This is a genomic window from Achromobacter sp. 77, assembly GCF_020541125.1.
Taxonomy (GTDB): domain Bacteria; phylum Pseudomonadota; class Gammaproteobacteria; order Burkholderiales; family Burkholderiaceae_B; genus Achromobacter; species Achromobacter mucicolens.
The window spans coordinates 2,379,764-2,490,366 of record NZ_CP059848.1; the positions used below are offsets into that span (position 1 = coordinate 2,379,764).

The window sequence follows — 110,603 nt, forward strand, 5'->3', positions numbered from 1 at the left end:
AGAACAGCACCTTGTACTTCGGTTCGCTGCTCCACATGACCACGGCGACGATCACCGCGACAAGGGCCGCGGCGGCGCCGAGCAGGACGGGCTTGGGAAGCGCGCGGACCCGTTCCAGCACAGGGAACTTGGCCAGAAGCGACGAGCTCAGGGTAGCCTGCTGATTCATTGACGGCTCCCGCTGGCTTCGCGGAGCAGGGAAAATGACTTCATGTCTGGGTAGGGCCGATTACACATGCAACGTGCTTCTGGTCTGGGGAGAGCGTGGATTATTGCCCCTGAGACACCAATCCCAATCGATGAAAACAGCCGTTTTTTGGCGTTACTTAAGCCCTATGTCGATGACGAGGCGCAAACCGGGGCCGCATCCCCGGCGGGGGACGTTCGCATTCGTTGAAATGTCGGGTTTTTTGGCGGTTCTTGTCGGCTATGGACCGCCCCGATCGGCGTTACGCTGCGTCTTCAATTTGGCGTAATCCCCCACCAGCAAGGAATAGGTAATGGCTGTATCAGGCTTGTCCGGCATCGAAGGCATGCTCCAGCAGATGCGCGCGGTCGTGAACAAGGCGGAGACGGGTAATCTGTCCGCCGGCGAGGGCGTCGCGCAACCCGACGGTTTTGCCGCGGAACTGCAGCGCTCCATCCGTCGCGTGACCTCCGCCCAGAACGCCGCCAGCAACCAGGCCAAGGCCTTCGAGCTGGGCGCGCCCGATATCTCGCTCAACGACGTCATGATCGACCTGCAGAAGGCCAGCCTGGGCTTTCAGACGGCGGTCCAGGTGCGCAACAAGCTGGTTGCGGCCTACAAGGAAATCTCGTCGATGGCCGTGTAAGGCCGGCAAGCAGTTCAAAGGCCTTCCCCGCGGGGAAGGCCTTTTGCGTTGCGGCGGCGCCATGAGGGGCGCGCCATCAGGGGCACGCCATGTGCTCGCAAGACGCCGTTTCAGTTGCGCTGCGCGCCTTTCTCCAGGCGCCACACCACCTGCTGCAGCCAGTTTTCCTGGCGGGCGTTCAGGTTCATGAAGAGGGCGCCCACATGGCTGACCGGGGGTTCGCCCGTCAGTGACACGTGCTTGGGCGCTTCACCGTCGCTGCCGTCGGCGGCGGCCATCGGCTGGCCCGACACCGGATAGATGTTGCGCACCTCCAGGTCGGCGCTCAGCTTGCCCAGTTCGCCAAAATCCAGCTCCACGTCTTGCATCACCGTGCCGCGCTCGGGCAGCTCGCCCACGGCCAGTCCCACGCGCAGGCCCACGCCGTCCACTGAAATGTCGCGCACGGTGAAACCTACCGGCTTGTCCGCCGGCGCCGCTTGCCATGTGGCGAAGCACCGGTTGGCGCTGGTGATCATCGAGGCGCGGAACATTTTGCGCCGCTGGATGCGGGCCAGGCGATCGGGGAAGGGCGACATCAGCGCCGCGCTGCCGTCATCGAAGTGGATGACGTCAGGACGCTGGACGCGAAAGCGGATCTGCACGCCGCCATAGGCGGTGGCGTGGAAGTGGAAGTTCGTACCGCTCAAGAGGCCCATGCTGTCCGACTGCTCGAAGTCCGCGCCATCGTAGTCGCGCGGGCGCCAGAAGAACTGGCGCGTCTGCTTGTCGGCTCCCAGGATCAGCACGGCAATCTCGCGGTCCGCGGCATCGCGCACCAGGATGTGGCTGTCGGGGTGCGTCAGCTCGAAAAGGGCTGAGCGCATGTCTTCCGGCCGGGTCAGCAGGAATTCCGGATCGGCGGCATCCAACACGGTGATCGTCCTTAGGTAGAGATTTCGGGCCGCGCGGCCTGGGGTATGTCGCGCGATTCCAGGCGGTAGAGCCAGGCGAGCAATTCTGCCACCGCGACATAGAGTTGGGGGGGAATATGCGCGTCCAGGTCGACCTGCATGAGCAAGCCCACCAGTTCGCGCGATTCGTGCACGTACAGTCCGTTTTCCTCGGCCGCGCGGACAATCGTGTCCGCCAGCTGGCCGTAGCCCTTGGCCACCACGCGGGGCGCGCCGTCGCTTTCGTCGTACGAGATGGCGACCGCCGCGTTGCGGTTGGCGTTCGGGCCGGCGTCCGCGGGGGAGGAAGGGGTGTTCATCAGAAATCGGTCGGGATGACGGGGCGGGGTTCAACCACGCTTACCGTCAGATTGCTCAGGGTCAGGCCGGCAGCCAGAAGGCGCGAGCGTAGCATGTCCGAGGAGTCGTTGATCTCGGAGGCGCTGTGCGGCGCAATGAGCTGCAGCACGATCTGGTCGCCCGCAAGGTTCAGGCGCGCGTCCACCAAACCCAGGCGCGGCAGATCCAGCTTCACGCGCGTGGCCCAGGTGGGAACCGCCGATTCGCGGTCCGCACCGTAGGGGTCACGTTCGACTTCCCACTCCATCTGCGTGCCGGGCCAGGCTTCGCCTTGCCAGTTCACCGTCTGATTGGCCAGCACGTCCAGCTGCTGGCGCACCAGCACCGTCAGATCCTGATGGATGCCGCTGATCGGCGCGCCGGGCGTGGACGATGCCGCCGAGCCGCCCGAGGACGCCGGCGCCTCGGCGCCGCCGCCGGACCGGCTGGCGTTGCCCGCTTCGGTGCGGCCGCGGGCCTGGACGTTGGCGTGCGAGGCCGTGTCGCGAGACAGCCGGGCTTGCGGCTCGTTCTCCAGCGTGGACGGATTCTTGCGGCCAAAGACCATGTCGGTCAGGTGCGATTCGTAGAACAGGCCGCTGGTCTGCAACGCATTGCGCAAGGCCTGGCCGAGGGCGCGGGCAGACGGGCCGCCGGCGGCAAGCGAGGCGTGCGAGACGGCGTCGGCGCCTTTCGCGCCACCAGTTTGTCCTGCCGGATACGTGGCCGGCTTGGCGCTGGCGGCGTCTGCGGCCGCAGAAGGGGCAGCGCCCGGGGTAGCGCCCGGGGTAGCGGCAGACGTGGCTGCAGACGTGGCGGCAGCGGGCAGCGGGGTTGCCGGTGCAGCGGCGGGCTGGCCGGGCTGGCCTGCCTGCGCGGGTTGGCCGGGTTGGGCCGGGCCGGCCTGGCTGCCCGGGGCGGCGCCGCCGGGTTGCTGTCCGCCCTGCGCATCGGCGCTCCACAAGGGCGCGCGGCCTTGCACGGCCGGCGCGGCTTCGGGGTATTGGGCAAGCAGGGCCAGGATGGTGCGGGCCGTCGTGCCCAGCGTGGTCGGGGCCGACGCGGTCGTGTCGCTGCTGGTGACCAGGCCGCGCGCGGCCAGTGCCAGCGCGGCGGCGGTTTTGGGGTCGACAACAGTATTCTGGCGGTCGCCTCGGGCGCCGCCAGTTTGTATGCCTTGCCGGGTATCGCGCGCCGAGCCGTCCGAAGGCCCGGCTTTCTCCGGGCTGCCGGGCTGGCTGACCGCGTCGGGCCGCGCGCCCGAAATCTGGTTGGCGTTCGCGGCGGACATCGTCGTGCCAAGCACGGCGTCCAACCGCTGCACCAGGACGTTGCCGAGCGCGGCGGGACCGATGCTCATTCGTCAGGCGCCTGGTTGCCGTAGGCGGACAGCAGGGTCTGCTGGCGCTTCATGCGTCCCAGCAGTTCGCCCAGCCGCGCCAACTGGGGCAGCGCCAGGTCGCGCGTCATGGCATCGTTTTCAAGAATGCGCACAAGTAAGTCGTACTTCATGCTGCGCCCGGCTTCGTCCAGCGGATTGACGGGTTCGGCATGGCGCAGGCGCTCGACCTGCTCGCAATAGAGCTGGCCGTGCAGGAGTGCGGTGTCCCAGTCGCCGGCCTGGGCGGCCGTCAACATCTCGCTCGTTGAGAGCGCGATCTCCTGGTACTGTTCCAGGATGGTGGAAGACTGGGTGAGCGACGTCATAGAAATCTCGGGCGATCGATGGCTGGCAATAGCGGTTATGGGGGCCATCAAGGCGTTGCGCCCGGGGCAGGCCGATCGATGGAAGTCTGCCAGGCGTCGGCCAGGTCCGCCAGCAGGCGGTCCGCAATGTCCAACTGCTCGACGTCGGCTTTCAGGTTTGCCATGAGCAGGGTGCGGACGATGTAGTCGTAAAGCCGGCTCAGGTTGGCGGCGATGTCGCCGCCGGCTTCCATGTTCAGGCCCATCTTCAGGCCTTCGTCGACGATCTTGATGGCCTTGGTGATAGCAGCGCCGCGCTCGGCAACCCGCCCTTCCTGCAGATGCAGGCGAGCCTGTCCGATTGCCGCGCGCGCACCCTGGTAAAGCAGGGTGATCAGCCTTTCCGGTGTGGCGCTCATCACTTGGGTCTCCAGGCCGATATCGGCGTAGGAGCGGACAGAGTATGAGCCTGTGGGGCGGCGCGCGGCGTACGTCATTTAATGCATCTTCTCGGTTATCACTTCGTCGACTTGTTCATGGCCGCGAACTGCTGCGTCAGGTAGTTGGCCGTGACCGACTGCTGCGCAACGAATTTGTCCAACTGGACGAACTGCGCGCGCATCAGCTCCAGCGAAGCTTCGCCAGCGGCCTTGGCGCGCGTGTACTGATCCTTCACGTTGGCGATCGACTTGGCCAGACCGTCGGTCTTGGTCTTGATCGAGCCGGTGTCGCTCAGGATGTCCTTGGTCGCCTTTGCAAAATTGGCGGCCAGGCCGTTTTCGCCCGTCAGCATGCGCGAGACGTCCGCGCCGTTCGTGGACAGCGCCTTGTCCAGCTTGGTTTGGTCCAGCGTCAGCTGGCGCGTCTGCGGGTTGGTCGTGATGCCCAGGTCGGCCAGCGAACGCAGCGTGCCTTCGCCCGTCACGAACTGCAGGGCGCTGGCGAGCGACGACTGGATGGCGCGCGTCGTGCCGTCGCCGGTCAGCGGCTGGTTGGTGGCGGCGGCGGCGTCGAAAGCCGTCAGGTTCTTGATCGTTGTCTGCAGCGTGTTGTAGGCGGTCACGAAGCTCTGGATCGCCTTGCTGGCCACCGAGGGATCGCTTTCCAGCTTCAGCGTGATGGGCTTGCCGGCTTCGGTCTTGGACGACAGGTTGAGCGTGACGCCGTCGATGGCGGTCGAGATATTGTTCGTGCCGCTCTTGACGGTGATGCCGTTGATGTCGATTTCAGCGTCGACAGCGGCGGTGGCCGTCATCTTCGCGCTGGTGTCGGCAGCGTTGGTGTTGTAGTTCAGGACGTCCTTGAGCGACTGGTCGCCCGTCACCGTGATGGACTTGACCGACGCCTGCACGCCCGTGTCCTTGGCGGTCATCATCAGGTAGCTCTTGCCGTCGCCGTCGGTGATGACGGTGGCGCGCACGCCCAGCGAGTCGTCGGCGTTGACCGCCTTGACGATGCCGTTCAAGGACGTGTCGCCCTTCAGGTCGACGGTCTTCTTGGTGCCGTCGGCCAGTTCGATTTCAAAGGAACCGGTGGCGCCATTGGACGCCTTGCGGTCGGCGACCGCGCCCGATTGCAGGGTCTGGGAGGTGGCAACGTTCTTCACGTTGATCGTGTACTGGCCGGCCACGGCGCCTTCGGCGGCCACGGTCGCGGTCAGGGCGTCGCCGCCGGTCACGCTGCCTTTCACGGCGCCCAGCGTCTCGGGCTTGCCCAGCGCGGCGGCAGCCTTCTGCACGGCTTCCACGGCGCTCTTGAGCTGGCCGTATGCCGTAACGCGGGTTTCGAAGCTGGTCTGCCGTACGGTGTACTGCTGCAGCTTCTTTTCCTCGGCAGCTTCCAGCTTCGAGAGGATGTCCTCCAGGGGCAAGCCTGAATTCGAACCGAGGTTGGTGATGGTGGCCATGTGAAGTTCCTTCCTAGCGATGCAATTCTGACAAAAATGTGGTCCCGGCTATCGGCCGGGTAAAGGCATAAGGCGGGCCTATTTCGACGGTTCTATTGCCGGGCCCCGCTTCAATCTTTGGCGAACGGCGTTTTAAGTGCCGGATCAGGCCGAGGTCTTGATACCGTTTCCCTGCATGTTCACGATCATTTTGGCGATCTTGAGCACCGCTTCGCTGGGGATGGTGCGCAGGACGTCACCCGACTCGGCGTCGATCACGGACACAACCACCTGGTGCACATTCGGGTCGATCTCGAACTGAAGCTGGGTCGACCAGGCCTTCATCTGTTCGTTGATCTCGTCCAGCGCCTTATCGAGCGGCATCTTCTGCGCATTGGCCTGATCCGACGTGGCGTTGCCGGAGCCGCTGCTGTTGCTGCTGGCGGGTGCAGGCGTGGCGGTGGCGGAAGGGTCGGGCGTGGCGATAACGGTCGAAACCGGTAACGACGCGAACGCTGCGGGGGCTAACGGGGTTACGGCCATGATCACTCCAACGGCGAGGGGGGCGTCTCGGAGAACGCGCTGTTTTCAGGAAATTCTCAGTTACCATAACGGCACCCTCGGGGCGAACTTTAGCCCCGCGCAACTGGATGGTTCACGTGCTAAGAGTCTGGATCGGGCAATGAGTGTCAAGACGGCGTTGCGAGTTATCGAAATCATCGAAACCTACGCCCGCGAGAAACGCGCGCTGCCCCTGTCGGAATTGGCCCGCCTGCTGGATGTGCCGGTGTCCAGCTGCCTGGCGCTGATCCGCACGCTCACCAGCCTGGGTTACCTGTATGAAACCGGACGGCGCCAGGGCTACTACCCGACCGGCCGGTTGCTCGCCATGGCCCAGCGCATCGCGCGGGCCGATCCCGTCCTGGACCGGGTGTATCCCAGCCTGGTCGAACTGCGCGATGCGACGCGCGAAACGGTGGTCTTCGCCAAGCTGTCGGCCGACGGCCGTGTCGTGTACCTGGATGTGCTCGACTCCCCGCATACGATCCGATACGCGCCGGTTGCCGGCGAGTTCAAGGACGTTCACGCCAATTCGCTGGGTAAGGCGTTGCTTTCGCTGCTGGATGACACGGCGCGCGATGCGCTGTTGGCGGGCATCCCCATGACGCGCTACAACGAGCGCACCCTGGTGACCCGCGAGGCGTTGCTCGCGGATCTGGACGCCTCGCGGCAGCGGGGATGGTTCATGAATAGCGGCGAGTCGATCGCCGACGTGGGCGCGATCGCGTGGCCGGTCACGCTGTCCGGCGAACACTACGCCATTTCGGTGGGCGGCCCGATCTACCGGATCGAGCCGGAGCAGGAATCGTATGCCCGGATCCTGCGGGCGGCCTGCACGGGGCTGGAGCAGCAGGCCTGAACCGCGCCCGCCTGCGGGCGGGGCGCTCGCCTAGTACGACTTGGGCAGGCCCAGCACCTTTTCCGCAATGAAACACATGATGAGCTGCGGGCTGACCGGCGCGATGCGGGGGATGAAGCTTTCGCGCAGCAGCCGCTCCACGTGGTACTCCTTCGCGTAGCCCATGCCACCCAGCGTCATCACCGCCGTCTGGCAGGCGTTGTAGCCCGCTTCGGCCGCCAGGTACTTGGCCGAGTTGGCGGCCGGGCCGCAGGGCTTGCCCGCGTCGTACAGGCTGGCCGCCTTGAACACCATCAGGTCCGCGGCCTCCAACTGCATCCACGCCTGGGCAAGCGGGTGCTGGATGCCCTGGTTCTTGCCGATGGGGCGGCCGAACACGGTGCGTTCGCCGGCGTACTTGACCGCCCGGTCCAGCGCCGCGCGGCCAATTCCCACCGCTTCGGCGGCGATCAGGATGCGCTCGGGATTCAAGCCATGCAGGATGTATTCAAAGCCGCGGCCTTCCTCGCCGATACGATCGGCCACCGGAATCCGCAGGCCATCGATGAACAGCATGTTCGAATCGACCGCCTTGCGGCCCATTTTTTCAATCTCCCGCACCTCGATCTTTTCGCGGTCCAGGTCGGTGTAGAAGAGCGACAGGCCCTGCGTGGGCTTGTCCACCTCGGACAGCGGCGTGGTGCGGGCCAACAGCAGCATCTTGCTGGCCACCTGGGCCGTCGAAATCCAGATCTTGCGGCCATGGACGATGTATTCGTCGCCCTGGCGCACGGCGCGGGTGCTCAGTTTGGTCGTGTCCAGCCCCGCGTCGGGCTCGGTGACCGCAAAGCAGGCCTTTTCCCGGCCGGCGATCAGCGGTTCGAGCCACCGCCCGCGCTGTTCATCGCTGCCGAACACCACGACCGGATTCAGCCCGAAGATGTTCATGTGGACGGCCGAGGCGCCGGTAAAGCCCGCACCCGACGCGGCGATGGTCTGCATCATCAGCGCCGCTTCGGTCATGCCCAGGCCCGCGCCGCCGTACTCCTGCGGCATCGCGATGCCCAGCCAGCCGTCGCGCGCCAGGTCCGCGTGCAGGGGTTCGGGAAACCCGCCCTCGCGGTCTCGTTCCAGCCAGTATTCGTCGGGGTAGCGGTCGCAGATGCGGGAAACCGCGTCGCGCAGGGCGAGCTGGTCGGGGGTGAATTCAAAGTCCATCGTTGTTTCCGTCCTGGGTAATGCCACGGGCAAGCATGGCGTCGATCTGTTCCTGGCCGTAGCCCGCCTCGGCCAGCACCTCGCGGCTGTGCTGCCCGAGGCGCGGGGCAGGGCGCCGTATCGAAGTCGGCGTGCCTTCGTAGCGGCCCAGCGTTCCCGTGGTGCGAATGCGGCCTTCCGACGGGTGGTCCATTTCCTGGATGAAGCCGGTGGCGGTCAGGTGCTCGTCCTGCAGCAGGCCGTCGATGGTGTAGAGCTGCGAGGCGGGAATGTCGGCGCGCGCCAGTTCCGTCAGCCAGTCCTGGCTCGGGCGGGTGGCGATCACCTCGGCCACGAAGGCGTAGACCTCGCTGATGTGCGCCGCGCGGGCGCCGTGCGTGCAAAAGCGCGGATCCTGCGACAGCTCGGGACGCCCGATCAATGCGAAGAAGTTGCGCCAGTGCTTGTCGTTGTAGATCAGCAGGCAGATGTATCCGTCCGCGGTGGCGTACGGCCGGCGATGCGGCGCCAAGAGGCGCGCGTAGCCCGTGGGACCCATCGGCGGCTCAAAGGTCGCGCCGCCCAGGTGGTCGCCCAGCACCAGGTGCGCCATGCCCTCGAACATCGGGATCTCCACCTGCTGGCCGCGGCCGAGCGTGCGGGCGCCCAGCACCGCGGATACCAGCGCGATGCCGACGTGCAGGCCGACCGCCCGGTCAGCCAGCGTCAGCGGCGCATAGCGCGGCACATCGCCGCTCTGCTGCGCGGACAGCGCGGCAATGCCGGTCTGTCCCTGGATCAGGTCGTCGTAGGCGGGGCGGCCGGCATAGGGGCCGGCCTCGCCGAATCCATAAGCGCCGACATAGACAATTCGCGGGTTGCGCGCGGCCACCGCTTCGTACGACAGCCCCAGCCGCGCCATCGCCTGCGGGCGGATGTTGTAGAGCAGGGCGTCGCAGCCTTCCGCCAGTTTCAGGCAGGCCTCCCGGCCCTCGGGGGTCTTCAGGTCCAGGACGATCGACCGCTTGTTGCGGTTCAGGTGCAGGTACAGATGCCCCATGCCCGGGTTGCGCATGGGGCCGACGGCCCGCATGTTGTCCCCCGCCGGCGACTCCACCTTGATGACGTCCGCGCCCAGGTCCGCCAGGACCTGGGTCGCATACGGCCCCATCACCACCGAGCTCAGGTCCAGAATGCGCACGCCGGCGAGCGGCCCGGCGGCCGGCGTGTCGGGCAGGGGCTGGTCGATCATTGCTGCTCGATCCCCGCGTCGCGGATCAGCTTGCCCCACAGGTCGCGCTGTTCGCCGACGAACTGGGCGAAGGCCTCGGGGGTGCTGGAGAACGCATCAAATCCCAGTCCCGCCAGGCGCTTTTTCGTGTCGGGATTCGCGGCGATCTTGTTGATGGCCGCATTCAGCTTGGCCACGATCTCGGGCGGCATGCCGGCCGGGCCGAAGTAACCATTCCAGGAATTCAGGTCGAAGTCGGGCACGCCCGCCTCGGCCATCGATGGCAGGTCGGGCACGATGGCGCTGCGCTCGGCCGTGGACACGGCCAGGGCGCGCAATTGCCCCGACTGCACGAACGGCAGGCCCGAGGCCAGATCGGTAAACATGAAGTCCACCTGGCCGCCCACCACGTCCGTCAGGCTCTGCGGCGTGCCTTTGTAGGGCACGTGCAGGATATCGATCTTGGCGCGGTTGGCCAGTGTTGCGCCGGCGACGATGCCCGTGCTGTTGCCGCTGGCATAGGTGATGCGGCCGGGATTCTTCTTGGCGTCGGCCACCAGGTCAGCCACCGTCTTCCAGGAGCGCTTCGGGTTCACGACCAGGATGAAGGGCAGGTTGCCGCCCCGCGCGATGGGGGTGAAATCCTTCACCGGGTCGTATGGCACGTTCTTCATCAGCCACGGCGCGGCCGAATGGGACGTGTTGGTGGTGACGAAGAGCGTGTAGCCGTCCGGCTTGGCGCGCGCCACGTAGTTGGCCGCGATCGTCGCGTTGGCGCCGGGCTTGTTCTCGACCACGACCTGCTGGCCAAGGAGGGTCGACAGTTCGGCCCCGAAGATGCGTCCCACGGCGTCCGTGCCGGATCCGGCGGGAAAGGGCACCACGAGGGTGATGGGCTTGGTGGGGTAATCGGCGGCGTGCGCGGGGCCAGCGGCCATCAAGGCGGCGCCGCTCACTAGCGCGGCGCCCAGCAGGCGTAGGGATTGCATGGGTGTGTCTCCTGTTTTTATGGAATGCGGCGCGGCTCTGCGGCCGCTGCCTGGGTCAAGCCGCGTCAAGCGGCCGAGGGTGACGCCGGAAAATCGCGTATTACGCGGTCGGGGGATTCTTCGTACGGGGGCGTGTAGATGACCAGCAGCCGGGCCGGCTCGTCGCTCGTCACCGTGAAGACGTGGGGGATGTCGGGCGGGAAGTAACAACAGTCGCCCGGGCCCATGTCGGCCCATTCGTCCTGCACCTGGGCGCGGGCGGTGCCCGATATCAGGTAGCAGACCTGTTCAATGCCGGGATGCGCATGCGGCAGCGCGCCCTTGCCCTTGTCGATCACGCCCAGCAGGACTTCCACCCCGCGGGCACCCACGGTGTCCGGGCTGATCAGCCGGCGGTTGAGGGTGCCGGTGTGGTTGGCCGGGTGGTAACCGGGGACGTCGGCTTCACGCACCAGCCAGCTCGGAGTATCACGCTGCGTCATGTCTCTTCCTTATATTTTTCATACATGAATTTATTTTTACGTATGAGAAAAACATGGGCAAGCACTTTTTGTTCCGGGATACCGGGCCGCGCCCTAGGGGATTAGGGAAAACACCGGGCGCGGACTGCTAAAATCGCAGGCTGATTTCCTTTCGCGAACCCGCCTCATGTCTTCTGTCCGCACGCCTGACGCCGCCGCCAACCTGTCTGATTGGCTGCAGTACCTGGAGTCCATCCACGCCACGGCGATCGACATGGGTCTGGACCGGGTGCGCCAGGTCGCGGACTGCATGGCGCTGTCGCTGCCCGGCGTGAAGTTCGTCGTCGGCGGCACCAACGGCAAGGGTTCCACCTGTGCCATGCTCGAGGCCATCCTGCTTGCGGCGGGCTACAAGGTGGGCCTGTACACCTCGCCGCACCTCATCGACTTCAACGAGCGCGCCCGCGTCAACGGGCAGATCGCGTCCGACCAGGACCTGATCGCCCAGTTCCAGGCCGTCGAAGCCGCGCGCGGCGACGTCTCGCTGACTTACTTTGAATTCACCACGCTGGCCATTCTGCGCCTGTTCTCACAGTCGCGGCTCGACGCCGTCGTCCTCGAAGTCGGCCTGGGCGGACGCCTGGATGCCGTGAACATCGTCGACGCCGACTGCGCCATCGTCACCAGCGTCGACCTCGATCACACCGACTGGCTGGGCGACACGCGCGAAAAGATCGGTTTCGAAAAAGCCCATATCTACCGCAGCGGCCGGCCCGCCATCTGCAGCGACCCGGTGCCCCCGCAGTCGCTGCTGGATCACGTCCAGGAGATCGGCGCGGACCTGTGGCTTTTCGGACGCGACTACAACTATTCGGGCGACCGCCAGCAGTGGGCCTACGGCGGGCGCGAGCAGCGCCGCAGCGCGATGGCTTATCCGGCCCTGCGCGGCGCCAACCAATTGCTCAACGCCTCGGCGGCGCTGGCCGCGCTGGAATCCGTGCGCGACCGGCTGCCCGTGCAGCAGCAGGCCGTGCGCCTGGGGCTGCTGCAAGCTTCGCTGCCGGGCCGCTTCCAGATCCTGCCGGGCCAGCCCACCGTTATTCTGGACGTCGCGCACAACCCGCACGCCGCCGCCGTGCTGGCGCAGAACCTGGACAACATGGGCTTTCATCCGTACACCCACGCGGTGTTCGGCATGCTGAACGACAAGGACCTCGCCGGCGTGGTGGCCAAGCTCGGTTCCCGCATCGACTACTGGTATTGCGCGGGCCTGCCCGGACCGCGCGGCACCCCGGGCCAGGCGCTCGCGGACCAGGTCGGCGCGGCGCTCCCGCCGCTGCCCGCCGGCAGCGAAAGCCCCGGCATCCAGGCCTACGCCGATCCTGCCCAAGCCTTTGCGGCAGCGCGCGAACGGGCAGGGGAGAATGATAGAATCGTGGTATTCGGATCGTTTCTCACCGTAGCCTCCGTTTTGCAGGCTCTGGGTCGCAAGGCATAGGCAAATCGGGCCATTCGCGTCATGGCGGCCGTGCCGCCGCAATGCCGCAAGGCGCCGCAAGGAATTCTCTTCCATGGGTTTTTTCAAACGCAAAGATCCTGCCGAGCAGGCGCAGGCCTCCAAACGGGCTGCCGTGCCCAGCGAGGTCCAGGCGGCCGAGTTGCGCGGCCGTGCGCGGCGCAGGCTTGCGGGCGCAGTGGCGCTGGTGCTGGCCGCAGTCATCATCCTGCCCATGGTGCTGGACTCTCAGCCCGCCCCGGTCGACGACAACATCCCCATCAAGGTGCCGGAACGCACGACGCCGTTCCAGCCTCAGGTCTCCGAACCCCAGGTTGCCGCGCCCGCCGACCCCTCGGCGTCCGGGGCCACCGACCCGGCCGCGGTGCCTACGCCTCCCGCCGTGAATTCCGTGCCGCCCGTGGCCGCCGCGTCCGGCACGCCCACGACGCCCCACACCACGCAGCCGGCCACCCCGCCCGCGACGCCTGCCGTCCCGCCGGCCACGCCGCCCAAGCCCGAAACCAAGCCCAAACCCGAGCCCGCCAAGCCGACCACGCCGGCCAAGCCTGAAACGCGTTCCGATGACGGCGCGCGCGCCCTGGCGCTGCTCGAGGGCCGCAGTGCGCCGGCATCGGCGCCCAAGCCGGAAGCGTCCAAACCCGCCGCCGCGAAGGGCAATTTCGTGCTGCAGATCGCTGCCTACACGACTTCCGAAGACGCCCAGTCGCGCCGCGGCAAATTGCATCAGGCCGGCGTCACCAACGCCTTCGTCGAGCAGGCCACGATCAATGGCAAGCAGCAGTACCGTCTGCGCGTGGGGCCGTTCCCGTCGCGCGAGGCGGCCCAGGCGGCCCAGGCGCGGTTGCGCACGCTGGGCTATGACAATGGTTTCATTGCCGCCCAATAGTGACCGGCTTCGACTTCGTCGTGCTGGCCATCCTGGTGGTATCGGGTGTGCTGGGCCTGGTGCGCGGCCTGCTCAAAGAGGTGCTGTCGCTGGTCGCCTATCTGCTGGCCTTCGTGGCCGCGATATGGTGGGGGCCCACGGTGTACACCTGGCTGGAGCCCTATATTGAAACGACGCTGCTGCGCATGGGAGTCTCCTACGCGGCGGTGTTCATCATCGTGTTGCTCGGCGTGGGGTTGGTCAATATGACGCTTGCCGCCCTGATCCGCAGCACCGGACTCAGCCCCGCCGATCACGGCCTGGGCGGAATGTTCGGGCTGGCCCGTGGTCTATTGATCGTGCTGGCGCTGGTCGCCGCCGCAGGGTATACGCCGCTGCCGCAAGAGCCGTGGTGGCAGGACGCCATGTTTTCGCATTCGGCCATCGAGGCCATCAAACATATCAAGACGTGGCTGCCGCCAACCCTGGCGACGTGGCTGCCGTACTGATTAGCTTCAAATCAACCAGGAAATCTCACCATGTGTGGAATCGTAGGGGTCATCGGGCGCGGGCCGGTCAACCAGCTGCTCTATGACAGCTTGCTGCTGTTGCAGCATCGCGGGCAGGACGCCGCGGGCATTGCGACGTCGCAAGGCAACCAGTTCAATATGTACAAGGCGCACGGCCTGGTGCGCGACGTCTTCCGCACGCGCAACATGCGCGCGCTGCCCGGCACGTCGGGCGTCGGCCAGGTCCGCTATCCCACCGCCGGCTCCAGCGCCAGCGAGGAAGAGGCCCAGCCGTTCTACGTCAATGCCCCGTTCGGCATCATGTTGTCCCACAACGGCAACCTGACCAACTGGCGTGAGCTGCGCGAGTCGCTCTATCGCGTCGACCGCCGCCACATCAACACGAACTCCGATTCCGAAGTCCTGCTGAACGTGCTGGCGCACGAGCTGCAATCGGCCGCCAACGGCGTGTCGCTCGACGAGGACGCCATGTTCCGCGCCGTGTCCGCCCTGCACAAGCGCGTGCGCGGCGCCTATGCCGTCGTGGCCCAGATTTCCGGCTACGGCCTGCTGGCCTTCCGTGATCCCAACGGCATCCGCCCGCTGTGTATCGGCCGCCAGGAAACCGAAGAGGGTGTGGAATGGATGGTTGCCTCGGAATCCGTGGCGCTTGAAGGTAGCGGATTCACGTTCGTGCGCGACGTGGAGCCCGGTGAAGCCGTCTTCATCGACCTGGACGGCCGCATGGTGGCCCGCCAGTGCGCCGACAACCCGCAGCTGGTCCCCTGCATTTTCGAATACGTCTACTTCGCCCGCCCCGATTCGATGATCGACGGCGTGTCGGTGTACGACGCGCGCCTGCGCATGGGTGAGTACCTGGCCGACAAGGTCGCGCGCAACATGCGCCTGGGCGACATCGACGTCGTCATGCCGATTCCCGATTCCTCGCGCCCGGCCGCCATGCAGCTTGCCGCACGCCTGAACCTGGACTATCGCGAAGGGCTCATCAAGAACCGCTACGTGGGCCGTACGTTCATCATGCCGGGCCAGGCCGTGCGCCGGAAGTCGGTGCGCCAGAAGCTCAATGCCATCGGCATGGAATTCAAGGGCAAGAACGTGCTGCTGGTCGACGACTCCATCGTGCGCGGCACGACCAGCCGCGAGATCGTCGACATGGCCCGTGCCGCCGGCGCCAACAAGGTGTACTTCGCCTCGGCCGCGCCTCCGGTGCGCTTCCCCAACGTGTACGGCATCGACATGCCCACGCAGAGCGAGCTCATCGCCACCGGCCGCACGGACGAGGAAATCGCCCGCGCCATTGGCGCGGACAGCCTGGTCTACCAGGACCTGCACGACATGCAGCAGGCCGTGCGCGACATCAATCCCAAGTTGACGCGCTTCGAGGCCTCGTGCTTCGATGGCCAGTACATCACCGGCGACATCACGCCCGAGTACCTGGCCCGCCTGGGGCAATCGCGCTCCGAGCCCGGCAAGGACGAAGACGCGGGCGGTCTGCGCTTCAACATGGGGCACACCTCCGACGACGCCTGATCGCCGCCGGCGTTTCGCGCAGAACAAAATGCCGTCCCTCGGGACGGCATTTTTTTTACCCGTGCAGGTGCGATCTAGCCTTTCGCTTCCCACAGCGGCGTGCGCGTGGCCTCCAGGTGCGTCAGGTACAGGCGCAGGTCGAATTCGTACTGGTGGTAGTGCGGCTCCATGCGCAGGCACATGTTGTAGAAGGCCTTGTTATGGTCCTTCTCCTTCAAGTGCGCCAGCTCGTGCACGGTGATCATCTTCAGGAATGGGGTGGGCACGTTCTTGAACAACGTCGCCACGCGGATCTCGTGCTTGGCCTTCAGCTTGCCGCCTTGCACCCGCGAAATGTAGGTGTGCTGGCCCAGCGCGTGCTGAATCACATGGATCTTGCTGTCGAACGCAACCTTGTTGATCTGGTCGCCATTGCGCATGTGGGCGTTCTTCAGCTCGGTCACGTACTGGTAGAGCGCCTTGTCGGTGCGCACGTCGTGCGCGCCTTCCGGATAGCGCGCCAGGAGGGCCGCGCCCAGCTTGTCCTGGTCGAGCAGTTTCTGGGCCTGCGCCAGCAGCGGTTCCGGATAACCGGCCAGGTATTTCAGTGTCTGCATGTGCGCGCCGGGTTCAGGCACGGCCGCGCCTGAACGCCACCGGCAGCGCCATGAAGAACAGGATGACAAAGAGCGCCAGGCTCCACAGGGCGTATTCAACGCCCAGCACCGGCACCTTGGCGTCCATGCAGGTCGCGTAGATGCCGAACAGCGAGGGGATGGCGCTTTCCAGGCCGATGCCGGTCATGAAACGATCGGCAAAGGTCTGGTCGCACGAGAGCATGTTGGCGGCCACGCTGTACTGGTACCAGGCGGCCACGATGCCCGACAGCGACAGCAGGGCGGCCAGAAAGCCGCAGATCCGCGTCAGGGCGCGTCCGCCGCCAAAGCCGCCCACCAGGGCGACGACGCCGATCACCAGGTAGATCAGGCGCTGCAACACGCACCAGGCGCAGGGCGGCATGTCGAAGACGTGCTGGGAAACGAGGGCGATGCCCACGGCGCCGAAGGAGAAGAGGGCGATCAGGCGGAGCAGGCGTTCTGAGCGAGAGGTCATTGTTGCGTTGGAATGGGTTAAACGAGGCCGGCGCGACGGCCGGCCATGCTTAGGCCTTCGGGACGGGAATTGGTTGCATCACCTGGGTCAGCACGCCCAACAGGAGTTCCCGGGCGCCCTCCCAGAAGATCTGCACCCCCAGGCACAGCATGATGAAGGCCGACAGCCGCATGAAGACAGCGGTGCCATTGTCGCCCAGGCGGTGCAGCATCTGGGCCGCAAAGCGCAGGCAGACATACAGCGTGAGCGAAACGACGATGATGCCAGGAATGGAGCCGGCCAGGCGTACCAGGCTCAATGCGTGATTCTGGTCTCGTAGCGAGACCCCGACCGTGATGGCGGCCGCGATGGAGCCGGGACCGCAGCTGATGGGAAACGTCAGCGGATAGAACGCGCGGGCCTTGGCCATTTCGGGCGTGAACGATTCGGCCATGCGGGCGACGCGTTCGGTGTCGGCATCTGGCGAGTTCACCAGCCGCCAGGCGCTGGCGATCACCAGCATGCCCCCGCCCACGCGCACGATCGACAGCGAGATGCCAAAGAAGCTGAGAAGCACGTTGCCCGCGACCATGGCCACGATCAGCATCAGGCACACGTTGGTGGCGACCCGCTTGGCCAGCACCACCCGCGTGGCGGACGAAGCGCCCTCGGTCAGCGAGAGGAAGATGGGGGCGATCGCGGGTGGGTTCAGAAACGGCAGCAGCGTGGCCAGCGCGAAGAAAAAGCTGCCACCGAAAACGCGCAGATAGTCATTGAGCTGCATGGGAGCAAGCATCGCCTGGCCGAAAACCCGGATTGTATGCGGTCCGGGCGGGGTCTGGCGATGCGGGCTCAGGCGGCGCGCTGCTGGGCCTCGTCGCCGGAAAGCGCGTCCAGGATGTCGCGTTCGAACTGCATCTGGCTGCGGGGGCGCGCCAGGGCGGATCCGTCCACGATGAACACGTCCTCGACGCGGTCGCCCAGCGTCATGATCTTGGCCATGAGCAGGTTGACCTCGTGGCGGGCAAAGACGCGCGCCAGGGCATGCAGCAGCCCCGGCCGGTCGGTCGCCGTGACGGACAGGCGCCACGATGTGCTGCGCTCGTCCGGCTGCAGTTCGGCCTGCGGCATGACCGGAAACACGCGAGACACGCGCGACTGCCGGCCGCGTCCGTACCATCCGCCGCGCCCGGGCTGGGCCTGCGCGGCTGCTTGCGGGTCCTTCAGCCGCTCGGCCAGTTCGTGCTCGACCAGCGTGGCCTGCGCCCGCAGGTCGCTGGCGCCTTCCGGCAGCAGCACGATAAAGCTGTCCAGCGCCCAGCCATGGCGGGTCGTGTGGATGCGGGCGTCCTGAATGGACAGGGACTTGGCGTCGAAATAGCCGCAGATCGCCACGAACAGGTCGGGGGCATCGCGCGTGTAGACCATGATCTGCAGGCCTTCGCCCTGCTCGGTGGGGCGCGCCTTGACCACGGCCCGCGCGGGCTCGACCTGGTGGTACAGATGGCGCGTGTGCCAGGCGATGTCCGAGGCGTCGTGCCGCAGGAAGTACGCCACGTCCAGCTGATTCCAGAAGGCTTCGCGCGCGTCGTCGCGCAGACCGGCCAGGCGCGTCAGCCGCGCCGCTTCTTCCTTGCGTTCGGCCAGCACCGTATGGGCGTCGGCGTGGGCGCCGCCCAGCGCGGCCAGCGTCAGCTTGTACAGGTCTTCCAGCAGCTTGCCCTTCCAGGCGTTCCAGACCTTGGGGCTGGTTCCGCGGATGTCGGCCACCGTCAGCAGATACAGCGCGGTCAGATGGCGTTCGTCCTTGACCGTCGCGGCAAACTCCTTCACCACGTCGGGGTCGGACAGATCACGCTTTTGCGCCACCGCCGACATCAGCAGATGCTGGCGCACCAGGAACTCCACCAGCTTGGCGTCTTCGGGGTCCATGCCGTGGTCGGCCGCAAACTTGCGCACCTCGCGCGCGCCCAATTCAGAATGGTCGCCGCCGCGGCCCTTGGCGATGTCGTGAAACAGCGCGGCCACGTACAGCAGCCAGTGACGGTCCAGGCCCGCGATCAGCTGGCTGGCCAGCGGATATTCCTGCGCGTGCTCGGGCATGGTGAAACGGCGCAGGTTGCGCACCACCGCGAGCGTGTGCTGGTCCACCGTATAGGCGTGGAAAAGATCGTGCTGCATCTGGCCCACGATGCGGCGGAACACCGGCAGGTAGCGCGGCAGGATGTTCAGCATGGTCATGCGCCGCAATTCGTGGACGATGCCGCGCGGCTGCTGCAGGATCTGCAGGAACAGCTTGCGGTTGACCGGATTGCGGCGGAACTGCGCGTCGATGCGGTGTCGCGAATGCCAGATGGCGCGCAGCGTGCGGGCAGACATGCCCGTCAGCTCGGGGTGCTGCTGCATCACCAAAAAGGCGCGCAGGAGCAGGGTGGGATTTCGCTCGAAGCCGTCGTCCCGAATGATGTCCAGGCGGTCGCGCAGGTTGCGGAAATCGTCGTCGATGTCGCGCGCGTCGCTGTCGGGGCGGGGAAACAGCCGCTCCTCGATGTTCTGCACCAGGATGCCGTTCAGCTGCGTCACCAGCCGTGCCGCCCAGTAGTAGCGCTGCATCAGCAGTTCGCTGCCGCGCCGCGTGGCGGTGGCATGGATGCCGTAGACCTCGGCCAGCGCGGGCTGCAGGTCGAACAGCACCCGGTCTTCGCGTCGGTTGGCCAGCAGGTGCAGTTCGATGCGCAGGCGCTTGAAGGCTTGCTCGGCCTTGCGCAGGTCGCGCGCCTCGGACGAGGTCAGCAGCCCGGCCTGCGCCACCGAGCGCCAGTTGTTGCCAAACCCGGCGGCCCGGGCCATCCACAGGATGACCTGCAGATCGCGCAGCCCGCCCGGCGATTCCTTGCAATTGGGTTCCAGCGCGTAGGGCGTGTCGTGGTAGCGCCCGTGGCGCTGCTGCATTTCGACGCGCTTGGCCAGAAAGAAAGCTTGCGGATCGAGCCGCGACTTGGTGGCCGCGTCGAACTTGCGCATCAGCACGCGGCTGCCGGCCAGCCAGCGGGATTCCAGCAGGGCGGTTTCCACCGTGATGTCGGCATCCGCTTCGCGTTCGCAGTCCTCGATGGTGCGCACGCTGTGGCCCGGCTCCAGTCCCAGATCCCACAGCGACGCCACCAGCTTCTCGATCGCGCTTTCCTCGTCGGGCGTCGGCGCGTGCGGCAGCAGGATCAGCAGATCGACATCGGAGTGGGGATAGAGCTCGCCGCGGCCATAGCCGCCCACGGCCGCCAGCGTGGCGCCGACCGGCAGCGGGCAATGCTTGACCAGATCCCGCAGGGCGGCATCCACGATGCGCCGCAGTTCGGTCAGCAGGATGTCGGGGCGTTCGTGTTCCCGGAACTGGGCCACCGCGGCCCGCCGGGATTCCTGAATGCGTTCGCGCAGCTGGGTAAGGATTTCGGCGGTCATGGGTGGCTGCGGTGCTTCAGACGGCGGGGATGACGATGGGTTCGGTAATGAACGCGGGCGGCTGGGGCATGCCGGGCGACAGGGTCAGGACCTCGTAGCCGGTCTCCGTCACGCAGACGGCGTGTTCCCATTGCGCGGACAGGCTGTGGTCGCGCGTGACGACGGTCCAGCCGTCGGCCAATTGGCGGATCTCGCGGCGTCCGGCGTTGATCATCGGCTCGATCGTGAACAGCATGCCGGTCACCAGCTTGACGCCCGTGCCGGGCTTGCCGTAGTGCAGCACCTGGGGATCTTCGTGAAAGCGCTGTCCGATGCCGTGGCCGCAGAATTCGCGCACCACCGAAAAGCCGTTGGACTCGGCGTGCTTGTGGATCGCGTTGCCGATGTCGCCCAGGGTGGCGCCGTTCTTGACCTGCTGGATGCCCTTCCACATGCACTCGAACGTGATGTCGGACAGGCGCCGGGACAAAATGGACTGTTCGCCCACCGCGTACATCCGGCTCGTGTCGCCGAACCAGCCATCCTTGATGATGGTGACGTCGATGTTCAATGAGTCCCCATTTTTCAGCACCTTGTCGCCTGGAATGCCGTGGCACACCTGGTGATTCACGGAGGTACAGATGGCGCCGGGGAAGGGCGGGTAGCCGGGGGGTGCGTAGCCGACCGTGGCGGACTTTACCTTCAGTTCGTCGGTCAGGTACTCCAGGCAGAGGCGGTCGAGTTCGCCGGTGGTAACGCCCGGTTTGACGTGCGGCGTGATGAAATCGAGAACTTTGGCGGCGTCCTGGCAGGCGGCGCGCATCTTGGCCAGGTCGGCCGGATCAGTGATTGTGCCCATGGAAAGCTTGCGATGTGTCGCTTGAATGTCTGCTTGAAAGAATAGTAGAATTATAGGCTTCCCTAAAAATTTGGGGAGCAATCGGGTTACCGGCAAGAAGGGTCTGCACCGCCAGCGCTATGGCAAGAGCTTCGGCAAAAGCCAACGCTCAGGCAGTCTGACCCCCAGCCAAACCCGGCGGGTGCTGGCCTTTGGGTTCAGGGCACACCCGGCAGGATTGTTCGGTCATGCGCGGTTCTTCATAAGATCACGCGGCAGGCCCTGAAGTTTCACCGCAAGCGAAGGTTGTGGAGCGAATTCGGGCAAGCCGCAGGGTGTTGGGAAGCAGTCGGGCGTCGATCGGGATCCAGCCGGATGCGTTCGGGACATGAATGCCGCCGCCAGCTGGGCGCGGTGTGCTTGCAAGCCCGGAAGTGTTTTCGAGCGGCGATGCAGGTTCGGTATGGGCGCTGGATTAAGTTCTTGGAATTGCGCTGAAAAGCGCACCCTGAAAAGGGCATTCCTGAAGAGGATCCTTAAGAACTGCCACAGCGGCCTGATGCGCGGGCTGGCCTAGCGGCCAGGTTTGCGAAGAACTGGATTTCGCCGCCAACAAAACAATTCCGGGTGCGTCTCGAAGAAACTTCCAGGAGTCTCCTGGAGTGTCGGAAAGACGCAATGCAAGAATCTTGTGGTGGCGGCCGTCTGGGTTTATCGCGGCAGCGTAGTAGAAGTCGTTAAAGGCGAGCCGCTACAGGCAACGCGCCTGGAGCGTCGTAGTTATTGCGGCAGTGATCGGCCGGCCCGGTTAAAATCTTTGTCATCCCGCGTTTTGCGGGAAATCGCGCGCAACACCACCCAGGGTGTCAGCAAGATGCTGATGCAGGTGCGGCGCAAGAAACCAACCCTTGGAGAATTAAATGTCTTTGATGCGCGAAATGCTGGAAGCGGGTGTCCACTTTGGTCACCAGACCCGTTACTGGAACCCCAAGATGGCTCAGTACATCTTCGGTCACCGCAACAAGATTCACATCATCAACCTCGAAAAGACGGTTGATAAGTACCAGGAAGCCACCAAGTTCGTGAAGCAGCTGGCTGCTCGCGGCGGCAACATCCTGTTCGTCGGCACGAAGCGCGCCGCTCGCGAGCTGGTCGCTGCTGAAGCCGCCCGTTGCGGCATGCCCTACGTCGACGCCCGCTGGCTCGGCGGCATGCTGACCAACTTCAAGACGGTCAAGACCTCGGTCAAGCGCCTGAAGGACATGGAAGTCGTGGTCGCCGAAGGCGGCGCCGAGCGCATGATCAAGAAGGAAGGCCTGCTGTTCCAACGCGAACTGGACAAGCTGAACAAGTCGATCGGCGGCATCAAGGACATGAACGGTCTGCCCGATGCCATGTTCGTGATCGACGTCGGCTACCACAAGATCGCCATCGCCGAAGCCAAGACCCTGGGCATCCCCGTGGTCGCCGTGGTTGACACCAACCACTCGCCCGAAGGCATCGACTACGTGATCCCCGGCAACGACGACTCGGCCAAGGCCATCGCGCTGTACGCCAAGGGCATCGCCGACGCCGTCCTGGAAGGCCGCGAGCAAAACCTGAACGGTCTGGTCGAAGAGCTGGGCGAAGGTCAGGAAGAGTTCGTCGAAGTGCAAGACAACCAGGCCTAAGCCTGTTGTCATGTCCGGCGGGTAAGGTCTGGAAGCGGCGCCGCATCTGGTCCGCTTTCGCCCCGCCGGCGCTGCGAAGCTGAGCTCCCATCTTCCAGGCCCGCCACGTGCGGGCGTCTCATCGAATCAAATCACAGCCCCGGCCCGCCGGGGCGTGTCTTAGCAAAATTTGGAGCAAACATGGCTGAAATTACCGCTGCCCTGGTCAAGGAACTGCGCGAAAAGACTGACGCGCCCATGATGGAATGCAAGAAGGCCCTGACGGAAGCCGAAGGCGACCTGGCCCGCGCCGAGGAAATTCTGCGCGTCAAGCTGGGCAACAAGGCCAGCAAGGCCGCCGCCCGCGTCACCGCCGAAGGCCTGATCGGTCTGTTCATCTCCGCCGACGCCAAGAAGGGCGCCGTCATCGAAATCAACTGCGAAACCGACTTCGTCGCCAAGAACGACGACTTCGTCGGCTTCGTGAACAAGCTGGCTGAGCTGGTCGCCACGCAGAACCCGGCCGACGTCGCCGCGCTGTCGGCGCTGCCCTTCGGTGAAGGCACCGTCGAAACCACCCGTACCGCCCTGATCGGCAAGATCGGCGAAAACATCTCGATCCGCCGCTTCGAGCGCATCGAGACCGCCAACTCGCTGGCCAGCTACGTGCACGGCGGCAAGATCGGCGTGCTGGTGGAATACACCGGCGCCGAGGAAGTGGGCAAGGACCTGGCGATGCACATCGCGGCCACCAAGCCCAAGGCCCTGAACGCCGACGGCGTGAACCCCGCCGACATCGCCGCCGAGCGCTCGGTTGCCGAGCAGAAGGCCGCCGAATCCGGCAAGCCGGCCGACATCGTCGCCAAGATGGTCGAAGGCTCGGTCGTGAAGTTCCTGAAGGAAGTGACGCTGCTGTCGCAGCCGTTCGTCAAGAGCGACAAGCACACGGTCGAACAGCACCTGAAGGAAAAGGGCGCATCGATCAGCAAGTTCGTGCTGTTCGTCGTCGGCGAAGGTATCGAGAAGAAGACCAGCGACTTTGCCGCTGAGGTTGCCGCCGCCGCCGCTGGCGCCGCCTGACCTCTAGGTAGTGCTTAAAGGCCGGCGCTAGATTAAATTCTAGTCCGGCCTTTTTCGCCGCATGGGCCCCCAAAGGCAGACGCCGATGGGGCAGCCAACCCGCCAGGCGGGCGCGGTGCTGGGGGTCAACCCCATTCTTGTCTTACACTTTCGTCGGATTGTTCTTCGGGATATCACCTATGAGCAGCAGGGCATACAAACGGGTTCTTCTCAAACTTTCCGGCGAGGCGCTGATGGGCGACGATGCATTTGGCATCAATCGCTCCACCATCGTCCGTATGACCGATGAGATCGCTGAAGTCGCCGCCGCAGGCGTCGAATTGGCCATCGTCATCGGCGGAGGCAACATCTTCCGTGGCGTCGCCCCGGGTGCGCAGGGCATGGACCGCGCCACCGCCGACTACATGGGCATGATGGCCACCATCATGAACGCGCTTGCGCTGCAAGACGCGCTCAAGCACAAGGGTATCGACACCCGGGTACAATCCGCGCTGAATATCGATCAGGTCGTCGAGCCCTACATCCGGCCGAAGGCCTTGCGTTACCTCGAAGAGGGCAAGGTCGTGATCTTCGCCGCGGGTACCGGCAATCCCTTCTTCACCACCGACACGGCTGCGGCACTGCGCGGCGCCGAGATCGGCGCGGAGATCGTGCTGAAGGCCACCAAGGTGGACGGCATCTACAGTGCGGATCCCAACAAGGATCCCACCGCGACGCGTTACGCGCGCATCAGCTTCGACGAGGCGATCGTTCGCCGCCTTGAAGTCATGGACGCCACCGCTTTCGCGTTGTGCCGCGACCAGAAATTGCCGATCAAGGTGTTTTCGATCAATAAGTCCGGCGCGCTCAAGCGAGTCGTGAGCGGCGAGGACGAAGGCACGTTGGTACACGTTTAAAGAAAAGGAAATTCCATGAGCGCAGCAGAAATCCGCAAATCCGCCGAAGCCAGGATGGCCAAGTCGCTTGATACGCTCAAGACCAATCTGGCCAAGATCCGCACGGGCCGCGCCCACACCGGCATCCTGGACCACGTGCAGGTCGAATACTACGGCTCGCCCGTGCCGGTCGGCCAGGTCGCCAACGTGAACCTGGTCGATGCCCGCACCATCAGCCTGCAGCCGTACGAAAAGCACATGGCCGGCCCGATCGAAAAGGCCATCCGTGAGTCGGACCTGGGCCTGAACCCCATCTCGATGGGCGACACGATCCGCGTTCCGATGCCCGCGCTGACCGAAGAACGCCGCCGCGACCTGACCAAGGTCGTGCGCAGCGAAGGCGAAGACGCCAAGATCGCGGTGCGTAACCTGCGCCGTGAGGCCAACGAAGCGCTCAAGAAGCTGGTCAAGGACAAGGAAATCTCCGAGGACGACGAACGCCGTTCGCAGGACGACGTCCAGAAGCTGACGGATCGCGCCGTCGCCGACATCGACAAGATGGTCGTCCAGAAAGAAGCCGAAATCATGACCGTATAATCCCAACACGCCACGCGGCGCCGCTTTGTCGGCCCGCGTGGCGTCAGGATTTCGTTGCACATGCGCCGTCCTGTCCATTGCCTCGCGGTACTTCCTCGTAGCGATGGAAACGACGGCGCAGGTTTTTTCCCGTATTCGTGTCTTTCGCCGGTCCGCCGCGCGCAGCCCCCAAACTAATGGCAACAAGTTCGACTCAGGCGGTTCCCGATATCCGCGACATCCCCGAGCACGTCGCTATCATCATGGATGGCAACGGCCGCTGGGCGACGCGGCGTCTGCTGCCTCGCACGGCCGGGCATGCCAAAGGCGTGCAGGCTGTCCGCCGCGTGGTCGAGGCCTGCGGTCGCGCGGGTGTGCGCTACCTGACGCTGTTTGCGTTCAGTTCCGAGAACTGGCGCCGTCCGGCCGAAGAAGTCTCGCTCCTGATGCGCCTGTTCGTGCAGGCGCTCGAGCGCGAGGTCGGCAAGCTGCAAGAGCAGGGCGTGCGCCTGCACGTCATCGGCGACCTGAGCGCCTTCGAGCCGCGCCTGCGCGAGCTGATCGCCGCGGCCCAAGAGCGCACCGCCCACAACGACCGGCTGCACCTGACCGTCGCCGCCAACTATGGCGGCCGTTGGGACATCCTGCAAGCCACCCGCGCCATGCTGGCGGCCGAGCCCGACCTGGCCGCGCACCCAGAACGGGTGGACGAGGAGCGTCTTTCCAGGCACCTTTCCATGGCATGGGCCCCCGAGCCCGACCTGTTCATCCGCACCGGCGGTGAGCAGCGCATTTCCAATTTCCTGATCTGGCAGATGGCGTACGCGGAGTTCTACTTCACGGACCGCTACTGGCCGGATTTCGGCGCCAATGAACTCATGGCCGCCTTTGATTGGTACCGCACGCGCGAGCGCCGCTTCGGCCGCACCAGCGCACAAGTCAGCGAAGCGGCTGCAAAGTAAGCTGAACGCGACGCGCGCGTCTTTCCAGGCTGCACAAGAGGAGACCGTCACATGCTGGGCCAGCGTATCGTTACCGCCGTCGTTTTGTTGGCCATTCTGGCCGCCGCCATGGCGAGCGCCAATCCCTGGTGGTTCGTCGCGCTGCTGGCCCTTGCGGCCGCTTGCGCCAACTGGGAGTGGCTGCGCCTGACGCTGCCGCAACCGCCCTCCCCCCTGATCTCCATCGGTGTCGCCGTCCTGCTGTTCGCTGGCATGCTGGTGCTGACGTCCGCCTGGCTGGCGGGTGACCGGACCGGCGCGGGCGATCCCGGCTGGGTGCTGCGCTACCTGGTGCCGGCCGTGTCCGCCGTCTGGCTGTTTGCCGGCGTGGCCGCCGTGGTGCGCGGGCGCGCCGACGCGCCGCCGGCCAGTCTGGCGTGGTCGGTCTTCTCCGTCCCGGCCGCGTTTGCCGCTTGGGCGGTGCTGGCGCAGATGTACGTGGCGCGCGGCGCCGTGTTCGTCGTGTCGCTGCTGGCCCTCGTCTGGGTGGCCGATATTGCCGCTTACTTTGCCGGCCGGGCCTTCGGCAAGCGTAAACTGGCTCCGCGAGTGAGTCCGGGCAAGACCATCGAAGGCGCCATTGCTGGCGTCCTGGGCGCGGTGGTGTGGATCGGGCTGTCCAGCCTGTGGGACGGCACCTTCGGTCACGCCCTGGTGGAACGCTGGACTTTCTGGCTCGCTCTGCCGATCGCCGCGGTGCTGGGCGTGCTGTCCATTGTGGGAGACCTGTTCGAGTCGCTGCTCAAGCGCCGCGCGGGCCGCAAGGATTCCAGCACACTCTTGCCTGGCCATGGCGGCGTCTATGACCGGATCGATGCGATTCTTCCCGTCGCGCCGTTCGCGCTACTTTTGTCTGGAGTCTTGTTTTGACGGCTTTTCAACGTGTCGTCGTGCTGGGATCGACCGGTTCGATTGGTGAAAGCACGCTGGACGTGATTGCCCGCCACCCGCAGCGGATGGCGGTTTACGCGCTTTCGGCCCACAGCCGGATGCAACGGCTGGCCGAGCAGGCGCTGGCCAGCCGGGCCGCGGTCGTCGTGGTGCCCGACGCCGCCGCCCGCCAGAAATTCATCGATGCCTGGACGGGCGGGCAATCCATGCCCGAGATCCGCGTGGGCGCACAGGCGCTGGCCGACACCGCCGCGGATTCGCAGTGCGACACCGTGATGGCCGCCATCGTGGGCGCCGCAGGCCTGCCTTCGGCGCTTGCCGCCGCGCGCGCCGGCAAGCGCGTGCTGCTCGCCAACAAAGAGGCGCTGGTCGCCGCCGGCACGCTTTTCATGCAGGCCATCCGCGACAATGGCGCCGAATTGCTGCCCATCGACAGCGAACACAACGCCATCTTCCAATGTCTGCCGCACCAAGGCCGTGCCGATGCGCCGCAGCAGCCGGCCAAGGGCGTGCGCCGTTTGCTGCTGACCGCGTCGGGTGGGCCTTTCCGCGGCCGCGACCTGGAAGACCTGCACGACATCACCCCCGAGCAGGCCTGCGCCCACCCCAACTGGAGCATGGGCCGCAAGATCTCCGTCGATTCGGCCACGATGCTGAACAAGGGGCTTGAGGTCATCGAAGCGCACTGGTTGTTCGCGATGCCGGCCGATCGGATCGACGTGGTCGTCCACCCGCAGAGCGTCGTGCATTCGATGGTCGAGTACGACGACGGCTCGGTACTCGCGCAGCTGGGCCAGCCCGACATGCGCACGCCCATCGCGTACGGCCTTGGCTTTCCCGACCGCATCGAAAGCGGCGTAAGCCCGCTGGATTTGACCCGGCATGGCCGCTTGGACTTCGAGAAGCCGGATCTGACCCGCTTTCCGTGCCTGGCGCATTCCTTTGCCGCGATGCGGGCGGGGCAGGGCGCCTGCGTGGTGCTCAATGCGGCCAACGAGGTGGCGGTTGACGCATTTCTGGACGGGCGGCTGGCCTACACCTGGATTCCGCGGGTCATCGAGGCTGCGCTCGAGTGGCAGGCGCGGCAAGCATCTGTTACGCTCAGCAGTCTTGACGACGTACTTGCGCTTGACGCCGAGGCGCGCGCCTTTGCGGGCAACCTCGGACTGGCCTGATGGCGGGCCGCGATTGCCTCTGCGTTTGCCTCTGATTTCCTAGATTCCGACCCCATGCTTTTCACCTTGCTGGCCTTTGCGGTAGCGCTCGGCTCACTGATCATTTTCCATGAGCTCGGGCACTATTGGGTCGCCCGCCTTTGCGGTGTGAAGGTCCTGCGTTTCTCGGTGGGTTTTGGCAAGGTCATCCTGCGCCGCACCGACCGGCACGGGACCGAATGGGCGGTATCCGCGCTGCCGCTGGGCGGCTACGTCAAGATGCTGGACGATGCGCCGCCTGGGGCCTCGCCGGCCGTGGCGGCTTCCGCCTTCAACACCAAGCCCGTGGGCCAGCGCATCGCCATCGTGGCCGCTGGCCCCATCTTCAATCTGATCCTCGCGGTGTTCCTGTATGCGTGCCTGAACATGGCCGGCACCGAGGAACCCGTCGCCATCATCGCGCCGCCCGCGGCCGAGACCCCCGCAGCGCGGGCTGGGCTGTTGGCCGGCGACCGCATCCTGGCCATCGATGGCCAGGAAGTCGCCTCGTGGTCCGACGCCCGTTGGCGCCTGATGGACGTCATGTCCACCGGCGGGCGCGCCAGCATCGAGGTCAGCACGCCGTCCGGCGCCGTCCAGCGGCGCGAACTCGATCTTCCCCCCAACACGATGGACCCGGCCGAGGGCGACCCGCTTGCCGCGGCCGGCGTGCGTCTGGCCCAGCCCAAGCCCGCCGTGCGCGCGGTGATCGACGGCGGAGAAGGGCAGGCCGCCGGCCTGCGCGCGGGTGACCTGGTCGTGGCCGTCAATGGCCAGCCGGCGCCCGACACCGGCGCGCTCGTCAAGCAGATCCAGGAAAGCGCCGGCAAGCCGCTCGCCCTGACCGTGGTCCGGGATGGCGCCAACGTCACCCTCAATGTCACGCCCCGCCCTGAAGTCGTCAACGGCCAGGAAATCGGCCGATTGGGCGTGCAACTGGGCGGCAACGTGCCGATGGTGACCGTGCGCTATGGCGTCTTCGACAGCCTCTGGCGCGGCGCCGTCCGCACCTGGGACACCGCCTGGTTTTCGCTGCGCATGATGGGCCGCATGGTGACGGGCGACGTGTCGTGGCGCAATGTGAGCGGTCCGGTCACGATTGCGGACTACGCCGGCCAGACCGCCCGGATCGGAATTGTTGCGTATATCGCCTATATCGCATTGATCAGTATCAGCCTGGGCGTTTTAAATTTGCTTCCCATTCCTATGCTGGATGGTGGCCATCTGCTGTACTATCTCGTCGAAATTGTGCGGGGCAGCCCCCCGCCCGCAAGATGGATCGACATCGGACAACGCGCCGGCATAGGCATATTGGCAAGCCTGATGGGGCTTGCGCTGTTCAACGATTTCACGCGTTTGTTCACTTGAACGCCATTTAGCATAAAATCCCCCGCCATTTGCACGACCGAGGATACTCAAGGATGTCTTTTCGCCGGATGTTTCAACACAAAAAGGGTGTACTGCCGGGTCTCGTAGCCGCGCTGATGTTGCCGGCCTTGGCCCACGCCTTCGAACCCTTTGTCGTGCGGGATATCCGCGTGGAGGGTATTCAACGAACCGACGCCGGCACCGTCTTTGGTTATCTGCCTGTCAAGGTCGGCGAGAAATTCACCGAAGAAGAAGCCACCGAAGCCATCCGCCGTTTGTATGGCACGGGCTTTTTCACCGACGTTCAGATCCAGACGGACAATAATGTCGTCGTCGTGGTCGTTCAAGAACGTCCCACCATCGCGTCCGTTAACTTCAACGGCATGCGCGAATTCGATTCCAAGGCCATCACCACCTCGCTGGCGCAAGTCGGTTTTGCGGAAGGCCGCATTTTCGACCGCTCCATGCTCGAGCGCGCCGAATACGAACTGAAGCAGCAGTATCTGTCCAAGGGCAAATACGGCGTCGAAGTCACTTCCACCGTCACGCCGCTGCCGCGTAACCGCGTCGGCGTGAGCTTCGACGTGTTCGAAGGCTCGGTTGCCCGCATCCAGGAAATCCGTTTCGTCGGCAACAAGGCCTTTTCCGAAAGTGACCTGCTGGACGAATTCAAGCTGACCACCCCCGGCTGGCTGACCTGGTACACCGATACCGATAAATACTCGCGCGAAAAGCTTGAGGGCGACCTCGAACGCCTGCGCTCGTTCTACCTGGACAAGGGTTACCTGGAGTTCTCGGTCGAGCCGCCGCAGGTCACCATTTCGCCGGATCGCCAGGACATCCGCATCACGATCACCGTCCACGAAGGCGAGCCCTACAAGGTGCGCAGCGTCAAGCTGGCCGGCAACCTGCTGGGCCTGGACAAGGAAATCAACGACCTGGTGCAGATCAAGGCAGGCGAGACCTTCTCGGCCGCCAAGACCAACGATTCCGCCAAGGCGATCACCGACTACCTGGGTGAGCTGGGCTACGCGTTCGCCAACGTCAACCCGAACCCGCAACTGGACCGCGCCAAGCATGAAGCCGACTTGACGTTCTACGTCGATCCGAGCCGCCGCGTCTACGTGCGCCGCATCCAGATCGGCGGCAACACCCGTACCCGCGACGAAGTCGTGCGCCGCGAAATGCGCCAGCAGGAAGCTGCCTGGTACGACGCCGGCGACATCAAGACCTCGCGCGATCGCGTCGACCGTCTGGGTTACTTCAGCGACGTCAACGTCAAGACCGAGCCGGTCCCGGGCTCCCCCGACCAGGTCGACGTCAACGTCGACGTGAAGGAAAAGCCCACCGGCATGATCAACCTGGGCGTGGGCTACGGCTCGTCCGAAAAGGCCATTCTGTCGGCCGGTATCAGCGAAGACAACGTCTTCGGCAGCGGCACCAACCTGACGCTGCAACTGAACACCAGCAAGACGAACCGCGCCGTGGTGCTGTCGCATACCGATCCGTACTGGACCAAGGACGGCATCAGCCGCACCACGTCGGCGTACTACCGCGTGACCGAGCCCTGGAACAACAACGACGGTGACTACCGCGTCAAGGCCTTGGGCCTGGGCATGAACTTCGGTATCCCGATCTCGGAGTACGACCGCATCTTCCTGGGCGGCAACTTCGAACGCAACCAGATCGACCTGTACAACAACTCGCCGGCGGCCTACGAAAGTTTCGTTGACCAGTATGGCGATGCGACGAACTCGGTGATCTTGAGCGCCGGCTGGTCCAAGGACACGCGTGACAGCGCGCTGGCGCCGACCAAGGGTTCGTACACGCGCTTGAAGGCCGACGTGTCGACCATCGATCTGCAATACACGATGCTGACGGCGCAACAGCAGTATTACGTGCCGCTGGGCGGCTCGTACACCCTGGCGCTGAACGGCATGGTCGATTGGGGCCAGAGCTACGGCAGCAAGGATTACCCGGTCATCAAGAACGTCTATGCCGGCGGTATCGGCACCGTCCGCGGCTACGAAGGCTCGTCGCTGGGTCCGCGCGACGTCAAGACGGGCGATTACCTGGGCGGCACGCGACGCATCGTGGCCAACGCCCAGCTGTACCTGCCGTTCCCGGGCGCCTCGAAGGATCGCACCCTGCGCTGGTTCATCTTCAGCGACGCCGGTCAGGTGTCGGCGGGCAGCGGCCTGTCCTGCACCCGCGGCCGCGACAACACCGAGGTCGAGGATCCGTGCGGCTGGCGTTTCTCGGCCGGTATCGGCCTGTCTTGGCAATCGCCGATGGGCCCGTTGCAGCTGTCGTATGCGCGGCCGCTTAATTCCAAGCCGGGCGACGACAAGCAAAGCTTCCAGTTCCAGATCGGGACGGGATTCTAAGCGAGGCGTTACTCTTGAAAACAAGGGCGCGGCCCCCTGGTCCAGCGTCCTTGCTGTTTAGTGGCACAATACACACTTTGGCTTTGCCTTACTGGAAGGTGAGATTTTCATGATGTCTGATTTCGCACTTAAATCATCGAAGACGCTGGGCGCCAAGCGCCGTGGCAAGCTGGGCGGCTCCATTGCCCTGGTGGGTGCGCTCATTCTCGGTTCGGCTGCCGCGATCCCCGCGCAAGCGCAAGGCACCAAGATCGGTTTCGTCAATACCGAACGCATCCTGCGCGAATCGGGTCCGGCCAAGACTGCCCAAAGCAAGATCGAAGCCGAATTCAAGAAGCGCGACGACGAACTCCAGCGCCTGAACAACAGCCTGCGCTCGCAAGCCGAGAAGTTCGACAAGGACGCCCCCGTCCTGTCGGAATCCGACCGCGTCAAGCGCCAGCGCGAACTGGCCAACCTGGACACCGACCTGCAGCGCAAGCGCCGCGAGTTCCAGGAAGACTTCAACCGCCGCCGCAACGAAGAATTCTCGGGCATCGTGTCCAAGGCCAATGACGCCATCAAGCGCATTGCCGAACAGGAAAACTACGACCTGATCATCCAGGACGCGGTGACGGTCAACCCGCGCATCGACATCACCGACAAGGTGATCCAGAGCCTGGGCAAGTAAAGCGATACCCGTCTAGTCATGCCGGTTTTACTGGATCTTGCCCGCGCGCCGACACTTGAAGCATTGTTGAGCGCCGCCAATACCCAGGGTATGGACTGGCGTATCAGTGCGGTTCCCGGCGCAGACCCCATGCGGGTCTGCGGCATCGGGACCCTGTCTTCGGCCGGCCCCCAGGAAATCACTTTCCTGTCCAATCCCCGTTACCAAAGCCAGCTTGGCGCAACCGGAGCGGGGGCGGTCATCGTCTCCACCGACGTCGCCGAGGCGCTCGAAGCCCAGGGCAGCGACCGCCCGCCATTCGCGCTGGTCGTCTGCAAGCATCCCTATCTGCTCTACGCGCGCGTCGCGCAGTGGTTCGACACTGCCCGCAGACCCGCCTTGCCTGCTGAAACCCATCCCTCCGCCGTGGTTGCGCCCGACGCGATCATCGAAGAAGGCGTGCGTATCGGCCCGAACTGCGTCGTCGAAGCCGGCGTGCGCATCGGACGGGGCACGGTGCTGGGTCCGGGTTGCGTCATCGGCGCCGGATCGTCCATCGGGCCCGACGGCCGGCTGCATGCCAACGTCACGCTGTACGAAGGCGTCAAGATCGGCGCCCGAGTCATCCTGCACAGCGGTTCGGTGCTGGGGGCCGATGGTTTCGGCTTCGCGCCGGATCCTTCGCTGGGCAAGGGCGCCTGGGGCAAGATCCCGCAGTTCGGCGGCGTTTCGCTGGGCGATGACGTCGAAATCGGCGCCAACACCACCGTCGACCGCGGCGCCCTTGAAGACACCGTCCTGGCGGACGGCGTGAAGCTCGACAACCAGATCATGATCGGCCACAACTGCCGCATCGGCGCACATACCGCGATGGCGGCCTGCGTGGGTGTGGCGGGCTCGACCACCATCGGCGAGCGCTGCACCATCGGCGGCGCCGCGATGCTCTCGGGGCATCTGGTGCTGGGCGACGACGTGCATATCTCGGGCGGCACGGCAGTGACGTCCAATATTTCCAAGCCTGGCCGCTACACCGGGGTCTTCCCGTACGCGGAGCATGGCGAATGGCAGCGCAACGCCGCCGTGATACAACAGTTGGCGCAATTGCGCCGCCGCGTGCGCACGCTGGAAAAGGACTAGGGCGCGTTCGCCGCCCTGGCGCGCCCGCGCCGCCACATTATTTAATTTCGCAGGAACGCATAGAAAAATGGAACTCGACATCAAGGGGATCATGGAGAGGCTGCCGCATCGCTACCCGATGCTGCTGATTGACCGTGTCGTGGAAATGGTGCCTGGCAAGTCCATCGTCGCCATCAAGAACGTCTCGATCAACGAGCCGTTTTTCAACGGTCACTTTCCTCACCATCCGGTGATGCCGGGCGTGCTCATCGTCGAAGCCATGGCCCAGGCCTCGGCGCTGTTCTCGTTCACGGACGAGAACGGCGGCCTCAAGTGTGAAGGCGCCAAGACCGCCTATTACCTGGTCGGCATCGACGGCGCGCGCTTTCGCCGCCCCGTCGTCCCGGGTGACCAGTTGCGCATCGAGGTCGAAGCGGAACGCCTGAGCCGCAGCATCTGTAAGTATCAAGCACGCGCGACGGTCGACGGCCAGGAAGTGGCCTCTGCCAAGCTGATGTGCGCGATTCGCAGCCTGGAAGAGTAAATGGCAGGAAACATCCATCCCACCGCTGTTGTCGATCCGGCGGCAAAAATCGACCCGACCGTGGTCATCGGCCCGTTCGCAGTGGTGGGGCCTGATGTGACCATCGGTGCGGGGACCGAAATCGGCCCGTACTGCATGATCGACGGTGTGACCACCATCGGTCGCGACAACCGCTTCTATCGCTATTGCTCCATCGGCGGCATGCCGCAGGACAAGAAATACGCGGGCGAGCCGACGCGCCTGACGATCGGTGACCGCAACACGGTGCGCGAATTCGTCACGCTGAATACCGGCACGACGCAGGATGGCGGTGAAACAACGCTGGGCAACGACAACTGGATCATGGCCTACGTTCACGTGGCCCATGACTGCCACATCGGCAGCAACACGATCCTGGCCAATTCGGTGCAGCTTGGCGGCCACGTGCACGTGGGCGACTGGGCGATCATCGGCGGCCTGACCGGGGTGCACCAGTTCTCGCGCGTGGGTGCGCACACCATGACGGGCGGCAACAGCTCCCTCATGCAGGACACCCCGCCTTTTGTGCTGGCGGCCGGCAACCCGTGCCGTCCGGTGGGCATCAACGTCGAAGGCCTGAAACGCCGCGGTTTTTCCGCGGCCTCGATTTCGGCTCTTCGCGAAGCCTACAAGATCATCTACCGCCGGGGCCTGCCCCTGGACGCGGCGCGCGCCGAACTGCGCGAGCGCCAGCAATCTATCCCTGAGGCCGCGGAGCATCTGCAGACGCTGCTGGACTTCCTGGACGTCGCCTCCCGCGGCATCATCCGCCCATGAGCGCTCGGATCGGCATGGTGGCCGGCGAGCCTTCGGGCGACCTGCTGGCCGGACGCATCATTGCCGGTCTGCAAGCGCGCGACAGCGGCGTGCGCTGCGAGGGCATCGGCGGACCGCAGATGCAGGCGCGAGACTTCGACGCCTGGCATCCGATGCACGCGCTGACCGTGTTTGGCTACGTGGACGCGCTCAAGCGCCTGCCGAGCCTGCTGGCCACCTACCGCGACGTCAAGCGCCGCTGGCTCGCCGAGCCGCCGTCCGTCTTCGTGGGCATCGACGCACCCGACTTCAATCTGCGGCTGGAGCACCAGCTGCGCCAGGCGGGCACGCCGACGGTGCATTTCGTCGGCCCCTCGATCTGGGCCTGGCGCTACGGGCGCATTCACAAGATCCGCGAATCGGTCTCGCACATGCTGGTGCTGTTTCCGTTCGAGGAAGAGATCTACCGCAAGGAACGCATACCGGTGACGTACGTGGGGCATCCGCTGGCCGGCGCGGTGCCGATGCAGCCGGACCGCGCGGCGGCCCGCGCGCGCCTGGGCATCGATCAAGACGCCCGTGTGCTGGCGATCCTGCCCGGCAGCCGGTCCTCGGAGATCCGTCTGCTCGCGCCGCGCTTTCTGCAGGCGGCCCAGCAACTGCTGAAGAAGGATCCAGCTCTGCAGTGCATCGTGCCCATGGTCAATGACCAGCGGCGGGCCGAGTTCCTGGAAATCCTGGCCCAGTACCCGGTGCCCGGTCTGCGCTGCGTCACCGCGCACGATCTGCACGGCGAGGGCGGGGACCGCAAGGCGCCGGTGGCCTGGTCCGTCATGGAAGCCGCCACGGCCGTCCTGGTCGCAAGCGGCACCGCCACGCTGGAGACGGCGCTGTTCAAACGGCCCATGGTCATCTCCTACGTCCTGTCACCCTGGATGCGGCGGATCATGGCGTGGAAGTCCGGTCAGCAGCGCCCGTACCTGCCGTGGGTGGGCCTGCCCAACGTGCTGCTTCGCGACTTCGTCGTTCCCGAACTTTTGCAGGACGACGCGACGCCCGATAAACTGGCCGAAGCGACCTGGCAGGCGTTGACCGACGACGCCCTGATCGCCCGCGTGGAGGCCCGTTTCACCGCCATGCACCAAGACCTGTTACGCGATACGCCGGCGCTGGCCGCGCAGGCGATCCTGGAGGTGGCCGATGGAGCAGCCTGAGCTTTTCGTGGCGCCGGAGCAGCCCGCGCTGCTGACCGCCGGCGTCGACGAGGCGGGCCGCGGCCCGCTAGCTGGCGAGGTCTACGCGGCGGCGGTCATTCTGGATCCATCACGCTTCATTGACGGCCTGGCCGACTCCAAGGTCCTCACCGCCGTGCGCCGCGAGGAATTGGCGCTGCAGATCAAGGAACAGGCGCTTGCCTGGTGCATCGCCAGCGCCACGGTCGCGGAAATCGACAGCCTGAACATCCTGCGCGCCACCATGCTGGCGATGCAGCGCGCGGTGCAGGGCCTGGCCACCGTGCCGCAACTGGCGCTGGTCGACGGCAATCAGGCGCCCAAACTGCGCTGCACCGTGCAGACCGTCATCAAGGGCGATGCGCTGGTGCCGGCGATCTCGGCCGCCTCCATCCTTGCCAAGACCGCGCGCGACGCCGACCTGCTTCGCCTGCACGCCCTGTATCCGCAGTACGCGTTCGACCAGCACAAGGGCTACGGCACGGCGCTGCATCTGCAACGGCTGCGCGAGCACGGTCCGTGCGCCGAACACCGGCGCAGCTTCGCGCCCATCAAGGCCTTCGGCCTGGTTTCATGAAGCACATCAGTTCCCGGGACAACCCGGCGGTCAAGGCGCTGGTCAAGTTGGCCGGCACCGCGGGTAAGCGTGGCGCCCCGGTGCTGCTCGATGGCGTGCACCTTTGCCAGGCATGGTTGCAGCACCACGGCGCGCCGGATCGGGCGATTTTCGACGTGGACCGCCTTTCCCAGCCGGACATCGCGGCGCTCGCCGCGGCCGTGCCGGACAACGTCAGCCTCGCGCTAGACGCGCGCCTGATGCACGCCGTGGCCGCCGTCGAAAGCGGGCAGGGCGTCGCCTTCCTGGTCACGCCGCCGGTGCCCGCGCTGCCTGAACAGGTGGATGAAACCTGCGTGCTGTTCGACCGCATCCAGGACCCTGGCAATGTGGGCACTTTGCTGCGCACGTGCGCCGCGGCCGGCATCAAGCGGGTGTTTCTTGCCACGGGCTCGGCGGCGGCCTGGTCTCCCAAAGTGCTTCGCAGCGGCCAGGGCGCGCATTTTGCCCTGGATATCCACGAGCATGTCGATCTCCAGGCCTTGATGCCGCGCTTGCGTGTGCCCCTGGTGGCGACGGCGCTGGACGGCTCGCGCGACCTTTACGCGGACCGCCTGCCTGAGCGGTGCGCGTGGGTGTTCGGGCATGAGGGCCAGGGTGTGGCGCCCGCGCTGCTGGCCGCTGCCAGCCTGAAGGTGCGCATTGACCACGACGCCGCCGCCGTCGAGTCGCTGAATGTCGGCGCCGCCGCAGCGATCTGCCTGTTCGAGCAGCGCCGACAGGCGACCCAGCGCCATCCCGCCTGAGCCGGCGCGGGATCCCCCCGTTTTTCCACCGATTGATGGGCGGATCTGCCCCCTATACTGCCGCGCTTGTGCAACGTGGGCGGCGCACTGACGCGGCCCGCATTTCGAGCCCGGGGAGGGGACACGTGAAACACTGGATCAAACTGAGCCTGGCCGCGCTGGGCGCCGCAACTGTGCTGGCGGGCTGCGCCGGCCCCCGGTATGGCGACGTGGCGGCCAAGATCTCCGCGCTGGAACCGGGCGAAGGGCGGATCTATTTCTACCAGCCCAAGACATCCAACGGCGACAAGGTGCCGCATCCGGCCATCCTGGTCGACAACGCCCGCGTCGGCAAGTCAAAATCAGGCCACTTCTTTTTCGTGGACCGGTCGGCCGGGACACTCGAAGTGATCACGGCAACGGACCGCAAGGAACGCAAGGACCCGCTGGTCGTGCCGCTTGCGGCAGGGCAGACGCAATACTTCCGGGTGGACGTCGCGGGGGGCAAGCAAGTGCTGCGCCTGGAGCAGTCGCGCGACGCCGCGCAGCAAGCGCTTGCCGACTTGCGATATTGGGGCGCGGGCCGACGCGAGCGCGAGGCGCTGCGCTATTGAGCGCGGATACGTTTTGTAGATTTCTGACGCACCCCTATACTTACGCACTTCATTCGTTGCCGGGGTATCCATGGTGTCGTCGGAAGTTCCAAAAATCGCGGGCGCGGCCCGCCTGAGCAAGTTTGCCGTGTTGGCCGTCGCAGGCATGCTCTCCTTGAGCGCGTGCATGTCCGTGTCGACACAGCGGGCGAACCTGGTGCCCGTGGCGCCGGCGGACCCGGTCAACGTGATCCAGCTGTCGCGCTTGGTCACCGCCCAGCTTCCCAATGACAGCATTGCGAATCTGCCGGCGGCGTCGCAATGGCAGCGCGTGGGCGCCTTGCCGCAAGGCGACGTCTACCGGTCGCTTGGCGGCCTGTTCACGGTCCAGACGCGGCGCCAGGGGGAGGCCTATCTCGTGGCGTCCTCGGGAAAGCTCGTTGGCTTTTACCTGCCTGGTGAAATGGCCTATCTGCCATTGAACCGTCCTGTCACCCTGCCTGTGGAAATGCGTCAATGAAAATCTGGTTGAAATTGGCGGCGACGGCCGCGACGGTGGTTGCGGTGGCCGGCTGCGCTGGTCCGCAATACCAATCCTTGCAGGGGCGCATGCCGCCAATCGCGCAAGGCGAAGGGCGCATCTACTTCTACCAGCCGCAGGCGCAGGCGTCGGCCGCCGCGGTGGCGCAGCAAAAGCTGCGCGTGAACGGCGATGTCGTAGGGCGCAACAAGCCGGGCAGCTTCTTTTTCGTGGACCGCCCGGCAGGCAGTTATGTCGTGACCAACCTGTATTGGACGGGCGACGGCGTGAGTTTCAAGCTTGATCCGGGTCAGACGCGCTATGTGCGCATCAAGGCCGAATCGCTGGGCAGCACGGGCACGGTGGGCAAGCTGTCCATGGAAATGGTCGATCCGCCCGAGCTCGCCGAAACCGAGCTCTTGAAGATGCGCTATTGGGGCGCGGCTTCGCCCGAGCAGGCTCCGGGCTTGCGTTAGACCCAAACCTGAAGAGAAATCCATGCAGAGCAGTTTGAAGATGATGGCCGCCGCCGCGCTGGGCGCCGCCTTGTTGGCCGGTTGCGGCGGTCCCCGCTACCAGGACGTGGCGGGCACCATTCCCGTCATGGTCCCGGATACGGGCCGCATCTATTTCTACCAGCCGGCGGCGCCGATTGGCGTGGTGTCGAATCAACCGTATCTGCGCGTCAATGGCGTGAAGGTCGGCCGGTCCAAGCCGGGCAGCTTCTTCTACGTGAACCGTCCGGCGGGCAAGTACGAGATCGATACGCTGCGCGATGGCGAAACCCTGACGTTCGACCTGGCGCCGGGCCAGACGCGGTACGTGCGCCTGAGCATCGAGGGCGCAACCGGAAATGCCGCCAGCGTGGGGCGGCAGGACATGCGCCTGGAGGAATCCGAAAAGATTGCCCAACAAGAGATGTCGCCGCTGAAGTACTGGGGCGCGGGATCGCGAGAGCGCGTCAAGCTGCGTCCCTGAATATTCGCAGTGAACATTCGCCGGCTGAGATCGCCGGCCAATCAAGGGCGCGCCTGAACGCGCCCTTTTTCTTTATCCGCGATCCAGTCCGACTTCCTGCAAGACGGTGGTCGCGATCTCTTCGATCGATTTCGTCGTGCTGGACAGCCACGAAATGCCCTCGCGGCGCATCATGCGCTCGGCTTCCGCCACTTCGTAGCGGCATTGCTCAAGTTGCGCGTAGCGGCTGTTGGGGCGGCGCTCGTTGCGCACTTCGGCCAGGCGCTCGGGCTGGATCGACAGGCCGAACAGCTTGCCCCGGTGCGGCGCGATGGTCGAGGGCAGGGTGCCGCGTTCGAAATCGTCGGGCGTGAGCGGGAAATTCGCGGCCTTGATGGCGTATTGCATGGCCAGATACAGGCTGGTGGGCGTCTTGCCGCAACGCGAGACCCCGACGAGGATCACGTCGGCCTGATCGAGCTGGTTCACGAACTGGCCGTCGTCATGCGCCAGGCTGAAGTTGATGGCGTCGATCCGGTTCCGGTACTTTTCCGAGTTGGCCTGCATGTGCGAGCGGCCGATGGAGTGGCTGGATTTCAGACCCAGGGCTTGCTCGATGTGGCTGACGAACGTGCCGAACAGATCCAGGAAAATGCCGTTCGCCTGGCGAACGCGTGCCAGGATCTCGGGGTTGACCAGGGTGCTGAAAACGATGGGCGGCACGCCCGCGTCCTGGGCGCTGCGATCGATCCGCATGGCGACTTCCGCGGCCTTTTCAAGCGTGTCCACGAAGGGCAGGCGGATGGGCTTGAAATTGACCTCCTCGAACTGCGAAAGTACTGACTGGCTGAAGGTTTCCGCAGTGATGCCGGTACTGTCGGAAACGATGTATACCGTGCGTACGATAGGGGTAGATGTCATGTGTAAAAAATTCCAACCAGGCAGATGGCCGGACGTACTCCACCGAGTACAATCAGGCCCCTATAAGTCACCCCAAGGGCGGTCCAAGGCCAGTTTGGTCAGCGTCTGAAAGCGTGTCTGCACAAGCCGGAAAAAGCGTTTCTCCGGCACCCAGAACAGCGCATTTCAACCATTGACCAAACTCGCTTTCATTCCATTGTAAAAGGTGACTTCAATGTCGTATGTTGTTTTGTTCGAGCAGCTCCGCATGACGGACGTGGACTCGGTAGGAGGCAAGAACGCATCTCTTGGCGAAATGATCAGCCAGCTGTCTGGCGCGGGTGTCCGCGTGCCGGGCGGCTTTGCCACGACCGCAGATGCGTTTCGCGATTTCCTGAAGGCTTCGGGCCTGGACAAGCGGATCGCTGAACGCCTGACCACGCTGAACCCCGAAGACGTGCGCGAACTGGCCACCGCCGGTGCGCAGATCCGCCAATGGATCGTCGAGGCGCCGTTCTCGCCGGAATTCGAATCGCAGATCCGCGAAGCTTTCGCCAAGCTCGACGCCGATGGCAAGGGCTCGTTCGCCGTGCGCTCGTCCGCCACGGCCGAAGACCTGCCCGACGCCTCGTTCGCCGGCCAGCAGGAAACCTTCCTGAACGTGGTGGGCATCGACGACGTGCTGGACAAGATCCGCCACGTGTTCGCGTCGCTGTACAACGACCGCGCCATTTCCTATCGCGTGCACAAGGGCTACGCCCATGCCGACGTCGCCTTGTCGGCCGGCATCCAGCGCATGGTGCGTTCCGACAAGGGCAGCGCCGGCGTCATGTTCACCATCGACACCGAATCGGGCTTCCAGGATGTGGTGTTCATCACCTCGTCGTATGGCCTGGGCGAAACCGTCGTGCAGGGCGCCGTCAACCCTGACGAGTTCTACGTCTTCAAGCCCACGCTGGCGCAAGGCCACTATCCCATCGTCGGCCGCCGCATCGGCTCCAAGCTCATCAAGATGGAATTCGATCCCGAGCGTCCTGAAGGCCGTGCCGTGCGCACGGTGGACGTGCCCGTCTCCGAGCGCAACCGCTACTCGCTGACCGACGACGAGGTCAACGAACTGGCCCGCTACGCCGTCATCATCGAAAAGCACTACCAGCGTCCGATGGACATCGAGTGGGGCCGCGACGGCGTGGACGGCAAGATCTACATCCTGCAGGCGCGCCCCGAAACGGTGAAGTCGCAGCAGGGCGCCAACGACGTTCAGCAGCGCTACCGCCTGAAGGCGACCGGCCAGGTGCTGATCACCGGCCGTGCCATTGGCCAGAAGATCGGTTCGGGTCCGGTGCGCGTCGTGGGCGACATCTCCGACATGGACAAGGTCCAGCCGGGCGACGTGCTGGTCACCGACATGACGGATCCCAACTGGGAGCCCGTGATGAAGCGCGCCTCGGCCATCGTGACGAACCGCGGCGGCCGTACGTGCCACGCCGCGATCATCGCGCGTGAACTGGGCATTCCGGCGGTGGTGGGCTGCGGCAACGCGACCGACGTGCTCAAGGAAGGCCAGGCCGTGACCGTGTCCTGCGCCGAAGGCGACGAAGGCCGCATCTATGACGGCCTGATCGAAACCGAAGTCGAGGAAGTGCGCCGTGGCGACATGCCCGCCATCGATCTGAAGATCATGATGAACGTGGGCAACCCGCAACTGGCGTTCGACTTCGCCCAGATCCCGAACGGCGGCGTCGGCCTGGCTCGCCTGGAATTCATCATCAACAACAACATCGGTATCCACCCGAAGGCAGTCCTGGACTACCCGAATGTGGACGGCGAACTGAAGAAGGCCGTGGAATCGGCCGCTCGCGGCCATGCCAGCCCGCGCGCCTTCTTCGTCGAGAAGATGGCCGAAGGCGTGGCGACGATTGCCGCCGCCTTCTACCCCAAGCCGGTCATCGTGCGCATGTCGGACTTCAAGTCCAACGAGTACCGCAAGCTGGTGGGCGGCTCGCGCTACGAGCCCGAGGAAGAGAACCCCATGCTGGGCTTCCGCGGCGCGTCGCGCTACATCGCCGAAGACTTCGCCGAGTGCTTCCGCATGGAATGCGAAGCCCTCAAGAAGGTGCGCGACGAAATGGGCCTGACGAACGTCGAGATCATGGTGCCGTTCGTGCGCACGCTGGGTCAGGCCGAGAAGGTCGTGAACCTGCTCGCCAAGCACGGCCTGGCGCGCGGCGAAAACGGCCTGAAGCTGATCATGATGTGCGAAGTGCCGTCCAACGCCATCCTGGCCGACGAGTTCCTGCAGTACTTCGACGGCTTCTCCATCGGCTCGAACGACATGACCCAGCTCACGCTGGGCCTGGACCGCGATTCGGGCATGGAGCTTTTGGCCGCCGACTTCGACGAGCGCGACGAAGCCGTCAAGTTCATGCTGCGCCGTGCGATCAAGGCTTGCCTGGCTGCCAACAAGTACGTCGGCATCTGCGGCCAAGGCCCCAGCGATCACCCGGACTTCGCGCAGTGGCTGAAGGACGAAGGCATCCTGTCGATGTCGCTGAATCCGGACACCGTTGTCGATACGTGGCAGCGCCTGGCCAAGAACTGATTGGCCGGTTGAAACAAAAAACCCCGCGTCTTTTGGGACGCGGGGTTTTTTTATTCGCTCGGGCTTTATTTGACCCGTGCCGCTCAGGCAGCCTTGGCTTCCCGGGCGATGAGTTCGCGCTTGCGGTCGATGCCCCAGCGGTAGCCGGCCAGCGAGCCGTCGGTGCGCACCACGCGATGGCAGGGAATGGCCAGCGCGATGTTGTTGGTGGCGCAGGCGCGGGCGACGGCGCGCACGGCGGTGGGCGCGCCGATGCGCTCGGCCACTTGCGCGTAGGTGGCGGTTTCGCCCAACGGGATCTCGCAAAGCGCCTCCCAGACCTTGCGCTGGAACGCCGTGCCGCGCACGTCCAGCGGCAGGTCCAGGCCGCGCGCCGGATCTTCGACAAAGCCGACCACGTCCGCAACCCAGCTTTCGAACTGGGGATCGGCGCCGATCAGCCTGGCGGCGCGGAAACGGTCCTGCAGGTTCTTGACCAGCCGGTCAGGGTCCTCGTCCAGCGCGATTTCGCAGATGCCGGTGCTGCTTGCCGCCACCAGTAGCGCGCCCAATGCGCATTGCGCGACCGCGAACCGGATATCCACGCCTTCGCCGTTCTTGCGGAACGCGGTGGGCGTCATGCCCAGGATGGCGGGGGCGGCCTCGTAGAAGCGTCCGCTGGAATTGAAGCCGGCGTCGTACATGGCGTCGGTGACGCTTGCGCTTTCTTCGAGGCGCTGGCGCGCGCGGCTGGCCCGCAGCGCGTTGGCGTAGGCCTTGGGCGTGATGCCCGTGGCGGCCTTGAAAACGCGGTGGAAATGGAAGCGGCTCATGCCGGCCTGCTCGGCCAGCGTCGACAGATCGGGCGGCTGCTCGGCTTCCAGGGCGCGGCAGGCGCGCTCGACGGCGGCGGCGTGCTGTTTGCTCAGGGGGACGGCGGCGGGGCTCATAAGGGACTCCTGACTGGCGCGTATTGGCGTAACGTTTGACGCCATCGTCTCAAGACTGGCCGGCCCCGGCACTCCGCTTGTTGCGGCGGAGCCCTAGCCTTTGGCGTCCCCCGTGGCGTCCCGGCAAGGCCGGCGGGACGCCTGCGAAGGTCAGGCGCCGGGCGCGTAGGTCTCCAGGAAGCGCCGCAACAGGCCCGCCGCCACGGGCGTCGCGCGCACGTTGGCCGACAGATCGGGCATGTCGAGGTTTTCGGCGGCGTAGCGGCGGCCATAACGCTCGAGATGAGCCAGGATGAAATCCGGCCCGAACTCGGGGTGAAACTGGGTGGAAAAGACATTGCGGCCGATGCGGATCATCTGGTGGTCGTCCAGATCCGAGCGCGCCAGCACCGCCGCGCCCGGGGGCAGCTGCAGCACGGTCTGCGCATGCAGCATCTGCGCAGGGAAGGTGGACGGCACGCCGGCCATGAGTGGGTCGCCGGAGGCGGTCGGCAGCAATTCCACGGTCTGGGTGCCCACTTCCCGGCCCGACGGGTTGTAGCCGACCTTGCCGCCGAGCGCGTGCGCCAGCAATTGGTGCCCGTAGCAGACGCCGAACATCGGCAGGCCCGCGTCGACGGCCTCGCGCAGCCAGGCGGCGGTGTCTTCGCTCCAGGGTTCTTTGTCGGACACCATGGCGGGCGAACCGGTGATCAGGGCAGCGCGGTAGCTGGAGGGCGCCTGCGGGCGCTGGCCCTCGTATACCGCGACGATCTCGACGTTGCTGGCGGCCAGGCCGGCCGCCGTCATGATTTGTTCGGCATAGCCGCCGAACTGGCTTTTGAGCGTATCGTCCGGATCGCCGGTGTGCAGGATCAGGACGGGAAGAGCAGAAGGAGTTGCGGCGGTCATAAAAGCATATAGGTGGATGAGGGCGGCGCGTTGGTCCCGCGACTTGGCGCGCCAGCGCACATAGTAATCCAGCGAAAATGTTCCCGTCGGCGCACCGCGGCTCCCGCTCCGTCCCGGAAATACGTACAATCCGCTCAGATACTCATCCTTACAGACGATTCTCAATACTATGTGGATTTGGCTGGGATTGGCCGCGCTGGCGCTCATCGGAGAGCTGGCGACAGGAACCTTCTATTTGCTGCTGGTCGCTTTAGGTCTGGCCGCCGGCGGCATTGCGGCCTGGCTGAGCGCCGGCCTGCAATGGGAGCTGGTGGCGTGCGGCGTCGTGCTGCTGCTGGGGCTATTGGTGCTGCGCAAGACCCGGGTGCTGAAAAAGCGTGAGGTCAATTCCGCCCGCAACGCCGACGTCAACCTGGACATCGGCCAGACCGTCGTCGTAGAGGCGTGGTCCGACAGCGGGGCGGCGCGCGTCTGGTACCGGGGCGCGCATTGGCAGGCCGAGCTGGCCAAGGGACACGCCGCCCATCCTGGTGAACACATCATTACCGAATTGCGCGGCTCGATCCTCGTGCTGACTCCCAAGCGCGGCCGATCGGCATAGCAGAACGCGCCCGCGCAGCGCCGCGGGCAATCGCCGGAACCCCGGCCAGCATGGCGGGGCAGGCCGGCGCATCCATCCGAAAAGAGGCTTCACACCATGATCGATTCTTCAACCGTCGTGCTGCTTGTCATCGTTGCGTTGGCGATCCTTATCGTCGTCAAGGCGATCGCCATCGTGCCGCAGCAGCATGCCTGGGTGGTCGAGCGGCTGGGCAAGTTCGACCGCGTCCTGTCGCCGGGCGCCGGGTTCGTGATTCCGTTTATCGAACGGGTGGCCTACAAGCATTCACTGAAGGAAATCCCCCTGGATGTGCCCAGCCAGGTCTGCATCACGCGCGACAACACCCAACTGCAGGTCGACGGCGTGCTGTATTTCCAGGTCACGGACCCGATGCGCGCCTCGTACGGTTCGTCCAACTACATTTCGGCGATCACGCAGCTTGCCCAGACCACCTTGCGTTCGGTCATCGGCAAGATGGAATTGGACCGCACCTTTGAAGAGCGCGATTCCATCAACAGCAACATCGTCTCGTCGCTGGACGAGGCCGCGCTGAACTGGGGCGTGAAGGTGCTGCGCTATGAAATCAAGGATCTGACGCCGCCCAACGAGATCCTGCGTTCGATGCAGGCCCAGATCACGGCGGAACGCGAGAAGCGCGCGCTGATCGCCGCCTCCGAGGGCCGCCGCCAGGAGCAGATCAATATCGCCACCGGCGAACGCGAAGCCGCGATCGCGCGATCCGAGGGCGAGAAGCAGGCGCAGATCAACCAGGCGCAAGGCGAGGCGGCTGCGGTGCTGGCGATTGCCGAAGCCACTGCCAAGGCCATCACGCAGGTTGCCGATGCGGTTCGCCAGCCGGGCGGCATGGAAGCGGTCAACCTGAAGGTTGCCGAGCGCTACGTTGAGGCGTTCGGCAACGTGGCCAAGGAAGGCAACACGCTGATCCTGCCGGCCAATCTGTCCGACGTGGGCGGGATGATCGCCTCCGCCATGACCATCGTGAAGTCCACGCGCAACACCTGATATCGCGCCTCGCGGCGCGCCGCCCATGATCGCTCCCGTTAATTTGCTTCTGATAGCAGCGCTGGCGGGAGTGCTTTCGCTGTGCGTGCTGGGATCCCTGGCGCGCAGCGGCATGGCCGGCATCCGCGAGACCATACGCGCCAACCTGCTCACGCTGTTGGCGTTTTCTACATTTGCGCTGCAGAACACCGAGGCGCCGCTCTGGGCGTCCATCCTGGTGCCGAACGCGGCGATCGCGCTGGCCCTTTGTGCGTATTACGCGGGCGTGCGCCGGTTGCTCGGTCTTGCGGTGCCCCGGCATCTCATGACCCTGGGCTGCCTGGCGGCGCTGTCGGTCGTGGCCACCTACACCTACGTGGACTGGCAGGTGAGTCCGCGCATCGTCGCGATGTCGCTGCTGCAAATGGGCTTCATGCTGGCCGTGGCCATCGTCGTCCAGCGCAACATGCCCAAGCATCGCTCGCGCTACGCCTACCGTTTCGTGTGGGCGGTGACGCTGATCTCCGCCGTGGTCTGCGCGCTTCGCGCCGGGGTCTACCTGGCGGGGCTGGACACGGTGGCCGCCTTTCTTGAACCCACGCTTTGGGGCGTTGCGTTCCTGACGTTGGGCGTGTTGATCATGCCGTGCCTGACGCTGGGAACCATCATGATCATCCACGACCGCATGCTGGCCGACCGCGAACAAGAGGCCAACACCGACTTCCTGACGGGTCTGATGTCTCGCAAGGCGTGGTGGCTGCAGGCCGAACGGTATTGCGCCCAGGCCCTGCGCATGCGCCGTCCGCTGACCTTGCTGCTATTGGACATCGACCACTTCAAGCGCATCAACGACACGCATGGCCATGCGGCCGGCGATGCGGTGCTGCGCCATTTCGGCTTGCTGGCGACCGCGACCCTACGAACCGGCGATCACGTGGGACGGGTGGGGGGCGAGGAATTCTGCGTGCTGTTTGCGGACATGCGCAGCGACGCGGTGCTGGAGGTGGCCGAGCGCCTGCTGGATTCGGTGCGGCGCACGCCTTGCGCGCACGGGGGCAGCACGATTTCGTATACGTTCAGCGCGGGCGTCGAGGACTGGATCCCGGGCGAAAACCTGCAAGTGCTGTTCGAACGGGCCGACCGAAAACTCTATGCGGCCAAATCGGCGGGGCGCAACCGCGTGGTGGGCCCCGGCCACGAGGCCGAGCGCCCGGCGCTGCCGGTGGCCGCCTGAATCAATCGTCCTTGCCGCGGCGCGGGGTGCGGGTGTCGTGCTTCATGATGCGTTCCTTTTCGCGCGCCCAGTCCTTCTCGCGCGCGGTGTCGCGCTTGTCGAACAGCTTCTTGCCGCGGCCCAGCGCGAAATCCAGCTTGATGCGGCCGTTCTTGTAGTGCAGGTTCAGCGGCACGAGCGTATAGCCGCGCTGCTCGACCTTGCCGATGAGCTTACTGATTTCCTCGGCCTTGAGCAGCAGCTTGCGCGTGCGCATGGCGTCGGGGTGGATGTGCGTGGAGGCCGTGGGCAGGGGGCTGACGTGCATGCCAAGCAGGAACAGTTCGCCATCGCGCACGATGACGTAGCTTTCCTTGAGCTGCACGCGGCCGTCGCGGATCGCCTTGACTTCCCAGCCTTGCAGGACAAGGCCGGCTTCAAAGCGGTCTTCGATGAAATAGTCGTGCGTGGCCTTGCGATTGTCGATAATGCTCATAAAGCCTTCTTGCTGGGGGATTCTGCGAATCCGGCGGATTGCGGGTTGTTGCGGGCGGCGATTGCTCGGTATCCTGACGGCTGTCTTTTGCCGCTGTTTTGTTTACTGCGCAGGCCGCTGCACCACTTTGGCCGCAGTTTTGTTCACTGCGCAGTTTTGTTCACTGTTTTGGCCGCAGTTTCGGCCCATTCAAGCCCACAAAGCGCTGTGCCGGTAAAATCTTGCCATTCTAGCCATTTGCGATAGTCGATGCACAAAGTACAACGATCCGTCCTGGTGCCTTACAGCGCCGCCCAGATGTTCGACCTGGTTGCCGACGTGGAGAAGTACCCCGAGTTCATGCCGTGGTGTGGCGGCGCCGAGGTGCAGACCCGCGACGAACACGGCATGCAGGCCTCCATCCTGATTTCCTTCGCGGGGATGAAGCAGCGCTTCACGACCCGCAATACCCACGTCTACCCCGAGCGGATCGACCTGGAGCTGGTGGATGGTCCGTTCTCCAGCCTCGTTGGTCATTGGGTGTTCCAGCCGCTGGCCGAAGACGCGTGCAAGGTCCTGTTCACCATGGAGTACGCGTTCTCGAACCGGCCGCTCGAAATGGTCGTGGGCCCGGTCTTCAACCGCATTGCGACCAGCTTCATCGATTCCTTCACCAAGCGCGCGCAGGCCAAGTATGGCGAGTGAAGGGTCCGCGGGCGGGCAGATCGGCGTCATCGTCTGCTACGCCTTGCCCGGCCACGCCTGGCAGCGCGACGTGCGCTTGCCGGACGGCGCGACCGTCGAGGACGCGTTGGCGGCCAGCGGTTTTGCGCAGGCATTTCCTGTCGTCAAACCGTGGGAAGCGGGCGTGGGCATCTTCGGCCGCGCCACCGAACCCAAGGCGCGCCTGGCCGACGGAGACCGCGTGGAAATCTATCGCGGCCTGACCTTCGACCCGAAGGAGTCGCGCCGCCGCCGCGCCGAGCATCGCCGGGCCAAGACGGCCCGCAACGGGCGCATCCGGCCGGCAGGGCTGCTGTAACGGCGAACTGACTGCCCCCCGGCCCGGCGCCCCGCACGCCACCGTCGACATCCGCCGGTGGCTTTTTGCTTTCGGCCCGTCCCCGCACATTGTCATCAATAAGACAAAGCGCCCGGCCGCTTCGGGCGTAACATTGAGCCGGATTCCCGCTTACGTTTACGTCAACGTCATGTCAAAATCGACGGGCTGGCGTTCACGAGACGGCAGCAACGCCACGAGACAATACCGACTACAACAGGAGACAGGCTGTGGACTTGGAACTGACCGACGAGCAGCGCGCGTTCGCGCAGGCCGCGCGCGACTACGCTGAGGGCGAACTGGCTCCCCACGCCGCGCGCTGGGACGCCGAGGGCATTTTCCCGCGTGACGCCTTTGCCCGGGCGGGCGAGATGGGTTTCTGCGCGATCTACGCCAGCGAGGACATCGGCGGGCTGGGCCTGCCGCGTCTGGACGCCACGCTGGTGTTCGAGGAAATGGCGGCGGTGGATCCGTCCACCACGGCGTTCCTGACCATCCACAACATGGCGACCTGGATGGTAGGCAAGTGGGGCCAGCCGGCCTTGCGGCAAGCCTGGGGACCCTTGCTCGCCAGCGGTGAAAAGCTGGCCTCTTATTGCCTGACCGAGCCCGGCGCGGGCTCCGACGCGGCATCGCTGTCCACGCGCGCGCAGCGCGATGGCGACAGCTACATCGTCAACGGCGCCAAAGCCTTCATCTCCGGCGGCGGCGACACCGACCTGCTGGTCGTGATGGCCCGCACCGGCGGCGAGGGGGCCGCGGGCATCAGCGCCTTTGCGATCCCCGCAGACAGCGAAGGCATCGGCTATGGCCGCAAGGAAGAGAAGATGGGCTGGAACAGCCAGTCCACGCGTCCCATCACCTTTGAGAACGTCCGCGTGCCGGCCGCCAACATGCTGGGCGTGGAGGGCGAGGGCTTCAAGATCGCCATGAAGGGCCTGGATGGCGGCCGGATCAACATCGGCACGTGCTCGGTGGGCGCAGCGCAGGGCGCGCTGGACGCCGCCCGCCGCTACATGGACGAGCGCCGCCAGTTCAACCGCCGGCTGGCGGAATTCCAGGCCCTGCAGTTCAAGCTGGCCGACATGGCGACGCACCTGGTGGCGGCGCGCCAGATGGTTCGGCTGGCCGCCTGCAAGCTGGATGCCGGCGCGCCCGATGCGTCCACCTACTGCGCGATGGCCAAGCGTTTCGCCACCGACATGGGCTTCCAGATATGCCTGGACGCGCAACAGATTCATGGTGGTTATGGTTACCTGAAAGACTATCCCTTGGAGCGTTTGGTGCGCGATACTCGCGTTCATCAGATTCTGGAGGGCACCAACGAGATCATGCGCGTGATCATTGCCCGCCAATTGTTGGAAAAAGGAGCCGACATAAGATGAATGCACCGGTGTTGTTCGAAGAAAGATCCGCCGCCAATGGAATGCGTTTCGGCATTGCGACGCTGAATGCGCCGCAAACGCTGAACGGCCTGTCGCTCGAGATGGTTGACCTGCTGGCCGACCGCCTGGACGCCTGGGCGCGTGATCCCGGTGTTGCGCTGGTGGTGCTGCAGGGCGCGGGCGACAAGGCGTTCTGCGCCGGCGGCGACCTGCATGGCCTGTATCGCAGCATGACCGAGAACGCGGGCAAGCCCAGCTGGAGCAACACCTACGCGCGCACCTTCTTCGAACGCGAGTACCGGCTGGACTATCGCATCCACACGTATCCGAAGCCCGTTCTGTGCTGGGGCCATGGCATTGTCATGGGCGGTGGCATCGGCCTGATGATGGGCGCAAGCCACCGCGTCGTCAGCGAGACCTCGCGCCTGGCCATGCCGGAAGTGTCGATCGGCCTGTTCCCGGACGTGGGCGGCAGCTGGCTGCTGAGCCGCATGCCGGGCCGCAGCGGCGTCTTTTTGGCGCTGACGGGCGCGCAACTGAACACGTCCGACGCCTTCTTTGCGGGGCTGGCGGATTTCCGCCTGAACAGCGCGGATTGGCCGGCGCTGCTGGCGTCGCTGGAGCAGCAGCCGTGGGCGGGCCAGGCCGCGGATGCGGCCGAGGACGCGATTCCCCCGCGCTCGATCAACGACGGCCTGCTGCGCCGCGCGCTGACCGCGCTGGAACCGCCCACGCCGCTCGAACCCGGGCCACTGCGCCAGCACTCGTTCGTCGTCAACAACCTGTGCAACGGCAACCGGCTGGACGACATCTACGAAGAGCTGTCCTTCCTGAAGGACCACGAAGACCCCTGGCTCTCGCGCGCGGCCAAAACCATGCTGGCGGGCTCGCCGGGATCGGTGCGCCTGGCGTTTGCCTTGCAGCAGCGCACGCGCCTGCGGTCGCTGGACGATGTGTTTCGCGTCGAGTACATCGCCGCGCTGGCGTGCACGGCGCATGGCGACTTTGCCGAAGGCATCCGCGCGCTGCTGATCGACAAGGACAAGAACCCGCGCTGGAATCCCGCCGTCATCGACATGGCGACCGACGCCTGGGTGCAGAAATTCTTTGAAGAACCCTGGCCCGAGGGCGAGCCGCATCCGCTTGCCGACCTGGGCCAGGAAGGGCGCTGATCCGCCGGCCGGCCCGCCAGCCGGCCGATCCGCCACGCAGGTCACGATGAATCCATACCTACAGCAATAGCAACAGGAGACAAGACATCATGAGCAGCATCGCGTTTATCGGTTTGGGCAACATGGGCGCGCCCATGGCATTGAATCTGGTCAAGGCTGGCCACAGCCTGAAGGTGTTCGATCTGGTGCCGGCGGCCATCAAGCTGCTGACCGATGCCGGCGCGACGGCGGCCGCGTCCGCGTCGGAAGCGGTCCAGGGCGCGGAGGTCGTGATCTCGATGCTGCCGGCTAGCAAGCACGTCGAGGGCCTGTACCTTGACCAGGACCTGCTGGGCAAGATTTCCTCGAGCGCGCTGGTCATCGAATGCAGCACCATTGCGCCGGATTCGGCGCGCAAGGTGGCGCAGGCGGCCGAGGCGCGCGGCATCGCCATGATCGATGCGCCGGTGTCGGGCGGCACGGGTGGCGCGGCCGCGGGCACGCTGACCTTCATCGTGGGCGGCGCGGCCGCCTCGCTGGAGCGCGCGCGGCCCGTGCTGGAAAAGATGGGCAAGAACATCTTTCACGCGGGCCCGGCCGGGGCGGGACAGGTCGCCAAGATCTGCAACAACATGCTGCTGGGCATCCTGATGGCCGGCACGTCCGAGGCGCTGGCGCTGGGCGTGGCGAATGGCCTGGATCCGAAGGTGCTGTCGGACATCGTCGCCAAGAGCTCGGGCCGCAACTGGGCAACCGAGCTCTACAACCCGTGGCCGGGCGTGATGGAGCATGCGCCGGCCTCCAAGGGCTATGCCGGCGGGTTCGGCGTGGACCTGATGCTCAAGGACCTGGGACTGGCCGCCGAGGCCGCCCTGTCGGCGCGCGCGTCCATTCCGTTGGGCGAACTGGCGCGCAACCTGTATTCGCTGCACAGCGCGGGCGGTTCGGGCAAGCTGGACTTTTCCAGCATCGTCAATCTGGTCAAGCGCGAGCAGGACTGACGTGCCGCACGTCAACGCCTCGGAAGACCCGGCCGCGCGGGTCCAGGCCAGCTTCGATCAGCAGAGCATCATGGCGCTGCTGGGCGCGCGGCTGCATAGCGTCGAGCCGGGCAGGGTGGACATCGTCCTGCCGTACCGGCAGGACCTCTGCCAGCAGAACGGCTTTCTGCACGCGGGCATTTCCACCACCATTGCGGACAGTGCGGGCGGCTATGCGGCCTACACGCTGTTCGGACCGGGCGAGGATGTACTGACGTCCGAATTCAAGATGAACTTCCTGGCGCCCGCCAAAGGCGACCGGTTCGTCGCGACCGGCCGCGTGGTCAAGCCGGGCAAGCGTCTTTCGGTCTGCCAGGTGGAGATGTTTGCGCACGACGGAGAACAAGCCACGCTGTGCGTGATAGGCTTGCTCACCGCGGTGCGCGTGACGCCGCGATGAACGCTGCCGGGGCATGCCGGGGCCATCGCCTCGCATGCCCGGCGCCCGTCACGCGTTGCATGGGTTTTCCGGCAATGCCAGCAAAAGAACACCACAGAATTTTCCGCAGCAACTGGCTGCGCGCCGCAGTGCTGGGCGCCAACGACGGTATTGTCTCCACGGCCAGCCTCATCACCGGCGTCGCGGCTGCCCAAGCCTCGCACGGCGCCATTCTCACATCGGGACTGGCCGGCCTGGTGGCCGGCGCGCTGTCGATGGCGGCGGGCGAGTACGTGTCCGTGCGCACCCAGGCCGACACCGAAGCCGCCGACCTGCGGCTTGAACAGCGCTCGCTCAAGCGCAACTCCGGCGAAGAACTGGCGGAACTGGTCGACATTTACGTCGAGCGCGGGCTGACCCGCGACTTGGCCGAGCAGGTGGCGCGCCAGCTCACCAGCCATGATGCGCTGGATGCGCACGCCCGCGACGAGCTGGGCATTTCGCTGCACAATCGCGCGCGGCCGGTCCAGGCGGCGTTGGCGTCGGCGGCGTCGTTTGCCGGCGGGGCCGCCGTGCCGCTCGCCGTGGCGGCGGTATCGCCCGGACCGCCCCTGATCGGGTGGGTGATCGGCGCATCGGTCTGTTGTCTGGCGGCGCTGGGCACCATGGCCGCAAAGGCGGGGGGCGCGCCCAAGCTGCCCGCCGCGCTTCGCGTCACGGTGCTGGGCGCGGCGGCCATGGCGGTGACGGCGGGCGTGGGTGCGCTGTTCGGCGTGGCGGTCTGAAGACGAACGCCAGATTCGTGCGCGCCGGAATTGGCGCGCACGGGCGGGGCAGGGTCAGGGATTGATGGCGTAGGGCAGCGGGGCGGGCGCGATGCGCGGACCGTCGGCGCTGGCCAGACGCAGATCGCCCTCGGGCAGTGCGGCCAGGGTGGTTTCGAACAGCACCGACACCACGCCGGCATCGCTGGCGGCCTGCACCACGCGGCCAATGGCCTCGCCCGGTTGCGTGGCATCGAACACGTCCACCCCCGTCAGCGCCGGGCCCTGCAGGCTAGCGTCGGCAACGGTGCCGAAGGCCATGCGCCGCTTGACGGTGCCCCGGTAGTGGCTGCGTGCCACCACTTCCTGCCCGGGATAACAGCCCTTGGTGAAGCTGACCCCCTGGATCAGGTCCAGGTTAACCGTCTGCGGAATGAAGACGTCCTGCGTGGCCGCGGCAATCCAGGGGATGCCAGCCGCCAGGTCAGCCGCCTGCCATTGCTGCGCAGAGGCCAGTCCCATGGCTTGGGTCAGCGCGGCGGACTGTGCCAACTGCTCGTCAGAGGCAATCCACCACCAGCGCAGGCGGTCGTCGGCCGACGGCGCGACGATCCAGGTGCCGGACGGCATGTCGGCGCGCTGCCACGTGGCGCGCGGCAGGGCGCCCGTCACGGCTTCCAGCGCGGCAGCCTGTTCCGGGGTGGCCTGCACGCCGGCCACGTGCAGCGGCGCGGCGGCCAGCTTGGCCTTGGCCCGCAGGACGAACATGGACAGGCGTTTGATCAGTGCTTGGGACAGGTCCTGGCGAACCATGCCGTAGAACTGGGGGGAATCATCGGCATCGCCGGCGCCGCGCCACATGACCATCGTGGCCAGCAGACGGCCCTTGGCGGTGCAATAGCCGGCCAATCGCGCGGCGTCTTGGGGCAGGCCCGTGACGTCCTGCGTGAGCTGGCCGTGCAGGAAGGACAGGGCGTCGGCGCCCGAAGCGGTGAAGACCGCCAGATCTTCCAGCGGAGCGCATTGCGCGCAACCTTCGGCGCGGACAGGAATCGAAGCGTAATAGGCGTGCATGGCGGCGGGAGTTATCGCGTCATCAAAGTGCTGATGATAGCCGTGTTCCCGGGCCGGCCCGGACATGTCCCCGATGCGCAAAGGGGCGCGCCGCGCGATCCGGCCCCCGTTGTGTCACGGCTGCGGCCCGCGATCCATTAAACTTCCGACACTTATGAAGATGCGACTCCGAAATTTCGTCCTGTGGTTCCTGTTGCTCATCGTCCTGGCCGTGGGCGGCGCGGTGGGCGCCGCCTATACCTGGATGCATCGCCCGATGGCGCTGTCGTCCGACAAGATCGACTTTGTGGTGGATCCGGGCAGCAGCCCGCGCACCGTCGCGCGCGCGCTCAATGCCGCCGGCGTGCCGATGTGGGAGCCGGGTTTCGTGTGGATGGCGCGCCTGTCCGAGCGCGACAAGCTGATGAAGGCGGGCGGCTACCAGGCGCTCAATGGCGACACGCCCTGGCTGCTGCTCGAACGCCTGGCCCGCGGCGACATGACGCAGCGCCAGATCACCTTTCTTGAAGGCTGGACCTATCGCCAGATCCGCCAGGCGCTGCGCGAGAACCCCGACGTCAAGCAGACGCTGGGCGATGTCAGCGACGAAGAACTGATGGAGCGGCTGGGATCGACCATCAAACACCCGGAAGGCCTGTTCTTTCCGGATACCTACGTCTTCACGCCCGGCAGCACGGATTTCGACCTGCTGCGCCGCGCCTACCAGGAAGGGCAGCGCATCCTGAACGACACCTGGGACAAGCGCCAATCGGACGTGGCGGTGTCCACGCCCTATGAAGCACTGGTGCTCGCCTCCATCATCGAAAAGGAAACCGGCCATGGCCCGGAGCGCCGGCGCGTTTCGGGCGTGTTCACCAACCGGCTGAAGATCGGGATGCTGCTGCAGACCGATCCCACGGTGATCTACGGCATGGGCGAGGCCTACCAGGGCCGCATCCGCAAGCGCGACCTGCAGACCGACACGCCCTGGAACACCTACACGCGTCCGGGCCTGCCGCCCACGCCGATTGCCGCACCCGGCCGGGCGGCCTTGCTGGCCGCTGTGCAGCCCGAGCAGCACAAGTTTCTTTATTTCGTGTCCCGGGGCAACGGCACCAGCGAGTTCTCGGCCAACCTGTCCGAACACAACCGCAACGTGGCCCGCTACATTCTTGGTCAGCGGTCCAACTCCACGCCCGCGCCCACCCCCGCGCCGGCGGCCTCGGCGGCGCCCGAACCCGAATCAGCACAAGGACAAGATCAATGACCTCACGCGGACGTTTCATTACGCTGGAGGGCGTGGACGGCGCGGGCAAGAGCACGCACACCGTCTGGATCGCGGATTTCCTGCGCGCGCAGGGCGTTGAGGTCGTGTCCACCCGCGAGCCCGGCGGCACGCCGTTGGGCGAGAAGCTGCGCGCGTTGGTCCTGAACGATCCGATGGGGCTGGATACGGAAACCCTGCTGATGTTCGCTGCGCGATGCGAACATTCGCGCCAGGTGATCGAGCCTGCGCTGGCTCGCGGCGCGTGGGTCGTCTGCGACCGCTATACCGACGCCAGCTACGCCTACCAAGGCGGCGGCCGCGGCCTGGGCGCCGAGCGCGTGGCGGTTCTGGAAGCCTGGATGCATGCCGGCCGGCCGGACCGCACCTGGCTCTTTGACGTGCCGCTGGAAGTCGCCCGGGCGCGCCTGGCAGACGCGCGCGAACCCGATCGCTTCGAGCGCGAGGGCGCGGCGTTCTTCGAGCGCACCCGCGAGGCCTACCATGCCCGCGCAAAGGCCGATCCGGACCGCATCCGCGTCGTCGATTCGACGCGCGCCATCCCCGAGATCCGCGCCGACCTGGAAGCCGGCCTGCGCGAGCTGTTGGCCGTTCCCGCATGAGCGCGCCCCAGTTTCACCCCTGGCAGATGGACACGGCCCGCGCCTGGCTGGGCAATCGCGACCGCTTTGCGCATGCCTGGCTGGTGCATGGGCTGGCTGGCATCGGCAAGCTCGATTTCGCCATCGCGGCGGCGGCCAGCCTGTTGTGCGAAACGCCTGAAAACGGGCTGGCCTGCGGCCACTGCGCCGCCTGCGCGTGGTTCGCCAGCGGCAACCATCCCGACCTGCGCCGCATCCGCCCCGAGGCAGTGGCCGTGGAAGAGGGCGCGGACGCCGCCGAACAGGCCGAAGACGCCGAGCCGGCGGCAGGCGCTGCCAAGCGCGCGCCGTCCAAGGAAATTCGCATCGACCAGATCCGTTCGCTGGAGTCCTGGTTCAACACCGCCACGCACCGGGGCGGCTGGCGCGTGGCGTTGCTGTACCCGGCCCATGCGCTCAACGTCGTGTCGTCCAACGCCTTGCTCAAGGTGCTGGAGGAACCGCCTCCCCATACGGTATTCCTGCTGGTCGCGGACGCGCCGGACCGCTTGCTGCCCACGCTGGTGTCGCGCTGCCGCCGCTTGCCGCTGCCCGCGCCCGATGCGGACACGGCGTTGCAGTGGCTGCGGGACCAGAACGTCGAGCCGGCGCGCGAATGGCTGGCCGCGGCGGGCGGCGCGCCGCTGGCGGCGCTGCGCCTGGCGCAATCCGGCGAATCTGCCTGTCCGGCGTGGCTGGGCCAACTGGTCAACCCGCTGGCCAAGGGTCAGACGCCCGACGTGGGCACGCTGGCCGAAGCGCTGGAGAAAGTGGCCGCGCCAGAATGGATCGATGCCCTGCAACGGCTGTACACGGATCTGATGCTTGCCAGCGCCGGCGCGCCGGTGCGCTATTTTCCGTCGCTGGCTGCTGGCGTGGCGCAGGTGGCCGCCCGCATGCATCCTGCCCGCGTGGCCGAGGCCTCCCGCTGGCTGACGCGCCAGCGCGCGCTGGCCACCCACCCCTTGAACGCCAAGCTGTTCGCCCACGCCACCCTGCAGCGCGTGGTGCTATCCTGCCAGGCGTAAGTCCTTGATCCGGCGGCGCTTTGCTTCGCTTGGCGACGCGCCCCGGTTCGCAACACCAGACTCACCATGTACGTCGATTCCCACTGTCATCTGAATTTCCCCGAGCTTGCCAACGATCTGCCGGCCATTCTTGACCGCATGACGGCCAATCAGGTCACGCACGCGCTCGTCGTCAGCGTCAACATGCCGGAATGGCCCGGCCTGATGTCGCTGGTCGAGCCGCAGCCCCGCCTGTGGGCCTCGGTGGGCGTGCACCCCGACTACGAAGACACGCCGGACCCGACGCCCGAGGAATTGGTGCGGCTGGCAGAACACCCAAAGGTCGTGGCCATCGGCGAAACCGGGCTGGACTACTACCGTCTGTCCGAACCGCTGGATTGGCAGCGCGAACGTTTCCGACGCCATATCCGCGCCGCGCGCGATGCCGGCCTGCCGCTTATCGTGCACACGCGATCGTCCGCCGAGGACACCGTGCGCATGCTGCGCGAGGAAAAGGCGGCCGAGGCGGGCGGCGTGATGCACTGCTTCACCGAAACCTGGGAAGTGGCGCAGGCCGCGCTGGACCAGAACTTCTATATTTCGCTGTCGGGCATCGTGACGTTCAAGAATGCGCAGATCGTGCATGAAGTGGCCGCCAAGGTCCCGCTGGACCGGCTGCTGATCGAAACCGATTCGCCCTACCTGGCCCCGGTGCCGTTTCGCGGCAAGCTCAACGATCCGTCCAAGGTGATCCACGTGGCCGAAAAGATCGCGGACCTGCGCGGCATCACGGCAGCCGAGGTCGCCCGCGCTTCCACCGACAATTTCTTCAAGCTTTTCAGCAAGGTGAAGAAATAGGTCGGCCCGTTTTTTGAATCTGCATCCTAGGACTGCCATGGCCATCCGCATCGCCTCCGCCCATAAAGCCCTTTTGACGTGCAGCCGCGCCGGCCTGCTTGCGCTGGCCATCGGTCTGGCCGCGCCGACCGCGCAGGCGGCCAATCCGGGCGACTGGTGGGTCTACGTCGCCAACGATTACCCCGACGACATCCGCGACCTGCTGGCGCAGGGGTCGGATCCCAACGTGCGCTACAAGAACGGCCAGCCGGCCATCATGCGCGCGGTCGTGGACAACGCCTGGAAGGTGTTTGACGTGCTCGCCGCGGACAAGCGCACCGACGTCAACGCCGAGAACCCGGCGGGCGAAACGCCGCTGATGTACCTGGCCATCGCCGGCCAGACCGAGCGCGCCAAGAAGCTGATCGCGCGTGGCGCGCAGGTCAACCGCCTGGGATGGACGCCGCTGCATTACGCGGCCTCCAAGGGGCAGATGGAAATGGCGCGACTGCTGCTCGCGAACAAGGCGATGGTAAACGCGCCGGCGCCCAATGGCGAGACGCCGCTCATGATGGCGGCGCTGTCTGGCCGCAAACCCATGGTCGAATTGCTGATCCGGGCCGGGGCCGACGTCACCACGCAGGACACGAAGGGGCAGGATGCGGCCGCGTGGGCGGCCACGGGCAAGTCGGAGTCGCTGGCCGCCGAGCTGACGGCCATGGCACAGAAGGAAGCGGACGCCAAGCGCAAACGCCGCGCGTCGGCGCAAGGGGCGCCGCAGGAGGCGGGCGCCGCTGTCACGGGCGCGGGGCAACCCGCCGAGGCGCCTGCGCCGGTCCCGGCACCCGCGCCGGCCGCCGCCGCGCCGGCATCTGGCGGCGGTGTGAAGGGTGTCTCCGGCGTCGGGCTGTCGGATTACGAGAAGCCGCCCGCGCCCTGATTCTCGGTCTCGTCCGTGATCTGCCCCGCGGTCTGACCCAGCCGCCGCAGACGCCACCGTTGCACCAAACCCGCCTCCCGGCGGGTTTTTTTGCGTCCGGATTTCGGGGTTTTCCCTTGTGATTCTCATTGGGTGGGAAAAAATATAAGCGAAACCGCCACAAATTGATAATCTCGCGTCCATATTGCTGGGAGTTGAGTCGTTATGTCGGAAACATCTGTCGGGGCGGGCGCGGATCGCGTCCTGTATGTGCTGGCCACCTTGGCCCGGCACGACGGCCCGCTCAGCATTGCCGCGCTGGCCGACAAGACGGGCCTGGCGCAAAGCACGCTGTACCGGCAGATTGCGCTCCTCAAGCGCTGGGGTTTTGTCGCCGAACACGACGGCGAGTACGGACCCGGGCCGCTGTGCGTGCAGCTTGCGTGGGGTTTTGACCAGTCGTCTTTCCTGATTCATGAGGCGCAGCCCGACATGGCTGCGCTTGCCGCATCGTCCGGCGAAACCATCGGACTGCTCGTCGCCGTGAAGGACCAGGCTGTGTGCCTGGACATGGTGGAAAGCCAGCATCCGCTGCGCTGCTCGTTCACCAAGGGCCGCGGACTGCCGCTGGCGCGGGGCGCGTCGGCCAAGTCGCTGCTGGCGTTCATGCCGCAGGCCCGGCTGCAGGCGGCGCTTGCCTACCTGGCCAACGAGGCCGCCGTGGATGCCGACCGGCTGGCGAGCGAGCTGGAGGCCATTCGCGACCAGGGCTATGCCGTGACCGACAGCGAAGTCGATGCCGGCGTCTGGGGCGTCAGCGTGCCGATCTTCCAGCGGCCGAATCAGGCCGTGGCCTCGATCACGCTGATGGCGCCGTCCACCCGCGCCGCGCAGCATCCCGACGCGCTGATCGACATGACCTTGGCAGCCGCCCGCCGCATCTCCGAACGCCTGAAGGCCGCCTGACGCCGCATTGCACACCCTCTTACCTCCCGTCGTACCCACTTCCATAGGACCCACCATGATGAATCGCCGCACTCTGCTGTCCGCCGCTCTGTCCCTGAGCCTCGCCTGCGCCGCTGGCGCCGCCCACGCCCAGGAAACGATCCGCGCCGTCACCGACGCCACCTTCCCGCCGATGGAGTTCGTCAAGGACGGCAAGCGCACCGGCTTTGACATCGAACTGGTCGAGGCGCTGGCCGGCGCGATGGGCAAGAAGATCGAGTGGATCGACATCGACTTCAAGGGCCTGATTCCCGCGCTGCAAGCCGGCCGCGCCGACATCGCGGTGTCGGCCATCTACATCACGCCCGAGCGCAGCAAGGTCGTCGACTTCACCGACCCGTACTACGCGGGCGGTCTGGTGGTTCTGACCAAGGCCGACGGTCCCATCAAGACGCTCAAGGATCTGGAAGGCCGCAAGGTGTCGGTGCAGGTCGGCACGAAGTCGGTGAACTACCTGAAGGAGCATTTCCCCAAGGTCCAGCGCGTGGAAGTCGAAAAGAACCAGGAGATGTTCAACCTGGTGCAGATCGGCCGCGCCGATGCCGCGGTGACGGGCAAGCCCGCCGCCAAGCTGTTCGCGCAAAGCACGAACGGCCTGACCGTGCTGAACGAGCAGATCACGACCGAGGACTACGGCATCGCCGTGCCCAAGAACAAGCCTGAGCTCACGCGCGACCTGAACGCCGCGCTGCAGAAGTTGAAGGCTGATGGCAGCTACCAGGCCATCGTCAACAAGTGGTTCGAGGCGCCCGCGAAATGAACCTGGATTTTTCTCCCGTCTTCGCCGACTTCGACGCGCTCTTGCGGGGCGCGGTGGTCACCATCGAGGTGACCGCCGGCGCCTTGCTGCTGGGCTGCGTGATGGGGCTGCTGGTCGGTATCGGCCGGCTCAACCCGCAGCGCCGCGTCATTTATCACCTGTGCAGCACTTATCTGCTGTTCTTTCGGGGCACGCCGCTGCTGGTGCAGCTTTTCATCTGGTTCTTCGGCCTGCCTCAGTTTGGCGTGACGCTGCCGGCGTTCGCCTGCGGCGTGCTGGGCCTGGGCATGTATTCCGGGGCCTACGTGTCGGAAATCGTGCGGGGCGCGATCCAGTCGGTGGATCGCGGCCAGACGGAGGCGGCGCGTTCGCTGGGCATGTCGTCCGGCCAGGCCATGCGCATCATCATCCTGCCGCAGGCGGTGGTGCGCATGATCCCGCCGCTGGGCAACGAGTTCATCGCACTAATCAAGAACTCCGCGCTGGTGTCGCTGTTGACCATTCACGATCTGATGCACGAAGGGCAGAAGATCATCAGCGTGTCTTACCGCTCGCTGGAAACCTACCTGGTGGTGGCATTGATCTATCTGGCCCTGACCACGATCGCCATGGTGATTTTGCGCAAGATCGAACATCACCTGCGCGCTGGAGGAATGGTGCAATGAGCCTCGTCATCGAAGGGCAGGAAATGATCCGCATCCGCGGCCTGCATAAATCCTACGGCGATCACGCCGTCCTGCGCGGCATCGATTTCGATGTGCTGAAGTCGCAAGTGGTCGTGGTCATCGGACCCAGCGGGTCGGGCAAGAGCACCTTGCTGCGTTGCTGCAACGGCCTTGAAGTGGCGCAGCGCGGCACCGTGGACATCTGCGGCCAGACACTGCAGGACAACGGCGCGCTGTTGCCGGAGGCCGAGCTGAACGCGTTGCGCACGCAGGTGGGCATGGTGTTCCAGGGCTTCAATCTGTTCCCGCACCTGTCGGTGCTGGACAACGTGACGGTCGGCCCGCGCACGCTGCTCGGCATGGGCCGCGAAGAGGCCAATGGGCTGGCCGCGGACCTTCTCAACAAGGTGGGCCTGTCGCAGAAAATGGCGGCCATGCCCGCCAGCCTGTCGGGCGGCCAGAAGCAGCGTGTGGCCATCGCACGCGCGCTTGCCATGCAACCGCAGGTCATGCTGTTCGACGAGCCGACCTCGGCGCTGGACCCGGAATTGGTGGGCGAAGTGCTGCAGGTCATGAAGCTCTTGGCCCGCGAAGGCATGACCATGATGGTCGTGACCCACGAAATGGGTTTTGCCCGCGACGTGGCCGACGTGGTGGCCGTGATGGACGGCGGCGTGATCCTGGAGTCCGGTCCGCCGGACGTGATCTTCACCCAACCACGCGAGGCCCGCACCCGCGAGTTCCTGCAGGCGGTGCTGAGCGCGAGTCCGGGGGCGGCAGCATGAACGCATCGCAACTGGACAAGAGCGTGTGGAAGGCGCGCGACGACAGCGCCGAGCAAGGCGACACCCGCCGGCTGGCGCATATCGTCGAGCCCGAAGCGGGGCAGGGCGAAATGGGCGAAGCCGTGCTGCTGGGCTTTGCCTGCGATGCGGGCGTGGCGCGCAACCAGGGGCGCGTGGGCGCCACAGCGGGGCCGGCCGGTATCCGCAAGTACCTGGCGGGCCTGCCGGCGCACGGTCTGACGCGCCTGCTGGATGCCGGCGACGTCGAATGCCACGGCGACAAGCTGGAGGACGCACAGGAGCGCCTGGGCTTGCGTCTGGCCGAACTGATGGGCCGGGGCGCCCGGCCTGTCGTGCTGGGCGGCGGGCATGAAATCGCCTGGGGCAGTTTCCAGGGGTTGGCCCGCTGGCTGGATGCGCGCGGCGACGCCGGCGCCGTGCTGGTCCTGAACCTGGACGCGCACTTCGATCTGCGTACGGGCCGTCCCGGCAGTTCTGGGACGCCGTTCGACCAGATTGCGGCAGACAGCGAGGCGCGCGGGCGCGAACTGCAATACGCCTGCCTGGGCGTCTCGCAGCTGGCCAACACGCCCGCCCTGTACGCCCGCGCCGCGGAAATCGGCGCCGTGTGGGTCGAAGACCGGGACATGCAGGAGCGCCATCTTGAGGCGCGGCTGGCCGACGTGGATGGGTTGCTGGCCAAGGCGCAGCACGTGTATCTGACGATCGACCTGGACGTGCTGCCCGCGGGGGTGATGCCGGGGGTGTCCGCGCCGGCGCCTTACGGGGTGCCGATGGCGGTGGTCGAGGAAATCGTTTTGCGTGTCAAAGCCAGCGGCAAGCTGCGGCTGGCCGACCTGGCGGAATTCAACCCCAAGTTCGACGTCGACGGCCATGGCGCGCGGGCGGCGGCGCGTCTGGCCTGGCAGTTGTTGTCGGCGTGATTCGGAAGCGGTGTCTGACACCCTTGTTGCGATGGTGCAGGCTGTAGACCGTCTCACCAGGGTGTCAGACACCGGGGCAGATGCAGGGCGGATCCTCTTTGCGAGGGCCGCCCTTTTTTATCGGCCGTGGCGTCCCGCGCAGGCTGGACGCGCCCGGTTTCGCGGCTTAGGATAGGTGCAGCTTCCGGCCCCGCCTGCGACCCGTTCGGTATCCGCAACACCTATGCGTCCCTATTTAAAAAATTTAGACTTTAAATGGGGACGGTATTAGTTTCGTGGATAAAATGGCGCAACTTTGTCAGGAGAGCATGCCCATGTCTCAAACTCCCACCCATGCCTTGCCGTCGTATCTGAATCCCGAGGACCTCGGCCCTTGGGGTAATTACCTGCAACAAGTCGACCGGGTCACGCCGTACCTCGGTTCCCTGAGCCGGTGGGTCGAGACGCTGAAGCGTCCGAAGCGCTCGCTGATCGTCGATGTGCCGATCGAACTGGACAACGGCACCATCGCCCACTTCGAGGGCTACCGCGTGCAGCACAACGTGTCGCGCGGTCCGGGCAAGGGCGGGGTGCGTTTCCACCAGGACGTCACGCTGTCCGAAGTGATGGCGCTGGCGGCCTGGATGTCGGTCAAGAACGCCGCAGTCAACCTGCCGTACGGCGGCGCCAAGGGCGGCATCCGTGTCGATCCGCGCAAGCTCTCCGCGTCGGAACTCGAACGCATGACCCGCCGCTACACCAGCGAGATCGGCGTCATCATCGGACCGTCCAAGGACATTCCCGCGCCTGACGTGAATACCAACGCCCAGACGATGGCCTGGATGATGGACACGTACTCCATGAACGAAGGCGCCACCGCCACGGGCGTGGTCACGGGCAAGCCGATCGCGCTGGGCGGCAGCCTGGGCCGCGTCGAAGCCACGGGCCGCGGCGTGTTCGTCGTGGCGTGCGAAGCCGCGCGTGACAGGAACATCGATGTGGCCGGCGCACGCGTTGTCGTGCAAGGCTTTGGCAACGTGGGCGGCACCGCCGCCCGCCTGTTCCACGAGGCCGGCGCCAAGGTCATCGCCGCGCAGGACCACACCGGCACCGTGCACAACCCGGCCGGCCTGGACGTGCACAAGCTGCTGTCGCATGTGTCGCAAACCGGCGGCGTGGGCGGCTTCTCGGGTGGCCAGGCGCTGGACAAGAACGAGTTCTGGACGCTGGAAACCGAGTTCCTGATCCCGGCAGCCCTGGAAAGCCAGATCACGGTCGACAATGCCGCCAAGGTTCGCGCCAAGATCGTCGTGGAAGGCGCCAACGGCCCGACCACGCCGGAAGCGGACGACATCCTTGCCGAGAACGGCGTGTACGTGGTGCCCGACGTGCTGGCCAACGCCGGTGGCGTGACGGTCAGCTACTTCGAGTGGGTGCAGGACTTCTCCAGCTTCTTCTGGAGCGAGGAAGAGATCAACCAGCGCCTCGAGCGCCTGATGCGCGAAGCCTATGCGTCGGTGGCGCAGGTGTCGCGCGAGCACAAGGTGACGCTGCGTACCGCCGCGTTCATCGTGGCGTGCACGCGCATCCTGCAGGCCCGCCAGGTGCGCGGCCTGTACCCGTAAAGACTGAATCGGCATGGCGCCTTCGCGGGTGCGATGCCGGAATCGCTCCGCAAGGGGCGATTCCTATTTGTGGTGATGAAAAATGCCGGGCAGATGCTCGGCATTTTCACGTCAAGACCCAGTCCCGCAGCGCCTTCACGATGCCGGCAGCAGTTCCGGCTTCAGGATGCCTCGCAGATCCTGGTACGAAATCGTCAGCTCCGGCTCGCCGTGCGAATACGGCGCGATCGAGTAGGCGTCGTACTTGACCACGATGCCATCGCGCGTGATCGCGAAGTTGTCGCTTTCCTGGAAGGGCCACATCTTGTTGTAGGCCGCCGGGTCGCGCTTGGCATCGGGGTTGCCCGTCAGCCATTTCGCGTGCGCGCGCTGCAACGCGGCGACGTATTCGGCGCGGCGTCCCGGGATCAGGGCTTCGTCCAGGCTCATGACGCGGCCGCGGCTGCGTTCCCAGTTCAGGTACTGGGTGGCCGGGATGCCGTGCGCGGCGCCGGTCAGATACTGTTCCGTGTGCAGTTCGACGGCGACGATGTCGCCCACCGTGTCCTTCACGCTGGCCTTGAAGTAGGTCGCGTCACGCGGGCGCGCCGTGGACCAGAAATACTGCGTGTATTCCGACAGCGTCTCGTAGGGGCCGCGGCGATTGGCGTCGGTGCCGGTCATGTAGGCAAGCACGTGGTCCACCAGCGCGGTCAGTTTCGGGATGCCCGGAAACGCCACACTGTCGATTTCGATGCGCGGGCAGTCGCCTTCGCAGCCCGGCTTGCTGGCCGCCCATTTGATGCGTTCGGTGGACAGGTCGCCCACCTTTTCCGGCGTGGCCGAAGACGAGGCATCGGGCGTTGCCAGGGTGATGTTCGAGGTGGGCGTGCTGCCGCAGCCGGCCAGGGCCAGCAGGGCGGCGCCCAGGATCAGACCGCGTATCGCGCCAGCCGGCGTGAAGCTGCGATTCATGCAATTACCTCCAGAAAACGCAAGGCGCCGTCAGGGCACGACGCCTGTCCAGTCGGCGCGGGAGAATTTTTCGTCCGCCTGCGCCTGCGCGCGCGCCAACGTTTCCGCGCCCACGCTACCCGGGGTCAGACGATGCAGCCCGGCAAAAGTTTCCACCATGCGGTCGATGATGACCTCGCGCGCCAGACCTGTCTGCGTGCGCAGCGGATCGACGCGCTTCTTGGCGCTGGTGGTGCCCTTGTCGGAGAGCTTCTCGCGCCCAATGCGCAGGACCTCGACCATCTTGTCGGCGTCGATATCGTAGGACATGGTGACGTGATGCAGCACGGCGCCGGCGCGGCGGGCCTGCGCGGCGCCGCCGATCTTGCCGATGTCGGAGGCGATGTCGTTGAGCGGCTGATACCAGGCCTTGATGCCCAGGCCCTGCAGCGCGGTCAGCACCCAGGCGTCCAGGAAGGCATACGACTCCTGGAAGCTCATGCCGTGGACCAGCGCCTGCGGCGCGCTCAGCGAATACGTAATGGAGTTGCCCGGCTCGATGAACATCGCGCCGCCGCCGCTCACGCGGCGCACCACTTCGATGCCGTGGCGCTTGGCGCCGTCCGGATCGACTTCGTTCTTCAGGGATTGAAAGCGGCCGATCACGACGGCCGGCGCGGACCATTCCCAGATGCGCAGGGTGGGCGGGCGCTGGCCGGCGCCAACTTCGTCGGTGATGACGGCGTCCAGCGCCATGTGCAGCGCGGGCGGCTGCGGGCCTTCGTGGATCAGCTGCCAGTCGTAATCGTTCCAGTCGGTGCGGCTCATGCCAGCGCCCTCCGCAGCACCACGGCGATGGCTTCGGCGGAGAATCCGAACATCTCGGCGTCGGCCGGCAGGGCCGATTGCACGGCAACCGCCAGCTCCAGTTCGCCGGCGTCCGCGGGCATGCCGTTCAGGCCGCGGTTGATGGCTTCCAGCGCCTCGGGCGGTTCAAGGAAAAAGTCGCCGCTGATGCGCACGTCGGCCAGGCGGCCATCGCGCACTTCCAGGTCCGCGACGACCAGCTTGCCGCCGGGGACTTTGTATTCGCCATGCAAAGGCATTGGGCGCTCCTTTCAAATCAGAATCAGACGTTACAGGCTGAGCTTCATGCCGTCATGGCTGGCCTTGAAACCCAGGCTTTCATAGAACCGGCGCGCATCGGGGCGCGCGCGGTCGGTGGTGAGCTGGACCAGTTCGCAGCCCTGGATCCGGCATTGTTCGATTGCCCATTCGAACATGGCGTGGCCCAGTCCCGCGCCGCGAAACGCCGAGGCGATGCGCACGCTTTCGATCTGGCCCCGCCACATCCCCCGCCGCGACAGGCCGGGTATGAACGATAACTGCAAACAGCCCGCCAGTTGTGAATCCTGCTCAACCACGGCGAGGAATTGGTTGGAATCCTGCTCGATGGCCTCGAAGGCGGCAAGGTAGCGCGGGTTCAGCGGGACCGAGGCGTCCTCGCGGCCTGCGCCCAGGTCGTCATCGGCCAGCATGGCCACGATGGCGGGCAGATCGGCCGCGCGTGCGCGGCGAAAAACGCGTTGCGGGGCGGTCATGGCGTGCTCCTTCCTGGTCAGCGGGCGACGTTCTGGGCGGTCTGGCCGAACAGGATGCGGCGCGACGCTTCGTCGTTGACCGACGGGGTGGTGTTGATGGTGTCGGCCAGCGCGTACGCGCGTTGCGTCGCCGGACGCGCGCCGATGGCTTCGAACCAGCGCTTGAGGTGCGGAAATTCGTTCAGGTCCTGGCTTTGCTTGGCGTGCGGCACGATCCACGGGTAGGCCGCCATGTCGGCGATGGAATAGTCGCCCGCGACGAACTCGCGGTCGGCCAGGCGCTTGTTCAGCACGCCGTACAGGCGATTGGTTTCCTTGACGTAGCGCTCGATCGCGTAGGTGATGCGTTCCTGCGCGTAGCCGGAAAAGTGGTGGTTCTGGCCGGCCATGGGGCCCAGGCCGCCCATCTGCCAGAAGAGCCACTGCGACACTTCGGCGCGCCCGCGCACGTCGGCGGGCAGGAACTTGCCGGTCTTCTCGGCCAGGTATTGCAGGATGGCGCCGGATTCAAACAACGAGATCGGCGCACCGCCGTCGGCGGGCGCGTGGTCCACGATGGCGGGGATGCGGTTGTTGGGCGCGATGGCCAGGAATTCGGGCTTGAATTGGTCGCCGCGGCCGATGTTGACCGGGTGGATCTTGTAGGGCAGGCCAGTTTCTTCGAGGAACAGCGTGATCTTGTGGCCGTTGGGGGTCGTCCAGTAATAGAGATCGATCATGAGGGTGTCCTGTGTGTCATGGCGCCGCGGGCAAGCGCCCGCGGATGGAAGGGCCATGATAGCGGCGCACACCGGACGGATGCCTGAATAACCGGGGGGCGGATGCGGGTTTCCGCGCAGGGCCCCGGCGTCCTTGGGTCAGACCGCGCCAGGACGCGGGCTGCGCGGCAGCCGCCACGTCCAGTTCAGGCTGACTGCGGCGGCGGCCAGGAATATCAGCGCCACGCCCGCGATCTGCGAGGCGTCCATGCGGTGGCCGTAGACCACGAAGTCGAGCAGGATGGCGACGGCCGGATAGATGAAGCTGAGCGCCGCGGTGGACGTGGTGGGCAGCTTCTGGATGGCCGAGTACATCAGGATGTACATGAGGCACGTGTGGATGAGGCCCAGCGCCACCAGGTATCCCCATTGCACAGGCTGGGCGGGCAGGGCATTGAAGTCGGCCATCGGCAGCAGCATCACCGCGCCCAGCGTCACCTGCACCAGCGCCAGCACCTGCGGGGGGATGCCCTTCAGGCGCTTTACGATGATGGCGGTGATGCCGTACAACGCCGCTGCGCCGAGGCCCAGCATCAGACCCGTCAGATAGGCGCCGCCGCCCGCCGCGCCGCCATCGCCCAGACGCAGCACCAGCAGCAGGCCGGCGAACGCGACGAGGGACCACGCCACCTTGCCGCGCGAGGGGCGCTCGCCCAGGAACAGCACGCCCAGCCCGATCAGGAAGAACGGCTGCACGTTGTAGACCGCGGTGGCCAGCGAAATGGACGCCAGCCGATAGGCCGAGAACAGCAGCACCCAGTTCAGCACCAGCGCGGCGCCGGCGGCCAGCGCCAGGGCCAGCGTTTTCGGGGTAAAAAGTCCCGGCTTGAGCAGGCCGCGCGCCCAGCCGTACAGAAAGAGCGACAGGGCGCCGAACACGCAGCGAAAGAATACGACGTTCCAGGCGCTTTGCCCGGACTCCAGAACGAAGACGCCGAGCGTGCCCGACAGGGTCATGGCGGCCGCCATCTGCGCGAGGCCCGTGCGTTCGGTCGAGGGGATCATGGTGGTTCTCCAAAGGCCATCTGGCCAGGAATTCGATGGAGAAATTATCCCAGGCGGTTTCGTCCGCTTATATGATGTTGCCGTGGCACTTTCGCGATTCAACCTTGCTTTGGGTGGAATTTATGCAGAACGACCTAAAAAATGAAAGTCCGGTTTTAGATGGGATCGACCGCCGCCTCGTGGAGATGCTGTCTGCCAATGCGCGCACCACCACGGCTGACCTGGCGCGGCAGGTGGGCATGTCGGCGCCCAGCGTCGCCGACCGCATGCGGCGGCTCGAGGAATCCGGCGTGATTCGCGCATACACGCTGGACGTGGATCCGGTGGCGCTGGGTTATTCGCTGGAGGCCGTTGTGCGCATCCGGCCGTTGCCCGGGCAGTTGCGCCATGTCGAGGGCCTGATCCAGCAGATTCCGGAATTCGTGGAGTGCGACAAGGTAACGGGCGATGATTGCTTCATCGCCCGCATGGTGCTCCGGTCCATCACGCACCTGGACGGCATTCTGGAGCGGGTGACCGAATTTGCCGAAACCAACACCGCCATCGTCAAGTCGCACACGGTGCGCCGGCGGCTGCCGCCGCTGCGTTAGACGGGGGCGGACAGGGCCGCGGTGATGTCGTCGCGCAGGCTGGCCGGCGTGTCGGTGGGCGCGTAGCGCTTGATCACGCGGCCGTCGCGCCCGACCAAAAACTTGGTGAAGTTCCACTTGATGCCTTCGGTGCCGAAGACGCCCGGCTTTTCGCCCTTGAGCCATTGGTACAGCGGGTGGGCGTTCGGGCCGTTGACATCGATCTTGGCAAAGAGCGGAAAGGTGATGTCGTACTGGGTGCTGCAGAAATTGCGGATCTCGGCCTCGTCGCCGGGCTCCTGGTGGCCGAACTGGTCGCACGGAAAACCGAGCACGGTCAGGCCGTCGTCGTGGAACGCGCGGTAGAGCTCTTCCAGACCAGCATACTGCGGCGTGAACCCGCATTTGGAGGCAACGTTCACCACCAGCAGCACGCGGCCGCGGTACATCTCTAGGGACTGCTGCGTGCCGTCGATGGCGCGGACGGAGAAATCATGGATTGTGCTCATGCGGGCTCCTGGAATCGGGCGTCGTCCGCGCATCGGCGCGGGCGTTGGGGCAGACTTGGGAGTGTAGCGCCGCAGACGCGCGTGGGGGCTTTGCGGCACCGCGGCAGCGCCCGGCCTATGATGCGGTTTACCGAAGACGCTGGAAAGAAAGGAGCCGCCGCATGGAAGGAATGATCGAGCGACTGGAGGCGATGCTGGCCAAGGGCACCGACAATCTGCTGCTGCGGTTTTCACTTGGCAAGGCCTACGCCGAGCAGGAACGCTTTGCCGAGGCCTGCACCCATCTGCGCGCGGCGCTGGCCTTCGATCCCACGTATTCGGTCGCCTGGAAATGGCTGGGCAAGGCCTGCCTCGGGCTGAATGATAAGCCCGGCGCCCGCGCCGCCTGGGAATCCGGACTGGCGGCGGCCCAGGCGCGGGGAGATCAGCAGGTCGTCAAGGAATTGCAGGTGTTCATCAAGCGCCTGGACAAGGAAGCGGCCGCGGGCGCCTGAGGCTTTCGGGGTTCCCTGGCAGTGCCGCGGCCGGAGCCGGTGCGCTGGCCACGCGGAAGACCTCGATGGCGTGGCGCAGGCGGGCGCCATCCGTGCGCAGGTTGGCAACCGCCTTGGCGGCCTGTTCGACGCGCGCGGCGTTGCCCTGCGCGGCGCTGTCGGTTTCCGAGATGCTGCGGCTGACCGTGTCGATACCCGCGTGCTGGTCGGTCGAGGTGGCGGCAATCTCGTTGATGATGCGCGTGACCTTCTGCACGGATTCCACGATATCGCGCATGCTGGCGCCGGCCCGCTCGACGTGCCGCACGCCTTCGCCGACGCGCGCGTCCGAGCTTTCGATCAGCGCCTTGATCTCGCGGGCGGCGGTGGCGCTTTTCTGGGCAAGGCTGCGCACTTCGCTTGCGACCACCGCGAATCCCTTGCCCGCCTCGCCGGCGCGCGCGGCTTCGACGGCGGCATTCAGCGCAAGGATGTTGGTCTGGAAGGCAATGCCGTCGATGATGCCGACAACCTCGGCGATGCGGGACGAGCTTTGGACGATGCCTTGCATGGCGTGCGCGGCCTCGTCGACCACATTGCCGCCCCGCTTGGCCAGGTCGCTGGCCTGGTTTGCCATGGCGTCGGCATCCTGCGCGTTGGCGGCATTTTGCCTCACGGTGACGGCCAATTGCGCCATGCTGGCCGCCGCCTGTTCCAGCGACGCCGCCTGGCGCCCGGTGTGGGCCGAGAGGTCGGCGTTGCCCTCCGCGATGTCGGCGGCCGACTGCAGGGCGTTCTCGATGCCGCCGTGCACGTCGCGCGTGATGCTGACCAGGCTTTTACGCATGACTTCCAGGGAAAACTTCAGCTCGCCGATCTCGTCCCCGGTCAGGGCGCCGGGCAGCGGTGTGCTCAGGTTGCCCGCGGCGATCTGGCGCGTGAAGTCGGTGGCCGCGCCCAGCAGCCCGGCGATGGCGCGCGCAAAGCCCCAGCCCGACGCGAAGATCAGTGCGACGCCACCCGCGGTCAGCGCCACGGCCGCGGCCAGGGCGCTGCTGCTCAGGCGGTCGTGCATGCCGTAGATGGCCGCGCCGGCCGCGCCGATGAACAGCGAGGCGGACAGCACCGCCCACGCCAAGAGGCGCGACCGCACGCCGGTCAGGCGCCAGCGTTTGAGCCGCGCCAGGACGCCGCGCACCCCCGCCGGTTTGACCTGACCGCCGCACAGCCGGGTGCCGCGCGCCGTGCCCAGACGCAGGCTGGCATAAACGGCTTCGGCCGTTTCGATCTGCTGGCGGGTCGGCTTGACCCGCACCGAGGCATAACAGACGGTGGTGCCGCGTTCCACGATGGGCGTGACGTTGGCCAGCACCCAATAGAAGCCGCCGTCCTTGCGGCGGTTCTTGACCATGCCTGTCCACGACTCGCCGCGCTGGATGGTGCCCCAGAGGTCTTCGAAGGCGGCCGGCGGCATGTCGGGATGGCGCACGATGTTGTGAGGCGCGCCGACCAGTTCCTCGCGTGAAAAGCCGCTTGCGTGAACAAACGCCGGATTGGCGTAGATGATCCGGCCCCGCGAGTCCGTGCGGGAGATCAGGTATTGCTCGTCGCGGAGTACGTATTCCGTGTCGTTGACCGGCTGGTTGTTGCGCATGCGTCGCTCGTCCTGTGATGGGCGAGGGCATCATCGGGGACGGGCGCGGCGGCGGCGTTGATGTACGTCAACGCCGCCACAGGTCGACGCGCTTACGCGGCGGGCAGGTTGCCAAAGGCTTCAAGCGCCCGCAGCCGGCTTTGCGCCAGATCCACGATCGGTTCCGGATAGCCCGCGGCGGACCGTTCCATGGGATTGGGATCGTGGATGGCCTTGTCGTCCAGATGCGCCAGTTCAGGCAGCCATTCGCGCAAAAACACGCCGCGCGGGTCGAATTTGCGGGACTGCGACAACGGATTGAAGACGCGGAAGTAGGGCACCGCGTCGGCGCCCGTGGAGGCGCTCCATTGCCAGCCGCCGTTGTTGGCGGCCAGGTCGCCGTCCACAAGCTGCGACATGAACCAGGCCTCGCCCAGACGCCAGTCGATGAGCAGGTTCTTGGACAGGAACATCGCCGTCACCATGCGCAGCCGGTTGTGCATCCAGCCCAGCGCCAGCAATTGGCGCATGGCAGCGTCCACGATGGGGATGCCGGTCTTGCCCTGCTGCCAGGCTGCCAGGTCGTCGGGCGCGTCGCGCCAGGGCACGGCCGCCGTCTCCGGCTTCATGGGCTGGTGCATGGACAGGGCGGGGTAGGCCGCCAGCAGGTGCAGGTAGAACTCGCGCCACAGCAGTTCGTTGATCCACGTGGCGGCGCCCGCCTTGCCGCTGTCGATCTCGCCCTGGTTGGCCGCCAGCGCGGCGCGCAGCGCCTGGCCGGGAGACAGGACGCCCGCGGCAAAGTAAGGCGACAGGCAACTGGTGGCGGGCAGCGAGGGGAAATCGCGCTCGTCCTTGTAGGCGAAGATGGCCTCGTCGGCAAAGGCGGCCAGCCGGTCGCTGGCGGCAGCTTCTCCGGCGGGCCAGAGCGCCCGGACGGCGTCGCTGGGCGCGTCGAACCCGTCGAACGATTCCGGCAGCGGATCGGACTTCCAGCGCGGCGGCGTCTGGGCGCGGGGCGCGGGAATGGGCCGCACCGGCGCGCTGCGCAGGCGCTCGCGGCAGGTGCGGGCATAGGGCGTGTAGACGCGATAGCAATCGCCCTTGCCGGTCAGCACGGTGCCGGGGCGCAGCAGCGTCGCGCCGTGGTGCACCGTCCACTCGATGCCGATGTCGGCCAGCGCGGCCGCGACGGCGTCGTCCCGGCGGCGTTCGTTGACGCCCCACTCGGCGTTGACGTGGACCGCTTCGATGGCGTGTTCCTGGCAGAACGCGGCCACGGCCCGCGGTGCGTCGCGCCAGTCGTCAACGGTCAGCAGCTTGAGCGGAATCCCGGCCTGTCCCAGGTCCTGGGACAGCGCGCGCAGGTTGCGCAGCCAGAAATCCACCTTGGCCGGGGCGTCGCCATGCTGGCGCCATTGTCCGGGCGCGGCCAGGAAAAGCGCGGTGACCGTGCCGGCCTCGGCCGCCGCGGCCAGCGCGGCGTTGTCGTGCATGCGCAGGTCGGTGCGCAGCCAGAGCAGCGTGTTCATGGGGTGGCTCCAGGGACAGGGGGCCGGGCGGCGCGCCGGCGAGGCTGCGATTCTATCCCGAGCACGCGCGCGGCCCGGGGCGAAAGCGCCTGGAAGACGATGTAAAAACTACGAGGAGATGTGACCGGTGTTGCACTGCAACCCGTTGCGGCGCCTGGTTGGCAGGGGGAGGGGCCAGACCGCTCCCGAACGCCAAAACGCCCGGCATTGGCCGTCAAACCATGAAACACGCTAGCGCGTGGCGTGTATTGACGCACGTGCGGACGCCGCCATGTAATGCAAGTAAACGACTAAAGCAGGCAAACGCTATGGGAAATCTGATGGACCTCCGCCCGTCCTTTCTGAAGGGACGTACACCCGCCGGCAAGACGTCCCGCGATGTCTTGCAGAAGCTCTGGCGTTCGGTCGATTTACCGGACGCGTCGCTTGAGCACGTCGTGCTGACCGGCGCAGACCCTGTCGTCCCTTCCTCATTTGCCGTCGGCACGGCCGCGCAGACCAGCATGGCTGCCGCGGCCCTGGCTGCCGCGGAGGTCTGGCACCTGCGCGGCGGCGCCCGGCAGCAGGTCAGCGTGGACATGCTGCATGCGGCGCAGGAGTGCCGCAGCCACTACACCATCAATGGCGTCACGCCCAATCCGTGGGATCCCATCACCGGCGTCTATCGCTGCGGCGATGGCGGCTGGGTGCGCATTCACGCCAACTTCGCGCATCACCGTGATGGGGCGCTGGCCTTGCTGGGCTGCCCGACCGGGGACGGCGCCACGCGCGAAGCCGTGGAACGCGCGCTGAGCCGCTGGAAGGCGCTGGATTTCGAGCAGGTGGCGGCCGATGCCGGCATGGTCGTGTCTGCAATGCGCTCGTTCGAGGAATGGGACCGCCATCCGCAGGGGCAGGCTGTCGCCGCGCAACCGCTGCTGACCATCGAACGTATCGGTGAAGCTGATCCTCGCCCGCTGCCGAAATACGCGCAGAATGCGCGGCCGCTGCAGGACATCCGCGTGCTGGACCTGACGCGCATCATCGCCGGGCCGGTGTGCGGCCGCGCGCTGGCCGCCTATGGCGCCGACGTCATGCTGGTCAACAGCCCGCAACTGCCCAATATCGACAACATCATCGACACCAGCCGCGGCAAGCTGTCCGTGCTGGCGGATCTGGACACGGCAGATGGCCGCATCGCGCTCGGCAACCTGCTGCGCAGCGCGCATATCTTTGTGCAGGGCTATCGGCCTGGCGGCATGTCCGCTCTGGGATTCGGCCCGCAGGACGCGGCACGCATCCGTCCGGGCATTGTCTATGTGTCTTTGTCCGCGTACGGCACGACGGGTCCGTGGGCGAACAGGCGCGGGTTCGACTCCCTGGTGCAGACGGCCACGGGCTTTAACCACGCGGAAGCGTTGGCCGCCGGTCAGGAGGCGCCCAAGGCGTTGCCGATGCAGATCCTGGATCACGCGTCGGGTTACCTGATGGCGTTTGGCGCGCAGGTGGCGCTGGCGCGCCAGGCAACCGAAGGCGGCAGCTGGCACGTGCGCGTGTCGCTCGCTCAGACCGCGCACTGGCTGCGCGGGTTGGGGCGGGTGGACGGCGGGCTGGACTGTCCCATGCCGGGCTTTGACGGGCTGATGGAGACGTCGCCATCAGGCTTTGGCGAGCTGGTCGCGGTGCGCCATGCGGCGCGCTTCTCGGAGACCCCGGCGCGCTGGATCCGGCCGTCCAGTCCGCCCGGCACGCACCCGACGGTCTGGCCGTTCAACTGATCTTCGACAGGCGCGGTACGTAAAGCAGTACGTTTACGACCGCGCCTTATTGTGGACGCTGGTATCTCACCAGGGCGTTACTGCTTGGCCTTCCATTCCCGCAGCGCGCGCATCGTGTTTGCCACGTGCGACTCGGGGCTCATATTCGTGTATTCGTACAGGATCTTGCCTTCGGGTGAGATCACGTAGGACACACGCTGCGCATATTCCGGCCGCTTGTCGTGCACGGCGTCGTACGCCTTCATGACTTTGCCGTCGCCATCGGCCGCGACGGCGAATTTGTTGCGGCACTCGCTGACGGAAAATTTCTTGAGCGTGTCGATGTTGTCGGTCGAGACGCCGATGACCGTGGCGCCCAGCGATTTGTATTCGTCCGTGGCCTCCGCAAAGTTGTGGGCTTCGATGGTGCATCCCTGCGTGAAGGCGGCCGGGAAGAAATACAGCACCACCGGACCTTGCTTGAGCGCTTCCTTCAGCTTGAAGGTGTATTCGTTGCCGCCCAGCGAGGCCGGCACGCTGAAGTCCGGCGCGGCGGCGCCCACCGGCAGCGCGGCGAGGGCCGGCGTGCCGGCCATCAGGCCGCATACGAGGAACCAGGGGGCAAGGCGCTTCATGGGTGTCTCCCGTTGAAGCCGCGGAAACGCCGCGGCAAGCGTCTACTGTAGCGGCGGGGCGCGCACGGGTCCAGTTCAGCCGCCGTCAGGCCCGCCGCGGCCATTGTTGCCGCGCGGCTGGTCGCGTTGCTGCTGCTGGCGTGACTGCTGCTGTTCCCGTTGCTGCTGCTGTTGCTGTTACTGCTGTTGGCGGGCCTGCTGCGCCTGCTGGTCGCGCTGCTGTTGCTGGCGGGCCTGCTGCTGATCGCGCTGTTGCCGTTGCTGCTGCTGCTGCTGCTGCTGCTGACGGACCTGTTGCGCCTGCTGATCGCGTTGCTGTTGTTGGCGGTTCTGGCGCGCCTGTTGTTCGTGCTCCTGACGGTCACGCGCCATTTGGCGCGCCTGGTCGTCGCGTTCCCGCTGCTGGCGGGCCTGTTGATCCTGTTGCCGGCGTTCGCGCAGGTCCTGCTGGTTCTGCTGATCGCGTTGCTGCTGCTGACGCGCCTGCTGGTCACGCATCTGCTGCTGGCGCAACTGCTGCTGGGCTTGCGCGTCGTTCTGCTGCCGGTCGCGCATCTGCTGGTCACGGCTTTGCTGTTCGCGAGCCTGCTGCTGGCGTTGCTGATCGTTTCTCAACTGATCGCGCGCCTGCTGGTCGCGGACCTGCTGCTGGCGATCCTGCGGCAGGCGATCCTGCGGCAGGCGATCCTGCGGCAGGCGGTCCTGCGGCGCGGACGGGTTGTTGCCCTGCGGGCGGGCGTCCCGGCCGGGCCTGCCGTTGTTCGGGTGATCCACATACGCCTGGGGCGGCTTGCCTTTGTTGTGTTCATAGAACTGGGCGCGGTTACCGCCCGCATCGCGCACGTAGGCGCGCTGCGCGTCGGTGGGGCCCGCGTGGCGATCATTGCGCGCGGCCAGCTCGCGCGGGTCTGCATTGCGGCGCACGCCTTGCGGCCCGCCGTGGTAGCTGACCCGGCGGTTGTCCACGTTATTGACGACGATGTTCCGGTTGTAGACGTTCGTCACGCGGGTGATGTTCACGTTCGTGACGGACCGGTTGTAGTAGAAGCGGTCGCGTTTCCAGTAACCGCCCACATAACCCAGGCCCGTATAGCCGAAGCCGTAGTTGATGCCGCCGTAGAAACCCACGTGCGGCCCCCAATAGCCCGGGTTCCAGAGGTAAACGCCATTGGAAAAGCCCCAGTACCCCGGGGTCCAGAGAGCGCCCTGATACGGCGCCAGCACCCAGGCGCCGGGCACCCAGAAAAAGCCGTAACGGTTGAGGCTCCAGTAGCCGGGCACCCACAGATAGCCGTCCGCGGGGGCGGGCGGTTGCACGTAGACCGGCAGCGGCGGCGGCGGCTCGGGACTGCGGTCAACGAGCGCCAGATTCGCGTTGGCCGGATCGCCCTCGTCGTATGCGGGTTGTTGATACGCAGACGGAACCGGCACCTGCTGCGTGGAGTAGACGTTCTGCGCGGCGGCCAGCGCGGGGGCGGTGGCGGTAACTGCCAGCAGGGCCGCGGTGGCCAGCGGCCGCAAGCGGGCAATCTGGAAGGAAGGGCTCATGAGAATGTCCTTGGCGCAGCAGATCCGATGTTCAATAGCCGCGATAGTAATAATGCGGGGCGGGGTACGCCGGGTAGTAGTAATAATGCGGCGTGGCGTAGACCGGCGCGGGCCGGTAGTAAGCCGGCCGCGCCGGGACGACCACACAGCCGCTCAAGGCGCTTGTCATCGCCACCATCAACAACAAAGTCTTTTTCATCATCCGGCTCCCGCCTGGCGCAAGGCGCGAAATACGCCTTCACTGCGCGCATGCAAATTAGGCCATGCCGGCGGGACCAAGTTCGGGGACTGTAATGGTTCCGAAACAGCTTTCGCGTGACGGATGTTTGCGCCTGCGTGACGGTCGATGACGTTCGTATCAATGTCCCCGTAAACGCGTCATAGTCGTCGCAAAAAGAAATCTATGGTCAGCCCGATTTTTGCAAGCGGGTTTGTGTTGGCGTAAATTGGGCTTTGCTCAAATCTATTCGGAGTCGTTTGGGGACAGGTCCCCCGCTCCATGATGAGAGTCGCGCCCGGCAAACCTCAAAAGGGCCTCAGCATCCAGGTGCTGAATTTTTTACCAGGTTTCTTGCCAGGCCGTTGAGCCGTTTATGTCTTCACGTACTCGCGTCGCAAAACCAGGAAGTGACTGCGTAAAACGGTGATGAATGTCAGGTTGCGCTAACAACCTGCTCACTTCGGTAGTTCGTTCCATTGGCGAGGATGGCCCAGGCTATCCTCGCCAATTTATTGGCCAGCGCGCAGGCCACCACGTTCGAGTGGCGTCGTGCCAGCAGCTCGCGTACCCAGACGCCCAGCCGATCCGTGCGCCGCTCTACGCGTTGCATGATCGCTCGTGCGCCCTGCACCAACAGCCGCCTGAGATTCTTGTCGCCACGCTTGCTGATTCCCAGCAGCTTAGGCGTACCGCCAGTGCTGTATTGGCGTGGCACCAGACCCACAGAGGCGGCGAACTGGCGGGCCGAACCGAATTGCTGCGCATCGCCCAATTCTGTCATCAGCACGCTCGCGGTGATCGGCCCGATGCCGGGGATCTCCAGAAGCCGCTGGCTGCGTTCATCCTCGCGCAGTTGCTGGCACAAATCGCGTTCGATTTCGCCGATCTGCTCGTCCAAATACTTGAAGTGCGCCTGCAGCCGTTCAAGCAATGCCGCCAGTCGGGGCGGCAGCTCATGCTCGGCCAACACCGCTGGCAGGCGCCGCAGGATCGCCTGGCCGCGCGGCAGGCTGATGCCGAACTCCAGCAAAAAGGCGTGGACTTGGTTGATCACGCCGGTGCGCTCGCGCACCAGCGACTCTCGGACGCGGTGCAGCGCCGAGACGGTCTGCTGAGCCTCGTTGCGCACGCACACGAACCGCATGCTCGGGCGCGAGGCTGCTTCGCAGATCGCCTGCGCATCGGCAAAGTCGTTCTTGTTGCCCTGCACGAAAGGGCGCACGAACTGTGGGGAGATCAGCTTGGGTTGGTGGCCTAGCGCCTGGATGCGGCGCGCCATCCAATGGGCTCCTGCGCAGGCCTCCATCACCACCGTGCTGCACGGGCTATTACCCAGCAACGTGAACACTTGCTGGCGAGAGCACTTCTTGCGAAACACCATCCTGCCGGCAGAATCCTGCCCGTGCAGATGGAAGCTATGCTTACCCAGATCGATGCCAATCAGCGTGACGGTGCTCATGAGAGGTCTCCCAGAAAGAACAATCCCCACTCAGCGTACCGCTTCGTGGGGATCGGGCTGACCATCTCATTAGGGACCGCGAATGCGCGGTCCCTTGGGGTGTTGCCTTGCATGTCCGCCGCGTGGCGCGGCGGACGGGGCAGCCGGTCAGTTCCAGCGGCCGCCGGTGCCACCCAGGCTGAAACGGCCAGCGCCCATGAACGCGATCGCCAGGCCGGTGAACAGGTACATGCCTTGCAGTTCCAGTGCCCAGCCGCCGTTGTTGGTCATGCTGGCAATACTGCCGCTGTGGGCGAGCAGGATGGCGACGACCATGTTGATGGCGATGATCAGACCGCCCAGACGGGTGTAGACGCCGATGATCAGCAGGACGGGAGCGATGATTTCGCCAATGTACACGCCGTAGGCCAGGAAGCCGGGCAGGCCATGCGAGGACAGCATGCCGCTGATGCCGCCGACGCCGCCGCCGGTCAGCTTGAACAGGCCGTGGAGCAGAATCAGGATACCGAGGGTCAGGCGCAGGATCAGCTTGCCGGTGTCATCGGACTTGATCATGGTGAGTTTCTCTTGTGATGGTTAAGGGGGACAGTGGGCAGGTTGGAGCTCACTGCTTGCCTTTGGTTCCGCGCCCGCCGCGCCTTTCGAAAAAACCAGCATACCGGCGTGCGGGCGGCGCCATTATGGCAAAGCCCGTGTCAAACCCACAAGCTTTTGCCGCGCGTGACTGCCGCCCGCCATGCCGGATCAGAATTCTTCCAGGAAGCGCATCCGGAACCGGCGGCCCTTGATGTTGCTGTTGGAAATCCGGGAGAACGCCTGCTTGGCGATCTGGCGGTCCAGCGCCACATACGACGTGAATTCGGTGATGTTGATCTTGCCGACCTGCTCGAACGTCAGGCCGCCGTCGCCGGTCAGCGCGCCCAGCAGGTCGCCAGGACGCAGCTTGTCCTTCTTGCCGCCCTGGATGCTCAGCGTGATCATGGGCGCGCGCAACGGGCGGTCGGCCTTGGGGCGCAGCGATTTGAGGTCGCCCCATTTCAGCGGCGAGCCCTGGTATTGCTCGATCAGGGTGGCCCAGCGCATTTCCTCGGGCGAACACAGGCTGAGCGCCAGCCCCTTCTGGTCGCCCCGGCCGCTGCGGCCGATGCGGTGAACGTGGACCTCGGTGTCCTTGGTGACGTCCACGTTGATGACGGCGCCCAGGTTCTGGATGTCCAGCCCGCGCGCGGCCACATCGGTGGCCACCAGCACGGCGCAGCTCTGGTTGGCGAACTGGATCAGGATTTCGTCGCGCTCGCGCTGCTCCAGGTCGCCATTGAGCGCCTGGGCGCTGATGCCCTCGGCTTGCAGGCGTTCCACCAGGTCATGGCTGCGGATCTTGGTGTTGCAGAAGGCCAGCGTGGAGGCGGGACGGAAATGCGCCAGCAGCTTGGCCACCGCGTCCAGGCGTTCGCCTTCGTCGATCTCGTAGAAGATCTGCTCGATGCGGCTGGCGTCATGTTGCGCCTCGACCTTGACCTCGGCGGGATTGCGCAGGAAACGCGCGCTGAGCTTGCGGATGTTGTCGGGATAGGTGGCCGAAAACAGCAGCGTCTGGCGCTTGGCGGGGCAGTGCGAGGCAATGGCGACGATGTCGTCATAAAAGCCCATGTCCACCATCCGGTCGGCTTCGTCCAGGACCAGCGTGTTCAGGCCCGACAGGTCCAGGCTGCCGCGTGCCAGGTGATCCTGGATGCGGCCGGGCGTGCCGACCACAAGGTGCGTGCCGCGGGCCAGCGACTCGGCCTGCGGCCGCGCCGCGGCGCCGCCGCACAGCGTCAGGATCTTCACGTTGGGAATCAGGCGCGCCAGCCGCCGCAGTTCTTGCGCGACCTGGTCGGCCAGTTCGCGGGTGGGGCAGACCACCAGACCTTGCGGAACCAGGCGATTCACGTCCAGGTTCTGAAGCACGCCCAGCCCGAACGCCGCCGTCTTGCCGCTGCCGGTCTTGGCCTGGGCGATCACGTCGCGCCGGTCCAGGATGAGCGGCAGCGCCTGCGCCTGGATCGGCGTCATCTGTTCGAAACCCAGGGTATTCAGGTTTTCGAGCAGCGGGGGAAGGAGGGGAAGGGTGGAGAAGGCGGTGTCGGTCACGGGGGGGCGGATCCGGTCAGGGATCGGAGAAAAGCTGAGTTGGGCGTAGTGTAAAGCCTGAGTCGGTATGATCTACCGACGGGGTGGCCGGCTGCGGGGCGGGCCTGTCCCGATCATCAACGCCAACTGACGTCAGGGTGGATCATGTTCGACAAGTTCAAGGCGCTGTCCGAAGGCGCGGCTGTCAAGGCGCGCGCGCTGACCAGCCGCACGGCCGGGGCGCTGGAAAATTCAAAAGCCCAGCTGGGCGATGCCGCCGCGAATGCGCGGGCCAAGGGCCTGGCGCTGGCGGGCGCCACGGCGGTGAAAGGCCGCGAGCTGGCCGGGGCCACCGCGGAAAAGGGCCGCGAACTGGCGGGCGCGACTGCCGAAAAGGGCAGCGCGCTGGTGGACCAGCATTGGCAGACCATCGAGCGCGTGACGGTCGACGGCTTGCTCAGCGTCTCGGCCGAAAAGCTCAAGGACGACGCCATGGTCAAGGACGTGCTGGAGCGCGCCTACGAGGCGCTGCCGACCGTAGTGCGGCTCGTCCTGCCGCGCGACCGGTATCTGGAAATCGTCATTCAGAAAAAGCAGCCGCTGCTGGCCAAGATCGAAGGCGCGAGAAACCGCCGCCAGGAGCGGGCGCAGGCCGGCGCGGCCAGGAACGACCCGGACGCTTGAATCGTCCGAACTAGGCGGACGCTTCGTACGTTCCCGCCAACGCCTGGGCCGCTTCCTGCATGCGCGGCAGCCACGCCCGCGCGCCGTCGATCGTCAACCTTGCCACCGGCGCATGCAGCGCCACCGCCGCAATGGCGCGCGATCCATGCAGGATGGGCACCGCCATGCAGACGATGCCCAGCAGGAATTCCTCGCGGTCGAAACTGGCGCCTTCTTTCTTGATGGTCCGCAGTTCTTCTTCCAGCGCCGCCGCGTCGCAGAGCGTGTTCGGCGTATAGCGCGGCAACTGGGCCGCCGCCAGCATGCGCTGGCGGGTTTCGCGGCGCATGTATGCCAGGAACAGCTTGCCGCTTGCCGAACAATGCAGCGGCACGCGCGAGCCCGATTGCAGATTGACGCGCAGCGGCCAGGCGGTTTCCACCCGATCCAGGTAGATGACCTCGTCGCCGTCGAGCATGGTGCAGTTGCAGGTCTCGCCGATTTCGTCGACCAGGCTGTCCAGGATGCGGTGGCGCTCGCCGCGTAGCGGTGAATTGAGCAAGGTGTCGCGCGCGAGCGCCCCAAGACGCGGGCCGCTGACGTAGCTTTTGCCGGCCGGTTCGCGCAGCAGCATGCCGGCGTCGACCAGGCGCGACAGGATGCGCAGGACGGACGGTTTGGGCAGGCCGGTGGCCTCGGTCAGTTCGGCCAGCGAGACGGGCTGGGACGAACGGGCAACCTGTTCCAGCAGCGTCAGCGCGCGCAGGGCGGCGGAGGATTCGTCTTTCATCTTTCAATAATTGAAGAATTGGCGATCGGCTGCCCATCGTCGCACAGAAAATGCAGAAAATGGAACGCCCGGGGGTGGGAAGGGAGGGATTTCTGGCGCAGTATCGGATCACACCGGCCAACTAGCAATCGGACGAGCGCCGGCATGCCAGGAGAGAGACCATGAGCAGCAAGCAACACATGACCCCCAGCGAAGCGTTTGTCGAAACGCTGGTCGCGCAGGGCGTCAAGGATGTTTTCGGCATCGTCGGTTCGGCCTTCATGGATGCGCTGGACCTGTTTCCCGCGGCCGGCATCCGCTTCGTGCCGACGGTGCACGAACAGGGCGCGGCGCACATGGCCGACGGCTATTCGCGCGTGACCGGCCGGCACGGCGTGTGCATTGCACAAAACGGCCCCGGCATCACCAATTTCGTGACGGGCGTGGCGGCGGCCTATTGGGCGCACAGCCCGGTGGTGGCGATCACGCCCGAGACCGGCACGTCGGGCATGGGGCTGGGCGGCTTCCAGGAGACCGAGCAGCTGCCGATCTTCTCGCGCATCACGAAGTACCAGGCGCACGTGAACCGTCCGGATCGCATGGCCGAATTCACGGCCAAGGCGTTCGACAATGCGATGGCCGAACGCGGCCCCGCGCAGCTGAACATTCCGCGCGACTATTTCTACGGCGAGATCGACGTGGCCATCCCCGAGCCGCGCCGCATCCGGCGCGGGCCGGGCTCCGAAGAGGACCTGGAAGCCGCGGCGCGCATGCTGGCCGAGGCCAAGTTCCCGGTCATCGTGGCGGGCGGCGGCGTGTTGTTCTCGGACGGGCAGGCGGAATGCGTGGCGCTGGCCGAGCTCTTGGGCGCGCCGGTGGTGACCAGCTATCTGCACAACGACGCCTTCCCGGCCAGCCATCCGCTGTGGTGCGGCCCGCTGGGCTACCAGGGCGCGAAGGCCGGCATGAAGCTTCTGTCGCAGGCGGATGTGGTGCTGGCGCTGGGCACCCGCCTGGGGCCCTTCGGCACGCTGCCGCAACACGGGCTGGAATACTGGCCGCAGAATGCCCGCATCATCCAGGTCGACGCCGACCATCGCATGCTGGGCCTGGTGCGTCCGGTGTCCGTGGGGATCTGCGGCGACGCCAAGCCGGCCGCCGCCGCGCTGACGGCCAAGCTGCAGGGTCGCGACGTGGCCTGCGTGCGCACCAAGGATCAGCGCGCCAGCGAGATCTCTGCCCAGAAGGCTGAATGGGAACAGGAACTGGACAGCTGGTCGCACGAGCGCGACGACTGGAGCCTGGACATCATCGAGCAGGGCGGCGGGCGCATGCACCCGCGCCGCATGCTGCGCGAGCTTGAACGCGCGATGCCCAAGCACGTGATGGTCTCCACCGATATCGGCAACATCTGCTCGGTGTCCAACAGCTACCTGCGTTTCGACGAGCCCAACTCCATGCTGGCAGCCATGAGTTTCGGCAACTGCGGTTACGCGCTGCCGGCGTTGATCGGCGCCAAGCTTGGCCGGCCCGACCGCCCGGCGGTGGCGTATGTGGGCGATGGCGCCTGGTGCATGAGCTTCCAGGAATTGCTGACCTGCGTGCGCGAGCAGATCCCGGTGACCGCGGTCGTGTTCCACAACGGCCAGTGGGGCGCCGAGAAAAAGAACCAGGTCGACTTCTATGGCCGCCGCTTCGTGGGCAGCAACCTGCGCAATCCCAACTTCTCGGAATTGGCGCGCGCCATGGGGGCCGAAGGCATCCGCGTGGAACACGCCGACCAGGTCGGCGCCGCGCTGCAGGCCGCGTGCCAGGCGCAGCTTGAAGGCAAGACCACCGTGCTGGAGATGATGGTCAGCCAGGAGCTGGGCGATCCGTTCCGCCGGGATGCGCTCAAGCAGCCGGTGCGGTTCCTGGACAAGTACCGCAAGTACGTGAACCAGCCGTTCCAGGCCGGCGAGGTGCCGCTGTCGATCGAGCCGGTGGGACGCTGACCGGCGCGCCCGGCGCGGGCAGGGGCAGGGCGTCACGCCCTGGCCCCGCGCCGGTCAATCACCCGGCCGCCGCACGCGCGGCCGCGGCAGGAGCGAAGACATGGCATTCGACCGTTTGTTCGGGCCGCTGCGCGTTGCCGCGCTGGCGGCGGGGCGGCTGCGCACCGCGGTGGCGTATCCGCTGTGCCCCGTCAGCATGCGCGCCGCCGTAGAGGCGAGCGAGGCAGGCTACATCGAGCCCGTGCTGGTCGGGCCCGCGGACCGCATGGCCACGCTGATGGCGCAGGAAGGCATACGCGCGGGTTCCATGGAGATCGTCGACACGCCAGACGATGAGCTTGCGGCCGCACGCGCGGCCGCGGCGCTGGCGCGTGACGGCGCGGTCCGCATGCTGATGAAGGGCAGCCTGCACACCGATCACTTCATGTCGGCGGTGGTGACGCGCGAATCGGGCCTGCGCACGGGCCGGCGCATCAGCCACGCCTTCGTGATGGCGGTGGCGGCCTACCCGAAGCTGCTGATCCTGACCGACGCGGCCGTCAACATCGCGCCCACCTTGCAGGAAAAGGCGGACATCGCGCAGAACGCCATTGATCTGGCGCGCGCCCTCGGCGTGGAACGGCCCAAGGTTGCGGTGCTGTGCGCCACCGAATCGGTCAACCCGGCGATGCCGGCCACGCTGGATGCGGCCGCGCTGTCCAAGATGGCGGACCGCCAGCAGATCCGGGGCGGGGACATCGATGGGCCGCTGGCCTTCGACAATGCCATCTCGCGCGAGGCTGCCGATCAGAAAGGCATCGTGTCGCGCGTGGCGGGCGACGCCGACATCCTGCTGGTGCCCGACATCGAGGCCGGCAACATGCTCTACAAGGAGCTCACGTGGCTGGCGGGCGCCGGCGCGGCCGGCCTGGTGCTGGGCACGCGGGTGCCGGTGCTGTTGACGAGCCGGTCCGATTCGATGGAAGCGCGGGTGAACAGTTGCGCCGTCGCGGCGCTGCACGCGCACGCCATCGGCCGGTGACCGCAGGCAAGCCTGGCACCACCAAGTCTGGCGGTTTGGTACTAAGCGTGCATCCGGGGGATGACTACGCTAGACCGCAAGCCATCCATGAATGGTTCACGCCACAACATCAAAGGGGTAGCACATGCGCAGCGCAAGACTAGGCCTGGCCACGATTCTGTCGGTGTTTGCAATGGCGGGGGGCGCTGGAGCGGCGGACGCGCCCAAGGCCGGCGGCACGCTGGTCATCGGATCCACGCAGGTGCCGCGGCACCTGAACGGCGCGGTCCAGTCGGGAACGGCCACCGCGCTGCCCAGCGCACAGCTCTTTGCCAGCCCGCTGCGCTACGACGCCGACTGGAAGCCGCAGCCTTACCTGGCTGAGTCGTGGGAGCTGGCGCCGGACGGCAAGTCGCTGACGCTGCACCTGCGCGGCGATGCGGTTTTTCATGACGGCAAACCCGTGACGTCCGAGGACGTGGCGTTCTCGATCATGGCGGTCAAGCAGAACCATCCCTTCCAGACGATGTTCGCGCCCGTCGAAAGCGTGGACACGCCGGACGCGCGCACCGCCGTGCTGCGCATGAGCAAGCCCCATCCGGCGATCCTGCTGGCGCTGTCGCCGGCGCTGATGCCGGTGCTGCCCAAGCACATCTACGGCGACGGCCAGGACCTGAAGACGCACCCGCGCAACTCGGCGAACGTGGTGGGCTCGGGCCCGTTCGTCTTCAAGGAGTTCAAGCCGGGACAGGAGATCGTGCTGGAACGGTTCGACAAGTTCTTTTTGAAGGGCAAGCCGCTGCTGGACCGCGTGGTGGTCAAGATCAATCCCGACGCCACCAATCTGCTGATCGGGCTGGAGCGGGGCGATATCGGTGCGCTGCCGTTCATGACCGAGCCGACCATCCTGCGGCGCGCCAAGGACAACCCGTCCATCGTCATGACGAGCAAGGGCTATGAAGGCATCGGCGCGCTCAGCTGGCTGGCGTTCAACACGGCGCGCAAGCCGCTGAACGACGTGCGGGTGCGCCAGGCCATCGCCTACGCGACGGACAAGGGCTTCATCACGAAGGCGCTGAATGCGGGCTTTGCCGCGCCGGCGCATGGCCCGATCGTGGGCACCAGCCCCTTTGCCAGCGACGACGTGAAGAAGTATCCGCTGGACTTGAAGCGCGCCGAACAGCTGCTGGACGAGGCCGGGTTCAAGAAGGATGGCAAGGGCGAGCGCATGACGCTCACGGTGGACTACATGCCGGGCAGCGACGTGCAGGGCAAGAACGTCGCCGAGTACCTGCGCAGCCAGTTGAAGAAGGTGGGCATCAACGTGCAGGTGCGCGCGTCGCCGGACTTTCCGACGTGGGCCAAGCGCATCGCCGGCAAGGACTTCGACATGACCACCGACATCGTCTTCAACTGGGGCGATCCGGTCATCGGCGTGCACCGCACGTATATGTCGTCCAACATCCGCGACATCATCTGGACCAACACGCAGTCCTACAAGAATCCGAAGGTCGATGCGCTGCTGGAGCAGGCGGGCACCGAGACCGACGCGGACAAGCGCCGCGCGCTGTATGCGGAGTTCCAGCGCCTGGTGACCGAGGACGTGCCCATCGACTTCCTGACCGTCATTCCGTACCACACGCTCTCGTCCAAGAAGGTGCAGGGCCTGCCGTCCGGCATATGGGGACTTCTGTCGCCGCTGGATGAAACGTCCGTGCAGTAGCGGGAGCCGTCATGCTGCGATATCTCTCGCGCCGCCTGGCCTACGCCGCGATCCTGTTGCTGGCCGTGGTGACGCTGAACTTCCTGCTCATCCACATCTCGCCGGGCGACCCCGTGGAGACCATCGCGGGGTCCATGGGCGGCATCAGCGAAGACCTGCGCGCCCAGCTGCGCGCGCAGTACGGGCTGGACAAACCGTTCCTCGCGCAGCTTGGCATCTATCTGGGGCAGGTCGTGCGCGGCGACCTGGGGTATTCCTACTTCTTCAACGTGCCGGTCGCCCAATTGATCTGGGACCGCGTGCCGGCCACGCTGCTGCTGGTGGTGACGTCGGTGACCGTGGCGTTCCTGACGGGCACGCTGCTGGGCACGCTGGCCGCCAGAAAGCCCAACGGCCTGCTGTCGCAGGGGATCACGCTGTTGTCGGTCGTGGGCTATTCGGCGCCGGTGTTCTGGACCGGCATCATTCTCATCATCCTGTTCGCCTCGGTGCTGCCGATCTTTCCGGTGTCGGACATGCGTTCGGCGGGCGGACCGCAGGACGGCTGGGCGGGTGTGCTGGACGTGCTGCATCATCTGGTGCTGCCGGCGTTCACGCTGGCTTTCGTGTACCTGGCGCAATACAGCCGGCTGGCGCGCGCCAGCGTCATGGACGCGCTGTCGGCCGACTACATCCGCACCGCGCGCGCCAAAGGCCTGCCGGAGAACACGGTGCTGTACAAGCACGCGCTGCGCAACGGCGTGCTGCCGGTGGTGACCATGCTGGGGCTGCAGTTCGGCAACGTGCTGGCCGGGGCGATTCTTGTGGAGACTGTCTTCAACTGGCCGGGCCTGGGACGCCTGGCCTTCGATTCCGTGCTGCGCCGAGACTATCCGACGCTGCTGGGCATCCTGCTCTTTGCCTCGTTGCTGGTCGTGGTGATGAACCAGCTTACCGATCTGGCGTACCGCCTGATCGATCCCCGGATCAAGACATCATGAGACCCGCACCCATCGCGCTGCCCGGGCAGGCCCGCGCCGACGCCCGTCCCAAACCGCCGCCCCGGCCGTCGTACGAGGCGCTGCGCGTGTTCGCGTGCAACCCCAGCGCGCTGGCTGGCGTGCTGCTGCTGGCGGCGATCCTGGCGGTCACGATCTTCGGTCCGATGATGATGCAGGCCGATCCCTTCGAGATTGCCGCCGCGCCGATGGAACCGCCCGGTGGCGAACTGCTGCTGGGGTCCGACTACCTGGGCCGCGACGTGCTGACCGGCATGATCTACGGCGGCCGTGCAACCCTGCTGGTGGGCGTGGTGGCGGCGGTGCTGTCCATGGCGATCGGCATCACCGTCGGCGCGCTGGCGGGCTATTACGGCGGCTGGGTCGACGAAACCCTCATGCGCATCACGGAATTCTTCCAGGTGCTGCCTACCTTGCTCTTTGCGATGGTGCTGGTGACCCTCTTCAGCCCGTCGCTGGCCACCATCGCGGTCGCGATCGGCGTGGTCAGCTGGACGGGAACCGCGCGGCTGGCCCGCGGCGAGTTCCTGCGGTTAAAGCGCCGCGAATACGTGCTGGCCGAGCGCGTGATCGGCGCCGGGGACGCGCGCATCATCTGGCGCGTCATCCTGCCCAATGCGCTGGCGCCGCTGATCGTGTCGGCCACGCTGGCCATCGGCACGGCGATCCTGTTCGAGGCAGGGTTGTCGTTCCTGGGCCTGGGCGATCCCAACGTGATGAGCTGGGGCCTGATGATCGGCAGCAACCGGCCCTACATCCTGACCGCATGGTGGGCGGTGACCTTGCCGGGCGCGGCCATCTTCCTGACCGTGCTGGCCGTCAGCCTGATCGGCGATGGCCTGAACGATGCGCTCAATCCGACGTCGCGGGGCCGGGCATGAACGCCGCCGACCTGACTCCCGTGCTGCAAGTGGACGGCCTGAGCCTGGAATTCCGCACGCGCGGCCGCGCGGCCGAAGTCCTGAGCGACGTGAGCTTTGACCTGCGTCCCGGCGAAACGCTGTGCCTGGTGGGCGAGTCCGGCTGCGGCAAGAGCATGACGGCGCTGGCGATCATGCGCCTCATCCCGCCGCTGGCCCGCATCGGCGCGGGCCACGTGCGCTTGCGCGGCGCGGACCTTGCCATGCACGACGACGAGGCCATGCGCCGGGTGCGCGGCAACAACATTTCGATGATCTTCCAGGAGCCCATGACCGCGCTCAATCCGGTCTACACCGTGGGCGACCAGATCGGCGAGCCGTTGCGCCAGCACCAGGGGCTTTCCAAGCGCCAGGCGCGCGAGCGCGCCGTCGAGATGCTCAAGTCGGTGGGCATTCCGCTGCCCGAGCGGCGCGTGGACGACTATCCGCACCAGCTGTCCGGCGGCATGCGGCAGCGGGTCATGATCGCGATTGCGCTGGCCTGCGACCCGGACGTGCTCATCGCCGACGAGCCCACGACCGCGCTGGACGTGACGGTGCAGGCGCAGATCTTCGACCTGTTGCGCGAGCAGCAGGCGCGCCGCGGCACCGCCGTGCTGCTGATCACGCATGACATGGGCGCGGTGTCCGAGATGGCGGACCGCGTGGTGGTGATGTATGGCGGGCGCGTGGTGGAGCAGGGCAGCGTCGGCCAGATCCTGACCCAGCCCCGCCATCCTTACACGCAGGGGCTGATCGCCTGCCTGCCGGAACTGGATCGCGAGCCCAGCGACGACCGGCCCGATCTGCCTGAGATTCCCGGCGTAGTGCCCTCGGTCTGGGAGCGCGGCGCCGGCTGCCCCTTCGTTGACCGCTGCAAGCACGCGATGGCGCGGTGCAGCCGCGAGTTTCCGCCCATGACGCTGCTGGACGGCGGCCAGGGCGTGTCCTGTTGGCTTTATCCGGAGGCATCGCAATGAGCCCGTCGCACGCGTCGTCCCTGCTGTCCGTGCGAGACCTGTCGGTGCATTTCCCGGTGGGCGGGCGCGGGCGCGATGGCAAGCCGGTGGTCGTGCGGGCGGTGGACGGCGTGTCGTTCGAGCTTGAGCGCGGCCGCACGCTGGCCATCGTGGGCGAGTCCGGTTCGGGCAAGACCACCACGGCGCTGTCGGTGCTGCGCCTGGCGGACCCCACCGGCGGCAGCATCCATTTCGATGGCAATGACCTGACCGCGATGCGCGGCGCGGCGCTGCGGCGCATGCGGCGCCGGTTGCAGCTGGTGTTCCAGGATCCGTACTCGTCGCTCAACCCGCGTCAGCGCGCCGAGGACATCGTGCGCACGCCGCTGGACCTGATGGGCATCGAGCCGCCGGGCGGGCGCGAGGCGCGTGTGGCGTTGATGTTCGAACTGGTGGGCCTGCGGCCCGAACAGCGCCAGCTGTTTCCGCACCAGTTCTCGGGCGGGCAGCGCCAGCGGCTGAACATCGCGCGGGCGCTGGCCAGCGCGCCGGACCTGATCGTCTGCGACGAGCCCGTGTCCGCGCTGGATATCGCCATCCGCGCGCAGATCCTGAACCTGCTGCGCCGGATCCAGCGCGAGCAGGGGCAATCGTTTCTCTTCATCTCGCACGACATGGCGGTGGTGGAGCACGTGTGCGACGACATTGCCGTCATGTATCTGGGCAAGATCATCGAGCGGGCCTCGCGGCGCGCGTTTTTCTCGCGGCCGCTGCATCCGTACAGCGTGGCGCTGATGTCCGCCGTGCCCACCGTGAAGGGCGGGCGCGAGACGGCGGCGCGGCGGGTCAAGCTGTCCGGCGATCCGCCCAGCCCGGTCAACCCGCCGCCCGGCTGCCGCTTCGCAGGGCGCTGTCCAGCCGCGCAGGCGCTGTGCTCCACCCGGGAACCCGCCTTGCGCGAGGTTGCCCCGGCGCATCACGTGGCCTGCCATTTCGTCGAGACGCGCGGCGGCGTGACGGTGTCGCCGTTGCAGGGCTGATGCGCGCGTGCCGATATTTCCCGACTGACAAGGAACCCCGATGAACCAGCCTTCCGGCGCCACGACCCTCTACGTCGCGCGAACCATCCTCACCATGAACCCCGCGCAGCCGCGCGCGACCCACGTGGCCGTGCGCGATGGCCGCATTCTGGGCGTGGGAACGCGGGAGGATCTGGCCGGCTGGGGGCCGGCGCAGGTCGACGACCGGTTCGCGGATAGCGTGCTGATGCCGGGCCTGGTCGAAGGCCATTGCCATCTGCCCGAGGGCGGCATGTGGAAGTTCGTCTATGTGGGCTTTTATGACCGGCGCGGCCCCGACGGCAAGCTGTGGCCGGGCCTGAAAAGCTTTGCGGACGTGGCGGCCCGGCTGCGCGATGCCGAGCGGTCGCTCGCACAGGGCGAGACGCTGATCGGCTGGGGTTTCGATCCCATCTTCTTTGGCGGCGACCGCATGAGCATCCATGACCTGGATGCGGTATCGGCCGAGCGCCCCGTGGTCGTGATGCACGCCAGCATGCACCTCATGAACGTCAATTCGCCCATGTTGGCGCGCGCCGGTATCGACCGCGATACCGACATCGAAGGCGTGACCCGGCTGGCGGACGGGCGGCCCAGCGGCGAACTCTGCGAGTTTGCTGCGATGTTTCCCGTCATGCGGCTGATCGGCAGCCCGTTCCGCACGGTGGGGCTGACCGAAGAAGGGCTGCGTATGTTCGGCAAGGTGGCGCAGTGGGCGGGGGTGACCACCGCGACGGATCTGGTCAACGAGCTGAACGACGAAGGATTGGCGACGCTGGCGCGGGTGACAGCGGAATCCGGCTATCCCGTGCGCATCGTGCCCGCCGCGTCGGCGCTGACCTACGCGGGCAACGCGGCCGGCTGCCTGGAGAAGCTGGCGGCGGCCCGTCGCCTGAATCACGCCAAGCTGCATCTGGGCATGGTGAAGCTGGTGGTGGACGGATCCATTCAGGGCTTTACGGCGCGGGTGCGCTGGCCCGGCTATTACAACGGCGCGCCCAACGGCATCTGGGTCATCGCGCCGTCCGAACTGGATTCGATGGTGCAGACCTACCACGACGCCGGCGCGCAACTGCACATCCACACCAACGGCGACGAAGCCACGCAGCTGGCCATCGAGGCCGTGGACCGCGCGCTTCGGCGCACCCCGCGGCGCGACCACCGCCACACGCTGCAGCACTGCCAGATGGCCGACGCGGCCCAGTTCCGGCAGATGGCCAGCCTGGGCATGTGCGTGAACCTCTTTGCCAACCACATCTACTACTGGGGCGATGCCCACTATGCGCTGACGATGGGCCCGGACCGCGCCAACCGCATGGACGCGTGCGCGTCGGCGGCGCGGGCGGGCGTGCCCTACGCCATCCATTCCGACGCGCCCATCACGCCGCTCGGCCCGCTCTTTACGGCCTGGTGCGCCGTGAACCGGCAGACGGCTTCGGGCCGCGTGCTGGGCGAGTCCGAGCGCATCGGCGTCGACGCGGCGCTGCATGCCATCACGCTGGGCGCCGCGTATACCTTGCACATGGATCATCTGGTCGGTTCCATCGAAGTGGGCAAATACGCGGACTTCTGTGTGCTGGCCGACGATCCGTCCGCCGCCGCACCGCAGTCGCTGAAGGACCTGAAGGTGCTGGGCACGGTCATCGGCGGGCGTCCGCTGCCGCTGGAGGCGTGACATGGCGCGCATTCCGTTGACGGTGGTCGGCGGCTTCCTGGGCGCGGGCAAGACCACCTTGCTCAATCATGTCCTGACGGCCAGCCCGCGCCGCGCGGCGGTGCTGGTCAACGACTTCGGTCCGGTCGACATCGACGCCAGCCTCGTCGCAGGGCGCGCCGACAACGTCATCCGGCTGTCCAATGGCTGCGTCTGCTGCTCGATGGCAGGCGGACTGGACGATGCGCTGGCCCGCGTGCTGGCGCTGGATCCGTTGCCCGAGTGGATCGTCATCGAGGCGAGCGGCGTGTCCGATCCGGGACGCATTGCGCAGGTCGGCATGGCCGACCCCCTGTTGCAGCTGGAAGCCGTGGTGGTGCTGGCCGATGCAGGCGCGATCCGCGACGTGGCGGCCGATCCGCTGCTGGCCGACACGGTGCTGCGGCAGGTGCGCGCGGCCGATCTGCTGGTGCTGAACAAAACGGATCTGCCGGCGCCAGCCGAGCTGGCGGCGGTGCATGAGTGGCTGCGCGAGGCGAGCGGCGGGGCGCCTGTGGTGCAGACGCGCGAGGGAAAGTTGGACCTGCGGCTGTTTGGCGGCGGGGATGGCGCGTTGGCGGCCAGGCACGCGGATGACGAGGCCCACGCCTGCGGACATGGCGGGGGGCAGACCGCCGCCGCTGACTGCGGCCACGGCGGCGCCGTCGACCCCGGACACCACAGCCGGCGCGACGCGCCGCCCGATCCCGACCATCCGTTCCACAGCTGGCTGTGGCGCGCACCCGCGCTGGTCGATGCCGACATGCTGGCCGAGCGCCTGAAGCAGCTGCCGCGCCACGTGCTGCGGGCCAAGGGGTGGGTGTGCACCGGCCGGCATGGCTGGGTGCTGGTGCAGTTTGCGGGACGGCGCGTGCGCTTTGACACGCAGGCGCGCCTGCCGGCAGGGCAGCGCGAGCCGTCGCTGGTGGTGATCGGCATGCGCGGCGTCACGGACATGCCAGCGATCGCGGCGCGGCTGGACGGGGCGGCGCTGCCTGGCGCCGGCGGCGCGCCGCAAGCGTTGTGGGCCGAGCCGCTGCGCTAGTTCTGGTGCAAGCGATTCCCCGGGTCTGGTCCTACCCCCGTGCATGGCCCGCACGTACCTTGAGGGTTCAGCGTGGACGCATCTCGCGCCGCGCCAGCGAAGGAGGGTAGGCAATGCAAAAGTCCGTCACCGTGGAAATGCTGGCCGAGTTTGCGGCCGCCTGGAACCGGCACGATATCGACGCCTTGATGTCGTTCATGAGCGAAGACTGCGTGTTCGAGACCGTGGGCGGGCCGGAGCAATACGGCAGCCGCCACGCGGGTCCGGAGGCGGTGCGCGCGGCCTTTGCCGCGGCCTGGAAGAACTTTCCGGACGCGCAATGGGCAAACGGACGGCACTGGGTGGCCGGCGACCGCGGCGTGTCCGAGTCCACGTTTTGCGGCACGGCGGCGGACGGCTCGCGGGTGGAAGCCGACATGGTCGACGTGTTCACCTTCAAGGACGGCAAGATCCAGGTGAAGAATGCCTTTCGCAAGCAGCGTCCGGCCTTGCCGGCAAAGGCCTAGATTCCGTCATGGATACGCAAATGTCGGTCGGCATTCCCCGCCCGGCGCCCGCGTCCGGCGCCGCCCTCAACGCCTACAACCCGGCCTACGATCCGCTGGTGTCCCCGCCCGGCCAGGGCCAGGACTACGCGCCGACTTACTGGGTGGCGACGGCCGGCGCGCCGCCCGAGGACGATGGGCCGATCAACGGCGATGTGGACGCCGACGTGGTGATCGTCGGTTCGGGCTTTACCGGGCTGTCGGCCGCGCTGGCGCTGGCGCGCGACTTCGGCGTGAAGGCGGTTGTGCTGGAAGCCAACCGCGCGGTCTGGGGCTGCACCAGCCGCAATGGCGGACAGGGCCAGAACGCGTCCGGACGCCTGTACCGCTCGCAGTGGATCGAACGCTGGGGTCTGGACACGGCCAAGCGGCTGGATGCCGAGATCCGCGAAGGATTCGAGTACTGGAAGAGCCTGGTGGCGCAGGTCGATTGCGATGCGCAACCCGGCGGCCACCTGTACACGGCGCATCGCCAGAAGAAAATGGCCTTCCTGCAAAACGAGGCGCGCGTGATGCGCGATGTTTTCGGCTACGACACCAGGATGCTCAGCAGCGCGGAACTGCGCGAACGTTACGTCGACGACCGCGAGGCCGTGGGCGCCATGCACGAGCCGGATGGCGTCGGCGTGCATCCGCTCAAGCTGGCGTACGGCTATCTGCGGCAGGCGCGGGCGCTGGGGGTGCGCATTCATCCGTCCAGCCCCGTGCTGGGCTGGCGCGTGGAAAACGGCGTGTACCGGCTGCAGACCCCCGGCGGCACGGTGCGCGCCCGCCGTGTGGCGTTTGCCACCGGCGGCTACACCGCGCAGGGCGTCAACCGGCTGCTGGATAATCGCATCATGCCGGTGCTGTCCAACTCCATGGTCACGCGCGAGCTCTCGCCGGCCGAACGCGAGGCGGCGGGTCTGAAGAGCACGGTGTTCATCACCGACACGCGCACGCTGCGCTTTTACTACCGGCTGCTGCCCGACGGCCGCATGCAGATCGGCAGCCGCAGCGCGCTGCGCGGCGCGGACGCCGAGAACCCCCGGCACCTGGCGCTGCTGCGTGAAGGCCTGGCGCGCAAGTTCCCCGCGTTGCGCGGCGTGGACGTGGCCTACTCGTGGTGGGGCTGGGTGGACGTCAGCCACGACATGATGCCGCGCGTGACGCAGCCCGATCCCGCGCAGCAGGTGTATTACGCCTTCGGCTACGGCGGCAACGGCGTGGCCTTCTCGGCCCACGCCGGCAGGCGGCTGGCGCAACGCATGATGGGCAAGGACGGCATTGCGTGGAACCTGCCGATCTACGACACGCCATTGCCAGGCCACCTGTTCGCGCCATTCCGCCGCATCGGGCAGGGGTTGCTTTATCGCTGGTACTACCTGCGTGACGAACTGCTCTAACGGTGCGAAGAAGTCAGACACCAGCAGATGAGGCCGGTGTCTGACACCCTCTGAGATGGCATCGCAGGATGAAGGCGCTCTCACCAGGGTGTCAGACACCGTCAAGCACGAGAGATGTCACACACCGTCAAGCACGAGATCCTGCGCCGCGCGGCGCTGTGCGTCGACCACCTTGGCCAGGCGGGCGATGCCCGGCTCGATGTGCTCGGGGCGGATCGATGTGAACCCCACGCGCAGGAAGTTGCGGGGCGCGTTTGCGCCGTCCATGAAGAACACGTCGCCCGGCTCGACCACCACGCCTTCGGCCAGCGCGCCTTCGCCCCAGCGGCTTTCGCTTTCGAAGTCGTCTTCGATGATCAGGCTGTCGGCCTGCCGCGCCAGCGCCAGAAGGCCGGCGCGACGCTCCATCGACAGCGTGACGGTGGTGGGACACTGATGGCCCGGTGTGACGAACAGGTAGTCGCATCCCAGCAGCTGCGTGCCGGTGCGCAGGCCCTGTTCGTCCACGGGCAGCGGCAACAGGTGGCGGGTGTGGCTGGCAAAGATATTGCGCGCGTCCGGATAGCCCGGGTCTTCCATGCCGACCACCGTGTCTTCGTTCACCAGCAGGTCGGCAAGCAGATAAAGCGCGTGCTGCGCGCCAACCGTGATGACGATCTCTTCGGCGTCGGCCCACACGCCCCGGCGCGGCAGCACCTGCGTGCGGATCTGTTCGATGAGCGCGGGGTCGTCGTGCGTGATGAGATCGGGCGCCCAACTGCGGATGTCCAGCACCGACAGCGCCTTGATGCAGCACTCGCGCCATTCGGCGGTGGGAAAAAGGTCCTGGTCGAACTGGCCGTACACAAAAGGGTAGGGCTGCTTCTGCCAGTCGCGCGGCTTGGTGATGTTGCGTTGCCGCGTGGGGCGAAAGCGCAGGCGCTCGTCCCAGCGCACGCCGCCGGCATGGGCGGGTGCCGCGGGCGTGGCGTCCGCGGCCGGGCCGGAGTGGCCCTCCATGACGGTATCGCTGACGAAATGGCCGCTGCGTTCGCGCGAGACCAGATAGCCTTCGCACACCAGCTGCTGGTACGCAAACACGACGGTGTTGCGCGCGATGCGCAACTGGTCGGCCAGGTAGCGGCTGGACGGCACGGGCATGCCGGGCGGCAGGTGGCCGCTGAGGATCGCCGACACCAGCATCTGGCGCACGCGCCCCTGCAGGCTGAGGTTGGGCGCGCTGGCTTTTTCGAACAGGCGTTCCCACAACACAGGCTTGAGCATCGAGGCCTGGCTGGACATGGCTGGCTCCTTTTGACTCTCGGCACGGCCGGGCGCGGCGCTGCGGCGCCCGGTGGGTCCGAGTCTCAGAATAAAGGAGCCGGATGGGGGAAGGAATGCGGGATTGCCCTGTCAGATGCGTCCCTTCCACGGGATGGCGAAGCGTTCAAGGTAGCGCACCAGCAGGTCGAACGCGAAGGCAAAAAGGCCGATCACGATGATGCCCATGATGACCGTATCGCTGGCCAGGAACTGCGCGGCGTTCAGCACCATGAAGCCCAGGCCCCGGTCGGCCGCCACCATCTCGGCGGCCACCAGCGTCGTCCAGCCCACGCCGATGCCGATGCGCATGCCCGTGAAGATCTCGGGCATCGCCGCCTTCAGGATCACGTGCCAGACGATCTGGCGGCTGGTCCCGCCCATGGCGTAGGCCGCGTGGATCTGTTCGATGGACACCGAGCGCACGCCCGCGCGCGCGGCGATCGCCATGGGCGCGAAGATCGCCAGATAGATCAAGAGGATCTTCGGAAACTCGCCGATGCCGAACCAGATGATGATGAGCGGCAGGTAGGCCAGCGGCGGCAGCGGCCGGTAGAACTCGATGGGCGGGTCGAAGACGCCGCGGGCGTACCGGTTCACGCCCATCAGGATGCCGACCGGGATCGCGGTCACGCAGGCCAGGAAGAACGCGCCGAACACGCGGCCCAGGCTGGCAAGCGCATGCTCGGTCAGCGTGGAGTTGGCCACGCCCTCGGTCATGGCAAAGACGAACTTGTCGTACACGGCGATGGGCGAGGGCAGGAATAGCGGCCGCACCCAGCCGGCGCTGGTCACCAGAAACCACAGCGCGAGCAGCGCCAGGCTGGTCAGGAGACTGATGTGGCCGCTGTAGCCTGCGCCCGGCGCCCCGTAGACCTTGCCCGGCGCGGCGGGCGTGTGGCCGGTGCGCCGCTTAGGCATGGAGGGCGTGCGGGGCGGCGGCGCGCTCGTCCCCGTAGATGATGCCGAGGACTTGTTCGCGCATGGCGATGAAGTCGGGACTGGATTTGATGCCACGGCCATCGCGGGTCTCCAGGTAGCGCCGGTTGAACGCCGGCTCGAACGTGTGCGTGATCCGGCCCGGGCGCGGCGACATGACGATCAGCCGCGATCCCAAAAAGAGCGCTTCTTCCACGCTGTGGGTGATGAAGAAAAACATCTTGTTGGTCTGCCGCCAGATGTCCAGCAGCAGTTCCTGGATGGTTTCCCGGGTCAGCGCGTCCAGCGCGGCCATGGGCTCGTCCATCAGCAGCATGGCGGGGTCGCAGGTCAGCGCGCGCGCAATGCCCACGCGCTGCTGCATGCCGCCTGACAGCTGGTAGATCATGTGGCGGTGAAAATCCTGCAGGCCCACCAGTTCCAGGTTGCGGCGGGCGCGGGCGCGGCGGGTCTCCTTGTCCACGCCTTGCAGCTTCAGGCCGAACTCGGTGTTTTCCAGCACGTTCAGCCAGGGCAGCAGCGCGTGTTTCTGGAACACCACGCCGCGGTCCGCGCCCGGGCCGACGATGGGTTTGCCGCCCAGCGTGATCTCGCCCTCGGTCGGCGACAGAAATCCTGCCAAGAGGCTGAGCAAGGTGGTCTTACCGCAGCCCGAGGCGCCGAGCGCGACGACGAATTCGCCCGGCTGGATGGTCAGGTTGACGTCGTGCAGCGCGATCACCGGGCCGCTGTCGTGCAGGCCGGGGTAGGTGACGCTGACGCCTTCGGCGCACAGGCGCTGCGCGGCGGATGTGGACTGCTGCATGGTCATGCTGCTCCCCCTGGTCGTTGTGGCCGGGCCGGCGGCTGCCGGGTCCGCCCTGTCGCGGCGGCCGGCGCCGGGGTGGCGCCGTGCCGGGCGGGGTGATTACTTGGCCGCCGCCTTCGCGTACTGGTCGGTGACGAACGGACTGTAGTCGTCCAGCGCCTTGTCGATCTGCTTCTGGTCCTTCAGGAATTTGGCGCTGGCCGCGAAGGCGCGCGCCGCGCCCGAGTCCTTGCCGCCGCCGAGCCAGGTCTTGGATGCCTGCTCTTCCACGGTCGGGAACACCAGCAGGCCCAGCGCCTCGACGATGTCTTCCGGCTTGCCGCCGATGAGCTTGACGATGCCCTTGACCTGCGGCGAGTCGGCCGTCCACTTGGCGCTGTTGGCGCGGTAGTCGGCATACGACTTGGCCAGCACGCCGGTAAAGGCAGCCATGAACTTCGGATTCTTCTGCGCCCAGGCCTTGTCCACCACGATGCCGTCGAACGTCGGCACGCTGGCCGCGCCGATCTGTTCGGAGTCGGCGATGATCTTGCCGGTCTTGGCGATCTCGGTCAGGGCGGGCGGCCACACGTAGGCGGCGTCGATGTCGCCACGCTGCCAGGCGGCCACGATCTGCGGCGGCTGCATGTTCAGGATGCGCACGTCGCGGGGCGGCACCTTCCAGACCTGCTCAAGCCCGACCAGCAGGTGAAAGTGCGACGTCGACACGAACGGCGTGGCGACGCGCTTGCCTTTCAGGTCGGCCGTGCTGTTGATGCCGGAACCGTTGCGCGCCACCAGCGCTTCGGATTTGCCGATGTTGTCCAGGATCCAGAAGAGCTGCATGTCCACGCCGCGCGTGGCGGCCGAGGTGATGCCCGTGGAACCCAGCACGCCCACCGGCACGTTGCCGGAGGCCAGCGCGGTCGAGATGTCGCCGCCCGAGGTGAACTGGCGCCAGTCCACCTGGTAGCCGGCCTCTTTGAGGGCCTTGTCGAAACTGCCGTCCGCGATCGAGGACAGGAAAGGCCCGACGATGAGCTGATAGCCCACCACGAGTTTGGTCTGCGCGTAGGCGGGCGCAGCCAGCAGCGCGGCGGCCAGGCCGGCCAGGGTGCAGCGGCGAATCAGGCGGTATATCGCGTTCATGGAGATCTCCGGGAGAGAACGGCCGCGCCCCGGCGCGACCGGCTTGCTGGTGCCAGTTTGCCCGGATGGGACCAGAACGCTAGGGCCAGATGTCCGGATCAGTAGGAGCCAAAAGCGGCCGGGCCCGCCGGCTGCGCCGGCAATGCCCGAACGGGCATCGTCGTCGCAGCGGGCGGGCCCGCGATATGCGCCAAAAGGATGAGATCGCCGGTTCAGCGAATCAGGCTGAGAAATTCCGCACGCGTGGACGGGTTTTCATGGAACTCGCCCAGCATCACCGAGGTGACCATGGACGAATTCTGCTTTTCGACGCCGCGCATCATCATGCACATGTGCTGGGCCTCGATGACGACGGCCACGCCGGCTGCGCCGGTGACGCTTTGCACGGCTTCAGCCACCTGGCGGCTGAGGTTTTCCTGAATCTGCAGGCGGCGCGCATACATTTCGACGATGCGCGCGACCTTGGACAGGCCCAGGACCTTGCCGGCCGGCAGGTAGGCGACGTGCGCCTTGCCGATGAAGGGCAGCATGTGGTGCTCGCACAGCGAGTACAGCTCGATGTTCTTGACCAGGACGATCTCGCGCGTGTCCGAGGTGAACAAGGCGCCGTTGACGATCTCTTCCAGGTTCTGGTCGTAGCCCCGGCACAGGTGACGCATGGCCTTGGCCGCGCGGGCGGGCGTGTCGGCCAGCCCCTCGCGGGACGGATCTTCCCCTAGTGCTTCGAGAATGGCGGTGTAGTGCTTTTCCAATGACATGGGGACTCCTGGCAGCGCGCCCGCTGGCGCGCGGTGATGCGTGGGTTGATGCAGGGCGGCATCGGGGATGCGTTCGTGTCGCAAGTCTACCTCAGCGGCCAAGTCGGAATGCGCGCTTGCCCGCGGCGCGTGGGGGTATTTGCGGCATTCAGACGCCCCGGTTTTCCACCGCGTACTTGATGAGTTCGGCCTGGCCGTCGATGCCCAGCTTGCGCTTGATGTTCAGGCGGTGCGTTTCGACCGTGCGCACGGACAATCCCAGCATCAGCGCGATCTGCTTGTTGGCATGGCCGTCCGCGATGTGCCGCAGCACGTCGCGCTCGCGCTGTGTGAGCAGCGTCGCCAGCGCGCTGGCCTGCGACAGCCGCACCGCCGCCGCGGCGCTGAAGTAGCTGCGGCCGGCCATGACGGCGTCGATGGCGGCGATGATCTCTTGCGCCGGTTCGTCCTTGAGCAGGTAGCCGCGGGCGCCGGCCTTCACGGCCTGCACCATGTATTCGGGGTTGTCGTGCATGGACAGCACCAGCACTGCAATCTGCGGATAGCGCTCGTGCAGGAACGCCGTCAGCTCCAGGCCGCCGACCCCGGGCATGTTCAGGTCCATCAGCGCCAGATGGGGCAGGGTGCCGCCCTGCGGGTCTTCGGCCATGCAGGCGGCCAGGAAAGCCTGGGCGGCGGCGGCGTTGCCGGCTTCGCCCACCACCCGCAATTGCGGCACGGTTTCCAGGCGCAGGCGCAGGCCGTCTCGCACCAGGGGGTGGTCGTCGATCAGCAGCAGGCGGATAGCGTCGGATTTGTCGATCATGCTTGGCGAGGGGTCGAAAGCGGGGCGCCGGCGGGCGGCAGGGGAAGCCAGGCCTGCAAGGTCGTGCCTTGCGCGGTGGAATGAAAAGTCAGGGTGCCGGACAGCGCGCTCATGCGTTCGCGCATGTTGCGCAGGCCGATGCCGCGATGGGGGTCTTGCTGGACGGCGGCATCGTCAAAGCCGCAGCCGTCGTCGCTGATGGTCAGGCGCAGGTCGCGCGCCGAGTACGCCAGCGTCAGGTCCGCGCGCGTCGCGCCCGCATGGCGCATCACGTTGGTCAGCGCTTCTTGCGTCACGCGAAACAGCGCGGTCGCGTAGGCGTCGGGCAGCTTCACCGGCTGCCCGACGGTATGCAGGTCCACAGTCAACGGCGGCGCGCCATCCTCGGCGCGGATGGCGAATTCCCGGCCCAGGTGCTCCAGCGCCGCGGGCAGGCCCATGTCGTCCAGCAGGGTGGGGCGCAGGTTGTGCGAGATGCGGCGGACTTCGCCGACGGCCGTGTTCAGCCGGTCGAGCGCGCCGCCCAGCGGCGTGTCGATGTGCGCAAGCACGCGGGGATCGTCCGGGTGCGACTGCCGCAGCCGTTCGCGAGCGGCCTCCAGCGACAGCTTGACCGACACCAGCACCTGGCTGATGCCGTCGTGCAGCTCGCGCGACAGGCGCGCGCGCTCGTCTTCCTGCGAACGCACAATCTGGCGGGCCATCAGGCGTAGCTTGGCGTCGGATTGGCGATGGTCGCTGATATTGAGCGCCAGGCCGCAGGCCGCCACGCCAAGGATCGACACCGCCGCGATGCCCGCCACCCACGCAAACATGTCCCGGATATTGGCCTGCGCCGCGGCGTCGATCCGCACCAGCGCCTGCTGCACATCGTCCAGATAGATGCCGGTGCCCAGCATCCAGCCCCAGCGCTCCAGCACCACGACGTAGCCAAGCTTTTCGACGGTCTGGTTGGTGGATGGCTTTTCCCAGAGGTAATGCACCACCTCGCCCTGCTGCCCGCCGCGCCGCGCCGCCGTCAGCAGGTTCTGGATGACCGGCTGACCCTGCGTGTCGCGCAGGTTCCAAAGGTCTTGCCCGACCAGTTCCGGCTGCCGCGGGTGCATCAGGTTCCTGCCGTTCAGGTCGTAGACGAAGAAGTAGCCGTCGTGCCCGAACTCCATCTGCGACAGGAGTTCAAGCGCGCGCTGGCGCGTGGCCTCGTCGTCGCCCGCGGCCTGCAGGGGCGCGATGGCGCTGTAGGCCAGGTTCACGTAGTGGCGCAGTTCGCCTTCCTTGCTGGCAAGCCAGGCGGTTTCAACCACCTGCTTTTCGCGCTGCGCCAGTTGCAGTCCCTGCACGTACACGGCGACCGTGATGGCGGCGACGGCCACCAGCAGCGGGACTGCCGCAAGCAGCAAAATTTTGAGACGCAGCTTCATAAGGATTTGTATCAGCCCGGGACGGCTTTGCTGCAACGCATCAACCGACGGGGCGCCGAGGCAGGAACGCGGAAAGTTCGGGCAATTTTACGATTTCCACGGAATTTTGCTGCGGCGCATGGCGTAGTAACACGTAGCCCGCTTGCGTAGTTCCGCGCTTGTTGGCGCCGTGGGGGGGCGGCAATACTGGCGCCCGCGTCGACCCGACGCAAGCGTGGACGCGTGCGTCCGCCACCCTACAACAATGAGTCTGCCTTCCGCGGGACGAAAAAAGCGTTTCACGCCAAGAGCATGGCGGGAGGCAAGAGGAGCACTTATGCACACCAGCAGTAAGGGACTGGGTCAGCACCTGGTCTGGCTGGCGGTTGCGGTACTGGGCGCGTTTGCGCTGGGCACCGTGGCGCTGGCCAGAGGGGAGACCATCAACGCGCTATGGGTGGTGATCGCCGCCGTCTGCGTCTATCTCATCGCCTACCGTTACTACAGCCGCTTCATCGCGCGCAAGGTCTTCCAGCTTGACCCCACGCGCATGACCCCGGCCTGGAAGTACAACGACGGCCTGGACTACGTGCCCACCAACAAGCATGTGCTGTTCGGCCACCACTTTGCCGCCATCGCTGGTGCGGGTCCCCTGGTCGGACCGGTGCTGGCCGCGCAAATGGGCTATCTGCCCGGCATGCTGTGGATCCTGGCCGGCGTCGTGTTCGCCGGCGCCGTGCAGGACTTCACGATCCTCTTCATCTCCACCCGCCGCGACGGCCGCTCGCTGGGCGACCTGGTCAAGTCGGAACTGGGCAAGATCCCCGGCGTGATCGCGCTGTTCGGCGCGTTCATGATCATGGTCATCATCCTGGCCGTGCTGGCGCTGATCGTCGTGAAGGCGCTGACGCATTCGCCGTGGGGCACCTTCACGGTGGCCGCGACGATCCCCATCGCGCTCTTCATGGGTGTCTACCTGCGCTACATCCGCCCGGGCAAGATCGGCGAGGTGTCCATCATCGGCTTCCTGGGCCTGATGGCGGCCATCACGTTCGGTCAGGACGTGGCCGCGCATCCGGTCATCGGCCCGATGTTCGACTTCGACGGCAAGGGCCTGACCTGGATCCTGATCGTCTACGGCTTCATTGCCTCGGTGCTGCCCGTGTGGCTGCTGCTGGCGCCTCGTGACTACCTGTCGACCTTCCTGAAGATCGGCACCATCGTCGGTCTAGCGATCGGCATCGTGGTCGTGGCCCCCGAACTGAAGATGCCCGCGCTGACCCAGTTCATCGATGGCACCGGTCCGGTGTGGTCGGGCAACCTGTTCCCGTTCCTTTTCATCACCATCGCCTGCGGCGCGGTGTCCGGTTTTCACGCCTTGATCTCCTCGGGTACCACGCCCAAGCTGATCGAAAACGAAACCCAGGCCCGCTACATCGGTTACGGCGGCATGCTGATGGAATCCTTCGTGGCCATCATGGCGCTGGTGGCGGCTTGCGTGATCGAGCCCGGCATCTACTACGCCATGAACAGCCCGGCAGCCGTCATCGGCACGACGCCGGACCAGGTCGCCCAGGTGGTGTCGAGCTGGGGCTTCGTGATCACGCCGGCCGAGCTGGTGCAGACGGCCAAGGACGTGGGCGAGAGCACGATCATCTCGCGCGCCGGCGGCGCGCCGACGCTGGCTGTGGGCATGGCCCACATCTTGCATCAGGCGCTGGGCGGCCCGGGCATGATGGCGTTCTGGTACCACTTCGCCATCCTGTTCGAAGCGCTCTTCATCCTGACCGCCGTGGACGCCGGCACCCGCGCGGGCCGCTTCATGCTGCAGGATCTGCTGGGCACGTTCGCCCCGTCGCTCAAGCGCACGGATTCGCTGCCCGCCAACCTGATCGCCACGGGCCTTTGCGTGGCGGCGTGGGGCTACTTCCTGTATCAGGGCGTGGTTGATCCGCTGGGCGGCATCAACACCCTGTGGCCGCTCTTCGGCATCGCCAACCAGATGCTGGCCGCGATTGCGCTGACGCTGGGCACGGTCGTCCTGTTCAAGATGAAGCGCGACCGCTACGCCTGGGTCACGGTGCTGCCCACGCTCTGGCTGCTGGCATGCACGCTGACCGCCGGTCTGCAAAAGCTCTTCCACTCGGACCCGCGCGTAAGCTTCCTCGCCCACGCCGACAAGTACAACGCCGCGATTGCCGAAGGCAAGGTGCTGGCGCCGGCGAAGTCGCTGGGCGAGATGTCGCGCGTGGTGATGAACGACTACATCAACGCAGGACTGTGCGCGATCTTCATCTTCGTGGTGGTGAGCATCGTGGTGTTCGGCTTGAAGTCGGTGCAGCGCGCCCGCAATGAAAACAAGCCGACGTCCCGCGAAACGCCGTACGAAACGCTGCCCGCAGCCGCCGGCGCCGACTGACCGCAACCCAGGAGGAGCCGCATGCTGTTCAGCAACATGACTTCCGCAGCCGGCGCCGCCGGCCGCTACCTGGGGCAAACGCTCCGGCTGATGGTCGGCGTGCCGGATTACGAGACGTATGTCGAGCATATGCGGCGCACGCATCCTGAGCAGGAGCCGATGAGCTACGAGGATTTCTTCCGGGAGCGCCAGGAGGCGCGATACGGGGGGAAGAAGCGGATTGGGTGCTGCTGATTGGGTGGATGGAAGGCCTTGCTGATGCAGGGCCTTTTTTTGTTTCGGACCACAGATTTTTATAGGTCTTCACGATCTTCGTAGGTCGCCCGACGCCGCGGTCACCGTGGGCACGATCGCCCACGATTGCGGTCCGGAGCCTTCGCTCCGGACTGCCCCTTCGTCATCTTCGTCCGCCTTCGGCTCCCTTCAGATTCCCTCGGGCGCATCGACGGCGCTCGCACCCACGGTGCCCGCGACGCCGTGCTGCGAGGGTCTTTGGTATGTGGCGCTGTAAGACCTGTGGTCAGGGAAGGGAATTTGCGGGGCCGCCGAATTGCTGCCGCCCGGGCGGCGGCAATCGGCATCGGGGCGGTGGGGCGTCGTGGCAGTGTGCGCTTGCGCGCTGGCGGAGGGTGGTTTGCTGATGGGCGCTCCAACGCGGGGGGGGGGCGGTGATGGGCGGCGCGCGTCCACGGACAATGGCAGCTTGCCGACCAGTACGCGCGCCGCCCATCGGGCACTGGAGTTGACCTGACGATTAGTGGCGAGCGCGGCGTGTGGGCGCTTGATATCTGAACCATCAGCAGCCATGCGCGAAGCGTAATTGCCAATGGTGTCTTGCACGCCTGAATGCAATTGGTATGTCGCGATCTTGCCTGGGTGTCGGGCACCTGAATCAGGCTTACGAATGTGCCAGTAGTTGCTGCTGCCGGTGTCTGACACCCTCGGGAGGTGAACTTGGTATGAAGGGCATCTCACCAGGGTGTCAGACACCTTGTATCTTGGCCACTGTAGTGATTAGCTATCGCTACAAGCGGACCGATGAGCGTGTTCAGACACCTAGAGCCTGGACTTTGTGGTTCAGATTACGCCTCGGTTCCGCACCTCTGAGCCGGCTGGACACTGGACGGTAGCCTAGGGCATTGGACCCTGTATGTACAAGGCAAGTGGGCGCAGCGGGCTTCTTTGGTATTGGCAAGGGAGCTTAGGTTTATGTTTTTTCTCGGAATTGACGTTTCTAAGGCGAAGCTGGATTGCGCGCTGCTTGGCAGCGATGCCAACAAACGCAAGACCAAGGTCGTACCCAACTCGATAGCGGGCGTGCAGACGCTGCTGCAGTGGTGCGCCAAGCAGGGAGCCGAGCCGGCGCAGTTGCATGCCGTGCTCGAGCCCACAGGGCAATATCACGAGCAGGCCGCCACGGCCCTGCATGACGCTTCGGTCAGTGTCTCGTTGGTCAACCCTGCCCAGGTGCGCGATTTCGCCGGGGCGCTGGCGGTGCGCTCCAAAACCGATGGGATCGATAGCTACGTGCTGGCCCGCTACGGTCAGGCGCTCAAGCCTGGGCTGTGGCGCCCCGCACCGCTGCATGCCCGTCAACTACGGGCCTTGTTGGCTCGGCGCGACGCGCTGGCCAAGGATCTGCAGCGCGAACTCAATCGCCAGGAGAAGACGCAGTTCAGTGATCCACCCGTGCTGGTCGAGGGATCCATCGCCAAAACGATCGCGTTCCTGCGCGAAGAGATCAAACGCCTGGATCATGCGATCAATGACCACATCGACCGCCACCCGGACCTGAAGGAGGATCGGGAACTGCTGACCAGCATCCCCGGCATCGGGGATCGAGCGGGGAACTCGATCCTGTCGATCATGCATAACCGACACATCGAGTCAGCCGAGGGCTTGGCCTCCTACTTGGGGGTGGTACCGGTGCAACGCCAGTCCGGCACCAGTCTGAACAGCCGGCCGCGGCTATCTAAAACGGGTCCCAGCACGGTACGTGCCACCCTCTACATGGCCGCTATCGTCAGCAAGCGCTTCAACCCACACGTTGGTGCGCTTTATGCGCGACTATTAGCAGCTGGAAAGAGCAAAATGGCCGCGCTAGGCGCGGCCATGAGAAAGCTGGTGCATCTGTGCTTCGGCGTGCTTAAAACTCGGACACCGTATCGGCCCGACTACGTCTGAACGCTTGACGGTCAAGACGGTATCTTGAAGAAGAAGCCGCCACACGCGAAGCGTCATCACCTCGACGCAAGACGCCGCGTAAGCCCACGAAGGCCGCCCGCGCGGCCGCCCGGGGGCGGGCCCCGCAAGATTTTTCTCTCCCACCCAACTGTGTGCAAGAACCTCAAGAACCCGAATCCCCCCGTCGCCCGAGAAGATTCAACTGCAAAGCCCGGTGTGGCGTGGGCCTGGGGTGGGCGGGGCGTTTAGATGCGCCCGACGGAATCCGAAGGCAGCCGCCGGAGGCGGCAACGAGGATGAGGATGGGGGAGTCCGGAGCGAAGGCTCCGGACCGCAATCGGAGCCCCGCCCGCCCCAGGCCCACGCCGCACCGGGCGTCTCAAGAACCCCGCCCGACCACCAGCACCAGCACCAGCACCAGCACCAGCACCAGCACCAGCACCAGCACCAGCACCAGCACCAGCACCAGCACCAGCACCAGCACCAGCACCAGCACCAGCACCCGCACCCGCACCCGCACCCGCACCAGCCACCAGCAACCAGCAACCGTTAGACACCAGCATCAGCCAACTCACAATTCAACGCCCATCTCAGGCACTTCTGCGCTCACCCTCGATCCGGCCTGCCACGCTGCCCTCAAGCGGCAACCCTTCGTCGACCCAGCCGGTGATGCCGCCAGTCATCACCTTAACGGGACGGCCTAACTGCGCCAACCGCAGTGCGCCTCGTGTGGCCCCGTTGCAGTGTGGACCCGCGCAGTACGTGACGAAGAACGTGTCGGCCGGATAGTTGAGCAGTTTCGATTCGACGATCTTGCCGTGCGGCAGGTTCAGGGCGCCCGGGACATGGCTCTGGGCGAATAGCGCCGGGCTGCGCACGTCCAGCAGCACGAAGCCCGGGGTGCCCGAGGCGAGGGCGCCCGCCACGTCGGAGCAATCGGTCTCGAATTGCAGCGATGCGTGAAAGTGGGCGAGGGCGGTTGCGCTGTCGGCGGCGGGGATGGCGGTGACGGCGTTCGTCGTGGGCATGGCAGAACTCTTAAAAGGAGGATTAGAGGCATCTGGAAGCAGGATCCAGAAGCCCCATTCTGGCGTCGCGCCGCCTTGCCGATAAGTGGCGTAAATGACATTTACCGGTAACATTACGCCATGACCAATCACCTAGTTGTCGCGCTGGCTTACGACCGGCTCTGTACCTTCGAATTCGGCTGCGTGACCGAGTTGTTCGCGCTCGAGCGTCCAGAGCTTGATGTCGATTGGTATCGCTTCGCCGTGTGCGCCAGCGAGCCTGGCCCGCTGCGCGCCGCAGGCGGCATTACCGTGGCCGCGCCTTATACCCTCAAGTTGCTGGATCGTGCCGACACCATCGTCGTGCCCGGTTGGCGTGATGCCGACGAATTGCCGCCCGCGCCGTTGCTCAAGAAGCTTCGCGCGGCGTATCAGCGCGGGGCAAGGCTTTGTTCGATCTGTTCCGGCGTTTTTGTTCTGGCCGCCGCCGGCGTGCTCGACGGGAAGACCGTGACCACCCACTGGCGATATGCCGCCAAACTGCAGCAGCGTTACCCGCAGGTGCGGGTTCAACCCGATGCGTTGTATGTGGATGACGGACAGATCATCACGTCGGCCGGGTCCGCGGCCGGGCTGGACATGCTGCTTCACCTGGTGCGCCGCGACTATGGCGGGGCGGTGGCCAATCGGGTCGCGCAGCGGCTCGTGGTGGCGCCGCACCGCGAAGGAGGGCAGGCGCAGTTCGTGCCGCGGCCCATGCCTTCCGACGAAAGCGGGCGCCTGGCCAAGTTGATGGACTGGATGCGGCAGCATTGCACGTCGCCGCATACGTTGCGCTCGCTGGCGGACCGCGCCGCGATGAGTCCGCGCACGCTGCAACGGCAATTCCAAGAGGCCACCGGCATGGCCCCCTATGAATGGCTGATCCGCGAACGCGTGGCCGCGGCCCGTGAAATGCTTGAATCGCAGACGCGTTTGTCCGTGGGCCGCATTGCCGAGCTGGCCGGGTTTGGCTCCGAGGAGTCCATGCGCCGGCA

The 110,603-nt window shown here is 66.2% G+C and carries 114 protein-coding genes (2 of these 114 running past the window's edge); 67 read left to right on the plus strand and 47 right to left on the minus strand.

The features are described from left to right. Positions 1-169 carry the start of a flagellar basal-body MS-ring/collar protein FliF gene (fliF, locus tag H4P35_RS10915; RefSeq protein WP_226849018.1) on the minus strand. The gene continues 1,508 nt to the left of window position 1, outside the view, so 169 of the gene's 1,677 nt are visible here — the first part of the coding sequence; it begins with the start codon at positions 167-169; the stop codon falls past the left edge of the window. A gap of 331 nt (positions 170-500) precedes the next feature. Here fliF and fliE point away from each other — a divergent pair, with 331 nt between their 5' ends. After that, the gene (fliE, locus tag H4P35_RS10920; protein WP_180099237.1) at positions 501-833 is read left to right on the plus strand and encodes a flagellar hook-basal body complex protein FliE; all 333 of its coding nucleotides are present in this window, start codon (positions 501-503) and stop codon (positions 831-833) included. Positions 834-943: 110 nt separating this feature from the next. Here the strand turns inward: fliE and H4P35_RS10925 are convergent, their stop codons facing one another. The 7 genes from H4P35_RS10925 to H4P35_RS10955 form a co-directional block, all read right to left on the minus strand. Further along, positions 944-1,747 (minus strand): flagellar brake protein, encoded by an 804-nt coding sequence (locus tag H4P35_RS10925; RefSeq protein ID WP_370638965.1) that lies wholly within the window; start codon positions 1,745-1,747, stop codon positions 944-946. 11 nt (positions 1,748-1,758) lie between these two features. After that, positions 1,759-2,085, minus strand: coding sequence for an EscU/YscU/HrcU family type III secretion system export apparatus switch protein (locus H4P35_RS10930; protein ID WP_056316694.1), 327 nt, complete (start codon positions 2,083-2,085; stop codon positions 1,759-1,761). Beyond that, positions 2,085-3,464 (minus strand): flagellar hook-length control protein FliK, encoded by a 1,380-nt coding sequence (locus H4P35_RS10935; protein WP_226849019.1) that lies wholly within the window; start codon positions 3,462-3,464, stop codon positions 2,085-2,087. Before H4P35_RS10935 ends, H4P35_RS10930 begins: the two co-directional genes overlap by 1 nt. Beyond that, positions 3,461-3,811 carry a flagellar protein FliT gene (locus H4P35_RS10940; protein ID WP_056316700.1) on the minus strand — a complete coding sequence of 117 codons (351 nt, stop codon included), beginning with the start codon at positions 3,809-3,811 and terminating at the stop codon, positions 3,461-3,463. Before H4P35_RS10940 ends, H4P35_RS10935 begins: the two co-directional genes overlap by 4 nt. 47 nt (positions 3,812-3,858) lie before the next feature. Then, positions 3,859-4,287 (minus strand): flagellar export chaperone FliS, encoded by a 429-nt coding sequence (fliS, locus tag H4P35_RS10945; RefSeq protein WP_056316703.1) that lies wholly within the window; start codon positions 4,285-4,287, stop codon positions 3,859-3,861. Between the two features lie 20 nt (positions 4,288-4,307). Further along, a complete protein-coding gene (fliD, locus tag H4P35_RS10950; RefSeq protein ID WP_226849020.1) occupies positions 4,308-5,696 on the minus strand; it encodes a flagellar filament capping protein FliD in 1,389 nt (462 codons plus the stop codon). Between the two features lie 144 nt (positions 5,697-5,840). Then, entirely contained in the window at positions 5,841-6,218 is a 378-nt protein-coding gene (locus H4P35_RS10955) for a flagellar protein FlaG (RefSeq protein ID WP_056316709.1), read from the minus strand. A 139-nt stretch (positions 6,219-6,357) separates the two neighbouring features. On the opposite strand from H4P35_RS10955, the gene H4P35_RS10960 reads away from it, so the two are divergent. Beyond that, positions 6,358-7,095 (plus strand): IclR family transcriptional regulator, encoded by a 738-nt coding sequence (locus H4P35_RS10960; protein ID WP_142055703.1) that lies wholly within the window; start codon positions 6,358-6,360, stop codon positions 7,093-7,095. Positions 7,096-7,125: 30 nt separating this feature from the next. On the opposite strand, the gene H4P35_RS10965 is transcribed toward H4P35_RS10960, so the two are convergent. The 4 genes from H4P35_RS10965 to H4P35_RS10980 form a co-directional block, all read right to left on the minus strand. Next, entirely contained in the window at positions 7,126-8,292 is a 1,167-nt protein-coding gene (locus H4P35_RS10965; RefSeq protein WP_142055701.1) for an acyl-CoA dehydrogenase family protein, read from the minus strand. Beyond that, on the minus strand, positions 8,282-9,523 hold the full coding sequence (locus tag H4P35_RS10970; protein WP_180099241.1) for a CaiB/BaiF CoA-transferase family protein: 1,242 nt from the start codon (positions 9,521-9,523) through the stop codon (positions 8,282-8,284). Before H4P35_RS10970 ends, H4P35_RS10965 begins: the two co-directional genes overlap by 11 nt. Beyond that, complete coding sequence (locus tag H4P35_RS10975; protein ID WP_226849022.1) at positions 9,520-10,491, minus strand: tripartite tricarboxylate transporter substrate binding protein; 972 nt, start codon at positions 10,489-10,491, stop codon at positions 9,520-9,522. The genes H4P35_RS10970 and H4P35_RS10975 overlap by 4 nt, the downstream gene beginning before the upstream one ends. Before the next feature lie 65 nt (positions 10,492-10,556). Further along, complete coding sequence (locus H4P35_RS10980; protein WP_142055697.1) at positions 10,557-10,973, minus strand: cupin domain-containing protein; 417 nt, start codon at positions 10,971-10,973, stop codon at positions 10,557-10,559. A gap of 166 nt (positions 10,974-11,139) precedes the next feature. On the opposite strand from H4P35_RS10980, the gene folC reads away from it, so the two are divergent. From folC to purF, 4 genes are all read left to right on the plus strand, one after another. Further along, a complete protein-coding gene (gene folC / locus H4P35_RS10985) occupies positions 11,140-12,450 on the plus strand; it encodes a bifunctional tetrahydrofolate synthase/dihydrofolate synthase (protein ID WP_226849024.1) in 1,311 nt (436 codons plus the stop codon). A 73-nt stretch (positions 12,451-12,523) separates the two neighbouring features. After that, the gene (locus H4P35_RS10990) at positions 12,524-13,357 is read left to right on the plus strand and encodes an SPOR domain-containing protein (protein WP_062841384.1); all 834 of its coding nucleotides are present in this window, start codon (positions 12,524-12,526) and stop codon (positions 13,355-13,357) included. Continuing rightward, complete coding sequence (locus H4P35_RS10995; protein ID WP_056316730.1) at positions 13,357-13,845, plus strand: CvpA family protein; 489 nt, start codon at positions 13,357-13,359, stop codon at positions 13,843-13,845. Before H4P35_RS10990 ends, H4P35_RS10995 begins: the two co-directional genes overlap by 1 nt. Before the next feature lie 30 nt (positions 13,846-13,875). Continuing rightward, on the plus strand, positions 13,876-15,396 hold the full coding sequence (gene purF / locus H4P35_RS11000) for an amidophosphoribosyltransferase (protein ID WP_062841383.1): 1,521 nt from the start codon (positions 13,876-13,878) through the stop codon (positions 15,394-15,396). A 74-nt stretch (positions 15,397-15,470) separates the two neighbouring features. On the opposite strand, the gene H4P35_RS11005 is transcribed toward purF, so the two are convergent. From H4P35_RS11005 to map, 5 genes are all read right to left on the minus strand, one after another. Then, positions 15,471-15,992: a YgjP-like metallopeptidase domain-containing protein gene (locus tag H4P35_RS11005; RefSeq protein ID WP_226849026.1), complete on the minus strand. Its 522-nt coding sequence runs from the start codon at positions 15,990-15,992 to the stop codon at positions 15,471-15,473. Positions 15,993-16,005: 13 nt separating this feature from the next. Further along, positions 16,006-16,488 carry a disulfide bond formation protein B gene (locus H4P35_RS11010; protein ID WP_062841381.1) on the minus strand — a complete coding sequence of 161 codons (483 nt, stop codon included), beginning with the start codon at positions 16,486-16,488 and terminating at the stop codon, positions 16,006-16,008. Between the two features lie 49 nt (positions 16,489-16,537). Further along, entirely contained in the window at positions 16,538-17,251 is a 714-nt protein-coding gene (locus tag H4P35_RS11015; RefSeq protein WP_056316742.1) for a MarC family protein, read from the minus strand. A 68-nt stretch (positions 17,252-17,319) separates the two neighbouring features. After that, positions 17,320-19,926 (minus strand): [protein-PII] uridylyltransferase, encoded by a 2,607-nt coding sequence (locus H4P35_RS11020; protein ID WP_056316745.1) that lies wholly within the window; start codon positions 19,924-19,926, stop codon positions 17,320-17,322. Positions 19,927-19,942: 16 nt separating this feature from the next. Then, the gene (gene map, locus H4P35_RS11025) at positions 19,943-20,764 is read right to left on the minus strand and encodes a type I methionyl aminopeptidase (protein ID WP_226849028.1); all 822 of its coding nucleotides are present in this window, start codon (positions 20,762-20,764) and stop codon (positions 19,943-19,945) included. Between the two features lie 899 nt (positions 20,765-21,663). Between map and rpsB the strand changes: the two genes are divergently transcribed. The 20 genes from rpsB (at position 21,664) to H4P35_RS11125 (ending at position 39,510) form a co-directional block, all read left to right on the plus strand. Then, a complete protein-coding gene (gene rpsB, locus H4P35_RS11030) occupies positions 21,664-22,413 on the plus strand; it encodes a 30S ribosomal protein S2 (RefSeq protein ID WP_056316750.1) in 750 nt (249 codons plus the stop codon). Positions 22,414-22,593: 180 nt separating this feature from the next. Beyond that, positions 22,594-23,472, plus strand: coding sequence for a translation elongation factor Ts (tsf, locus tag H4P35_RS11035; protein ID WP_056316754.1), 879 nt, complete (start codon positions 22,594-22,596; stop codon positions 23,470-23,472). Between the two features lie 179 nt (positions 23,473-23,651). Next, on the plus strand, positions 23,652-24,368 hold the full coding sequence (gene pyrH, locus H4P35_RS11040; protein WP_056316757.1) for a UMP kinase: 717 nt from the start codon (positions 23,652-23,654) through the stop codon (positions 24,366-24,368). Between the two features lie 15 nt (positions 24,369-24,383). Continuing rightward, positions 24,384-24,944, plus strand: a complete 561-nt coding sequence (gene frr / locus H4P35_RS11045) for a ribosome recycling factor (protein ID WP_056316760.1) — start codon at positions 24,384-24,386, stop codon at positions 24,942-24,944. A 176-nt stretch (positions 24,945-25,120) separates the two neighbouring features. Next, positions 25,121-25,885: a polyprenyl diphosphate synthase gene (uppS, locus tag H4P35_RS11050; protein WP_056316763.1), complete on the plus strand. Its 765-nt coding sequence runs from the start codon at positions 25,121-25,123 to the stop codon at positions 25,883-25,885. Positions 25,886-25,936: 51 nt separating this feature from the next. Next, positions 25,937-26,794: a phosphatidate cytidylyltransferase gene (locus tag H4P35_RS11055; protein WP_056316764.1), complete on the plus strand. Its 858-nt coding sequence runs from the start codon at positions 25,937-25,939 to the stop codon at positions 26,792-26,794. Continuing rightward, positions 26,791-27,990: a 1-deoxy-D-xylulose-5-phosphate reductoisomerase gene (locus H4P35_RS11060; RefSeq protein ID WP_175157224.1), complete on the plus strand. Its 1,200-nt coding sequence runs from the start codon at positions 26,791-26,793 to the stop codon at positions 27,988-27,990. Before H4P35_RS11055 ends, H4P35_RS11060 begins: the two co-directional genes overlap by 4 nt. A 54-nt stretch (positions 27,991-28,044) precedes the next feature. Further along, positions 28,045-29,376: an RIP metalloprotease RseP gene (gene rseP / locus H4P35_RS11065; RefSeq protein WP_142055686.1), complete on the plus strand. Its 1,332-nt coding sequence runs from the start codon at positions 28,045-28,047 to the stop codon at positions 29,374-29,376. Positions 29,377-29,429: 53 nt separating this feature from the next. Beyond that, positions 29,430-31,763, plus strand: a complete 2,334-nt coding sequence (gene bamA, locus H4P35_RS11070) for an outer membrane protein assembly factor BamA (RefSeq protein WP_056316774.1) — start codon at positions 29,430-29,432, stop codon at positions 31,761-31,763. A 109-nt stretch (positions 31,764-31,872) separates the two neighbouring features. Further along, entirely contained in the window at positions 31,873-32,433 is a 561-nt protein-coding gene (locus tag H4P35_RS11075) for an OmpH family outer membrane protein (protein ID WP_056316777.1), read from the plus strand. A gap of 18 nt (positions 32,434-32,451) precedes the next feature. Further along, positions 32,452-33,549, plus strand: a complete 1,098-nt coding sequence (gene lpxD / locus H4P35_RS11080; RefSeq protein WP_056316781.1) for a UDP-3-O-(3-hydroxymyristoyl)glucosamine N-acyltransferase — start codon at positions 32,452-32,454, stop codon at positions 33,547-33,549. Positions 33,550-33,616: 67 nt separating this feature from the next. Further along, positions 33,617-34,072 (plus strand): 3-hydroxyacyl-ACP dehydratase FabZ, encoded by a 456-nt coding sequence (gene fabZ, locus H4P35_RS11085; protein WP_006385190.1) that lies wholly within the window; start codon positions 33,617-33,619, stop codon positions 34,070-34,072. Further along, positions 34,073-34,867: an acyl-ACP--UDP-N-acetylglucosamine O-acyltransferase gene (gene lpxA / locus H4P35_RS11090; protein ID WP_152384193.1), complete on the plus strand. Its 795-nt coding sequence runs from the start codon at positions 34,073-34,075 to the stop codon at positions 34,865-34,867. Then, positions 34,864-36,060, plus strand: a complete 1,197-nt coding sequence (lpxB, locus tag H4P35_RS11095; protein WP_226849030.1) for a lipid-A-disaccharide synthase — start codon at positions 34,864-34,866, stop codon at positions 36,058-36,060. The genes lpxA and lpxB overlap by 4 nt, the downstream gene beginning before the upstream one ends. Then, positions 36,047-36,655, plus strand: a complete 609-nt coding sequence (gene rnhB, locus H4P35_RS11100) for a ribonuclease HII (protein ID WP_152384195.1) — start codon at positions 36,047-36,049, stop codon at positions 36,653-36,655. The genes lpxB and rnhB overlap by 14 nt, the downstream gene beginning before the upstream one ends. Beyond that, complete coding sequence (locus tag H4P35_RS11105) at positions 36,652-37,440, plus strand: RNA methyltransferase (protein ID WP_226849031.1); 789 nt, start codon at positions 36,652-36,654, stop codon at positions 37,438-37,440. The genes rnhB and H4P35_RS11105 overlap by 4 nt, the downstream gene beginning before the upstream one ends. A 125-nt stretch (positions 37,441-37,565) precedes the next feature. Then, positions 37,566-38,033, plus strand: coding sequence for a DUF2846 domain-containing protein (locus H4P35_RS11110; RefSeq protein ID WP_226849032.1), 468 nt, complete (start codon positions 37,566-37,568; stop codon positions 38,031-38,033). A 166-nt stretch (positions 38,034-38,199) separates the two neighbouring features. Next, complete coding sequence (locus H4P35_RS11115; protein WP_226849033.1) at positions 38,200-38,532, plus strand: hypothetical protein; 333 nt, start codon at positions 38,200-38,202, stop codon at positions 38,530-38,532. Next, complete coding sequence (locus H4P35_RS11120) at positions 38,529-39,008, plus strand: DUF2846 domain-containing protein (RefSeq protein WP_226849035.1); 480 nt, start codon at positions 38,529-38,531, stop codon at positions 39,006-39,008. Before H4P35_RS11115 ends, H4P35_RS11120 begins: the two co-directional genes overlap by 4 nt. A gap of 22 nt (positions 39,009-39,030) precedes the next feature. Beyond that, entirely contained in the window at positions 39,031-39,510 is a 480-nt protein-coding gene (locus H4P35_RS11125; protein WP_152384199.1) for a DUF2846 domain-containing protein, read from the plus strand. A gap of 72 nt (positions 39,511-39,582) precedes the next feature. Here H4P35_RS11125 and H4P35_RS11130 read toward each other — a convergent pair whose 3' ends face one another. Next, a complete protein-coding gene (locus H4P35_RS11130; RefSeq protein ID WP_056316802.1) occupies positions 39,583-40,410 on the minus strand; it encodes a pyruvate, water dikinase regulatory protein in 828 nt (275 codons plus the stop codon). A gap of 214 nt (positions 40,411-40,624) precedes the next feature. Here H4P35_RS11130 and ppsA point away from each other — a divergent pair, with 214 nt between their 5' ends. Continuing rightward, positions 40,625-42,991, plus strand: a complete 2,367-nt coding sequence (gene ppsA / locus H4P35_RS11135) for a phosphoenolpyruvate synthase (RefSeq protein ID WP_226849037.1) — start codon at positions 40,625-40,627, stop codon at positions 42,989-42,991. A gap of 83 nt (positions 42,992-43,074) precedes the next feature. Here ppsA and H4P35_RS11140 read toward each other — a convergent pair whose 3' ends face one another. After that, positions 43,075-43,920, minus strand: coding sequence for a bifunctional transcriptional activator/DNA repair enzyme AdaA (locus H4P35_RS11140; RefSeq protein ID WP_056316807.1), 846 nt, complete (start codon positions 43,918-43,920; stop codon positions 43,075-43,077). Between the two features lie 150 nt (positions 43,921-44,070). After that, on the minus strand, positions 44,071-44,811 hold the full coding sequence (locus H4P35_RS11145; protein ID WP_226849039.1) for a glutamine amidotransferase: 741 nt from the start codon (positions 44,809-44,811) through the stop codon (positions 44,071-44,073). 169 nt (positions 44,812-44,980) lie between these two features. Here H4P35_RS11145 and H4P35_RS11150 point away from each other — a divergent pair, with 169 nt between their 5' ends. From H4P35_RS11150 to H4P35_RS11160, 3 genes are all read left to right on the plus strand, one after another. Next, positions 44,981-45,412: an NfeD family protein gene (locus H4P35_RS11150; protein WP_056316815.1), complete on the plus strand. Its 432-nt coding sequence runs from the start codon at positions 44,981-44,983 to the stop codon at positions 45,410-45,412. 96 nt (positions 45,413-45,508) lie between these two features. Continuing rightward, entirely contained in the window at positions 45,509-46,435 is a 927-nt protein-coding gene (locus tag H4P35_RS11155) for an SPFH domain-containing protein (RefSeq protein ID WP_223575385.1), read from the plus strand. Between the two features lie 25 nt (positions 46,436-46,460). Further along, a complete protein-coding gene (locus H4P35_RS11160; protein ID WP_180099254.1) occupies positions 46,461-47,648 on the plus strand; it encodes a GGDEF domain-containing protein in 1,188 nt (395 codons plus the stop codon). A 1-nt stretch (position 47,649) separates the two neighbouring features. On the opposite strand, the gene smpB is transcribed toward H4P35_RS11160, so the two are convergent. After that, positions 47,650-48,123, minus strand: a complete 474-nt coding sequence (gene smpB, locus H4P35_RS11165; RefSeq protein ID WP_180099255.1) for an SsrA-binding protein SmpB — start codon at positions 48,121-48,123, stop codon at positions 47,650-47,652. Between the two features lie 249 nt (positions 48,124-48,372). On the opposite strand from smpB, the gene H4P35_RS11170 reads away from it, so the two are divergent. The 7 genes from H4P35_RS11170 (at position 48,373) to H4P35_RS11200 (ending at position 53,902) form a co-directional block, all read left to right on the plus strand. After that, entirely contained in the window at positions 48,373-48,807 is a 435-nt protein-coding gene (locus H4P35_RS11170; protein ID WP_056316825.1) for a type II toxin-antitoxin system RatA family toxin, read from the plus strand. After that, the gene (locus H4P35_RS11175; RefSeq protein ID WP_056316828.1) at positions 48,797-49,144 is read left to right on the plus strand and encodes an RnfH family protein; all 348 of its coding nucleotides are present in this window, start codon (positions 48,797-48,799) and stop codon (positions 49,142-49,144) included. The genes H4P35_RS11170 and H4P35_RS11175 overlap by 11 nt, the downstream gene beginning before the upstream one ends. A 248-nt stretch (positions 49,145-49,392) precedes the next feature. Then, positions 49,393-50,547: an acyl-CoA dehydrogenase family protein gene (locus H4P35_RS11180; protein ID WP_152384204.1), complete on the plus strand. Its 1,155-nt coding sequence runs from the start codon at positions 49,393-49,395 to the stop codon at positions 50,545-50,547. Then, the gene (locus H4P35_RS11185; protein ID WP_226849041.1) at positions 50,544-51,719 is read left to right on the plus strand and encodes an enoyl-CoA hydratase/isomerase family protein; all 1,176 of its coding nucleotides are present in this window, start codon (positions 50,544-50,546) and stop codon (positions 51,717-51,719) included. Before H4P35_RS11180 ends, H4P35_RS11185 begins: the two co-directional genes overlap by 4 nt. An 89-nt stretch (positions 51,720-51,808) precedes the next feature. Further along, positions 51,809-52,699, plus strand: coding sequence for a 3-hydroxyisobutyrate dehydrogenase (gene mmsB / locus H4P35_RS11190; protein WP_226849043.1), 891 nt, complete (start codon positions 51,809-51,811; stop codon positions 52,697-52,699). Between the two features lie 70 nt (positions 52,700-52,769). Further along, complete coding sequence (locus H4P35_RS11195) at positions 52,770-53,138, plus strand: PaaI family thioesterase (RefSeq protein ID WP_081101074.1); 369 nt, start codon at positions 52,770-52,772, stop codon at positions 53,136-53,138. A 74-nt stretch (positions 53,139-53,212) separates the two neighbouring features. Continuing rightward, positions 53,213-53,902: a VIT family protein gene (locus tag H4P35_RS11200; protein ID WP_180099256.1), complete on the plus strand. Its 690-nt coding sequence runs from the start codon at positions 53,213-53,215 to the stop codon at positions 53,900-53,902. Between the two features lie 54 nt (positions 53,903-53,956). Here the strand turns inward: H4P35_RS11200 and H4P35_RS11205 are convergent, their stop codons facing one another. After that, entirely contained in the window at positions 53,957-54,955 is a 999-nt protein-coding gene (locus tag H4P35_RS11205) for a folate-binding protein YgfZ (RefSeq protein WP_226849046.1), read from the minus strand. Positions 54,956-55,115: 160 nt separating this feature from the next. Here H4P35_RS11205 and mltG point away from each other — a divergent pair, with 160 nt between their 5' ends. The 11 genes from mltG (at position 55,116) to H4P35_RS11260 (ending at position 65,365) form a co-directional block, all read left to right on the plus strand. Next, positions 55,116-56,201, plus strand: coding sequence for an endolytic transglycosylase MltG (gene mltG / locus H4P35_RS11210; protein WP_370638966.1), 1,086 nt, complete (start codon positions 55,116-55,118; stop codon positions 56,199-56,201). After that, positions 56,198-56,821, plus strand: a complete 624-nt coding sequence (gene tmk, locus H4P35_RS11215; protein WP_226849048.1) for a dTMP kinase — start codon at positions 56,198-56,200, stop codon at positions 56,819-56,821. Before mltG ends, tmk begins: the two co-directional genes overlap by 4 nt. Beyond that, positions 56,818-57,867, plus strand: a complete 1,050-nt coding sequence (holB, locus tag H4P35_RS11220) for a DNA polymerase III subunit delta' (protein WP_226849050.1) — start codon at positions 56,818-56,820, stop codon at positions 57,865-57,867. Before tmk ends, holB begins: the two co-directional genes overlap by 4 nt. 66 nt (positions 57,868-57,933) lie before the next feature. After that, positions 57,934-58,704: a TatD family hydrolase gene (locus tag H4P35_RS11225; RefSeq protein WP_056316856.1), complete on the plus strand. Its 771-nt coding sequence runs from the start codon at positions 57,934-57,936 to the stop codon at positions 58,702-58,704. A 37-nt stretch (positions 58,705-58,741) separates the two neighbouring features. Next, positions 58,742-59,623 carry an ankyrin repeat domain-containing protein gene (locus H4P35_RS11230; protein ID WP_226849052.1) on the plus strand — a complete coding sequence of 294 codons (882 nt, stop codon included), beginning with the start codon at positions 58,742-58,744 and terminating at the stop codon, positions 59,621-59,623. Between the two features lie 204 nt (positions 59,624-59,827). Continuing rightward, positions 59,828-60,568: an IclR family transcriptional regulator gene (locus H4P35_RS11235; protein WP_142055671.1), complete on the plus strand. Its 741-nt coding sequence runs from the start codon at positions 59,828-59,830 to the stop codon at positions 60,566-60,568. Positions 60,569-60,623: 55 nt separating this feature from the next. After that, positions 60,624-61,367, plus strand: a complete 744-nt coding sequence (locus H4P35_RS11240) for a transporter substrate-binding domain-containing protein (protein ID WP_062841357.1) — start codon at positions 60,624-60,626, stop codon at positions 61,365-61,367. After that, positions 61,364-62,032 (plus strand): amino acid ABC transporter permease, encoded by a 669-nt coding sequence (locus tag H4P35_RS11245; RefSeq protein WP_056316867.1) that lies wholly within the window; start codon positions 61,364-61,366, stop codon positions 62,030-62,032. Before H4P35_RS11240 ends, H4P35_RS11245 begins: the two co-directional genes overlap by 4 nt. Further along, positions 62,029-62,817 (plus strand): amino acid ABC transporter ATP-binding protein, encoded by a 789-nt coding sequence (locus tag H4P35_RS11250; RefSeq protein WP_056316871.1) that lies wholly within the window; start codon positions 62,029-62,031, stop codon positions 62,815-62,817. The genes H4P35_RS11245 and H4P35_RS11250 overlap by 4 nt, the downstream gene beginning before the upstream one ends. Beyond that, positions 62,814-63,761, plus strand: a complete 948-nt coding sequence (gene hutG / locus H4P35_RS11255) for a formimidoylglutamase (protein WP_226849054.1) — start codon at positions 62,814-62,816, stop codon at positions 63,759-63,761. Before H4P35_RS11250 ends, hutG begins: the two co-directional genes overlap by 4 nt. A gap of 314 nt (positions 63,762-64,075) precedes the next feature. Beyond that, positions 64,076-65,365, plus strand: a complete 1,290-nt coding sequence (locus H4P35_RS11260; protein WP_226849056.1) for a Glu/Leu/Phe/Val dehydrogenase — start codon at positions 64,076-64,078, stop codon at positions 65,363-65,365. Positions 65,366-65,500: 135 nt separating this feature from the next. Here the strand turns inward: H4P35_RS11260 and H4P35_RS11265 are convergent, their stop codons facing one another. The 6 genes from H4P35_RS11265 to H4P35_RS11290 form a co-directional block, all read right to left on the minus strand. Beyond that, the gene (locus H4P35_RS11265) at positions 65,501-66,319 is read right to left on the minus strand and encodes an RsiV family protein (RefSeq protein WP_226849058.1); all 819 of its coding nucleotides are present in this window, start codon (positions 66,317-66,319) and stop codon (positions 65,501-65,503) included. Positions 66,320-66,349: 30 nt separating this feature from the next. Then, positions 66,350-67,126, minus strand: coding sequence for a biotin/lipoate A/B protein ligase family protein (locus tag H4P35_RS11270; RefSeq protein ID WP_226849060.1), 777 nt, complete (start codon positions 67,124-67,126; stop codon positions 66,350-66,352). Beyond that, positions 67,123-67,398, minus strand: coding sequence for a lipoate protein ligase C-terminal domain-containing protein (locus H4P35_RS11275; protein ID WP_056318682.1), 276 nt, complete (start codon positions 67,396-67,398; stop codon positions 67,123-67,125). Before H4P35_RS11275 ends, H4P35_RS11270 begins: the two co-directional genes overlap by 4 nt. Before the next feature lie 36 nt (positions 67,399-67,434). Continuing rightward, positions 67,435-67,899: a GNAT family N-acetyltransferase gene (locus tag H4P35_RS11280; RefSeq protein WP_056316881.1), complete on the minus strand. Its 465-nt coding sequence runs from the start codon at positions 67,897-67,899 to the stop codon at positions 67,435-67,437. Positions 67,900-67,916: 17 nt separating this feature from the next. Then, positions 67,917-68,618 (minus strand): glutathione S-transferase N-terminal domain-containing protein, encoded by a 702-nt coding sequence (locus tag H4P35_RS11285; protein WP_223575392.1) that lies wholly within the window; start codon positions 68,616-68,618, stop codon positions 67,917-67,919. 138 nt (positions 68,619-68,756) lie between these two features. Beyond that, complete coding sequence (locus H4P35_RS11290; RefSeq protein WP_226849062.1) at positions 68,757-69,662, minus strand: DMT family transporter; 906 nt, start codon at positions 69,660-69,662, stop codon at positions 68,757-68,759. Between the two features lie 122 nt (positions 69,663-69,784). On the opposite strand from H4P35_RS11290, the gene H4P35_RS11295 reads away from it, so the two are divergent. Then, positions 69,785-70,252, plus strand: a complete 468-nt coding sequence (locus tag H4P35_RS11295; protein ID WP_056318685.1) for an Lrp/AsnC family transcriptional regulator — start codon at positions 69,785-69,787, stop codon at positions 70,250-70,252. On the opposite strand, the gene H4P35_RS11300 is transcribed toward H4P35_RS11295, so the two are convergent. Beyond that, the gene (locus H4P35_RS11300) at positions 70,249-70,740 is read right to left on the minus strand and encodes a glutathione peroxidase (protein WP_180099267.1); all 492 of its coding nucleotides are present in this window, start codon (positions 70,738-70,740) and stop codon (positions 70,249-70,251) included. The genes H4P35_RS11295 and H4P35_RS11300 overlap by 4 nt on opposite strands. Positions 70,741-70,901: 161 nt before the next feature. Between H4P35_RS11300 and H4P35_RS11305 the strand changes: the two genes are divergently transcribed. Further along, positions 70,902-71,234 (plus strand): tetratricopeptide repeat protein, encoded by a 333-nt coding sequence (locus tag H4P35_RS11305; protein ID WP_128828181.1) that lies wholly within the window; start codon positions 70,902-70,904, stop codon positions 71,232-71,234. Here the strand turns inward: H4P35_RS11305 and H4P35_RS11310 are convergent. Next, positions 71,197-72,867: a PAS domain-containing methyl-accepting chemotaxis protein gene (locus H4P35_RS11310; protein WP_226849064.1), complete on the minus strand. Its 1,671-nt coding sequence runs from the start codon at positions 72,865-72,867 to the stop codon at positions 71,197-71,199. The two genes, H4P35_RS11305 and H4P35_RS11310, sit on opposite strands and share 38 nt — an antisense overlap. Positions 72,868-72,959: 92 nt before the next feature. Then, the gene (gene phrB, locus H4P35_RS11315) at positions 72,960-74,378 is read right to left on the minus strand and encodes a deoxyribodipyrimidine photo-lyase (RefSeq protein ID WP_226849066.1); all 1,419 of its coding nucleotides are present in this window, start codon (positions 74,376-74,378) and stop codon (positions 72,960-72,962) included. Positions 74,379-74,686: 308 nt separating this feature from the next. Here phrB and H4P35_RS11320 point away from each other — a divergent pair, with 308 nt between their 5' ends. Beyond that, positions 74,687-76,135: a CoA transferase gene (locus tag H4P35_RS11320; RefSeq protein ID WP_062841347.1), complete on the plus strand. Its 1,449-nt coding sequence runs from the start codon at positions 74,687-74,689 to the stop codon at positions 76,133-76,135. 77 nt (positions 76,136-76,212) lie between these two features. Here H4P35_RS11320 and H4P35_RS11325 read toward each other — a convergent pair whose 3' ends face one another. The 6 genes from H4P35_RS11325 to dbpA form a co-directional block, all read right to left on the minus strand. Beyond that, positions 76,213-76,749, minus strand: a complete 537-nt coding sequence (locus tag H4P35_RS11325) for a peroxiredoxin (protein ID WP_128828183.1) — start codon at positions 76,747-76,749, stop codon at positions 76,213-76,215. Between the two features lie 177 nt (positions 76,750-76,926). Beyond that, positions 76,927-78,297: an adenylate cyclase gene (locus tag H4P35_RS11330; RefSeq protein WP_226849068.1), complete on the minus strand. Its 1,371-nt coding sequence runs from the start codon at positions 78,295-78,297 to the stop codon at positions 76,927-76,929. 31 nt (positions 78,298-78,328) lie between these two features. Then, positions 78,329-78,496: a hypothetical protein gene (locus tag H4P35_RS11335; protein ID WP_174245455.1), complete on the minus strand. Its 168-nt coding sequence runs from the start codon at positions 78,494-78,496 to the stop codon at positions 78,329-78,331. 454 nt (positions 78,497-78,950) lie between these two features. Then, complete coding sequence (locus H4P35_RS11340) at positions 78,951-79,976, minus strand: IS110 family transposase (protein ID WP_226847664.1); 1,026 nt, start codon at positions 79,974-79,976, stop codon at positions 78,951-78,953. Between the two features lie 147 nt (positions 79,977-80,123). After that, a complete protein-coding gene (locus H4P35_RS11345; RefSeq protein ID WP_180099273.1) occupies positions 80,124-80,531 on the minus strand; it encodes a DoxX family protein in 408 nt (135 codons plus the stop codon). A 189-nt stretch (positions 80,532-80,720) separates the two neighbouring features. Further along, the gene (dbpA, locus tag H4P35_RS11350; protein WP_180099274.1) at positions 80,721-82,109 is read right to left on the minus strand and encodes an ATP-dependent RNA helicase DbpA; all 1,389 of its coding nucleotides are present in this window, start codon (positions 82,107-82,109) and stop codon (positions 80,721-80,723) included. Positions 82,110-82,253: 144 nt separating this feature from the next. Between dbpA and H4P35_RS11355 the strand changes: the two genes are divergently transcribed. After that, positions 82,254-82,772, plus strand: coding sequence for a hypothetical protein (locus H4P35_RS11355; protein WP_175236460.1), 519 nt, complete (start codon positions 82,254-82,256; stop codon positions 82,770-82,772). A gap of 10 nt (positions 82,773-82,782) precedes the next feature. Here the strand turns inward: H4P35_RS11355 and H4P35_RS11360 are convergent, their stop codons facing one another. Then, the gene (locus H4P35_RS11360) at positions 82,783-83,541 is read right to left on the minus strand and encodes an IclR family transcriptional regulator (protein WP_180099276.1); all 759 of its coding nucleotides are present in this window, start codon (positions 83,539-83,541) and stop codon (positions 82,783-82,785) included. 161 nt (positions 83,542-83,702) lie between these two features. Between H4P35_RS11360 and xsc the strand changes: the two genes are divergently transcribed. The 11 genes from xsc (at position 83,703) to H4P35_RS11415 (ending at position 96,819) form a co-directional block, all read left to right on the plus strand. Then, the gene (xsc, locus tag H4P35_RS11365) at positions 83,703-85,514 is read left to right on the plus strand and encodes a sulfoacetaldehyde acetyltransferase (protein WP_062841341.1); all 1,812 of its coding nucleotides are present in this window, start codon (positions 83,703-83,705) and stop codon (positions 85,512-85,514) included. A 100-nt stretch (positions 85,515-85,614) separates the two neighbouring features. Further along, the gene (locus tag H4P35_RS11370; protein WP_226849070.1) at positions 85,615-86,535 is read left to right on the plus strand and encodes a bifunctional enoyl-CoA hydratase/phosphate acetyltransferase; all 921 of its coding nucleotides are present in this window, start codon (positions 85,615-85,617) and stop codon (positions 86,533-86,535) included. 124 nt (positions 86,536-86,659) lie between these two features. Next, the gene (locus H4P35_RS11375) at positions 86,660-88,237 is read left to right on the plus strand and encodes an ABC transporter substrate-binding protein (RefSeq protein WP_180099277.1); all 1,578 of its coding nucleotides are present in this window, start codon (positions 86,660-86,662) and stop codon (positions 88,235-88,237) included. A gap of 11 nt (positions 88,238-88,248) precedes the next feature. Beyond that, on the plus strand, positions 88,249-89,217 hold the full coding sequence (locus H4P35_RS11380) for an ABC transporter permease (protein ID WP_152384228.1): 969 nt from the start codon (positions 88,249-88,251) through the stop codon (positions 89,215-89,217). Then, positions 89,214-90,116, plus strand: coding sequence for an ABC transporter permease (locus H4P35_RS11385; RefSeq protein WP_226849072.1), 903 nt, complete (start codon positions 89,214-89,216; stop codon positions 90,114-90,116). The genes H4P35_RS11380 and H4P35_RS11385 overlap by 4 nt, the downstream gene beginning before the upstream one ends. Then, on the plus strand, positions 90,113-91,114 hold the full coding sequence (locus H4P35_RS11390) for an ABC transporter ATP-binding protein (protein ID WP_226849074.1): 1,002 nt from the start codon (positions 90,113-90,115) through the stop codon (positions 91,112-91,114). Before H4P35_RS11385 ends, H4P35_RS11390 begins: the two co-directional genes overlap by 4 nt. Continuing rightward, complete coding sequence (locus H4P35_RS11395; RefSeq protein WP_062841336.1) at positions 91,111-92,133, plus strand: ABC transporter ATP-binding protein; 1,023 nt, start codon at positions 91,111-91,113, stop codon at positions 92,131-92,133. Before H4P35_RS11390 ends, H4P35_RS11395 begins: the two co-directional genes overlap by 4 nt. A gap of 40 nt (positions 92,134-92,173) precedes the next feature. Then, positions 92,174-93,826: an amidohydrolase gene (locus tag H4P35_RS11400; protein ID WP_226849076.1), complete on the plus strand. Its 1,653-nt coding sequence runs from the start codon at positions 92,174-92,176 to the stop codon at positions 93,824-93,826. A 1-nt stretch (position 93,827) separates the two neighbouring features. Further along, positions 93,828-94,889 carry a GTP-binding protein gene (locus H4P35_RS11405; RefSeq protein WP_226849078.1) on the plus strand — a complete coding sequence of 354 codons (1,062 nt, stop codon included), beginning with the start codon at positions 93,828-93,830 and terminating at the stop codon, positions 94,887-94,889. Between the two features lie 113 nt (positions 94,890-95,002). After that, on the plus strand, positions 95,003-95,395 hold the full coding sequence (locus H4P35_RS11410; RefSeq protein ID WP_226849080.1) for a nuclear transport factor 2 family protein: 393 nt from the start codon (positions 95,003-95,005) through the stop codon (positions 95,393-95,395). An 8-nt stretch (positions 95,396-95,403) separates the two neighbouring features. Continuing rightward, a complete protein-coding gene (locus tag H4P35_RS11415) occupies positions 95,404-96,819 on the plus strand; it encodes an FAD-binding oxidoreductase (protein WP_226849082.1) in 1,416 nt (471 codons plus the stop codon). Between the two features lie 117 nt (positions 96,820-96,936). On the opposite strand, the gene H4P35_RS11420 is transcribed toward H4P35_RS11415, so the two are convergent. The 7 genes from H4P35_RS11420 to H4P35_RS11450 form a co-directional block, all read right to left on the minus strand. Beyond that, positions 96,937-98,100, minus strand: coding sequence for a PLP-dependent aminotransferase family protein (locus tag H4P35_RS11420; protein ID WP_226849084.1), 1,164 nt, complete (start codon positions 98,098-98,100; stop codon positions 96,937-96,939). A gap of 111 nt (positions 98,101-98,211) precedes the next feature. Continuing rightward, a complete protein-coding gene (locus H4P35_RS11425) occupies positions 98,212-99,039 on the minus strand; it encodes an ABC transporter permease subunit (RefSeq protein ID WP_056316945.1) in 828 nt (275 codons plus the stop codon). Next, a complete protein-coding gene (locus H4P35_RS11430) occupies positions 99,032-99,868 on the minus strand; it encodes a taurine ABC transporter ATP-binding protein (RefSeq protein WP_056316948.1) in 837 nt (278 codons plus the stop codon). Before H4P35_RS11430 ends, H4P35_RS11425 begins: the two co-directional genes overlap by 8 nt. Before the next feature lie 96 nt (positions 99,869-99,964). Next, positions 99,965-100,993: a taurine ABC transporter substrate-binding protein gene (gene tauA / locus H4P35_RS11435; protein WP_128828207.1), complete on the minus strand. Its 1,029-nt coding sequence runs from the start codon at positions 100,991-100,993 to the stop codon at positions 99,965-99,967. A gap of 212 nt (positions 100,994-101,205) precedes the next feature. Next, positions 101,206-101,751 (minus strand): GTP cyclohydrolase I FolE, encoded by a 546-nt coding sequence (folE, locus tag H4P35_RS11440; protein ID WP_056316955.1) that lies wholly within the window; start codon positions 101,749-101,751, stop codon positions 101,206-101,208. A gap of 148 nt (positions 101,752-101,899) precedes the next feature. After that, on the minus strand, positions 101,900-102,556 hold the full coding sequence (locus H4P35_RS11445; protein WP_128828209.1) for a response regulator transcription factor: 657 nt from the start codon (positions 102,554-102,556) through the stop codon (positions 101,900-101,902). Beyond that, positions 102,553-103,977 (minus strand): cache domain-containing protein, encoded by a 1,425-nt coding sequence (locus H4P35_RS11450; protein ID WP_056316962.1) that lies wholly within the window; start codon positions 103,975-103,977, stop codon positions 102,553-102,555. The genes H4P35_RS11445 and H4P35_RS11450 overlap by 4 nt, the downstream gene beginning before the upstream one ends. A 316-nt stretch (positions 103,978-104,293) precedes the next feature. Here H4P35_RS11450 and H4P35_RS11455 point away from each other — a divergent pair, with 316 nt between their 5' ends. The 3 genes from H4P35_RS11455 to H4P35_RS11465 all read left to right on the plus strand — a co-directional run bounded on the left by H4P35_RS11455 (position 104,294) and on the right by H4P35_RS11465 (position 108,559). Then, positions 104,294-106,375 carry a carbon starvation CstA family protein gene (locus H4P35_RS11455; protein WP_056316965.1) on the plus strand — a complete coding sequence of 694 codons (2,082 nt, stop codon included), beginning with the start codon at positions 104,294-104,296 and terminating at the stop codon, positions 106,373-106,375. Between the two features lie 21 nt (positions 106,376-106,396). Beyond that, positions 106,397-106,609 (plus strand): YbdD/YjiX family protein, encoded by a 213-nt coding sequence (locus tag H4P35_RS11460; protein WP_105238611.1) that lies wholly within the window; start codon positions 106,397-106,399, stop codon positions 106,607-106,609. 975 nt (positions 106,610-107,584) lie between these two features. Then, positions 107,585-108,559 carry an IS110 family transposase gene (locus H4P35_RS11465; protein ID WP_142051393.1) on the plus strand — a complete coding sequence of 325 codons (975 nt, stop codon included), beginning with the start codon at positions 107,585-107,587 and terminating at the stop codon, positions 108,557-108,559. A 379-nt stretch (positions 108,560-108,938) separates the two neighbouring features. Here the strand turns inward: H4P35_RS11465 and H4P35_RS11470 are convergent, their stop codons facing one another. After that, the gene (locus H4P35_RS11470) at positions 108,939-109,085 is read right to left on the minus strand and encodes a hypothetical protein (RefSeq protein WP_226849086.1); all 147 of its coding nucleotides are present in this window, start codon (positions 109,083-109,085) and stop codon (positions 108,939-108,941) included. Positions 109,086-109,149: 64 nt separating this feature from the next. Further along, positions 109,150-109,587, minus strand: coding sequence for a rhodanese-like domain-containing protein (locus tag H4P35_RS11475; RefSeq protein WP_226849088.1), 438 nt, complete (start codon positions 109,585-109,587; stop codon positions 109,150-109,152). Positions 109,588-109,707: 120 nt separating this feature from the next. Between H4P35_RS11475 and ftrA the strand changes: the two genes are divergently transcribed. Then, positions 109,708-110,603, plus strand: partial view of a transcriptional regulator FtrA gene (ftrA, locus tag H4P35_RS11480; RefSeq protein ID WP_226849090.1) — the 5' portion only. It continues 133 nt past the right edge of the window; only the first 896 of its 1,029 coding nucleotides appear in the window; its start codon is at positions 109,708-109,710; its stop codon lies off the right edge, out of view.

Bases quoted from the DNA above. Each gene is read 5' to 3' on its own strand.
- fliE (WP_180099237.1), top strand. From the start codon at position 501: ATGGCTGTATCAGGCTTGTCCGGCATCGAAGGCATGCTCCAGCAGATG.
- H4P35_RS10930 (WP_056316694.1), bottom strand. From the start codon at position 2,085: ATGAACACCCCTTCCTCCCCCGCGGACGCCGGCCCGAACGCCAACCGC.
- H4P35_RS10935 (WP_226849019.1), bottom strand. From the start codon at position 3,464: ATGAGCATCGGTCCCGCCGCGCTCGGCAACGTCCTGGTGCAGCGGTTG.
- H4P35_RS10940 (WP_056316700.1), bottom strand. From the start codon at position 3,811: ATGACGTCGCTCACCCAGTCTTCCACCATCCTGGAACAGTACCAGGAG.
- fliS (WP_056316703.1), bottom strand. From the start codon at position 4,287: ATGACGTACGCCGCGCGCCGCCCCACAGGCTCATACTCTGTCCGCTCC.
- fliD (WP_226849020.1), bottom strand. From the start codon at position 5,696: ATGGCCACCATCACCAACCTCGGTTCGAATTCAGGCTTGCCCCTGGAG.
- H4P35_RS10955 (WP_056316709.1), bottom strand. From the start codon at position 6,218: ATGGCCGTAACCCCGTTAGCCCCCGCAGCGTTCGCGTCGTTACCGGTT.
- H4P35_RS10960 (WP_142055703.1), top strand. From the start codon at position 6,358: ATGAGTGTCAAGACGGCGTTGCGAGTTATCGAAATCATCGAAACCTAC.
- H4P35_RS10965 (WP_142055701.1), bottom strand. From the start codon at position 8,292: ATGGACTTTGAATTCACCCCCGACCAGCTCGCCCTGCGCGACGCGGTT.
- H4P35_RS10970 (WP_180099241.1), bottom strand. From the start codon at position 9,523: ATGATCGACCAGCCCCTGCCCGACACGCCGGCCGCCGGGCCGCTCGCC.
- H4P35_RS10975 (WP_226849022.1), bottom strand. From the start codon at position 10,491: ATGCAATCCCTACGCCTGCTGGGCGCCGCGCTAGTGAGCGGCGCCGCC.
- H4P35_RS10980 (WP_142055697.1), bottom strand. From the start codon at position 10,973: ATGACGCAGCGTGATACTCCGAGCTGGCTGGTGCGTGAAGCCGACGTC.
- folC (WP_226849024.1), top strand. From the start codon at position 11,140: ATGTCTTCTGTCCGCACGCCTGACGCCGCCGCCAACCTGTCTGATTGG.
- H4P35_RS10990 (WP_062841384.1), top strand. From the start codon at position 12,524: ATGGGTTTTTTCAAACGCAAAGATCCTGCCGAGCAGGCGCAGGCCTCC.
- purF (WP_062841383.1), top strand. From the start codon at position 13,876: ATGTGTGGAATCGTAGGGGTCATCGGGCGCGGGCCGGTCAACCAGCTG.
- H4P35_RS11005 (WP_226849026.1), bottom strand. From the start codon at position 15,992: ATGCAGACACTGAAATACCTGGCCGGTTATCCGGAACCGCTGCTGGCG.
- H4P35_RS11010 (WP_062841381.1), bottom strand. From the start codon at position 16,488: ATGACCTCTCGCTCAGAACGCCTGCTCCGCCTGATCGCCCTCTTCTCC.
- H4P35_RS11015 (WP_056316742.1), bottom strand. From the start codon at position 17,251: ATGCAGCTCAATGACTATCTGCGCGTTTTCGGTGGCAGCTTTTTCTTC.
- H4P35_RS11020 (WP_056316745.1), bottom strand. From the start codon at position 19,926: ATGACCGCCGAAATCCTTACCCAGCTGCGCGAACGCATTCAGGAATCC.
- map (WP_226849028.1), bottom strand. From the start codon at position 20,764: ATGGGCACAATCACTGATCCGGCCGACCTGGCCAAGATGCGCGCCGCC.
- rpsB (WP_056316750.1), top strand. From the start codon at position 21,664: ATGTCTTTGATGCGCGAAATGCTGGAAGCGGGTGTCCACTTTGGTCAC.
- tsf (WP_056316754.1), top strand. From the start codon at position 22,594: ATGGCTGAAATTACCGCTGCCCTGGTCAAGGAACTGCGCGAAAAGACT.
- pyrH (WP_056316757.1), top strand. From the start codon at position 23,652: ATGAGCAGCAGGGCATACAAACGGGTTCTTCTCAAACTTTCCGGCGAG.
- frr (WP_056316760.1), top strand. From the start codon at position 24,384: ATGAGCGCAGCAGAAATCCGCAAATCCGCCGAAGCCAGGATGGCCAAG.
- uppS (WP_056316763.1), top strand. From the start codon at position 25,121: ATGGCAACAAGTTCGACTCAGGCGGTTCCCGATATCCGCGACATCCCC.
- H4P35_RS11055 (WP_056316764.1), top strand. From the start codon at position 25,937: ATGCTGGGCCAGCGTATCGTTACCGCCGTCGTTTTGTTGGCCATTCTG.
- rseP (WP_142055686.1), top strand. From the start codon at position 28,045: ATGCTTTTCACCTTGCTGGCCTTTGCGGTAGCGCTCGGCTCACTGATC.
- bamA (WP_056316774.1), top strand. From the start codon at position 29,430: ATGTCTTTTCGCCGGATGTTTCAACACAAAAAGGGTGTACTGCCGGGT.
- H4P35_RS11075 (WP_056316777.1), top strand. From the start codon at position 31,873: ATGATGTCTGATTTCGCACTTAAATCATCGAAGACGCTGGGCGCCAAG.
- lpxD (WP_056316781.1), top strand. From the start codon at position 32,452: ATGCCGGTTTTACTGGATCTTGCCCGCGCGCCGACACTTGAAGCATTG.
- fabZ (WP_006385190.1), top strand. From the start codon at position 33,617: ATGGAACTCGACATCAAGGGGATCATGGAGAGGCTGCCGCATCGCTAC.
- lpxA (WP_152384193.1), top strand. From the start codon at position 34,073: ATGGCAGGAAACATCCATCCCACCGCTGTTGTCGATCCGGCGGCAAAA.
- lpxB (WP_226849030.1), top strand. From the start codon at position 34,864: ATGAGCGCTCGGATCGGCATGGTGGCCGGCGAGCCTTCGGGCGACCTG.
- rnhB (WP_152384195.1), top strand. From the start codon at position 36,047: ATGGAGCAGCCTGAGCTTTTCGTGGCGCCGGAGCAGCCCGCGCTGCTG.
- H4P35_RS11105 (WP_226849031.1), top strand. From the start codon at position 36,652: ATGAAGCACATCAGTTCCCGGGACAACCCGGCGGTCAAGGCGCTGGTC.
- H4P35_RS11115 (WP_226849033.1), top strand. From the start codon at position 38,200: ATGTCCGTGTCGACACAGCGGGCGAACCTGGTGCCCGTGGCGCCGGCG.
- H4P35_RS11120 (WP_226849035.1), top strand. From the start codon at position 38,529: ATGAAAATCTGGTTGAAATTGGCGGCGACGGCCGCGACGGTGGTTGCG.
- H4P35_RS11125 (WP_152384199.1), top strand. From the start codon at position 39,031: ATGCAGAGCAGTTTGAAGATGATGGCCGCCGCCGCGCTGGGCGCCGCC.
- H4P35_RS11130 (WP_056316802.1), bottom strand. From the start codon at position 40,410: ATGACATCTACCCCTATCGTACGCACGGTATACATCGTTTCCGACAGT.
- ppsA (WP_226849037.1), top strand. From the start codon at position 40,625: ATGTCGTATGTTGTTTTGTTCGAGCAGCTCCGCATGACGGACGTGGAC.
- H4P35_RS11140 (WP_056316807.1), bottom strand. From the start codon at position 43,920: ATGAGCCCCGCCGCCGTCCCCCTGAGCAAACAGCACGCCGCCGCCGTC.
- H4P35_RS11145 (WP_226849039.1), bottom strand. From the start codon at position 44,811: ATGACCGCCGCAACTCCTTCTGCTCTTCCCGTCCTGATCCTGCACACC.
- H4P35_RS11150 (WP_056316815.1), top strand. From the start codon at position 44,981: ATGTGGATTTGGCTGGGATTGGCCGCGCTGGCGCTCATCGGAGAGCTG.
- H4P35_RS11155 (WP_223575385.1), top strand. From the start codon at position 45,509: ATGATCGATTCTTCAACCGTCGTGCTGCTTGTCATCGTTGCGTTGGCG.
- H4P35_RS11160 (WP_180099254.1), top strand. From the start codon at position 46,461: ATGATCGCTCCCGTTAATTTGCTTCTGATAGCAGCGCTGGCGGGAGTG.
- smpB (WP_180099255.1), bottom strand. From the start codon at position 48,123: ATGAGCATTATCGACAATCGCAAGGCCACGCACGACTATTTCATCGAA.
- H4P35_RS11170 (WP_056316825.1), top strand. From the start codon at position 48,373: ATGCACAAAGTACAACGATCCGTCCTGGTGCCTTACAGCGCCGCCCAG.
- H4P35_RS11175 (WP_056316828.1), top strand. From the start codon at position 48,797: ATGGCGAGTGAAGGGTCCGCGGGCGGGCAGATCGGCGTCATCGTCTGC.
- H4P35_RS11185 (WP_226849041.1), top strand. From the start codon at position 50,544: ATGAATGCACCGGTGTTGTTCGAAGAAAGATCCGCCGCCAATGGAATG.
- mmsB (WP_226849043.1), top strand. From the start codon at position 51,809: ATGAGCAGCATCGCGTTTATCGGTTTGGGCAACATGGGCGCGCCCATG.
- H4P35_RS11195 (WP_081101074.1), top strand. From the start codon at position 52,770: ATGGCGCTGCTGGGCGCGCGGCTGCATAGCGTCGAGCCGGGCAGGGTG.
- H4P35_RS11200 (WP_180099256.1), top strand. From the start codon at position 53,213: ATGCCAGCAAAAGAACACCACAGAATTTTCCGCAGCAACTGGCTGCGC.
- H4P35_RS11205 (WP_226849046.1), bottom strand. From the start codon at position 54,955: ATGCACGCCTATTACGCTTCGATTCCTGTCCGCGCCGAAGGTTGCGCG.
- mltG (WP_370638966.1), top strand. From the start codon at position 55,116: ATGCGACTCCGAAATTTCGTCCTGTGGTTCCTGTTGCTCATCGTCCTG.
- tmk (WP_226849048.1), top strand. From the start codon at position 56,198: ATGACCTCACGCGGACGTTTCATTACGCTGGAGGGCGTGGACGGCGCG.
- holB (WP_226849050.1), top strand. From the start codon at position 56,818: ATGAGCGCGCCCCAGTTTCACCCCTGGCAGATGGACACGGCCCGCGCC.
- H4P35_RS11225 (WP_056316856.1), top strand. From the start codon at position 57,934: ATGTACGTCGATTCCCACTGTCATCTGAATTTCCCCGAGCTTGCCAAC.
- H4P35_RS11230 (WP_226849052.1), top strand. From the start codon at position 58,742: ATGGCCATCCGCATCGCCTCCGCCCATAAAGCCCTTTTGACGTGCAGC.
- H4P35_RS11235 (WP_142055671.1), top strand. From the start codon at position 59,828: ATGTCGGAAACATCTGTCGGGGCGGGCGCGGATCGCGTCCTGTATGTG.
- H4P35_RS11240 (WP_062841357.1), top strand. From the start codon at position 60,624: ATGATGAATCGCCGCACTCTGCTGTCCGCCGCTCTGTCCCTGAGCCTC.
- H4P35_RS11245 (WP_056316867.1), top strand. From the start codon at position 61,364: ATGAACCTGGATTTTTCTCCCGTCTTCGCCGACTTCGACGCGCTCTTG.
- H4P35_RS11250 (WP_056316871.1), top strand. From the start codon at position 62,029: ATGAGCCTCGTCATCGAAGGGCAGGAAATGATCCGCATCCGCGGCCTG.
- hutG (WP_226849054.1), top strand. From the start codon at position 62,814: ATGAACGCATCGCAACTGGACAAGAGCGTGTGGAAGGCGCGCGACGAC.
- H4P35_RS11260 (WP_226849056.1), top strand. From the start codon at position 64,076: ATGTCTCAAACTCCCACCCATGCCTTGCCGTCGTATCTGAATCCCGAG.
- H4P35_RS11265 (WP_226849058.1), bottom strand. From the start codon at position 66,319: ATGAATCGCAGCTTCACGCCGGCTGGCGCGATACGCGGTCTGATCCTG.
- H4P35_RS11270 (WP_226849060.1), bottom strand. From the start codon at position 67,126: ATGAGCCGCACCGACTGGAACGATTACGACTGGCAGCTGATCCACGAA.
- H4P35_RS11280 (WP_056316881.1), bottom strand. From the start codon at position 67,899: ATGACCGCCCCGCAACGCGTTTTTCGCCGCGCACGCGCGGCCGATCTG.
- H4P35_RS11285 (WP_223575392.1), bottom strand. From the start codon at position 68,618: ATGATCGATCTCTATTACTGGACGACCCCCAACGGCCACAAGATCACG.
- H4P35_RS11290 (WP_226849062.1), bottom strand. From the start codon at position 69,662: ATGATCCCCTCGACCGAACGCACGGGCCTCGCGCAGATGGCGGCCGCC.
- H4P35_RS11295 (WP_056318685.1), top strand. From the start codon at position 69,785: ATGCAGAACGACCTAAAAAATGAAAGTCCGGTTTTAGATGGGATCGAC.
- H4P35_RS11300 (WP_180099267.1), bottom strand. From the start codon at position 70,740: ATGAGCACAATCCATGATTTCTCCGTCCGCGCCATCGACGGCACGCAG.
- H4P35_RS11305 (WP_128828181.1), top strand. From the start codon at position 70,902: ATGGAAGGAATGATCGAGCGACTGGAGGCGATGCTGGCCAAGGGCACC.
- H4P35_RS11310 (WP_226849064.1), bottom strand. From the start codon at position 72,867: ATGCGCAACAACCAGCCGGTCAACGACACGGAATACGTACTCCGCGAC.
- phrB (WP_226849066.1), bottom strand. From the start codon at position 74,378: ATGAACACGCTGCTCTGGCTGCGCACCGACCTGCGCATGCACGACAAC.
- H4P35_RS11320 (WP_062841347.1), top strand. From the start codon at position 74,687: ATGGGAAATCTGATGGACCTCCGCCCGTCCTTTCTGAAGGGACGTACA.
- H4P35_RS11325 (WP_128828183.1), bottom strand. From the start codon at position 76,749: ATGAAGCGCCTTGCCCCCTGGTTCCTCGTATGCGGCCTGATGGCCGGC.
- H4P35_RS11330 (WP_226849068.1), bottom strand. From the start codon at position 78,297: ATGAGCCCTTCCTTCCAGATTGCCCGCTTGCGGCCGCTGGCCACCGCG.
- H4P35_RS11335 (WP_174245455.1), bottom strand. From the start codon at position 78,496: ATGAAAAAGACTTTGTTGTTGATGGTGGCGATGACAAGCGCCTTGAGC.
- H4P35_RS11340 (WP_226847664.1), bottom strand. From the start codon at position 79,976: ATGAGCACCGTCACGCTGATTGGCATCGATCTGGGTAAGCATAGCTTC.
- H4P35_RS11345 (WP_180099273.1), bottom strand. From the start codon at position 80,531: ATGATCAAGTCCGATGACACCGGCAAGCTGATCCTGCGCCTGACCCTC.
- H4P35_RS11355 (WP_175236460.1), top strand. From the start codon at position 82,254: ATGTTCGACAAGTTCAAGGCGCTGTCCGAAGGCGCGGCTGTCAAGGCG.
- H4P35_RS11360 (WP_180099276.1), bottom strand. From the start codon at position 83,541: ATGAAAGACGAATCCTCCGCCGCCCTGCGCGCGCTGACGCTGCTGGAA.
- xsc (WP_062841341.1), top strand. From the start codon at position 83,703: ATGAGCAGCAAGCAACACATGACCCCCAGCGAAGCGTTTGTCGAAACG.
- H4P35_RS11370 (WP_226849070.1), top strand. From the start codon at position 85,615: ATGGCATTCGACCGTTTGTTCGGGCCGCTGCGCGTTGCCGCGCTGGCG.
- H4P35_RS11375 (WP_180099277.1), top strand. From the start codon at position 86,660: ATGCGCAGCGCAAGACTAGGCCTGGCCACGATTCTGTCGGTGTTTGCA.
- H4P35_RS11380 (WP_152384228.1), top strand. From the start codon at position 88,249: ATGCTGCGATATCTCTCGCGCCGCCTGGCCTACGCCGCGATCCTGTTG.
- H4P35_RS11385 (WP_226849072.1), top strand. From the start codon at position 89,214: ATGAGACCCGCACCCATCGCGCTGCCCGGGCAGGCCCGCGCCGACGCC.
- H4P35_RS11390 (WP_226849074.1), top strand. From the start codon at position 90,113: ATGAACGCCGCCGACCTGACTCCCGTGCTGCAAGTGGACGGCCTGAGC.
- H4P35_RS11395 (WP_062841336.1), top strand. From the start codon at position 91,111: ATGAGCCCGTCGCACGCGTCGTCCCTGCTGTCCGTGCGAGACCTGTCG.
- H4P35_RS11400 (WP_226849076.1), top strand. From the start codon at position 92,174: ATGAACCAGCCTTCCGGCGCCACGACCCTCTACGTCGCGCGAACCATC.
- H4P35_RS11405 (WP_226849078.1), top strand. From the start codon at position 93,828: ATGGCGCGCATTCCGTTGACGGTGGTCGGCGGCTTCCTGGGCGCGGGC.
- H4P35_RS11410 (WP_226849080.1), top strand. From the start codon at position 95,003: ATGCAAAAGTCCGTCACCGTGGAAATGCTGGCCGAGTTTGCGGCCGCC.
- H4P35_RS11415 (WP_226849082.1), top strand. From the start codon at position 95,404: ATGGATACGCAAATGTCGGTCGGCATTCCCCGCCCGGCGCCCGCGTCC.
- H4P35_RS11420 (WP_226849084.1), bottom strand. From the start codon at position 98,100: ATGTCCAGCCAGGCCTCGATGCTCAAGCCTGTGTTGTGGGAACGCCTG.
- H4P35_RS11425 (WP_056316945.1), bottom strand. From the start codon at position 99,039: ATGCCTAAGCGGCGCACCGGCCACACGCCCGCCGCGCCGGGCAAGGTC.
- H4P35_RS11430 (WP_056316948.1), bottom strand. From the start codon at position 99,868: ATGACCATGCAGCAGTCCACATCCGCCGCGCAGCGCCTGTGCGCCGAA.
- tauA (WP_128828207.1), bottom strand. From the start codon at position 100,993: ATGAACGCGATATACCGCCTGATTCGCCGCTGCACCCTGGCCGGCCTG.
- folE (WP_056316955.1), bottom strand. From the start codon at position 101,751: ATGTCATTGGAAAAGCACTACACCGCCATTCTCGAAGCACTAGGGGAA.
- H4P35_RS11445 (WP_128828209.1), bottom strand. From the start codon at position 102,556: ATGATCGACAAATCCGACGCTATCCGCCTGCTGCTGATCGACGACCAC.
- H4P35_RS11450 (WP_056316962.1), bottom strand. From the start codon at position 103,977: ATGAAGCTGCGTCTCAAAATTTTGCTGCTTGCGGCAGTCCCGCTGCTG.
- H4P35_RS11455 (WP_056316965.1), top strand. From the start codon at position 104,294: ATGCACACCAGCAGTAAGGGACTGGGTCAGCACCTGGTCTGGCTGGCG.
- H4P35_RS11460 (WP_105238611.1), top strand. From the start codon at position 106,397: ATGCTGTTCAGCAACATGACTTCCGCAGCCGGCGCCGCCGGCCGCTAC.
- H4P35_RS11465 (WP_142051393.1), top strand. From the start codon at position 107,585: ATGTTTTTTCTCGGAATTGACGTTTCTAAGGCGAAGCTGGATTGCGCG.
- H4P35_RS11475 (WP_226849088.1), bottom strand. From the start codon at position 109,587: ATGCCCACGACGAACGCCGTCACCGCCATCCCCGCCGCCGACAGCGCA.